The organism is Calidifontibacter indicus (assembly GCF_003386865.1).
In the GTDB taxonomy this organism is placed as follows: Bacteria; Actinomycetota; Actinomycetes; order Actinomycetales; family Dermatophilaceae; genus Yimella; species Yimella indica.
The window spans coordinates 2,499,412-2,612,612 of sequence record NZ_QTUA01000001.1 but is presented as its reverse complement, the minus strand read 5'-3'; the positions used below and the strand labels follow the sequence as shown (position 1 = coordinate 2,612,612).

General features: G+C 68.9%; 107 protein-coding genes and 2 pseudogenes (2 of these 109 only partly in view). 64 read left to right on the top strand and 45 right to left on the bottom strand.

Features of this window, described 5'->3' with window-relative positions:
• Window positions 1-1,398: the 5' portion of an acyl-CoA synthetase gene (locus DFJ65_RS12475; RefSeq protein WP_115923288.1), read on the bottom strand. The gene continues 162 nt to the left of window position 1, outside the view; 1,398 of the gene's 1,560 nt are visible here — the first part of the coding sequence; its start codon is at window positions 1,396-1,398; its stop codon lies off the left edge, out of view.
• A 111-nt stretch (window positions 1,399-1,509) separates the two neighbouring features.
• Between DFJ65_RS12475 and DFJ65_RS12470 the strand changes: the two genes are divergently transcribed.
• Together DFJ65_RS12470 and DFJ65_RS12465 are read left to right on the top strand one after the other, a co-directional pair.
• Entirely contained in the window at window positions 1,510-2,295 is a 786-nt protein-coding gene (locus DFJ65_RS12470; protein ID WP_115923287.1) for a TIGR03084 family metal-binding protein, read from the top strand.
• Window positions 2,292-3,461 (top strand): acyl-CoA dehydrogenase family protein, encoded by a 1,170-nt coding sequence (locus DFJ65_RS12465; protein WP_115923286.1) that lies wholly within the window; start codon window positions 2,292-2,294, stop codon window positions 3,459-3,461. Before DFJ65_RS12470 ends, DFJ65_RS12465 begins: the two co-directional genes overlap by 4 nt.
• Before the next feature lie 19 nt (window positions 3,462-3,480).
• Here the strand turns inward: DFJ65_RS12465 and DFJ65_RS12460 are convergent, their stop codons facing one another.
• Window positions 3,481-4,068, bottom strand: a complete 588-nt coding sequence (locus tag DFJ65_RS12460; protein WP_115923285.1) for a DUF3043 domain-containing protein — start codon at window positions 4,066-4,068, stop codon at window positions 3,481-3,483.
• Window positions 4,069-4,154: 86 nt separating this feature from the next.
• Between DFJ65_RS12460 and DFJ65_RS12455 the strand changes: the two genes are divergently transcribed.
• The 10 genes from DFJ65_RS12455 (at window position 4,155) to DFJ65_RS12410 (ending at window position 13,864) form a co-directional block, all read left to right on the top strand.
• Window positions 4,155-5,504 carry a dipeptidase gene (locus DFJ65_RS12455; RefSeq protein WP_281269874.1) on the top strand — a complete coding sequence of 450 codons (1,350 nt, stop codon included), beginning with the start codon at window positions 4,155-4,157 and terminating at the stop codon, window positions 5,502-5,504.
• A complete protein-coding gene (locus DFJ65_RS12450) occupies window positions 5,497-6,552 on the top strand; it encodes a glutathione S-transferase family protein (protein WP_115923284.1) in 1,056 nt (351 codons plus the stop codon). The genes DFJ65_RS12455 and DFJ65_RS12450 overlap by 8 nt, the downstream gene beginning before the upstream one ends.
• Window positions 6,553-6,643: 91 nt before the next feature.
• On the top strand, window positions 6,644-7,339 hold the full coding sequence (locus DFJ65_RS12445; RefSeq protein ID WP_115923283.1) for a M50 family metallopeptidase: 696 nt from the start codon (window positions 6,644-6,646) through the stop codon (window positions 7,337-7,339).
• A 19-nt stretch (window positions 7,340-7,358) separates the two neighbouring features.
• The gene (locus DFJ65_RS12440) at window positions 7,359-8,459 is read left to right on the top strand and encodes a glycerate kinase (protein WP_115923282.1); all 1,101 of its coding nucleotides are present in this window, start codon (window positions 7,359-7,361) and stop codon (window positions 8,457-8,459) included.
• 110 nt (window positions 8,460-8,569) lie between these two features.
• On the top strand, window positions 8,570-8,935 hold the full coding sequence (locus DFJ65_RS12435; protein ID WP_115923281.1) for a HesB/IscA family protein: 366 nt from the start codon (window positions 8,570-8,572) through the stop codon (window positions 8,933-8,935).
• A 115-nt stretch (window positions 8,936-9,050) separates the two neighbouring features.
• Entirely contained in the window at window positions 9,051-10,031 is a 981-nt protein-coding gene (locus DFJ65_RS12430; RefSeq protein WP_115923280.1) for a carbohydrate kinase family protein, read from the top strand.
• Between the two features lie 9 nt (window positions 10,032-10,040).
• Window positions 10,041-10,721: a leucyl/phenylalanyl-tRNA--protein transferase gene (gene aat, locus DFJ65_RS12425; RefSeq protein ID WP_115923279.1), complete on the top strand. Its 681-nt coding sequence runs from the start codon at window positions 10,041-10,043 to the stop codon at window positions 10,719-10,721.
• Window positions 10,722-10,809: 88 nt separating this feature from the next.
• On the top strand, window positions 10,810-11,727 hold the full coding sequence (gene ctaC / locus DFJ65_RS12420; protein WP_115923278.1) for an aa3-type cytochrome oxidase subunit II: 918 nt from the start codon (window positions 10,810-10,812) through the stop codon (window positions 11,725-11,727).
• Window positions 11,727-13,454: an aa3-type cytochrome oxidase subunit I gene (gene ctaD, locus DFJ65_RS12415; protein WP_115923277.1), complete on the top strand. Its 1,728-nt coding sequence runs from the start codon at window positions 11,727-11,729 to the stop codon at window positions 13,452-13,454. Before ctaC ends, ctaD begins: the two co-directional genes overlap by 1 nt.
• A complete protein-coding gene (locus tag DFJ65_RS12410) occupies window positions 13,451-13,864 on the top strand; it encodes a cytochrome c oxidase subunit 4 (protein WP_115923276.1) in 414 nt (137 codons plus the stop codon). The genes ctaD and DFJ65_RS12410 overlap by 4 nt, the downstream gene beginning before the upstream one ends.
• Window positions 13,865-13,945: 81 nt before the next feature.
• Here DFJ65_RS12410 and DFJ65_RS12405 read toward each other — a convergent pair whose 3' ends face one another.
• The 6 genes from DFJ65_RS12405 to ctaE are packed head-to-tail and all read right to left on the bottom strand — an operon-like array spanning window position 13,946 to window position 19,527.
• Window positions 13,946-14,314, bottom strand: coding sequence for a metallopeptidase family protein (locus DFJ65_RS12405; RefSeq protein WP_245950226.1), 369 nt, complete (start codon window positions 14,312-14,314; stop codon window positions 13,946-13,948).
• On the bottom strand, window positions 14,311-15,108 hold the full coding sequence (locus DFJ65_RS12400; protein WP_115923275.1) for a 2-phosphosulfolactate phosphatase: 798 nt from the start codon (window positions 15,106-15,108) through the stop codon (window positions 14,311-14,313). Before DFJ65_RS12400 ends, DFJ65_RS12405 begins: the two co-directional genes overlap by 4 nt.
• Before the next feature lie 40 nt (window positions 15,109-15,148).
• Complete coding sequence (gene qcrB, locus DFJ65_RS12395; protein ID WP_115923274.1) at window positions 15,149-16,951, bottom strand: cytochrome bc1 complex cytochrome b subunit; 1,803 nt, start codon at window positions 16,949-16,951, stop codon at window positions 15,149-15,151.
• Window positions 16,948-18,048, bottom strand: coding sequence for a cytochrome bc1 complex Rieske iron-sulfur subunit (qcrA, locus tag DFJ65_RS12390; RefSeq protein WP_115923273.1), 1,101 nt, complete (start codon window positions 18,046-18,048; stop codon window positions 16,948-16,950). The genes qcrB and qcrA overlap by 4 nt, the downstream gene beginning before the upstream one ends.
• On the bottom strand, window positions 18,048-18,836 hold the full coding sequence (gene qcrC / locus DFJ65_RS12385; RefSeq protein ID WP_115923272.1) for a cytochrome bc1 complex diheme cytochrome c subunit: 789 nt from the start codon (window positions 18,834-18,836) through the stop codon (window positions 18,048-18,050). The genes qcrA and qcrC overlap by 1 nt, the downstream gene beginning before the upstream one ends.
• Before the next feature lie 46 nt (window positions 18,837-18,882).
• Complete coding sequence (gene ctaE, locus DFJ65_RS12380) at window positions 18,883-19,527, bottom strand: aa3-type cytochrome oxidase subunit III (RefSeq protein ID WP_115923271.1); 645 nt, start codon at window positions 19,525-19,527, stop codon at window positions 18,883-18,885.
• Between the two features lie 229 nt (window positions 19,528-19,756).
• Between ctaE and DFJ65_RS12375 the strand changes: the two genes are divergently transcribed.
• Both DFJ65_RS12375 and trpD read left to right on the top strand, forming a co-directional pair.
• Entirely contained in the window at window positions 19,757-20,200 is a 444-nt protein-coding gene (locus DFJ65_RS12375; RefSeq protein ID WP_115923270.1) for a response regulator, read from the top strand.
• Between the two features lie 4 nt (window positions 20,201-20,204).
• On the top strand, window positions 20,205-21,278 hold the full coding sequence (gene trpD / locus DFJ65_RS12370; RefSeq protein ID WP_245950221.1) for an anthranilate phosphoribosyltransferase: 1,074 nt from the start codon (window positions 20,205-20,207) through the stop codon (window positions 21,276-21,278).
• Between the two features lie 16 nt (window positions 21,279-21,294).
• Here the strand turns inward: trpD and DFJ65_RS12365 are convergent, their stop codons facing one another.
• Window positions 21,295-21,576, bottom strand: a complete 282-nt coding sequence (locus tag DFJ65_RS12365) for an Lrp/AsnC family transcriptional regulator (protein WP_115923269.1) — start codon at window positions 21,574-21,576, stop codon at window positions 21,295-21,297.
• Complete coding sequence (locus DFJ65_RS12360; RefSeq protein WP_115923268.1) at window positions 21,573-23,300, bottom strand: DEDD exonuclease domain-containing protein; 1,728 nt, start codon at window positions 23,298-23,300, stop codon at window positions 21,573-21,575. Before DFJ65_RS12360 ends, DFJ65_RS12365 begins: the two co-directional genes overlap by 4 nt.
• A gap of 221 nt (window positions 23,301-23,521) precedes the next feature.
• Here DFJ65_RS12360 and DFJ65_RS12355 point away from each other — a divergent pair, with 221 nt between their 5' ends.
• The 8 genes from DFJ65_RS12355 to DFJ65_RS12320 are packed head-to-tail and all read left to right on the top strand — an operon-like array spanning window position 23,522 to window position 29,202.
• Window positions 23,522-23,755 carry a hypothetical protein gene (locus DFJ65_RS12355; RefSeq protein WP_115923267.1) on the top strand — a complete coding sequence of 78 codons (234 nt, stop codon included), beginning with the start codon at window positions 23,522-23,524 and terminating at the stop codon, window positions 23,753-23,755.
• 27 nt (window positions 23,756-23,782) lie between these two features.
• Entirely contained in the window at window positions 23,783-24,589 is an 807-nt protein-coding gene (locus DFJ65_RS12350) for a hypothetical protein (RefSeq protein WP_115923266.1), read from the top strand.
• A gap of 49 nt (window positions 24,590-24,638) precedes the next feature.
• Window positions 24,639-25,082, top strand: a complete 444-nt coding sequence (locus DFJ65_RS12345) for an SRPBCC family protein (RefSeq protein ID WP_115924292.1) — start codon at window positions 24,639-24,641, stop codon at window positions 25,080-25,082.
• Window positions 25,079-26,062, top strand: a complete 984-nt coding sequence (locus DFJ65_RS12340; RefSeq protein WP_115923265.1) for an ArsA family ATPase — start codon at window positions 25,079-25,081, stop codon at window positions 26,060-26,062. The genes DFJ65_RS12345 and DFJ65_RS12340 overlap by 4 nt, the downstream gene beginning before the upstream one ends.
• Before the next feature lie 8 nt (window positions 26,063-26,070).
• Window positions 26,071-26,565, top strand: coding sequence for a hypothetical protein (locus DFJ65_RS12335; RefSeq protein WP_115923264.1), 495 nt, complete (start codon window positions 26,071-26,073; stop codon window positions 26,563-26,565).
• Window positions 26,562-27,521 (top strand): ROK family glucokinase, encoded by a 960-nt coding sequence (locus DFJ65_RS12330; RefSeq protein ID WP_342767516.1) that lies wholly within the window; start codon window positions 26,562-26,564, stop codon window positions 27,519-27,521. The genes DFJ65_RS12335 and DFJ65_RS12330 overlap by 4 nt, the downstream gene beginning before the upstream one ends.
• A complete protein-coding gene (locus DFJ65_RS12325; RefSeq protein WP_115923263.1) occupies window positions 27,518-28,504 on the top strand; it encodes an ROK family glucokinase in 987 nt (328 codons plus the stop codon). The genes DFJ65_RS12330 and DFJ65_RS12325 overlap by 4 nt, the downstream gene beginning before the upstream one ends.
• Window positions 28,501-29,202, top strand: coding sequence for an endonuclease/exonuclease/phosphatase family protein (locus DFJ65_RS12320; RefSeq protein ID WP_115923262.1), 702 nt, complete (start codon window positions 28,501-28,503; stop codon window positions 29,200-29,202). Before DFJ65_RS12325 ends, DFJ65_RS12320 begins: the two co-directional genes overlap by 4 nt.
• A gap of 97 nt (window positions 29,203-29,299) precedes the next feature.
• On the opposite strand, the gene DFJ65_RS12315 is transcribed toward DFJ65_RS12320, so the two are convergent.
• Both DFJ65_RS12315 and DFJ65_RS12310 read right to left on the bottom strand, forming a co-directional pair.
• A complete protein-coding gene (locus DFJ65_RS12315) occupies window positions 29,300-29,764 on the bottom strand; it encodes a hypothetical protein (protein WP_115923261.1) in 465 nt (154 codons plus the stop codon).
• On the bottom strand, window positions 29,761-30,519 hold the full coding sequence (locus tag DFJ65_RS12310; protein ID WP_245950219.1) for an alpha/beta hydrolase: 759 nt from the start codon (window positions 30,517-30,519) through the stop codon (window positions 29,761-29,763). The genes DFJ65_RS12315 and DFJ65_RS12310 overlap by 4 nt, the downstream gene beginning before the upstream one ends.
• Window positions 30,520-30,602: 83 nt before the next feature.
• On the opposite strand from DFJ65_RS12310, the gene DFJ65_RS12305 reads away from it, so the two are divergent.
• Both DFJ65_RS12305 and DFJ65_RS12300 read left to right on the top strand, forming a co-directional pair.
• Window positions 30,603-31,493: a lysophospholipid acyltransferase family protein gene (locus DFJ65_RS12305; protein WP_115923259.1), complete on the top strand. Its 891-nt coding sequence runs from the start codon at window positions 30,603-30,605 to the stop codon at window positions 31,491-31,493.
• 101 nt (window positions 31,494-31,594) lie between these two features.
• A complete protein-coding gene (locus DFJ65_RS12300; protein WP_115924290.1) occupies window positions 31,595-32,923 on the top strand; it encodes a class II 3-deoxy-7-phosphoheptulonate synthase in 1,329 nt (442 codons plus the stop codon).
• 79 nt (window positions 32,924-33,002) lie between these two features.
• On the opposite strand, the gene pknB is transcribed toward DFJ65_RS12300, so the two are convergent.
• Window positions 33,003-34,958, bottom strand: a complete 1,956-nt coding sequence (gene pknB, locus DFJ65_RS12295; RefSeq protein ID WP_245950217.1) for a Stk1 family PASTA domain-containing Ser/Thr kinase — start codon at window positions 34,956-34,958, stop codon at window positions 33,003-33,005.
• A gap of 101 nt (window positions 34,959-35,059) precedes the next feature.
• On the opposite strand from pknB, the gene DFJ65_RS12290 reads away from it, so the two are divergent.
• Window positions 35,060-35,419: an Rv2175c family DNA-binding protein gene (locus DFJ65_RS12290; protein ID WP_115923258.1), complete on the top strand. Its 360-nt coding sequence runs from the start codon at window positions 35,060-35,062 to the stop codon at window positions 35,417-35,419.
• Between the two features lie 8 nt (window positions 35,420-35,427).
• Here the strand turns inward: DFJ65_RS12290 and DFJ65_RS12285 are convergent, their stop codons facing one another.
• Window positions 35,428-36,546, bottom strand: coding sequence for a polyprenyl synthetase family protein (locus tag DFJ65_RS12285; protein WP_245950216.1), 1,119 nt, complete (start codon window positions 36,544-36,546; stop codon window positions 35,428-35,430).
• A 97-nt stretch (window positions 36,547-36,643) separates the two neighbouring features.
• Between DFJ65_RS12285 and metF the strand changes: the two genes are divergently transcribed.
• From metF to DFJ65_RS12270, 3 genes are all read left to right on the top strand, one after another.
• Window positions 36,644-37,537, top strand: coding sequence for a methylenetetrahydrofolate reductase [NAD(P)H] (gene metF, locus DFJ65_RS12280; RefSeq protein ID WP_115924288.1), 894 nt, complete (start codon window positions 36,644-36,646; stop codon window positions 37,535-37,537).
• Between the two features lie 74 nt (window positions 37,538-37,611).
• Window positions 37,612-38,082: an SAV_6107 family HEPN domain-containing protein gene (locus DFJ65_RS12275; protein WP_115923257.1), complete on the top strand. Its 471-nt coding sequence runs from the start codon at window positions 37,612-37,614 to the stop codon at window positions 38,080-38,082.
• Window positions 38,083-38,235: 153 nt separating this feature from the next.
• Window positions 38,236-38,652: a DUF3040 domain-containing protein gene (locus DFJ65_RS12270; RefSeq protein WP_115923256.1), complete on the top strand. Its 417-nt coding sequence runs from the start codon at window positions 38,236-38,238 to the stop codon at window positions 38,650-38,652.
• Between the two features lie 6 nt (window positions 38,653-38,658).
• Here DFJ65_RS12270 and DFJ65_RS12265 read toward each other — a convergent pair whose 3' ends face one another.
• Window positions 38,659-39,141 carry a DUF456 domain-containing protein gene (locus DFJ65_RS12265; protein WP_115923255.1) on the bottom strand — a complete coding sequence of 161 codons (483 nt, stop codon included), beginning with the start codon at window positions 39,139-39,141 and terminating at the stop codon, window positions 38,659-38,661.
• A 94-nt stretch (window positions 39,142-39,235) separates the two neighbouring features.
• A complete protein-coding gene (locus tag DFJ65_RS12260; protein ID WP_115923254.1) occupies window positions 39,236-39,439 on the bottom strand; it encodes a DUF7455 domain-containing protein in 204 nt (67 codons plus the stop codon).
• A 286-nt stretch (window positions 39,440-39,725) separates the two neighbouring features.
• On the opposite strand from DFJ65_RS12260, the gene DFJ65_RS12255 reads away from it, so the two are divergent.
• Window positions 39,726-41,837 (top strand): DNA gyrase/topoisomerase IV subunit B, encoded by a 2,112-nt coding sequence (locus DFJ65_RS12255; protein WP_115923253.1) that lies wholly within the window; start codon window positions 39,726-39,728, stop codon window positions 41,835-41,837.
• Between the two features lie 21 nt (window positions 41,838-41,858).
• Here the strand turns inward: DFJ65_RS12255 and DFJ65_RS12250 are convergent, their stop codons facing one another.
• Complete coding sequence (locus tag DFJ65_RS12250) at window positions 41,859-42,332, bottom strand: hypothetical protein (protein ID WP_115923252.1); 474 nt, start codon at window positions 42,330-42,332, stop codon at window positions 41,859-41,861.
• A 76-nt stretch (window positions 42,333-42,408) separates the two neighbouring features.
• On the opposite strand from DFJ65_RS12250, the gene dinB reads away from it, so the two are divergent.
• Genes dinB through DFJ65_RS12225 form a run of 5 tightly spaced genes read left to right on the top strand, consistent with a single transcriptional unit; the run spans window position 42,409 to window position 45,942 of the window.
• Window positions 42,409-43,653: a DNA polymerase IV gene (gene dinB, locus DFJ65_RS12245; protein ID WP_115923251.1), complete on the top strand. Its 1,245-nt coding sequence runs from the start codon at window positions 42,409-42,411 to the stop codon at window positions 43,651-43,653.
• Between the two features lie 10 nt (window positions 43,654-43,663).
• Window positions 43,664-44,242 carry an HhH-GPD-type base excision DNA repair protein gene (locus DFJ65_RS12240; RefSeq protein WP_115923250.1) on the top strand — a complete coding sequence of 193 codons (579 nt, stop codon included), beginning with the start codon at window positions 43,664-43,666 and terminating at the stop codon, window positions 44,240-44,242.
• 37 nt (window positions 44,243-44,279) lie between these two features.
• Window positions 44,280-44,897 (top strand): transposase, encoded by a 618-nt coding sequence (locus DFJ65_RS12235; protein ID WP_170144085.1) that lies wholly within the window; start codon window positions 44,280-44,282, stop codon window positions 44,895-44,897.
• A gap of 39 nt (window positions 44,898-44,936) precedes the next feature.
• On the top strand, window positions 44,937-45,377 hold the full coding sequence (locus DFJ65_RS17835; RefSeq protein ID WP_211308436.1) for a hypothetical protein: 441 nt from the start codon (window positions 44,937-44,939) through the stop codon (window positions 45,375-45,377).
• Between the two features lie 43 nt (window positions 45,378-45,420).
• On the top strand, window positions 45,421-45,942 hold the full coding sequence (locus DFJ65_RS12225) for a GNAT family N-acetyltransferase (protein WP_115923248.1): 522 nt from the start codon (window positions 45,421-45,423) through the stop codon (window positions 45,940-45,942).
• Here the strand turns inward: DFJ65_RS12225 and DFJ65_RS12220 are convergent.
• From DFJ65_RS12220 to DFJ65_RS12205, 4 genes are all read right to left on the bottom strand, one after another.
• A complete protein-coding gene (locus DFJ65_RS12220; RefSeq protein WP_115923247.1) occupies window positions 45,914-47,299 on the bottom strand; it encodes an HNH endonuclease in 1,386 nt (461 codons plus the stop codon). The genes DFJ65_RS12225 and DFJ65_RS12220 overlap by 29 nt on opposite strands.
• A gap of 62 nt (window positions 47,300-47,361) precedes the next feature.
• Window positions 47,362-48,288: a ferredoxin family protein gene (locus DFJ65_RS12215; protein WP_115923246.1), complete on the bottom strand. Its 927-nt coding sequence runs from the start codon at window positions 48,286-48,288 to the stop codon at window positions 47,362-47,364.
• Between the two features lie 12 nt (window positions 48,289-48,300).
• A complete protein-coding gene (locus DFJ65_RS12210) occupies window positions 48,301-50,838 on the bottom strand; it encodes a DNA gyrase/topoisomerase IV subunit A (protein WP_115923245.1) in 2,538 nt (845 codons plus the stop codon).
• 135 nt (window positions 50,839-50,973) lie between these two features.
• Complete coding sequence (locus tag DFJ65_RS12205) at window positions 50,974-52,017, bottom strand: thermonuclease family protein (RefSeq protein ID WP_211308435.1); 1,044 nt, start codon at window positions 52,015-52,017, stop codon at window positions 50,974-50,976.
• A gap of 78 nt (window positions 52,018-52,095) precedes the next feature.
• Here DFJ65_RS12205 and DFJ65_RS12200 point away from each other — a divergent pair, with 78 nt between their 5' ends.
• On the top strand, window positions 52,096-52,512 hold the full coding sequence (locus DFJ65_RS12200) for a VOC family protein (protein WP_115923244.1): 417 nt from the start codon (window positions 52,096-52,098) through the stop codon (window positions 52,510-52,512).
• A 1-nt stretch (window position 52,513) separates the two neighbouring features.
• Here DFJ65_RS12200 and DFJ65_RS12195 read toward each other — a convergent pair whose 3' ends face one another.
• Window positions 52,514-53,323: an LLM class F420-dependent oxidoreductase gene (locus DFJ65_RS12195; protein WP_115923243.1), complete on the bottom strand. Its 810-nt coding sequence runs from the start codon at window positions 53,321-53,323 to the stop codon at window positions 52,514-52,516.
• A 43-nt stretch (window positions 53,324-53,366) separates the two neighbouring features.
• Between DFJ65_RS12195 and DFJ65_RS12190 the strand changes: the two genes are divergently transcribed.
• Window positions 53,367-54,434 (top strand): alpha-hydroxy acid oxidase, encoded by a 1,068-nt coding sequence (locus DFJ65_RS12190; RefSeq protein WP_211308434.1) that lies wholly within the window; start codon window positions 53,367-53,369, stop codon window positions 54,432-54,434.
• Window positions 54,435-54,438: 4 nt separating this feature from the next.
• Here DFJ65_RS12190 and dhaM read toward each other — a convergent pair whose 3' ends face one another.
• The 5 genes and pseudogenes from dhaM to DFJ65_RS12165 all read right to left on the bottom strand — a co-directional run bounded on the left by dhaM (window position 54,439) and on the right by DFJ65_RS12165 (window position 58,924).
• On the bottom strand, window positions 54,439-54,849 hold the full coding sequence (gene dhaM, locus DFJ65_RS12185; protein ID WP_115923242.1) for a dihydroxyacetone kinase phosphoryl donor subunit DhaM: 411 nt from the start codon (window positions 54,847-54,849) through the stop codon (window positions 54,439-54,441).
• The gene (gene dhaL, locus DFJ65_RS12180) at window positions 54,846-55,463 is read right to left on the bottom strand and encodes a dihydroxyacetone kinase subunit DhaL (protein ID WP_115923241.1); all 618 of its coding nucleotides are present in this window, start codon (window positions 55,461-55,463) and stop codon (window positions 54,846-54,848) included. The genes dhaM and dhaL overlap by 4 nt, the downstream gene beginning before the upstream one ends.
• 3 nt (window positions 55,464-55,466) lie before the next feature.
• Entirely contained in the window at window positions 55,467-56,468 is a 1,002-nt protein-coding gene (gene dhaK / locus DFJ65_RS12175; RefSeq protein WP_115923240.1) for a dihydroxyacetone kinase subunit DhaK, read from the bottom strand.
• Window positions 56,469-56,531: 63 nt separating this feature from the next.
• On the bottom strand, window positions 56,532-57,161 hold the full coding sequence (locus DFJ65_RS12170; protein ID WP_342767515.1) for a nitroreductase family protein: 630 nt from the start codon (window positions 57,159-57,161) through the stop codon (window positions 56,532-56,534).
• Window positions 57,162-57,167: 6 nt separating this feature from the next.
• A pseudogene (locus DFJ65_RS12165) lies at window positions 57,168-58,924 on the bottom strand (AMP-binding protein).
• Between the two features lie 115 nt (window positions 58,925-59,039).
• Here DFJ65_RS12165 and DFJ65_RS12160 point away from each other — a divergent pair.
• The 4 genes from DFJ65_RS12160 (at window position 59,040) to DFJ65_RS12145 (ending at window position 64,978) form a co-directional block, all read left to right on the top strand.
• Window positions 59,040-60,461, top strand: coding sequence for a beta propeller repeat protein (locus DFJ65_RS12160; protein WP_115923239.1), 1,422 nt, complete (start codon window positions 59,040-59,042; stop codon window positions 60,459-60,461).
• Between the two features lie 13 nt (window positions 60,462-60,474).
• Window positions 60,475-63,147, top strand: coding sequence for a bifunctional acetate--CoA ligase family protein/GNAT family N-acetyltransferase (locus DFJ65_RS12155; RefSeq protein ID WP_245950214.1), 2,673 nt, complete (start codon window positions 60,475-60,477; stop codon window positions 63,145-63,147).
• A gap of 71 nt (window positions 63,148-63,218) precedes the next feature.
• Window positions 63,219-63,821 (top strand): DUF5998 family protein, encoded by a 603-nt coding sequence (locus tag DFJ65_RS12150; protein WP_115923237.1) that lies wholly within the window; start codon window positions 63,219-63,221, stop codon window positions 63,819-63,821.
• A gap of 5 nt (window positions 63,822-63,826) precedes the next feature.
• Entirely contained in the window at window positions 63,827-64,978 is a 1,152-nt protein-coding gene (locus tag DFJ65_RS12145) for an alkaline phosphatase family protein (protein ID WP_245950212.1), read from the top strand.
• 26 nt (window positions 64,979-65,004) lie between these two features.
• On the opposite strand, the gene DFJ65_RS12140 is transcribed toward DFJ65_RS12145, so the two are convergent.
• From DFJ65_RS12140 to DFJ65_RS12130, 3 genes are all read right to left on the bottom strand, one after another.
• Window positions 65,005-66,090 (bottom strand): peptidoglycan recognition protein family protein, encoded by a 1,086-nt coding sequence (locus tag DFJ65_RS12140; RefSeq protein ID WP_115923236.1) that lies wholly within the window; start codon window positions 66,088-66,090, stop codon window positions 65,005-65,007.
• Window positions 66,091-66,184: 94 nt separating this feature from the next.
• Window positions 66,185-67,147, bottom strand: a complete 963-nt coding sequence (locus DFJ65_RS12135; RefSeq protein WP_211308433.1) for a penicillin-insensitive murein endopeptidase — start codon at window positions 67,145-67,147, stop codon at window positions 66,185-66,187.
• Between the two features lie 24 nt (window positions 67,148-67,171).
• A complete protein-coding gene (locus DFJ65_RS12130; RefSeq protein WP_115923234.1) occupies window positions 67,172-67,909 on the bottom strand; it encodes a M15 family metallopeptidase in 738 nt (245 codons plus the stop codon).
• Window positions 67,910-68,014: 105 nt separating this feature from the next.
• Here DFJ65_RS12130 and DFJ65_RS18535 point away from each other — a divergent pair.
• The 4 genes and pseudogenes from DFJ65_RS18535 to DFJ65_RS12115 all read left to right on the top strand — a co-directional run.
• Window positions 68,015-68,323: pseudogene (locus DFJ65_RS18535) on the top strand (helix-turn-helix domain-containing protein); the annotation flags it as partial.
• Between the two features lie 483 nt (window positions 68,324-68,806).
• Window positions 68,807-70,642 (top strand): hypothetical protein, encoded by a 1,836-nt coding sequence (locus DFJ65_RS12125; protein ID WP_484038972.1) that lies wholly within the window; start codon window positions 68,807-68,809, stop codon window positions 70,640-70,642.
• Window positions 70,635-71,336: a thymidine kinase gene (locus DFJ65_RS12120; RefSeq protein WP_115923232.1), complete on the top strand. Its 702-nt coding sequence runs from the start codon at window positions 70,635-70,637 to the stop codon at window positions 71,334-71,336. The genes DFJ65_RS12125 and DFJ65_RS12120 overlap by 8 nt, the downstream gene beginning before the upstream one ends.
• Window positions 71,337-71,388: 52 nt before the next feature.
• Window positions 71,389-73,008 carry an MFS transporter gene (locus DFJ65_RS12115; RefSeq protein WP_245950208.1) on the top strand — a complete coding sequence of 540 codons (1,620 nt, stop codon included), beginning with the start codon at window positions 71,389-71,391 and terminating at the stop codon, window positions 73,006-73,008.
• Window positions 73,009-73,011: 3 nt separating this feature from the next.
• Here DFJ65_RS12115 and sepH read toward each other — a convergent pair whose 3' ends face one another.
• Window positions 73,012-74,484, bottom strand: a complete 1,473-nt coding sequence (gene sepH, locus DFJ65_RS12110) for a septation protein SepH (RefSeq protein ID WP_115923231.1) — start codon at window positions 74,482-74,484, stop codon at window positions 73,012-73,014.
• Window positions 74,485-74,611: 127 nt separating this feature from the next.
• Here sepH and DFJ65_RS12105 point away from each other — a divergent pair, with 127 nt between their 5' ends.
• From DFJ65_RS12105 to DFJ65_RS12080, 6 genes are all read left to right on the top strand, one after another.
• Entirely contained in the window at window positions 74,612-75,856 is a 1,245-nt protein-coding gene (locus DFJ65_RS12105; RefSeq protein WP_115924282.1) for a ferrochelatase, read from the top strand.
• On the top strand, window positions 75,856-76,722 hold the full coding sequence (locus tag DFJ65_RS12100) for an inositol monophosphatase family protein (protein ID WP_115923230.1): 867 nt from the start codon (window positions 75,856-75,858) through the stop codon (window positions 76,720-76,722). Before DFJ65_RS12105 ends, DFJ65_RS12100 begins: the two co-directional genes overlap by 1 nt.
• Before the next feature lie 191 nt (window positions 76,723-76,913).
• A complete protein-coding gene (locus tag DFJ65_RS12095) occupies window positions 76,914-77,207 on the top strand; it encodes a DUF4193 domain-containing protein (RefSeq protein ID WP_115923229.1) in 294 nt (97 codons plus the stop codon).
• 29 nt (window positions 77,208-77,236) lie between these two features.
• Complete coding sequence (gene dut / locus DFJ65_RS12090) at window positions 77,237-77,758, top strand: dUTP diphosphatase (protein ID WP_115923228.1); 522 nt, start codon at window positions 77,237-77,239, stop codon at window positions 77,756-77,758.
• Window positions 77,759-77,760: 2 nt separating this feature from the next.
• Window positions 77,761-78,678, top strand: a complete 918-nt coding sequence (locus tag DFJ65_RS12085) for a DUF3710 domain-containing protein (RefSeq protein ID WP_170144083.1) — start codon at window positions 77,761-77,763, stop codon at window positions 78,676-78,678.
• A complete protein-coding gene (locus DFJ65_RS12080) occupies window positions 78,678-79,058 on the top strand; it encodes an OB-fold nucleic acid binding domain-containing protein (RefSeq protein ID WP_115923226.1) in 381 nt (126 codons plus the stop codon). Before DFJ65_RS12085 ends, DFJ65_RS12080 begins: the two co-directional genes overlap by 1 nt.
• Before the next feature lie 15 nt (window positions 79,059-79,073).
• Here DFJ65_RS12080 and DFJ65_RS12075 read toward each other — a convergent pair whose 3' ends face one another.
• Together DFJ65_RS12075 and DFJ65_RS12070 are read right to left on the bottom strand one after the other, a co-directional pair.
• Entirely contained in the window at window positions 79,074-79,772 is a 699-nt protein-coding gene (locus tag DFJ65_RS12075; protein ID WP_115923225.1) for a potassium channel family protein, read from the bottom strand.
• Between the two features lie 18 nt (window positions 79,773-79,790).
• Complete coding sequence (locus DFJ65_RS12070) at window positions 79,791-80,456, bottom strand: potassium channel family protein (RefSeq protein WP_115923224.1); 666 nt, start codon at window positions 80,454-80,456, stop codon at window positions 79,791-79,793.
• 164 nt (window positions 80,457-80,620) lie between these two features.
• Between DFJ65_RS12070 and DFJ65_RS12065 the strand changes: the two genes are divergently transcribed.
• The 7 genes from DFJ65_RS12065 (at window position 80,621) to DFJ65_RS12035 (ending at window position 90,021) form a co-directional block, all read left to right on the top strand.
• Window positions 80,621-81,874: a class I SAM-dependent RNA methyltransferase gene (locus tag DFJ65_RS12065; RefSeq protein WP_115923223.1), complete on the top strand. Its 1,254-nt coding sequence runs from the start codon at window positions 80,621-80,623 to the stop codon at window positions 81,872-81,874.
• 205 nt (window positions 81,875-82,079) lie between these two features.
• Entirely contained in the window at window positions 82,080-84,734 is a 2,655-nt protein-coding gene (acnA, locus tag DFJ65_RS12060; protein ID WP_115923222.1) for an aconitate hydratase AcnA, read from the top strand.
• Window positions 84,735-84,965: 231 nt separating this feature from the next.
• The gene (locus DFJ65_RS12055) at window positions 84,966-85,790 is read left to right on the top strand and encodes an ABC transporter ATP-binding protein (protein ID WP_245950207.1); all 825 of its coding nucleotides are present in this window, start codon (window positions 84,966-84,968) and stop codon (window positions 85,788-85,790) included.
• Window positions 85,787-86,629 (top strand): ABC transporter ATP-binding protein, encoded by an 843-nt coding sequence (locus DFJ65_RS12050; protein ID WP_115924280.1) that lies wholly within the window; start codon window positions 85,787-85,789, stop codon window positions 86,627-86,629. Before DFJ65_RS12055 ends, DFJ65_RS12050 begins: the two co-directional genes overlap by 4 nt.
• Complete coding sequence (locus DFJ65_RS12045; protein ID WP_115923221.1) at window positions 86,626-87,507, top strand: branched-chain amino acid ABC transporter permease; 882 nt, start codon at window positions 86,626-86,628, stop codon at window positions 87,505-87,507. Before DFJ65_RS12050 ends, DFJ65_RS12045 begins: the two co-directional genes overlap by 4 nt.
• Window positions 87,500-88,669, top strand: coding sequence for a branched-chain amino acid ABC transporter permease (locus tag DFJ65_RS12040; RefSeq protein ID WP_211308432.1), 1,170 nt, complete (start codon window positions 87,500-87,502; stop codon window positions 88,667-88,669). The genes DFJ65_RS12045 and DFJ65_RS12040 overlap by 8 nt, the downstream gene beginning before the upstream one ends.
• Window positions 88,670-88,788: 119 nt before the next feature.
• Complete coding sequence (locus DFJ65_RS12035; RefSeq protein ID WP_211308431.1) at window positions 88,789-90,021, top strand: ABC transporter substrate-binding protein; 1,233 nt, start codon at window positions 88,789-88,791, stop codon at window positions 90,019-90,021.
• Between the two features lie 69 nt (window positions 90,022-90,090).
• Here DFJ65_RS12035 and DFJ65_RS12030 read toward each other — a convergent pair whose 3' ends face one another.
• On the bottom strand, window positions 90,091-91,314 hold the full coding sequence (locus DFJ65_RS12030; RefSeq protein WP_170144082.1) for a globin domain-containing protein: 1,224 nt from the start codon (window positions 91,312-91,314) through the stop codon (window positions 90,091-90,093).
• A gap of 152 nt (window positions 91,315-91,466) precedes the next feature.
• Window positions 91,467-92,996 carry an AMP-binding protein gene (locus DFJ65_RS12025; protein ID WP_115923218.1) on the bottom strand — a complete coding sequence of 510 codons (1,530 nt, stop codon included), beginning with the start codon at window positions 92,994-92,996 and terminating at the stop codon, window positions 91,467-91,469.
• Between the two features lie 185 nt (window positions 92,997-93,181).
• On the opposite strand from DFJ65_RS12025, the gene dxs reads away from it, so the two are divergent.
• Together dxs and DFJ65_RS12015 are read left to right on the top strand one after the other, a co-directional pair.
• Window positions 93,182-95,062 carry a 1-deoxy-D-xylulose-5-phosphate synthase gene (gene dxs / locus DFJ65_RS12020; protein WP_425452989.1) on the top strand — a complete coding sequence of 627 codons (1,881 nt, stop codon included), beginning with the start codon at window positions 93,182-93,184 and terminating at the stop codon, window positions 95,060-95,062.
• A 3-nt stretch (window positions 95,063-95,065) separates the two neighbouring features.
• Window positions 95,066-96,070, top strand: a complete 1,005-nt coding sequence (locus DFJ65_RS12015) for a phosphotransferase (protein ID WP_115923216.1) — start codon at window positions 95,066-95,068, stop codon at window positions 96,068-96,070.
• A 590-nt stretch (window positions 96,071-96,660) separates the two neighbouring features.
• On the opposite strand, the gene DFJ65_RS12010 is transcribed toward DFJ65_RS12015, so the two are convergent.
• From DFJ65_RS12010 to DFJ65_RS11985, 6 genes are all read right to left on the bottom strand, one after another.
• Window positions 96,661-97,428: a glycerophosphodiester phosphodiesterase family protein gene (locus tag DFJ65_RS12010; protein ID WP_115923215.1), complete on the bottom strand. Its 768-nt coding sequence runs from the start codon at window positions 97,426-97,428 to the stop codon at window positions 96,661-96,663.
• A gap of 13 nt (window positions 97,429-97,441) precedes the next feature.
• Window positions 97,442-98,968, bottom strand: a complete 1,527-nt coding sequence (locus DFJ65_RS12005; RefSeq protein ID WP_115923214.1) for a UDP-N-acetylglucosamine 1-carboxyvinyltransferase — start codon at window positions 98,966-98,968, stop codon at window positions 97,442-97,444.
• Between the two features lie 136 nt (window positions 98,969-99,104).
• Complete coding sequence (locus DFJ65_RS12000; protein ID WP_115923213.1) at window positions 99,105-101,210, bottom strand: 3-hydroxyacyl-CoA dehydrogenase NAD-binding domain-containing protein; 2,106 nt, start codon at window positions 101,208-101,210, stop codon at window positions 99,105-99,107.
• A complete protein-coding gene (locus tag DFJ65_RS11995) occupies window positions 101,210-102,463 on the bottom strand; it encodes a thiolase family protein (protein ID WP_115923212.1) in 1,254 nt (417 codons plus the stop codon). The genes DFJ65_RS12000 and DFJ65_RS11995 overlap by 1 nt, the downstream gene beginning before the upstream one ends.
• Before the next feature lie 49 nt (window positions 102,464-102,512).
• Window positions 102,513-103,775, bottom strand: coding sequence for a ribonuclease D (locus tag DFJ65_RS11990; protein ID WP_115923211.1), 1,263 nt, complete (start codon window positions 103,773-103,775; stop codon window positions 102,513-102,515).
• The gene (locus DFJ65_RS11985) at window positions 103,772-104,353 is read right to left on the bottom strand and encodes a DUF3000 domain-containing protein (protein WP_115923210.1); all 582 of its coding nucleotides are present in this window, start codon (window positions 104,351-104,353) and stop codon (window positions 103,772-103,774) included. The genes DFJ65_RS11990 and DFJ65_RS11985 overlap by 4 nt, the downstream gene beginning before the upstream one ends.
• Window positions 104,354-104,426: 73 nt before the next feature.
• On the opposite strand from DFJ65_RS11985, the gene DFJ65_RS11980 reads away from it, so the two are divergent.
• Both DFJ65_RS11980 and hemE read left to right on the top strand, forming a co-directional pair.
• Window positions 104,427-105,269 carry a DMT family transporter gene (locus DFJ65_RS11980; RefSeq protein ID WP_115923209.1) on the top strand — a complete coding sequence of 281 codons (843 nt, stop codon included), beginning with the start codon at window positions 104,427-104,429 and terminating at the stop codon, window positions 105,267-105,269.
• 88 nt (window positions 105,270-105,357) lie between these two features.
• Window positions 105,358-106,404 carry a uroporphyrinogen decarboxylase gene (hemE, locus tag DFJ65_RS11975; RefSeq protein WP_281269872.1) on the top strand — a complete coding sequence of 349 codons (1,047 nt, stop codon included), beginning with the start codon at window positions 105,358-105,360 and terminating at the stop codon, window positions 106,402-106,404.
• Between the two features lie 17 nt (window positions 106,405-106,421).
• Here hemE and DFJ65_RS17530 read toward each other — a convergent pair whose 3' ends face one another.
• Together DFJ65_RS17530 and yczE are read right to left on the bottom strand one after the other, a co-directional pair.
• Window positions 106,422-106,574: a hypothetical protein gene (locus tag DFJ65_RS17530; RefSeq protein WP_170144081.1), complete on the bottom strand. Its 153-nt coding sequence runs from the start codon at window positions 106,572-106,574 to the stop codon at window positions 106,422-106,424.
• A 128-nt stretch (window positions 106,575-106,702) separates the two neighbouring features.
• Window positions 106,703-107,410 carry a membrane protein YczE gene (gene yczE / locus DFJ65_RS11970; protein WP_115923207.1) on the bottom strand — a complete coding sequence of 236 codons (708 nt, stop codon included), beginning with the start codon at window positions 107,408-107,410 and terminating at the stop codon, window positions 106,703-106,705.
• A gap of 67 nt (window positions 107,411-107,477) precedes the next feature.
• Between yczE and yczR the strand changes: the two genes are divergently transcribed.
• The 3 genes from yczR to hemQ are packed head-to-tail and all read left to right on the top strand — an operon-like array spanning window position 107,478 to window position 111,035.
• The gene (yczR, locus tag DFJ65_RS11965) at window positions 107,478-108,854 is read left to right on the top strand and encodes a MocR-like transcription factor YczR (RefSeq protein WP_245950434.1); all 1,377 of its coding nucleotides are present in this window, start codon (window positions 107,478-107,480) and stop codon (window positions 108,852-108,854) included.
• Window positions 108,855-108,903: 49 nt separating this feature from the next.
• Complete coding sequence (gene hemG, locus DFJ65_RS11960) at window positions 108,904-110,316, top strand: protoporphyrinogen oxidase (RefSeq protein WP_245950205.1); 1,413 nt, start codon at window positions 108,904-108,906, stop codon at window positions 110,314-110,316.
• Window positions 110,316-111,035: a hydrogen peroxide-dependent heme synthase gene (hemQ, locus tag DFJ65_RS11955; protein WP_115923204.1), complete on the top strand. Its 720-nt coding sequence runs from the start codon at window positions 110,316-110,318 to the stop codon at window positions 111,033-111,035. Before hemG ends, hemQ begins: the two co-directional genes overlap by 1 nt.
• A 96-nt stretch (window positions 111,036-111,131) precedes the next feature.
• On the opposite strand, the gene msrB is transcribed toward hemQ, so the two are convergent.
• Both msrB and DFJ65_RS11945 read right to left on the bottom strand, forming a co-directional pair.
• Complete coding sequence (msrB, locus tag DFJ65_RS11950; RefSeq protein WP_115923203.1) at window positions 111,132-111,533, bottom strand: peptide-methionine (R)-S-oxide reductase MsrB; 402 nt, start codon at window positions 111,531-111,533, stop codon at window positions 111,132-111,134.
• 89 nt (window positions 111,534-111,622) lie between these two features.
• Window positions 111,623-113,201, bottom strand: partial view of a lamin tail domain-containing protein gene (locus tag DFJ65_RS11945; RefSeq protein ID WP_115923202.1) — the 3' portion only. It continues 830 nt past the right edge of the window; 1,579 of the gene's 2,409 nt are visible here — the last part of the coding sequence; its start codon lies beyond the right edge, outside the window; it ends in the stop codon at window positions 111,623-111,625.

Below are 113,201 nucleotides of genomic sequence, written 5' to 3'. Positions count from 1 at the left end.
ATCGGTCGTGGCGCCGTCGCGCAGCGCGACGACCGCTGTGACGCTCTCGCCCCACTTGTCGTCGGGCACGCCGATGACGGCCACTTCCTGCACGTCGGGGTGCTCGTACATCACGAGTTCGACCTCGATCGGGTAGACGTTCTCGCCGCCGGTGATCACCATGTCCTTCTTGCGGTCGACGAGGGTGATGTAGCCGTCGGCGTCGACCTTGGCCATGTCGCCGGTGTGGAACCACCCGTCGCGCAGCGCCTCGTTCGTGGCATCGACACGGTCCCAGTAGCCGACGAAGATGCTCGGTCCGCGCAGGCACAACTCACCCACGGTGTTCACCGGTACCTCGCGGCCGGACTCCTCGACGATGCGGTAGTCGACGTGCATCAGTGGCCGACCGATCGACCCCGCGTGTTCGAGCACGTCCTCGGGTTGCAGACAGGCGACGCTGGGCGAGGTCTCGGTCATGCCGAACCCCTCGGTGAACTCCATTCCGGCCGCATGCAGTGCGCGGATCACCGGGATGGGGCACGGTGCGCCGCCGGTGATCGCGAAGGTGAGCGAACTGAGGTCACGCTCGGCGGCCGGGATCGCCTGCGCGACAGCCGCCCACATCGCCGGCACCAAGAATGCCTTGGTGACGCGATACTTCGCGACGAGGTCGAGCCAGCTCGACGGGTCGAACGCTTCGGTGATCACCACCGACCCGCCGACGTACGCGAACGGCAGGGTATGCACGCCGAGGGCGCCGATGTGGAACAGCGGTGCCGAGGAGATCGTGATGTCGTTGCGGTTGTAGCCGTCGCCGAACCCGAACCCGTTCATCGCGTTGTACTGGAAGTTGCGGTGGGTGAGCATCGCGCCCTTGGGACGTCCGGTGGTGCCCGATGTGTACATGATCACGCAGACGTCGGTGTCGTCGACGGGCCGCTCGACCCGTTCGGGGTCGCCGCCGGCCACGAGGTCGCCGTAGTCGCCCTCGCCCGACTCGGCCCGCTCGGCCGCGGTCGGCACCGCGACGCGGATGCGCACCGAAGCGACTTCCTCCAGGGCCGCATCGGCAAGATCGCACAGGCTCGTCGAGGCGAACAGCGCGATGGCGCCGGAGTCGTTCAGCACATACGCCACCTCGCGGGCCGACAGTCGGAAGTTCACCGGCACGGTGATCGCGCCCAGTTTCGCGACGGCGAAGAAGATCTCCATCATCTGCGGACTGTTCAGGGTGAGGGTGGCGACGCGGTCGCCGCGACGAACTCCCTTGCGGCTCAATGCGTCTGCCAGGCGGTTGGTGCGTTCCTCCAGCGCCCGCCAGGTGGTCGTCGCGCCGCTCACTGCGTCGACGTACGCCGTGTGATCGGCGTTGCGCAGTGCGTGTCGGGTGGGCCAGTCGCCGAATCCGCGGTCCATCCGGGATCTCCTCAGGTCGGTGAAGTCGATACCGAAACCGTAGGCCGACGATCATCCGAAAACAAGCACTCATGCTTGTTTTTCTCATCAGGTAGTGCGACGCTGCCGGACATGACCTCCGAATCCGCGATAGCCACCAACTTCCTCGCCGAGGCGCAGGTGCTCGACGACCTCGTCCAGGGGCTCGACGACGCCGGCTGGCGGCGTCCGACCCCAGCCCCGCGCTGGACGATCGCCCACCAGATCGCCCACCTGCTGTGGACCGACGAGGTGGCGCTGCTCGCCGTGACCGACCCGGCGGCGTTCGACGACGCGATCGCCCAGGCGGCGAAGAACCCGCTGGGGCACGTCGACGAGCAGGCCGACGAACTGGCCCAGCTTGCGGCCGATGAACTGCTGCAGCGTTGGCGCACCGCGCGGTCGGCGCTCGGGAGCGCGCTCGACGCGGCCGACCCGGGCGTCAAGCTGCCGTGGTTCGGCCCGCCGATGGCGCCCCGGTCGATGGCCACGGCTCGGCTGATGGAGACCTGGGCCCACGGTCAGGACGTCGCCGACGCGCTCGATGCTCGGCGCGAGCCGACGGCACGGTTGCGGGACATCGCGCACCTCGGGGTGCGTACCCGTGACTTCGCCTATCGGATCAACGGCCTGGAGTCGCCCGCGAACGAGTTCCGGATCGAATTGCAGGCGCCCGATTCGGCGGACGTGTGGAAGTGGGGGCCGCCCGACGCCGCCGACACGGTGCGCGGCACAGCCGAGGACTTCTGCCTGCTCGTCACCCAGCGCCGTGAACCGGAACAGACCGCGCTGGAGTTCACCGGCGAGGCGGCCCACTGGGCCACTTTCGCCCAGGCGTTCGCGGGTGCGCCCAAGAGCGCGGTGCGGGGGCGGGCATGAGCCACGGCGACTGGAACACCCCGGAGCTTCGAGCGCTGCGCGACACCGTCACCGAGTTCGTGCGCCGGGAGGTGCTGCCGCACCAGGACGAGTGGGAGGCCGCCGGTGAGCTGCCCCGCGAACTGTCAAGAACCGCAGGCGAACTCGGCCTTCTCGGCGTCGGATTTCCGGAGAAGGCGGGCGGGGGCGGCGCGGGCCAGCGCGAGGTGGTCACCGTCATCGAGGCCCTCCATGAAGCGGGCGCGGCCGGCGGCGTGAACGCATCTCTGTTCACCTCGGGCATCTCCTGCCCGCACATCGTCGCGGCCGGTGACCAGGAGCAGATCGACCGCTGGGTGAAACCGGCGCTGGCCGGTGAGCTCATCGGGTCGCTCGCGATCACCGAGCCGAGCGGCGGTTCCGATGTCGGCGGGCTGCGCACGACCGCCCGCCGCGACGGCGACGACTACGTCGTCAACGGCGCGAAGACCTTCATCACCTCCGGGTGCCGGGCCGACTTCGTCACCACCGCCGTCCGCACCGGCGGCGCGGACCTGCCCGGCGCGCGGGGTGTGTCGCTGCTCGTGATCGAGAAGGGGATGCCGGGCTTCGAGGTCAGCCGCAAGCTGGACAAGATGGGCTGGCGCTCGTCCGACACCGCGCAGCTGAGCTTCACCGACGTCCGGGTGCCGGCCTCGCACCTCGTCGGACCGGAGAACACCGGGTTCGCGCTCATCGGTGCGGCGTTCCTGTCGGAGCGCATTGCCATTGCCGCGCAGGCCTATTCGCAGGCGCAACGGTGTCTCGACCTGGCCGCGGACTGGTGCCGCGCACGCACCACCTTCGGCGAGCCGCTCATCTCGCGGCAGACCGTGCAGGGCACGCTCGTGCGGATGGCTGCGCGCATCGATGTCGCCCGCACCTACACCCGGGCCGTGGTCGACCGGTTCGAGTCGGGGGAGGCGGTGACCTCGCTGATCCCGCAGGTCTGCTTCGCCAAGAACACCGCGACCGAGACCGGCGAATGGGTGGCGCACGAGGCCGTGCAACTCTTCGGCGGGATGGGCTACATGAGCGAGTCGGAGGTGGAGCGGCAGTACCGCGACATGCGCATCCTCGGCATCGGCGGGGGCACCGTCGAGATCATGTACCACATGGCCGCGCGGCGCCTCGGCTACACGCAGTAGGTCAGCGGGAAAGCACGGGTCAGCGCGGCTGCTCGCCGCGCTTGACCTGCGGCCGCGGCATCCGCGACAGGCGCATCTGGAATGCGCGCATGATCGCGTACGACTTCGAACCCTTCGGCGGGTCGGTGTGGAAACGCTCGTTGATCTGCTTCTTCAGGCGACGCCAGAGCAGCACGCAGTCGACGACACCGATGACGATGACCAGCCAGACCAGCAGGAGCGCGAGCACCTGGAAGGAGCGGTTCGGCACCACGGTCATGACCAGCACGATGAGCATCAGCGGCAGCAGGATCTCGCCGATGTTCCAGCGGCTGTCGACGGTGTCGCGGATGAACCGCTTGACCGGGCCGCGGTCGCGGGCGGGCAATGCGCTCTCCTCGCCACGGGCGAACGCCTCGCGCGCCTTGGCACGCCCGATCCGGGACTCCTGCTTGGCCTGTTTCTTGGCGGCCTCGCGGTCGGCCGGCACCAGCGGACGGCGGCGCGCGGCTTCCTGGTCACGCCGCTTCGGGGTCGGCCGTCCCTTCTTGCCGGGCACGCCCGAATCGGTCGTGGTCTCCTCGACGACGACGGGCGTTTCCTGGGAATCCTTGTTACGGCCGAACACGAGTCACGATCTTACGTGGCGCCGGTCACGGCGCCGAATCGTGCGCCGAATCTTGCGCCGGATCGGTGCGGGCTACGGTTGACCGGGTGAGCACAGATCGCACCCAGCACCTTCGTGACCGTGTCCGTGAACTGATGCCGCAGGTGCGGGCCGACCTCGAGGCCCTCACCCGCATCCCGAGTGTTTCGCTCGACTCCTTCGACCAGGCCAACGTCGACGCCAGCGCCACCGCGGTTGCCGACCTGCTGCGCGCCGAGGGGCTCGAGGTCGAGATCGTCAGCGAGGGCGGCCGCCCGGCCGTCATCGGACGCCTCGCCGCACCGGACGCACCCACGGTGACGCTCTACGCCCACCACGACGTGCAGCCCCCCGGTGACGACGCCGACTGGGACACCCCGCCGTTCGAACCCACCGAACGCGACGGGCGCCTCTACGGCCGCGGCGCCGCCGACGACAAGGCCGGCGTGATGGCCCACCTCGCCGCGATCAGGGCCCACGACGGCCGCCCGCCGGTGGGCGTCAACCTGTTCGTCGAGGGCGAGGAGGAGATCGGCTCCGACTCGTTGGCCACCATCCTCGAGCGCCACGGCGAGCGACTGCGCGCCGACGCGATCGTGCTGGCCGACTCCACCAACTGGGAGGTCGGGGTGCCGGCACTCACCACCACGCTGCGCGGCATGATCCGCGTCGTGGTCAAGGTGAGCACGCTCGACCACGCGATCCACTCCGGCATGTACGGCGGGGCGGTGCCCGACGCGATCACCGCGCTGATCAGGGTGCTGGCGAGCCTGCACGACGCCGACGGCAATGTCGCGGTGCAGGGGCTGTCGCAGGGGCTCGCCGCCGATCTCGACTACGACGAGGCGCGGCTGCGTGCCGAGAGCGGACTGCTCGACGACGTCTCGCCGATCGGCTCCGACTCGATCCTGTCCCGGCTGTGGACCAAACCGAGCATCACGACGATCGGCTTCGACGCCCCGTCGGTCGACACCGCGTCCAACACCCTCGTGCCGACCGCGCGCGCCAAGGTGTCGATGCGGATCGCCGCCGACGAGAGCCCGCGGCACGCCTTCGAACTGTTGCGCGACCACCTGCAAGCCGCCGCGCCGTGGGGCGCGCGCGTCGAGATCACCCTCGACGACGAAGGGGCCGGCTTCGCCGCCGACGCCCAGGGTCCCGTCTACGACGTCGCCCGCTCGTCCTTCCGCGATGCCTGGGACGGCCAGGAGCCGGTCGACATCGGCGTCGGCGGGTCGATCCCGTTCGTCGCCGCCTTCGCCGAGAAGTTCCCGGACGCCGCGATCCTGGTGACCGGCGTCGAGGACCCCGACTCCCGCGCCCACGGTGCGAACGAGTCGCTGCACCTCGCAGAATTCGAACGTGTCTGCCTCGCCGAGGCACTGTTGCTGGAACGGATGGGAGCCGCAGATGAGTGAGCCCAAGGGTTACGTCGAGAAGAGCTACGAGCGCGACACCCGCTACATCAACGACCGCATCACCGCCGACGGTGCGGAGTCGGGCTGGAAGGCCGAGCCGGGCAGGTACCGGCTCGTCGCCGCGCGTGCCTGCCCGTGGGCCAACCGCACGATCATCGTGCGCCGGTTGCTCGGCCTCGAGCCGGTGCTGTCGATGGGGCTGACGGGTCCGACCCACGACTCGGACAGCTGGACCTTCGACCTCGACCCCGGTGGCCTCGACCCGGTGCTCGGCATCCCGAAGCTGAAGGACGCCTACGAGAAGCGGCAGCCGGGCTACCCGCGCGGCATCACCGTGCCGGCCGTCGTCGAGATCGAGTCGGGCAAGGTCGTCACCAACGACTTCGCGCCGATGACGCTCGACTTCTCCACCGAGTGGCGGCAGTACCACCGCGACGGCGCTCCCGACCTGTACCCGCAGGCGCTGCGCGAGGAGATGGCGCCGGTGATGAAGCGGATCTACACCGAGATCAACAACGGCGTGTACCGCTGCGGCTTCGCCGGCGAGCAGAGCTCATACGAGGACGCCTACGACCGGCTGTTCACCGCGCTCGACTGGGTGAGCGAGCGACTCGCGAACCAGCGCTACCTGATGGGCGACACCATCACCGAGGCCGACGTCCGGCTGTTCACCACCCTGGTGCGGTTCGACCCCGTCTACCACGGGCACTTCAAGTGCAACCGGCAGAAGCTGTCGGAGATGCCGGTGCTGTGGGCCTACGCGCGCGACCTGTTCCAGACGCCCGGCTTCGGCGACACCGTCGACTTCGAGCAGATCAAGAAGCACTACTACGTGGTGCACCGCGACGTGAACCCGACCGGCATCGTGCCCAAGGGGCCCGACCTGTCCGGCTGGGGCACCGCGCACGGCCGCGAGGCGCTCGGCGGTCGCCCGTTCGGTGACGGCACCGCACCGGGCGCGGTGCCCGAGGGTGAGCGGGTGCCGACCGAGCACAACCCGTGGGTCGGTGCCGACGGGCAGCTGACCGTGCGGACGCCTGGCGTCTGACCGCGTCCGACCGCGTCCGACAGCTGACACACAAGCCCGGTTTCGGTGGGTTGCCTTGGCACCCACCGAAACCGGGCTTCGTTGAACCCGCGTGGACCAATTTCTCGACCGACTCGCCGCCACGACCCCGCCCGATCGCGCGGTCGTCATCGGGTGCGCCCTCGTGGCGCTGTGCGCGCTGCTGGCCGACCCGATCGTGCGCTACATCAGGCACTTGGTGACGCTGCTGCACGAGGGCGGTCACGCCGTCGTGGCGCTGCTGGCCGGGCGCTCGCTGCACGGCATCCGGTTGCACTCCGACGCGTCCGGCCTGTCGGTGTCGCGCGGCCGCCCCTCGGGCCCGGGAATGGTGGCCACCCTGCTGGCGGGCTACCTGACCCCGGCGCTCGCCGGGCTGGCGGGCGCCTATGCGGCGCCGGCCGGGTGGTCGAACGCCTACCTGTGGGCGATGGTGCTCGTCTGCGCGCTGATGCTGCTGCAGATCCGCAACCTGCACGGCCTGGTCGTCGTCGTGGTCAGCGGGGTCACGATCGGGCTGGTCGGATGGTACGCACCCGACCAGGTGCGGTCGGCGCTCGCGACCACCCTCACCTGGTTCCTGTTGTTCAGCGGACCCTGGGGGATGGCCGGGCTGTTCCGCGCCCGTCGGCGCCCGGGTGGACTGGGATCGGACGTCGACCAACTCGCGCGGATCACCCCGTTGCCCGCCACCGGTTGGTGGACGCTGATGACCGCGGTCACGCTGGCGGTGCTCGGGCTCGGTGCCCGCGCGTTGCTCGTCGGCTGACCACGGGATACTTGCCGCCATGCGTGTTCTGGTGGCGCCCGGCCGGGTCGGCGAACTGAGTCCGCCGGAGGTGTCCCGCATCGTGGCGACCGCCTGGCGCGAGGCGGCGCCGCACGTCGAGATCGAGGCGCTCCCGCAGATCGACGGCGGTATCGGCACGGCGTCCGTGCTGGCCGCTACGTCCGCTCCGGGCGACGTCGACGCCACCGTTGTCGAGGCGCACGGCGCCCGGGTGCCCGCGTTCGTGTCCGCCGACGGCACCCGCGCCTGGCTCGACGCCGCGGAGGCGGAAGCGGCCGGTGCACCGGGGTCTGGCACGCTCGGCGCGGTCGTCGCCGCGCTGGCCGACGCCGGCGCACACACGCTGTCGATCGGTCTGTCGAGCACGGCCGCACTCGACGGCGGCCGCGGTTTCGTGGCGGCGCTCGCCGGCACTCCTGCGCACGAGCCCGATGCCGACGCCGTCCGTCGTGCCGCCGAGCGGGTCGCCGGGCTGCGGATCAGCGCGCTCGTCGACACCGATCGTCAACTGCTGGGCTTCCAGGGCGCCAGCTTCTCCGCCGTGGAGGAACTCGGCGTGACCAAGGAGGCGGCGCAGGCCGCCGAACACGCGATGGGGCAGTGGCTCGACGTCGTCCGTGCGGCGGTGCCGGCCCGCACCGACCTGCTCGCGGGCACGTCGATCCGTCCCGAACGGCAGCCCGGCGCCGGCGCCGCCGGAGGACTGGGCTTCCTGCTCGCCGCGCTCGGCGCGGCGCTCGTGCCTGCCCCGGCCTTCGGGGCTAGAGCGACCGGGCTCGCCGACCGCATCGCGGCGTCCGACCTGGTGGTGACCGCGACCGGCATCTTCGACTGGCGGGTGCTGGAACACAGCGTGCTGGCGGAGGTGGCCACGGCCGCCGGCGCACTGGCCCGACCGGCGGTGGTGCTCGCTGACGAGGTTCATGTCGGACGGCGCGAGCAGATGTCGCTCGGGCTTCAGGGCACCTACTCGATCAGCCGCAGCGGGTGGATGCGCCCGGAGCCGCTGGCGGTCGCGGAACTGGCCGACGAACTCGCACGACTGACGCGCCGAGTGGCGGGCACCTGGACACCCGCCCCGCGACCGGACGTACCCTAGAAGTCGTCCGCCGGAAATTGCTTCGGAACACATGGGAAGAAATCGGCCGACCCCACCGTTGCACCGGCTGGACAGCAACCAGTGCACTCGCTGCAAAAGGAATGTGAGACATGAGCATCGACAGCAACACGACGCAGGAGCAGACCCAGACCCACGGTGTGCTCCTCACCGATGTCGCCGCGGCCAAGGTCAAGAGCCTGCTCGAGCAGGAAGGTCGTGACGACCTCCGCCTGCGCGTCGGTGTGCAGCCCGGTGGCTGCTCCGGCCTGATCTACCAGCTGTACTTCGACGAGCGCACCCTCGACGGTGACCTCGTGCGCGACTTCGGCGGTGTCGAGGTCGTCGTCGACCGGATGAGCTCCCCCTACCTCGAGGGCGCCACGATCGACTTCGCCGACACCATCGAGAAGCAGGGCTTCACGATCGACAACCCGAACGCCGGCAGCAGCTGCGCGTGCGGTGACTCGTTCAGCTGAGCCGCTGACCCCGTTTCGACACCGGAGCCGCCCCACTCGGGGCGGCTCCGGTTCGTTTGTGCCCGTTTCGCGCCTGTTTCGCGGCGGAGGGTGACCGGCGGGTAGGTTGCAGCTCATGAAGATCGCCGTCACCGGGTCCATCGCCACCGACCACCTGATGACCTTCAACGGTCGCTTCGCCGACTCGTTGGTCGTCGAGCAGTTGGACAAGATCTCGGTGAGCTTCCTTGCCGACGACCTGCAGATCCGTCGCGGTGGCGTCGCGGCCAACATCGCGTTCGGCATGGGCAACCTGGGCGTCCGCCCGATCCTGGTCGGCGCCGTGGGCGAGGACTTCGCCGACTACCGGTCCTGGCTGGAGCGGCACGACGTCGACTGCGACTCGGTCCACACCTCCGAGACCCGTCACACGGCGCGGTTCGTGTGCACCACCGACAACGACATGGCCCAGATGGCCACCTTCTACGCCGGCGCGATGAGCGAGGCCCGCGAGATCGAACTTGCACCGGTCGCCGCCCGGGTGGGTGGCCTCGACCTCGTGCTCATCGGCCCGAACGACCCGGAGGCGATGCGCCGCCACACCCGTGAGTGCCGCACCCGGTCGCTGCCGTTCGTGGCCGACCCGTCCCAGCAGCTCGCGTTCGGCGACGGCGAACTCATCCGGGAACTCATCGACGGGGCGTCCTACCTGTTCACCAACGAGTACGAGGCGCAGCTGGTCGAGCAGAAGACGGGGTGGAGCGCCGAAGAGGTGCTCGGCCGCGTGGGTGTGCAGGTGATGACCAAGGGCAAGGACGGCGCACTGGTGCTGCGTGCGGGGCACGACCCGATCGCCGTCCCCGTCGCGGGCGAGCGCGCCAAGGCCGACCCGACCGGTGTCGGCGACGCGTTCCGCGCCGGTTTCCTGTGCGGTCTGGCCTGGGAGCTCGACCTCGAACGCAGCGCCCAGGTCGGGTCGATGCTCGCGACCTACGTCGTCGAGACGGTCGGCACGCAGGAGTACGACCTCAAGCCGGCGGAGTTCCTGACCCGGTTCCAGGACGCGTACGGCGCGCAGGCCCGCGCCGAGGTCGAGCCGCACCTGCTCGCCGGCTGAGTAGCCCTCATGTCGCCGGTGTCGCTGCCGCCATCGCGGTACGACTTCGCGATCGACGTGCCCGCCGACGCGGACGACTTCGTCGTCGGCGGCGGTGATCTGGAGCCGGCCACCGTCATCGAGGCGTACCGGCACGGGTTCTTCCCGATGGGCATGGGGGAGGGCGGCGGACCGCCGATGGGCTGGTGGTCGCCGAACCCGCGCGGGGTGCTGTTCGCCGGCGACCATCACGTGTCCCGGTCGCTGCGGCGCGCTCGTACCCGTTTCGAGGTGACCGTCGACAGTGCGTTCGACGAGGTGGTGGCCGGATGCGCCGACCCCGGCCGGGACGGTGCCTGGATCACCCCGGTGATCGCCGCGGCGTACGCGCGCCTGCACGAGCTGGGTTGGGCCCACTCCGTCGAGGTGTGGAACGCCGCCGGAGACCTGGTCGGCGGGCTCTACGGGATCGCGATCGGCGGCTTCTTCGCGGGGGAGTCGATGTTCCACCGCGAGACCGACGCGAGCAAAGTCGCGCTCTGGGCGACCGCCGACATCGTCTTCGGTGACCGGGACGAGGAGCGGTTGTTCGACGTGCAGTGGCAGACCCCGCACCTGGCCAGCCAAGGTGTCCGGCAGGTGTCGAGGACCGAGTACCTTGACCGATTGGCACGCGCGGTGCGCGCCGAAGCGCCCGTCAAATGGTTCTGAAACCCGGAATCGTTCCGCTGACAGGCCGACTCGGCCACCCTGAAGGCGTAAACGGACGAGCCTGGGCTATGGTTTCAGAGTGCCTGGAATGAATCGAAACCCCGTCTCGGGGTCACCTCGCAAACGGATGCGGCAGCACCTGATCCGCGCGGTCGGACTCGGTGGTGCTGGCCTGCTCCTGACCGGCTGTACCGACTACCAGGAGCGCGGATTCCTGCCCAAGGGCGTGACCGAGCTCTCGCCGCAGATCACCGACTTCTGGGTGGCCACGTGGGCGTGGGCGCTCGCGGTCGGCGTGCTCGTGTGGGCCCTGATTTTCTGGTGCATGGCGCGCTACCGGCGCAAGAAGACCGACACCGGTCTGCCGCCGCAGGTGGCCTACCACGTGCCGATCGAGATCCTCTTCACCGTCGTGCCGATCCTCATGGTCGCTGTTCTGTTCGGTAAGACCGTCGAGATCGAGAACAAGATGCTCGACACCGCTCAGAAGCCCGACGTCACGGTCAACGTCGTCGGCAAGCAGTGGAGCTGGGACTTCAACTACGTCGACGCCAAGGTCTACGACACCGGCACCCAGGCCGTGCTCGACGGCAAGCCGGGCGCCGAGGCGACCATTCCGACGCTGTACCTCCCCGTCAACAAGCGGGTCGAGTTCGTGCTGACCGCCCGCGACGTGATCCACAACTTCTGGGTGATCCAGTTCCTGCAGAAGATGGACATGGTGCCGGGCCGGGTGAACAAATTCCAGGTCACCCCGACCGAGATCGGCACCTACAAGGGCAAGTGCGCCGAGCTCTGCGGCGCCTACCACTCGCAGATGCTGTTCAACGTGAAGGTCGTCAGCGAGGCCGACTACGCCAAGCACATCCAGTCGTTGAAGGACCGCGGCTACAACGGGTTCCTGTCGAACTCGATGGCGCGCAAGGGCTCGACGTTCACCCCGGGTGAGCAGCAGTACCTGCCGGCCGGTCTCACCCAGAACGACGTCGTCGAAGGAGCCAAGTAATGGCAACCACTGTTCCGGTCGGAGCGCAGGTCGGCGGTGACGGGGGTCGTGCACCGATCCAGCGTCACCCGGGCCGCACCTTCGTGAAGTGGATCACTGCCACCGACCACAAGGTCATCGGCAACATGTACTTCATCGCGTCGTTCGCCTTCTTCCTGCTAGGCGGCGTGCTGGCGTTGATGATCCGCGCCGAGTTGTGGGCGCCGGGTTTGTCGATCGTCGACAACCCCGAGCAGTTCAACCAGCTGTTCACCATGCACGGCACGATCATGCTGCTGTTGTTCGCGACGCCGCTGTTCGCCGGCTTCGCCAACGCGCTGGTGCCGCTGCAGATCGGTTCGCCCGATGTCGCGTTCCCGCGCCTGAACATGTTCGCGTTCTGGCTCTACTTCTTCGGTGGCCTGATCGCCGCGTTCGGCTTCCTCACCCCGCAGGGTGCAGCCGCCTTCGGTTGGTTCGCCTACGCGCCGCTGTCCAACTCCACCTTCAGCCCCGGCCTCGGTGGCAACCTGTGGGTCTTCGGCCTCGGCCTCGGTGGCTTCGGCACCATCCTCGGTTCGGTCAACTTCATCACCACGATCGTGTGCATGCGTGCACCCGGTATGACGATGTTCCGGATGCCGCTGTTCACCTGGACCGTGCTGATCACCTCGATCCTCGCGATCGTGGTCTTCCCGGTGCTCGCCGCCGCGATGTTCGGCCTCGGCATGGACCGCGTGCTCGGCGCCCACGTCTTCGACCCCGAAACCGGCGGAGCCATGCTGTGGCAACACATGTTCTGGTTCTTCGGACACCCTGAGGTTTACATCATCGCGCTGCCGTTCTTCGGCATCATCTCCGAGATCATCCCGGTCTTCAGCCGCAAGCCGCTCTTCGGTTACAAGGGTCTGGTCATGGCCACCGTCGCCATCGCCGCCCTGTCGGTGAGCGTCTGGGCCCACCACATGTACGCCACAGGACAGGTGCTCCTGCCGTTCTTCGCGATCATGACGATGCTCATCGCGGTGCCGACCGGTGTGAAGTTCTTCAACTGGGTCGGCACGATGTGGGGCGGATCGATCTCGTTCGAGACCCCGATGCTGTGGGCGATCGGCTTTTTGGTCACCTTCCTGTTCGGTGGTCTGACCGGTGTCATTCTGGCCAGCCCGGCGCTCGACTTCTCGCTCACCGACTCCTACTTCGTGGTGGCTCACTTCCACTACGTGGTGTTCGGAACCGTCGTGTTCGCGATGTTCGCCGGTTTCTACTTCTGGTGGCCCAAGCTCACCGGACGGATGCTCGACGAGACGCTCGGCAAGATCCACTTCTGGATGCTGTTCATCGGCTTCCACACGACCTTCCTGATCCAGCACTGGCTCGGTGTCGACGGCATGCCGCGTCGCTACGCCGACTACCTGCCCGAAGACGGCTTCCAGTTCATGAACCAGGTGTCGACCGTCGGATCGTTCATCCTCGGTCTGTCGATGCTGCCGTTCTTCTACAACGTGTGGAAGACCTGGCGCACGGCGCCGCTGGTCGAGACCGACGACCCGTGGGGCTACGGTGCCTCGTTGGAGTGGGCCACGTCGTGCCCGCCGCCGCGGCACAACTTCGACCGCATCCCGCGGATCCGCTCGGAGCGGCCCGCGTTCGACCTCAACCACCCCGAAGCCGCACCCCCGTCGGTGCGTGCCTCGCAGCGAGTTCTCGCTGACATCTCCGCCGGACGGGAAGGTGACGTGCGATGAAGACCGAAGCCAAGCTGTTCTACGGGATCGGCCTGTTCATCCTGCTGATGTTCGGGATCTACACCTTCTTCACCATGCGGGACGCTCGAGGTATCGAGCCGGTCGGTGTTGCCGGCCTGCTGCTGACCGCCGGTCTGTGCTTCATGTGCGGCTTCTTCTTCTCCCTTTCCGGAAAGAAGAGCGACCCGCGGCCCGACGACAACCCCGACGGCGAGATCGACGAGGTCGAGGGTGACTTCGGCTTCTTCGCGCCGCACTCCTGGTGGCCGTTGATCCTCGGGTTCGGTTGTGCGTTGGTGATGTTCGGCGCAGCGATCGGTTGGTGGGTCGTGATCATCACGATGCCGGTGCTGGTTATCGGCGTCATCGGCTGGACCTTCGAGTTCTTCCGTGGCGAGGAATCGATCTGACACGGTCGCAGCAGCGAGCGAAGAAGGGCCCCGGCGTCACGCCGGGGCCCTTCTTCATGTGTTGCAGGTGGGAGGGGCTGGTCAGCCCCAGCCCAGCTCGTGCAGCCGGTCGTCGTCGATACCGAAGAAGTGGCCGATCTCGTGCAGAGTGGTGACGCGGATCTGCTCGACCAACTCGTCCCGGTCACGGCTGTGCCGTGTCAGCGGACCCTGGAACAGGTAGATCCGGTCGGGCATCGAGCCGTACAGGTAGCTGTCCATCCGGGCAGGCAGTGGGACGCCGACGTACAACCCGAGCAGGTCAGCGTGTTCGGGCTTCTGTTCCGGGGTGGGCTCGTCCTCGATGAGGAAGACGACGTTCTCCAGCCGGTCCAGCAGGTCCTGCGGGATCTCGTCGAGCGCGTCGGCGACAGCGTCCTCGAACTCCTCGCGGGTCAGCGGCTGCGTCACGTGAGCTGACGGGGCTTCCGGGTCGCTTGGAACGCGCCGTCGACCAGGATCGGCACGCCGTTGCTGGCGTTGAGCTGGCCGATCAGGTTGACGTCGTCGCCGTAGCCGAGGGCGATGAGTTCGATACCGCTGCTGATGGTCTTCAGCCGGCCGGCGAGAGTGCGCTTCACGGCGCGGTACGCGTCGACGGCGACCTCGGCTTCGGGGGAGCGGGACTCGGCCGGGAAGGCGCACAGAATGGCGCCTGCGCCCCAGAGGTCCTCGCTGGCGACGCGCATCGTGCCGTCGGGCCAGCGTTCCCCGGCGGAGACCACGAGCACTTCGCCGCCGCGGGCCAGGTGGTCGGCGGCGTAGTCACCGACGGCACGGGCGTTGCGCAGGCAACCGACGACGACCTCCGCGCCGGTCTCGGCCAGCGAGGCGCTGATCGTGGAGCCGTTGGGTGAGGGCAGCACCAGCGCCTTGAACGGCTCGGCGGCGAGGATCGACGCGGGGGAGAGGGAGAGTTGGCCGGGTGGGTCTCCGACGCCCCGGTGATGCCGCTGGCTGGCCAGGATGGCGCCGGTGCGTTCGGCCAGCCGGGCCGCACCGGTGTCGCGCCAGCGGTAGGGGTAGACGACGGCGCCGCGGTCGGTGGCCATGGAGACGCAGGTGCTGAAACTGCACACGTCGACCACGACCGCCAGCAGCGGAGCTTTCGCTTCGCTGGCGATGTACCGGGCGCCGGATCCGCCCCAGACGCACCGAACCGGCCAATTGCCTTGGAGGAGAGCGGGGTTGTGCTCGTTCTTCATCAACAATCAGCCGGTCGGTTGGGACTGGTCCCCGGGGGGATCAGTGAGTGTCGCTGGTTTCGCGGTTGTTGAACGCGTTGTTCGCGCCAACTTCCTGCGCGGCGCCGGCGCCGCGGAAGTGGCCGAAGGTCGGCTCCTTCGCTCCGGCGATGGCGGCCTGCTCCAGCTCGGCCTCGATACCGTGCGCCTCGTGGTGCTCGGCGGCGAGCTCGGCCGGGGTGACCGGCTCGATGCGGTCGCTGAAGTAGAAGTTCGACAACTTCGCGCGCAGCTTGTCCTTGCGGGCAGCCTTGCGACGCACACCGTTCTCGTCGGTCGCCGGACCGATCTCGATCGGACGGTGGGCGGTGAACGACACCAGCGGCCAGCGCTTGAACTCGTCGATAGGTTCGTGCGCCTCGAAGAAGCGCCCCTCGGCGGTGCGGACGATGCGTCCGGACTCACGTCCGTGCAGGACGAGGTCGCGGTCGCGACGCTGCAGGCTGAGGCAGATGCGCTTGGTCACCCAGAACGCGATCACCGGGCCGACGAAGACCATGATCCGGAAGAAGTTGGTGATGTCGTTGATCGACAGGTGCAACTTGATCGCCATGAGGTCGTTACCGGCAGCGAACATCAACACGAAGTAGAACGTGATGAAGGCCATGCCGATCGCGGTGCGCGTCGGAGCGTTGCGCGGACGGTCGAGCAGGTGGTGCTCCTCGGTGTCGCCGGTGACCCAGCGCTCCAGGAACGGGTAGATACCCATCGCGGTCCACATCAACGGGATCAACAGGATCGATCCGATGAAGATGTTGAAGCTGAAGGTGTGGCCGAGGAGGGTGAACTCCAGGAAGCCCGGCAACAGTCGCAACGCACCGTCGGCGAACGCCATGTACCAGTCGGGCTGCGAACCGGCCGTGACCTGCGTCGGTTCGTACGGGCCGTACAACCAGATCGGGTTCATGCTCACCAGACCCGAGATGAGGGCGATGATGCCGAAAACGATGAAGAAGAAGCCACCCGCCTTCGCGGTGTAGACCGGCATCAGCGGGAAGCCGACGACGTTCTTCTCGGTGCGACCGGGGCCGGGGTACTGGGTGTGCTTGTGCACCATCACCAGCAGGATGTGAGCGGTGAACAGGCCCACCAGGATGGCCGGGAGCAACAGCACGTGGACGGTGAACAGGCGGGGGATGATCGCCTCGCCCGGGAATCCGCCACCGAACAAGCCGTACGAGATGTACGTGCCGATCACCGGGATCGTGAGGATGAAGCCCTGCGCGGCGCGCAGACCCGTGCCGGACAGCAGGTCGTCCGGCAGGGAATAGCCGGCGAAGCCCTCGATCATCGCGAGCAGGAACAGCAGCAGGCCGATGACCCAGTTGATCTCACGCGGCTTGCGGAACGCTCCGGTGAAGAACACGCGGAACATGTGCAGCATGATCGCGACGATGAAGATCAGCGCGCCCCAGTGGTGCATCTGACGGATGAGCAGACCGCCGCGCACGTCCATCGAGATGTCGATGGTCGACTTGAACGCCTCGGACATCGGGACGCCCTGCATCGGGACGTACGAACCGTCGTAGACGGTGTGGCCCATGCTCGGCACGAACCAGAAGGTGAGGAAGGTGCCGGTGATCAGCACGACGATCATCGAGTACATCGCGATCTCGCCGAGCATGAACGACCAGTGGTCGGGGAAGACCTTCTTCATCAGGAACTTCGCGGCGCCACCGGCTCCGGTGCGCTCGTCGACCCAGTTGGAGAGGGCGCCGACAGCGCCACCCCCAGACTTCTTCGGGGCGTCGGTGCGGTCGTCGGCGCGCAGAGCGTCGGCCGGACGGTTGGTGGAGGTACTCATGCGCGCTCCCAGAAGCTCGGGCCGACAGGCTCGGCGAAGTCGCCGTCGCCGACCAGGTAACCCTCGTCGTCGACGGAGATCTTCAGCTGCGGCAGCGGACGCTTGGCCGGACCGAAGATGACCTTGCAGTCCTCGGTCATGTCGAAAGTGGACTGGTGACACGGGCACAGCAGGTGGTGGGTCTGCTGCTCGTACAACCCGACCGGGCAACCGACGTGGGTGCAGATCTTGGAGTAGGCGACCACGCCGCCGATGCCCCAGTCACGCTGCTTCTGCGACTTGATCTTGTTCTCGTCGAGGCTGACCAGGATGACGGACGCCTTGACCTTCTCGTTCAGCGGGTGCTCGGTGTCGTTGATGCCTTCGGGCAGCACGTGGAACACCGATCCGAGGGTGACGTCGGACAGCCGGATCGCCGTGCCGTCGGGGTCGCGCATCAGGCGGCGGTTCTGGCCGTTGAGCTTGACGCCCCAGAGCGTCTTCTCCAGGTCTTGACGCGGCATCGGACCGAACGATCCGAGCAACTGCAGGCCGAGGGGGAGCGCGAACAACCCGAGGGCGCCACCGAGCGACATCTTGATCAGCGGGCGGCGCAGGATCTGCGTGGTCTGACCGGCCTCGGCCAGCGTCGCGACGACGCTGGCGCGTGTCTCGTCGTCGGAACGCAGCGGGTGGCGCTCCTCGACGACTTCCTCGTCGGACATGAGGGTCTTGGCCCAGTGCACGGCGCCGAGACCGATGAACAGGATCGACAGGCCGAGGGTGACACCGAGGGCGGTGTGCAGCGCAGCGACCTTGCCGGACAGCGGCAGAGTGACGGTGGCGTCCTCGTCGATCGCGAAGTAGCTCACGATGAACAGGATCGTGAACAGCATCGACAGGCCGAACATCGTGACGACCTGGAGTTCGGACCGCTTGGCGGCCTTCTCGTCGCTGTCACCGTGTCGGTGGATGTGCGGAGGGAGTCCCGGGTTCTCGAACTGCTCCGGGAGGTCGGCGTGCGCGGCGACGGCGGTGCCATGACCGTGTCCGTCGGCGGAGCCCGGAACGACTTCGTGGGTCACTGAGGGTTCCTTGTCAGGGGTGTGTTCTGTCATCACGCTGCCTTCTTGCCCAGCCAGACGGCGGCACCGATCAGGAGGCCGATGAAGATGGTCCAGGCGAACAGGCCGTCGGCGACCGGGCCGAGGTTGCCGAGGGTGTGGCCGCCGGGGGAGGCCTCGCTCTCGATGTTCTTCAGATAGCTGATGATGTCCTTCTTGTCCTGCGGCGACAGGTTGCTGTCGTTGAAGACCGGCATCGACTGCGGGCCGGTGAGCATCGCCTCGTAGATGTGGCGCTCGTTGACCTTCATCAGCGACGGGGCGTACTTGCCGCGGGTCAGCGCGCCACCCGAACCGGCGAAGTTGTGGCACATCGCGCAGTTGACGCGGAACAGCTCGCCACCCTTGGCGATGTTGCCACCGGTGGAGGCGTACTCCTTGCTCGGCACGGCTGGGCCCTCGCCGAGCGAGGCGACGTAGGCGGCGAGCGCGGCGGTCTCCTGCGAGCTGAACTGCGGCACGTTGCGTCCGGCCTGGACTCCCGGCTGCTGCATCGGCATACGGCCGGTGCCGACCTGGAAGTCGACGGCAGCGGCGCCCACACCGACCAGCGAGGGCCCGTTGGGACCACCGGCGGCCGAGGTGCCGTGGCAGCTGGCGCAGTTGGACAGGAAGAGCTGCTTGCCTTCGCTGATCTGGTCGGCGGAAGCCACACCCGTAGCGGACGCGTCGGCGTTCTTCGGTGCGAACACCGCGTACAGGCCGCCGGTCAAGACCAGGCCGAGCAGAAGCACGACCAGAAGAGCCGCTGGGTGCCGGCGGCGGGCGGCGAGGGAACTCACGAGCTTTGTCCTGTCGTCGGGTGGGCGGATGGAATGTAGGAGACGGTCACTTCAGCAGGTAGATCGTTGCGAACAAGGCGATCCACACGACGTCGACGAAGTGCCAGTAGTACGAGGTCACGATGGCGCCGGTGGCCTGGTGGTGGGTGTAGCGGCGGGTCGTGAAGGTGCGGCCGATGATCAGCAGGAACGCGACCAGGCCCGCGGTCACGTGCAGACCGTGGAAGCCGGTGGTCATGTAGAACATCGAGCCGTAGGCGTCGGAGTCGATCGAGATTCCCTCGGAGAACATCTCGGAGTACTCCAGCACCTGCCCCGACACGAAGATCGCGCCGAAGATGTAGGTGAGGGTGTACCACTCGCGCATGCCCCACTTGCCGACCTGCAGCAGCGAGCCGGTGCGGGCCGGCTGACCGGCTTCGGCCTTGAAGACACCGAGCTGGCACCACACCGACGAGATCACGAGAATCAGGGTGTTGATGGTCGCGAACGGAACGTTCAGCGAGTCGGTGCGTTCGGCCCACAGGTCAGGGGTCACGGCGCGGATCGTGAAGTACATCGCGAACAGGCCGGCAAAGAACATCAGCTCGCTGGAGAGCCACACCATCGTTCCGACGGCGGTCATGTTCGGCCGGGTCACCGCGTGGTTTGTTCCGGGGGAGCTCGAGGGAGCCGTAGTTGCTGTCGCCACATCGCCATTATGGCCCCATCGTGGTGTGCGCGTGTGAGCGACCCCCGTTTTAGTCCAAGGTCCGTGCGTCCAACGATCGACGGTTGCCTTTGGTGCCCGGCTTCGTTCTCGCAGAACCAGCTGCGTGGCCGCGCGATTGTCGGATGGTTCCCGGCCCGCGGGGCTCCTGCTCGTGCCGACATCGGGTGCTGCGCCCGGCCGCGCGCGGGCTGTCGGTAGCATCAGCAGCATGAGTTCCAACGTCCCGGTTCCGGCGGCCCAAGCCGCGCGCTCGGAGCAGGCCTCCGGCCCCCGTCAGCTCTCGGTACTGCTCTACAGCGATGACAGTGCGACCCGGGACGCCGTGCGCGTCGGTGCGGGTCGCCGTCCGGCCAAGGACGTCGAGATCGTCTCCTGGCGCGAGTGCGCCACCGCTGCTGCTGTGATCGACGCGGTCGAGAAGGAGCACTACGACCTGTTGATCCTCGACGGCGAGGCCGCGCCCACCGGTGGTCTCGGCCTGACCCGACAGTTGAAGAACGAGATTGAGGACTGCCCCAAGGTGCTGGTGCTCACCGGCCGCCCGGCGGACGGGTGGCTCGCCTCCTGGTCGCAGGCCGAAGCGGCGGTGCCGCACCCGATCGACCCGCTCGTGCTCGCCAACACGATCGCGACGCTCGCGCGTCAGGCCTGACCGCGTGGTGGCGGCACCCGGCACCGAACACACGTGGTCCGAGGTCCTCAACACCTTGACCACCGGCCACGACCTCGACGTCCAGCAGGCGTCATGGGCAATGGACCAGATCATGTCCGGCAATGCGTCCGAGTCACAGCTCGGCGCGTTCCTTGCTGCGCTTCGCGCCAAGGGCGAGACCGTCGCGGAACTGCGCGGCTTGGCCGACCAGATGATCGAGCACGCCCAGCCGATCTCGATCGAGGGCGAGACGCTCGACATCGTCGGCACCGGCGGTGACCGCGCACACACCGTGAACATCTCGTCGATGTCGTCGATCGTGTGCGCCGGCGCCGGCGCGAAGATCGTCAAGCACGGCAACCGGGCATCGTCCTCCTCGTCCGGCGCGGCCGACGTCATGGAGGCGCTCGGAGTGCGGCTCGACCTCACTCCGGCGCAGGTGAAGCAGGTCGTCGACACCGCCGGCATCACCTTCTGCTTCGCCCAGACCTTCCACCCGAGCATGCGCTTCGCGGCCGCGGCTCGGCGCGACATGGGCATCCCGACCGCGTTCAACGTGCTCGGTCCGATGACCAACCCCGCCAACCCGCGATACCGCGCCGTCGGTGTCGCCGACCCGCGGGTTGCACCGCTGGTCGCGGGTGTCTTCGCCGAGCGTGGCCAGCAGGCAGCGGTCTTCCGCGGCGACGACGGTCTCGACGAGCTCACCCTGTCGACCACCTCGACGGTCTGGTGGGTGCGCGACGGTGAGATCTCGCAGCACACGCTCGACCCGGTGGCGCTCGGTCTGTCGCGCGCGCCGCTGGAAGACCTGCGTGGCGGCGACGCCACGTACAACGCGCAGGTGGTGCGCGACGTGCTGGCCGGTGCGACCGGACCGGTGCGCGACGCCGTGCTGCTCAACTCGGGGATCGCGTTGGCCGTCGTGGCGGCGGGGCAGGGCCCCGGACGGTTCGGAGCGGACAACGATCTCGACGCCGCCGTGCGCCGCGGGATCGCCCGCGCCGCCGAGTCGATCGACGGCGGAGCAGCGGCGGCCGCGCTGCAGCGCTGGACCGACGCGACCCACGCAGCCTGACGGCTCTTCGTCCGGTCTACTCGTCGAGGCCGAGCGCGAAGGCTGCGCCCAGGTCGTCCTTGGAGTAGGTGCGGAACGCGATGTGGGTGCGCGAGTCGATCACGCCTTCGACCTTGTTCAACCGGTCGGCGATGACGTCGGCGAACTCCTCGTGGCGGGCCACCTTCGCGACCGCGATGAGGTCGACATCGCCGGTCACCGAGTAGACCTCGCAGATGCCGTCGATCTCGGCGATCGCCTGGGCGACCTCGGGGATGCGGTGGACGTCGGCGCTGATGAGGACGATGGCGGAGATCACCCGGCCACCCTAGCGCCGCCGCCCGAACCGGCGTCCATCAACCGCTCCAACCGGTTGCGAGAGCCTCCGGCACCGTTGACCGGGCAGACCCACACCCCTTCGGTGTGCACGATGCGCACGCCCGGTTGCTCGAGCCAGTGCAGCACCCGCTCGGTCTCCTCGGTGAGGGCCGCCGGCGCGGGTGCGACCGGGGCCGCGACGACCTCGGCGGTCTCGCGCAGCGCGGCGATGTAGGGCATCGGGTCGGCGCCCCTGGGGGTGAGCGTCGTGCCGGCGAACCGGCCGTATCGGATGCACACGACCTCCCATCCGCCCAGGGCGCCGGGCCGGGCGGCCACCACTTCCGGGGTGCGTGCCAGCGGGTCGAGGCGTTGGGCGCGAGCCGCACCCCGCACGAACGCGAGCAGGCGGTCGCGGACCGCGGCGGCATCCTCGTACCGACCTTGTGCACCGAGCGCGTTCATCCGGTCGAGCAGCGCGTCGACCACCGGTCGGGCATCGGCGGTCAGCATCGAGCGAGCCTCGTCGGCGATCGCGGCGTAGTCGTCGACCGACTGCTGTCCGATGCACGGGGCGCCGCACTTGCCGAGGTCGAACAGCGCACACGCGGTAGAATCGCCCTTGCGGCTGAGACGTTTGGTGCAGCGACGCAGCGGAAGCACGTCGTGCAGAGCGGTCATCGCGAGTTCGGCGGCGGCCTTCGAACCGAACGGGCCGACGTAGCCCGGGCTGTCGTCGCGCACGCTGGAGACCACCGACAACCGGGGGAACGCCTCGTCGGTGAGCTTCAGCCAGACGGCGCGCTCGGGGTAGCGCGACCGTCGGTTGAAGCGCGGCTTGTGCTCGGCGATCAGCCGCAGCTCGCGCACCTGAGCCTCCAGCGCCGTCTGGCACACCACCGGCGTGACCTCCTCGGCCAGCCGCACCATGTCGCGCATCCGTGCGCGCTTCTCGCTCTCGGTGAAGTAGCTGCGCACCCGCTTGCGGATGTCGACCGAGGTGCCGACGTACAGCGCCTGACCGTTCGCGTCCTTGAAGACGTAGACGCCGGGCGCGCTCGGGAGATCGTCGGCGAGCACCCGTTTGCGCCGCTGCCCGGGAGTGACCCGCTTGCTGTAGGTCTGCAGCTCCTCGAGGCTGTGCACCCCCAGATTGCCGACGCGATCGATCAGGGCATGCAGCACATCGACGGTGGCGCGGGCGTCGTGCAACGCGCGGTGGTCGGGCGTCGTGGTCGTGCCGAACAACGAGGCGAGGGTGCCGAGCTTGCGGTTGGGGGCTTCGTCGGCGGTGACGAGTTGCCGGGCCAGGTGAGCGGTGTCGACCACAGCGGGCCGCGGCCACTGCTCGCCGGTCTCTCGACAGGCCGCCTTGAGGAAGCCCACGTCGTAGGGCGCGTTGTGGGCGACCACGACGCCCTCACCGAGGAACTCGAGGAACGACCCGAGCACCCGGTCGATGCGGGGCGCGCTCGCCACCATCGCGTTGCTGATGCCGGTGAGCACCGACACGAACGCCGGGATCGGCTCACCGGGGCGCACGAGCGTCTGGAACTCGCCGAGCACGACACCACCGCGCACCTTGACCGCCCCGATCTCGGTGATGTTGCTGCCGGCCGGCTTGCCGCCGGTGGTCTCGAGGTCGAGCACCACGAAGGTGACCTCGGACAGCGGGGTGCCGAGATCGTCGAGGGTGCCCTGGACGGCGACCGGCGTGGTGTGCATGTCACGGACGTTAGGCGCCGGCACCGACAACCTCGCGAAACCACGCGGGTGGCGTCGTGACAGCGTCGTGGTCGGGGATGTTGTCGGTGGTCGCGCCTAGCGTCGGGGGCAGCTGGAAATCGGCCCGTCGAACACCGGACGATCCAGCAGGTACGAACCAACATTTGTGAAACCAGCACGAACCTCACGCACGACCTGAGAAGACCTGAAGGAGGGTCAGAATGCACATCGACTGCCAGACCTGCCCCGTCCGTGAACGGATGTGCGGCGACTGCATGGTGGCGCACCTCTTCACGCTCGAGCCTCCCCGCCGGTTGCCCGCCGAGGCGCCGACGCTCGACCGATCCGAGCGCGCCGCGCTCGACATGTTCGTCACTCTCGGCCTGGTCGACCGGGCCGATCTCGACGACGTGCGCATCGACGTCGACGACCGTCCGCTGCGGTCTGTCGGCTGACCTGTCGGCGGCTGCGACGATGGGCCCATGAACCGCCCGCTCGATCGTCGTGCCGTGCTGCGCTCGGCAGGGCTGTTCGGGCTGTTCGGGCTGGTCGGCGGCGGTTCGGTGCTCGCGGCATGTGCGAGCGAGCCCGCAGGCGAAAGGGTGCGGGTCGACGGTGACGTCGACCGGGCGCTGCTCGACGCGATCGATGCGGAGGCGCAGACGGCGGCCCGCTCGGTGATCGACTTCTGGGGTCCCGGGGCGGTGTGGCGTGGCGGCGCACAGGCCCGCGTGCGGGTCTTCACCGACCAGGCCGGCTTCGTCGCGGCCGGTGGTGACCCCGACGAATCGGCGGTCACCGCCACCACCACGCAGGACGGCATCGTGTTGGTCGCGCCGCAACTGGCGCGTGCGGCGTCCGGTGCGCGGGTGTTCGTGCTGACCCACGAACTCACCCACGTCCGGCTCGGGGTGCGGTCTGCCGCGCAGCACTGGGTCGCCGAGGGTGCGGCCGAACTCACCGCACTCGACGCCTCGGGCAGGACGTTGACCACCTACGCCCCGACCCTCGTCGCCCGGGTGAAGTCCGCGCAGGTGCCGGGCGGGCCGCCGGACGACGGCGAACTGTCCGCGACGGCGTCCGATCTGCGAAGCGCCTACCAGCGCGCCTGCGCCTACAGCCGCTTTCTGCTCGCCCGCTCCGGCGCCGCGCACTACCGGGCATGGGTCGAGGCCGCGCTGGCCGGTGCGACATCTCCCGACTTCAGTGGCACCTTCGGCGGCTCGCCGCAGTCGCTGAGCGCCGCCTTCAGGCAATGGCTGACCGGCCAGGTCGACGCCGGCAAGTAGTCGACGCCGGTTCGTGGCCTTCGGTGACGGCGCCGATAGGGTGGCGGCCATGGCCGACAGCACCCAGTCCTCGATCGACATCGCAGCCGACCCGGCAACCGTCCTCGACATCATCGCCGACTTCGAGGCGTACCCCGAGTGGGCGACGCAGGTGAAGCGCGCCGAGGTGCTCTCCGAGGACGACCTCGGGTGGCCGCTCCAGGTCGAGTTCGAGCTCGACGCCGCCCCGATCCGCGCGAGCTACGTGTTGGAGTACGACTGGGACGTGACCGAGGACGGCACCGGCACCGTCGACTGGCACCTCGTCAGCTCCGACCTGCTCAAGGGGCTCGACGGCACCTACACGATCACTGCGGTCGGTGACGGGTGCGCCGTCAACTACAAGCTCGCGGTGGCGCTCAAGCTGCCGGTCATCGGTGCGCTGCGCAACAAGGCGGAGCGCACCATCATCGACACCGCGCTCGACGGACTGAGGAAGCGCGCCGAGGGGTGATCCCACGGTTGTTGCTGGTCGGTGGGCCGGGTGGTTCCGGGTCGTCGACGTGGGCCGCCAGGCTCGCCGATTCCTGGGCAGAACAAGGCCACCGGGTCGCAGTCACCGCCGTCGATCCGGTGTTCGGGGCGCACCGGCTGGTCACCCATAAGGGGTCGGCCCTGGTGCGGCACCACCCGCAGTTGCCGGCGGCGCTGCAGTCCGCGGCCAGGTCGTGGCGGTTCGATCCGTTCGTCGCGCAGGAACTACTGCATCGCCTCGACGGGGCGGCCGTGCTCTGGCAGTTGCCGGAACTTCTCGACCGGTTCGACCGGGTCGTCGTCGACGCCGGGGCCACCCTCGGCCGGCTGCTGCTGACCGCGCACGCCCTGCCCTGGGCCCTCGACGAGGCCGGACCGTTGCACGGCGGTTGGTTGCGGGCGACCCGTCCGGTCACCGCGCTCGCGATGGGCGGAGCCGCCATCGGCAAGGCGGGCGGGGAGCAGCTTGCCGCGGTCACCCGACGCGCGGAAGAACTCTCCCAGGTGGTGATCTCGGGGGAGACGGCTGTGGTTCTTTCGTCCGGGGCACCGGCGGAGAAGGTGCGGCACGCGGCGGCCGCGGTGTCGCTGGCCCAAGCCCGGCTGGGTGCGACGGTCGGCGCCGCCAGCGACGAACGCCTCGACGGGGCACCGCACGCCCCGCACCTGCCGCACTGGGTCGACCTGCCGACCGGGTGGGACACCGACCTCGCCGACCCCGACCGTGACGTCGAGATCAGGGGAGGGGCTCGCGGCGACGAAGTGCTGTGGCGGATCCCCTTGCCGTTCAACAGTTTTGAGGAGATCGACTTGGAGCAGTCTGCCGCGCGGCTGGTGATCGGTGCGCACGGGCATCGGCGCACCTTCGTGCTTCCCTCCTTGTTGTCGCGGTACGTCGCCGATCGGGCCAACCTGCGACACGGCATCCTTGAAGTGACCTTCCGGCCAGAGAACGCGTAGGAACAGCAGTGAGTGAGAAGTCCGACCCGACGGCAACCGACACCGGCTCCGTCGCCGACGAGGCGATGAAGTTGATGGAGTCGCTGGGCATGTGGGCTGCAACTGCGGGGCACTCGACAGATGCTCCGCCCAAGGAATCGATGCGCGACGATTCGCCCGGTCAGCCCGACGCCGGTGCGTCGGGCGCGCCGTCCGGCTCGGGCTGCGACTGCGGCCCGACGGCGCATTTCCCGGCGGTCTGCAAGGTGTGCCCGGTGTGCCGGGTCGGAGCCTTCCTCGAAGGGCTGAGCCCCGAGGTGATGGAGCGTTTCGCCGACATCATCGCGATGGTGGCCGGCAGCCTGCAGGCGGTTGCGCAGCAGCGCCGCGCGCAGGCCGATGCGGCGACCTCCGCGCCGGACGCAGCCGCTGCGGCGACGCGGCCGAGCACCCGCAAGGTGCGGGTCACCGGCGACGCGCCGGGCGGGGAGGAAGCCGTCGACCCGTCCGGGTCGGCAGAATGACCCCCGTGAATCCCACCATCGGTATCGACATCGGCGGCACGAAGATCGCGGGCGGACTCATCGCACCCGACGGGGAGATCCTGCGTCGCGCCCGGCGTGAGTCGCCCGCCCAGGACGTCGACCGTCTCGCCGACTCGGTCGCCGACCTGATCACCGAACTGTCGGACGGTGTCGAGGTCGAGCGGGCCGGCGTCGCCTGCGCCGGTTACATCGACAAGGCGGGCACCACCGTGTTGTTCTCGCCCAACCTGGCCTGGCGTGACGAACCTCTGAAGGAGCGTCTGGAGCAACGGGTCTCGGTCACCGTCACGATCGAGAACGATGCGAACGCCGCGGCCTACGGCGAGTTCAAGCACGGCGCCGGCATCGGCGTCGACGACATGATGATGCTGACGATCGGCACCGGCGTCGGTGGCGCGGTCATCATCGGCGGACGGCTGTTCCGCGGGTCGTACGGCATCGCGGCCGAGGTGGGGCACATGCGGGTCGTGCCCGACGGCATCCGCTGCGGGTGCGGCAATCGCGGCTGCCTGGAGAGTTACGGCAGCGGCACCGCCCTGGTGCGTGAGGCCCGGGCGCTGGTCGCCGGGGCGTCGCCGTACGGTGCGACGCTGCGCGAGCGTTGCGGCGGCAACGCCGACCGGCTCGAGGGCAAGCACGTCACCCAGGCCGCCGAGGACGGCGACCCCGCGGCCGTCGAACTGCTCGCCGATCTCGGACGGTGGATCGGTGAGGGAGCCGCGTCGATGGCGGCCATCGTCGACCCGGCCCGGTTCGTCGTCGGCGGGGGCGTTGCCGACGCCGGCGACCTGCTGCTCGAGCCCATCCGGGAGGGTTACGCGCGCCAACTGACCGGGCGCGGACACCGTCCGGTCGCGACCTTCGAGGCGGCCCGACTCGGCAACGACGCCGGCATGGTCGGCGCCGCGGCACTGGTGCGAACGGAGCAGCGATGAGCAACGACCTCGCGATCGGCATCGACATCGGCGGCACGAAGGTGGCCGGAGGTGTCGTCGACGGGGAAGGCCGGGTCATCGCCCGTGCCCGCCGCGACACACCGCACCGGTCGACCGCCCCGCACGTCGTCGAGGACGTCATCGTCGACGCCGTCAAGGAGTTGCTGGCCGCCGCGCCCAGCCGTCCGGTGGCCATCGGCATCGGCGCCGCCGGATTCGTGTCGTCCGACCGGGCGACCGTTGTCTTCGCCCCGCACCTGTCATGGCGGCACGAACCGCTGCGCGAGGCCCTGCGCCAACGCATCGACCTGCCGGTGTTCGTCGACAACGACGCGAATGCGTCGTGCTGGGCGGAGTGGCGCTTCGGTGCGGTGCGGCAGGAGTCGCACGTGGTGATGGTCAACCTCGGCACCGGCATCGGCGGCGCGATCCTCACCGACGGGCAGATGCAGCGCGGACGGTTCGGAATTGCCGGGGAGTTCGGGCACATGCAGGTGGTGCCGGACGGGCACCGCTGCGAGTGCGGAAACCGTGGTTGTTGGGAGCAGTACGCGAGCGGCAATGCGCTGGTGCGCGAAGCGCGTTCGATGATCGCAGCCAACTCCCCGATGGCCGCCGACATGGCCGCCATGGTCGACGGTGACCCGACGAAGTTGACCGGACCGATGATCACCGAGGCGGCCCAGGGCGGCGATTCGACCGCCGAGGAACTCCTCGCCGAGATCGGCACCTGGCTCGGGGTCGGCCTGGCGAACCTGGCCAACGCCTTCGACCCCGGGGCCTTCGTCATCGGCGGGGGAGTCAGCGCGGCCGGCCCGATGCTGCTCGACCCGGCGAAGGCGTCGTTCCGGCGCCACCTCTCCGGACGCGGTTACCGCCCCGAAGCGCGCATCGTGAAGGCCCAACTGAGCAACGAGGCCGGTCTGGTCGGCGCCGCCGATCTGGCCCGCACCGAGGTCGAGCAGGCAGGTGGAGCGCAGTGAGTGAGGTGCGTCCCGGCCATGTGCTGCGGGTGGTGTCGTACAACGTGCGGGCCTTCAAGGACGACACGGACGCGCTCGTCGACCTGGTGCGCATGATGGACCCCGACGTGTTGCTCGTGCAGGAAGCGCCCCGGCACCCCTTCGCCGGCCACCGCATCGCGCGTTTCGCGCAGCAGTGCGGGTTGACCTGGAGCGACGGCAAGCGCGGCTGGATGAGCACCACCTTGTTGACGAGCCTGCGGGTGCACCTGCACGACTGCGTGCATCGCAACCTGGTGGTGCGCAAGGGTGACGAACCGCGCGGCTACGCGCTGGCGACGGTCAGCCTCCCCGGGCACCGTCCGGTGCATGTCGCGAGCCTGCACATGTCGCTGCGTTCGGACGAGCGCAAGCTGCAGGCCGACACGGTGCTGGGCGCGCTGCAACCCGACGCGATGCCCGCGATCATCGGCGGTGACCTCAACGAGACCCCGGGCCACGACGTGTGGAAGTTGTTCGGCCAGACCCTGCACGAGGCGACCCCGGACGCGTTCACCTTCCCCTCCACCGGCCCGGTGAAGCGGATCGACGCCATCTTCGCGTCGACGTCGTTGCCCCACTCGCAGCCGTTGTTCGCCCTCGACCCGGCGCAGCTCGCCCGCGCGACCGACCACCTGCCGATCTACGCGGACTTCGATCTCAGTTCCCTCGCGAAATAGTGCGACGAACGAGCAGAGCGAGCCTTCCGCCCTGTCAGTGGTGGCACCCACCGGACCACAACGGAAGGCTCACGAGGCGAGGGAGCCTCCAGAAGACTTAAAGTCGCGCGCCGTCGTCGTAGGGGTCGTCCTCGTCGCGGTTCTTGGGTTGGCGCAGCACCATGAGCGCCATACCGGCGAAACAGACGCCGATCGCCAGCACCCACCACAGCGTGGCGGCGTAGCGGTCGAAGAAGAACAGGTACAGCAACCACAGCGGTCCGATGACCAGGCAGGCGAGCGTGACCCAGAACCCTTCGTCCGAGGGGAGGTCGGGCGGCACCGGCGGCACGAACTCCTCGTCCTGCTCCTCGACGATGCTCGGGCCGGTGCCGGCGCGCCACTGGGCCGGCACCTGGAAGGGGACCGGTGGTGCCGGCGGCATCGGTTCGGGGTCGTCGAGGTCGATCGGCTCGGCCGTGCGTTCGTGCCAGTCGGCGACGAGTTCGTCGAACCGGCGGTCGATCTCGTCGTCGGAGTGGTCGAAGGGGTTGTCGGGTCCGTCGGGCTGGTTCTCGGTCACGACTGTCCTCCCAGTCGGGTCGTGAAGTCCGCGACGGCGTCCTGCAGCAACGGGGCGTCGTGGTCGAGGGTGGCGAGGTGGTAGCTGTTCTCCAGCACGACCTCGGTGACGTCGGTGCTGGAGATGCGGGAACGGAACAGGTGCGAGTTCGACGGCGGCACCACGTGGTCGACCTTGGAGCGCACCAGCAGGACGGGCTGGGTGATTTGGGGAAGGTCACGGGTGGTCTGGTGCCACAGCTGGGTCTGTGAGGTGAGGGCGCGCAACGGCATCCGGTCGTAGGCGTACGCGGACACCCCGGACTTCTTGATGTCGCCGCCGATACCCGCGACCGTGGTGCGCACGCGGCGCGCGACCGGCAACGCCCGCAGCTTCCAGTTGCGGATCTCGAACACCGGGTTGATCACCGCGAGGCCGGCGATCTCGGGGTTGCGTTGCACCAACAGGGTGGCGAGGGTGCCGCCCATCGACAGGCCGACCGCGACGACGTGGTCGCATCGTTCGGTGAGTTCGCTGTAGGCGCTTTCGACCTCGGCGTACCAGTCGGTCCACTTGGTGCGGTCGAGGTCTTGCCACGAGGTGCCGTGACCGGGCAGGCGTGGTGCGCGCACGGTGAAACCGCGGCCGATCAGGTCGTCGGCCAGCGGACGGACGGACTGGGGTGATCCGGTGAACCCGTGGGCGACGAGAACGCCGGTGCGCGAGCCGTCGTGGACGATCGGCGTGGCGCCGTCGCGGATCTGCATACCCTCCATCTTGTCTCATCGGCTGCCCGTGGGTGCGCGGGGCGTTATTGTTCAGCCGAAGCGTTTCTCGTACCGCTGGGCTTGGAGGCACGGTGCTCTACTGGTTTTTGAAGCGGGTCGTCGTCGGCCCGATTCTCAATCTGCTGTTCCGTCCGTGGGTGGACGGTGAGCAGAACATTCCTGAGAAGGGCGCGGCGATCTTCGCCAGCAACCACCTGTCGTTCTCCGACTCCTTCTTCCTCCCGTTGGTGGTGCCCCGCCGGATGACCTTCGTGGCGAAGGCCGACTACTTCACAGGCACCGGCATGAAGGGCCGGCTGACCGCGGCGTTCTTCCGCGGCGTCGGTCAGATTCCGATCGACCGTTCCGGCGGCGCGGCGTCCAGTGGCGCGCTCCAGTCGGGTTTGAGTGTGCTGCGCAAGGGCGAGTTCTTCGGTATCTACCCCGAGGGCACCCGCAGCCCCGACGGCCGCCTCTACAAGGGCAAGACCGGCGTCGCGCGGTTGGCGCTGGAGGCGAAGGTGCCGGTGATCCCGGTAGCGATGATCGACACCGACAAGGCTCAGCCGACCGGCAAGGTGTTGCCGAAGATCATGCGCATCGGCATCCGCGTCGGCAAGCCGCTGGACTTCTCGCGGTACGAAGGGATGCAGGACGACCGTTTCGTGCTGCGCAGCATCACCGACGAGATCATGTACGAACTGATGCTGTTGTCCGGTCAGGAGTACGTCGACGTCTACGCCTCGACCGTGAAGGACCGCATCGCGGCCCGTGCCAAGGAGATCGGCGGCACCGCCGTGGCAGTCGGCAGTGGAGCCGCCCAGGCGATCGGCCAACGGGTGGCGCGCAAGTCGGGCGAGGACGAGAAGTCGGCCGACGGTGCGGAGCCGGACAGCGACGAGGCGAGCGTCGCGGACGACGTGACGGGCCCTGTGACGGACATCGTGACCGACACTGCGAAGGCGCCGGGCGCCGGGGCGTAGACCCGCCGTCCGCAGCGCGGGCACCCCGGATGCGTTCCGGGGTGCCCGCGTAGTCTTGCGGGGTGAGTACGACCGCCGTGACATCCGAGGCCACCACCGAGATGCCCGAATGGGCCGACGTCCCCGCGATGCAGCAACCCACCTGGCCCGACCCGCAGGCCGTGACCGCCGTGCGCGACGAACTCGCCTCGCTTCCTCCGCTGGTGTTCGCCGGCGAGTGCGACGTGTTGCGCGACCGTCTGGCGGCCGCGGCCAAGGGTGAGGCTTTCGTGCTGCAGGGTGGCGACTGCGCCGAGATGTTCTCGGCCGCCACCGCCGCGAACATCCGCGACCGGATCAAGACGATCCTGCAGATGGCTGCGGTGCTGACCTATGGCGCGAGCACCCCGGTGGTGAAGCTGGGCCGCATCGCCGGCCAGTACGCCAAGCCGCGCAGCAAGGACACCGAGACCCGGGGCGACGTGACGCTCCCGGCCTACCGCGGTGACATGGTCAACGACTTCGCGTTCAACGAGCAGGCCCGCACGCCCGACCCGCAGCGGTTGCTGCGCGCCTACCACACCAGCGCCTCCACGCTGAACCTCGTCCGGGCGTTCACGACCGGTGGTTTCGCCGATCTGCGACACGTGCACGAGTGGAACCGCGGGTTCATCGCCAACTCCGCCTACGCCCGCTACGAGTCGACCGCGCGCGACATCGACCGTGCGATGAAGTTCATGCAGGCGTGCGGAGCCGACTTCGACGCGATGAACGCGCGCACGGTGGAGTTCTTCGCCAGCCACGAAGCGTTGCTGCTCGACTACGAACAGCCGCTGACCCGCATCGACTCGCGCACCGGCAACCCGTACGCGGTGTCGGGACACTTCGTGTGGGTCGGCGAACGCACCCGTCAGCTCGACGGCGCACACATCGACTTCGTCTCGCGCATCCACAACCCGATCGGCGTGAAGCTCGGCCCGAACGTCGACCCGGACGAGGTGCTGCGGATGATCGACCGCCTCGACCCCGAGCGCACCCCGGGACGCCTGACCTTCATCACCCGTATGGGTGCCGGCGTGGTGCGCGAGAAGCTGCCGAACCTGGTGCAGCGGGTGACCGAGTCCGGCGCGCAGGTGGTGTGGGTCTGCGACCCGATGCACGGCAACACCTTCGAGTCGGCCAGCGGCTACAAGACCCGTGAGTTCGACCAGATCGTCGACGAGGTGCAGGGCTTCTTCGAGGTGCACGCCGCCCTCGGCACCATCCCCGGTGGCGTGCACGTCGAGCTCACCGGCAACGATGTCACCGAATGTCTCGGTGGCGCCGAGCGGATCGCCGACGAGGATCTCGAGAAGCGTTACGAGACCGCCTGCGATCCGCGTCTGAACCACCAGCAGAGCCTGGAACTGGCGTTCCTGGTGGCGGAGATGCTCGCCCAGCGCACCCGCTGACCTGCAGTCGGAACAAAGTGCCCGCCCCGGCCATCACGGCCCGGGGCGGGCACTTGCTGTTCCAGGCCGGGTGGCCGGCTCAGACGACCGACAGGGTGATGGTGCTGCCCTTGCGCACCGAACTGCCCGCGCGCAGGCTCTGGTCGCGGACGGTGTCGAAGAGGCCGCCGAAGAACCGGTCGATCTTGACCGTGAAGCCGGCGGCCTCGAGCTTGCTGCGGGCCGCTCCGCTCTTCATGTCGACGACATTCGGCACGGTGACCATCTCCGGACCCTTGGAGACGACGATCTCGACGGTGGCGCCCTTGTGCGCGATCGCACCCTGACCCGGGTTGCTGCGGATCACCGATCCCTTGGCGACGGTGTCGGAGAATTCCTGGGGCGCCTGCGTCACCTTGAGGCCCAGGGAGGTCAGCGAAGACTCGACCTGATCTTGAGGTTGACCCGCGATGACCGGAACGGGGATGGGCTGCTTGCCCTGGCTGACGACGAGGTTGACCTTGGTGCCCCGCTTCAACGGGCTACCTGCCGCCGGATTGCTCGAGACGACCGAACCGCTGGGCACGGTCTCGTTGTAGGCCTTGGTGACGGTGCCGACGGTGAGCTCCGCCTTCGTCACCGCCGCGCGGGCGTCGGCCTCGGTGGTGCCGGGCAGGCCGGGAACGGTGAACCGTTCGGCGCCCTTGGACACGGTGAGGACGACGGTGGAGTTCTTGCGGGTCTGAGCTCCCGCGGCCGGATCGGCCTTGATCACGCGACCGGCCGGCACCGTCTCGCTGAACGTCTGTTGCACCTTCACCTTGAGGTCTGAACCGGTGAGGCTGCTCACCGCCGAACCCTGGGTCATGCCGGTGACCGTGGGCACCTTCGTCGAACCGAATGGGCCGGCCGTGAACGCCCACCCGGCGCCGCCGCCGACGACGAGCAGCACCGCCAGCACCGCCGCGATCAGTGCGGTTCGGCGGCGCCGTCCGGGAGCCGCGGCCGATTCCGGGTACGCGTCGGTGTGCAGCGGATCGGTGCGGCTGCCGATCTCGGTGGTGTAGGAGTTCTTCGCTCCGAGCGACCGGACGTCGGTCTCGTCCGTGTCGGCGGTGGTGTTGTCGGCGGTGTTGTCAGCGGGGGGTGCGTGGTCGGCGTCGGCGACCACGGCGACGTCCGTGGTTTCGTCGTCGGTGCGCGACGCACCGAGCGAACGGCGCACCGTACGCAGCGCGATGAGCAGGTCGGCCGCGGTGGCCGGGCGGTCGTCGGGGTTCTTCGCGGTGGCCTCCGCGATCAACCGGTCGACGGCGGCGGGCACGGTGGGGACGGCGTCCGACGCCTTGGGCATCGTGCCGTGCACGTGCTGGTAGGCGACGTGGATGGGGGAGTCGCCGGGGAAAGCCTTCTCGCCGGTGACCATCTCGAACAGCAGCAACCCGGCGGAGTAGACGTCGGAGCGGGCGTCTGCGGTGCCGTGTTCGACCTGTTCGGGCGAGAGGTAGGAGGCGGTGCCGAGCAGGATGTCGCTGTCGCCGGTGAGGGTGCTGGTGGTGACCGCGCGGGCGAGGCCGAAGTCGGTCACCTTCACCTGTCCGGTCGAGCTGATCAGCACGTTCTCCGGTTTGACGTCGCGGTGCACGATGCCGGCGCGGTGCGCTGCGGCCAGCCCGTCGACCACCGGGTCCAACAGGCCGAGCGCTTCGTCGACGGGCAGCGGTCCGCGTCGACGGATCAGCTGGCGCAGCGTCTCGCCGAGCACCAGCTCCATCGCCAGGAAGGCGTAGTGGCCGTCCGACCCCTGGTCGGTGACCGCCACGACGTTCGGGTGGGTCAGGCGCGCCGCGGAGTGTGCCTCGCGGCGGAACCGCGCGACGAATGCGTCGTCGCGGGCCAGGTCGGAGCGCATCACCTTGAGCGCGATGTCGCGTTCGAGGCGCAGGTCGGTCGCGACGAACACCGAGCCCATTCCGCCGTCGGCGAGGTGCCGGGTGACGCGGTATCGACCGTCGATCACCCGTCCGACGATCGACGCCTCACTGACTGGACTCACCCGCAAATTCTAAGTTCCTTCGCCTGCTGCTGCGTGGAGGCTGGTCCGCGTGTGCCGACCGCCCGTCCCGGCTCGGACGCGCCTCGTGCCAAGCTGGTGCCGTGAATGACGTGGAAACCCTGGTCGGCGCCTGGCTTTCGGTGCCCGAAATCGCTGATGCACTCGGACTGCCGCACCGCACGGTGCGCCGGATGATCGACGACGGCGAGCTGCTCGCCGCAAGGGTCGGGCCGAACGAGGCGATCTCGGTGCCCGCGGCGTTCGTGCGTGACGGTGAGCTGTTGCCTGCGCTCGGTGGCACGATCACCGTGCTGCGCGACGCGCACCTCACCTCCGAGGAGGCCCTGCGTTGGTTGTTCACCCCGGACGACACGCTGCCGGTGGTGGGGTCGCCGATCACCATGCTGCAGCTCGGTCGCAAGGCCGAGGTGCGGAAGCGAGCCAGCGAACTCGCCTGGTAGACGCCTGCTCAGGCGTTGCGGGCGACCGCGATGCCGACGAGGTCGCGCAACATGCGCTCGCCCTCGGGCGTGAGGGTTGCTCGATCCAGCGCCGCGTCGGCATGCGCACTGAGCGCGGAGATCATGGCCTCGGTGGCGTCGACCGCACCCGAGGAACTCACCAACTCGCGCAGCCAGTCGACGCCCGCTTCGTCGAGGTCGGCCCGGCCGAACAGTTCGTTGAACCGCTCGATCTGGGTCGGCGTCGCGGTGTCGAGGGTGTGCGCCACGAGCACGGTGCGCTTGCCCTCGCGCAGATCGTCGCCGGCGGGTTTGCCGGTCGCCTCGGGGTCGCCGTAGACCCCGAGCAGGTCGTCGCGCAACTGGAACGCCTCACCCAGCGCCAGGCCGTACTCGGACAGCGCCGCCCGAGTGTCGTCGTCGACGCCGAACGCGGTGGCTCCGATGAGCAGCGGCTGCTCGACGGTGTACTTCGCGCTCTTGTACCGGATCACCAGACGGGCCCGGTCGATGCGGTCCTGGGTCGACGCCGACTCCCAGGGGCGCACCGACTCGAGCACGTCGAGGTACTGGCCGCCCATCAGTTGGGTGCGCATAAGGTCGAAGACCGCCCGGCCGCGGCGCAGTTCGGCCTCGGGCAGGCCACTGGTGCTGTAGAGCTCGTCGGTCCAGTTGAGGCACAGGTCGCCGGCGAGGATCGCGCCCGCCTCCCCGAACCGGTCGGCGTCGCCGTCCCAGCCGTGCTCGCGGTGCATGGCGGCGAGCACCCGGTGGGCCGTCGGGCGGCCGCGACGGGTGTCGCTGCGGTCCATCACGTCGTCGTGCAGCAGCGCTGCCGCCTGGAACACCTCCATCGCGGTGGCGACCTGCACGATCGCGTCGCTGTGCGCACCGCCCGCAGCGCGGTAACCCCAGTAACAGAAGGCGGCACGCAGGCGCTTGCCGCCGCGTAGCAGGGCGTGGATCGGGTCGATGAGCGCGGTCATCTCCGTGCCGATCGGGGCGAGTTGCTCCGCGTGCTGGTCGTGGGCGCGGTCGAGGACGACCTGAACCTGTGCCCTCAGTTGGTCCAATGAGGGCACCACCGGCGGCTCCACCGGCATCGGTGCTCGCACTGCCTGATTCACGCGGGGTCCTTTCCGGGCCGGGCGATGGCGGACGGCTGGTTACCCACCAGTTGGTCGGCATTCTGGCCGAAGCTCCGCAACCGATATGGTCACCCGCATGTCCGATGCGAGTGCCCGTCCGCACCCAAGCATTCCAGACCTGTTGGGTGCTCCCGACACGGCGTTCAGTTTCGAGTTCTTCCCTCCGCGCGACGACGCGAGCGAAGCGGTGCTGTGGGACTCCATCCGTCGGATCGAGCGGGTCCACCCCTCGTTCATCTCGGTCACCTACGGGGCCGGCGGGTCCACCCGTGACCGCACCGTCCGCATCACCGGACGCATCGAGCACGAGACGACGCTGACCACCATGGCGCACCTGACCTGTGTCGGCAGTTCGGTGGCCGAGCTGCGTCAGATCGTCGGGCAGTACGCCGGCGCCGGCATCCGCAACATTCTCGCGCTGCGCGGCGACCCGGCCGGCGGTCTGGGCACCGAATGGACCCCGCACCCCGAGGGCCTCGACCACGCCGAGCAACTCGTCGACCTGATTCGCGGGCTCGGCGACTTCACCGTCGGGGTGGCGGCATTCCCGGACAAGCACCCGGAGTCGGGGTCGCTGGAGGACGACGCGAAGGTGCTCATCCGTAAGGCCGACGCCGGTGCCGCGTTCGCGATCACCCAGATGGTGACCGACGTCGACGCCTACCTGCGGTTGCGTGACCTCGTCGACGGTGCCGGACGCACGATGCCGATCGTTCCGGGTCTGATGCCGGTGACGGCGTACGGCCAACTGCAGCGGATGACCCAGCTCAACGGCCAGCCGCTCGCGCCGGACGTCGTCGAGCGGCTGGAGGCCCTGAAGGACGACAAGGTCGCGGTGCGGGAGGTCGGGGTGCAGATCTGCACCGAACACGCGCAGCGCCTGATCGGCGAGGGCGCGCCGGGCATCCACTTCATCACGATGAACCGTTCGACCGCGACGCTCGAGGTGCATCAGAACCTCGTCGGCTGAGGTTGTCGGTGCTGCCACCTACGGTCTGACCCATCGAACAGAAGTTCGATCGACCAGCCAGCCAGGAGGCATCCATGACTGCTCTTGCCAACCGTCCGGGCACTCCGCGAGCCGCCCGCCCGCAGCAACCCCCGATCGCCTGCGCCGCGGGCGTGCTCGACCTCGTCGACCGGTCTCGCGACTGCCTGCTCGAGGCATGCCACCAGTCCGACCTGGTAGAGCGTTACCGCTGCGCGCAGCTCGGCGCACTGCGTGCCGCCGCGGCGCTGGTGGCCGCACGAAGCGCTCGGTCGCCCCGATCGCGTCCGCGGTCGGTGTGGCAGGTGGTCGGCGAAGCGGTCCCCGAGCTGCGCGAGTGGGCCGAGTTCTTCGCCGGCACCGGCAAGCGCGGCCAGGTCTACGATCGCGGCGCGCAGCGACCGAGCGCCCGGGAGGCCGACGACCTGATCCGGGCGGGGGAGACCTTCCTCGGGTTGGTGCTGCAGGAGCTGGGGTTGCCGATGGTCAGCGGACTCGATGCGGCCGTCGCGCCCACCCTGCGGTGAACCACCCGCGAACCGCTGCGGAACGCCTTCCGAATCTCCGGACGACCGGATCCGACGCCCGAGCTACCGCGGGGAGCTTCTGGGACATATCCTCAAGGGGTAGACGTCGACGCACGCTCGATGCGTCAGAAATCGTTCGTTGGGAGGTCGGTCGTGCCGCTGTCGGAGCACGAGCAACGGATGCTCGACCAGATGGAACGCGCGCTGTCCGCGGATGATCCGAAGTTCGCGTCGCAGATGCGCGCAGCCACCCGCCCGCGACGCGGTCGGCTGATCATCGCCGGCCTCGGCATGCTCGGCGGTCTGGGCCTTGCGCTGGTCGGCGTGATGAACGACTTCATCTGGCTCGGTGTCGCAGGCTTCGTCGTGATGGTCGCCGTTGCGGCATGGGCGTTCAACGGCTCCTCGGCGGGCGCGTCGCTCGGCACCGTGCAGCCGGACGGTTCGGTCAAACCCGCGGGGGCATCGGGAGCATCGCGCGGTCTGCGTCGACAGTCACGGCGCAGCGGCACCTTCATGGAGCGACTCGAGGAACGCTGGGAGAAGCGTCGCCGCGACGGCGCCTGGTGATTGCACCTACCGGGTGAGCAGCAGTCCGGCCACCCACAGCAGCGCCACCGTCACCGCAGCTGCCAGCTCGATCCCGATGCTTGCCAGCGCCATCTTCAGCGCCATCTTCGTCGACGTCCATGCTGCCGAGGGGTTGCGCAGTCGCACCTGCTCGGCCAGGTAGACACCCAGGACGAACCCGAGGAACAACCCGATGACCGGCACCACGAAGAAGCCGATCACCGCGAGCACCACACCGGCCAGCCGCGAGCTTCCCGGCACCCCGATCCTGCGCAGCTGCCGATTCGGCACCTGATACTGCAGGAACCACCCGATCAGCGCGATGACGACACTCAGTCCGAACACCACCCACGCCGTCCGGGAGCCGTTCTCCGTGGCCCACAACAGCACGCCGGCTTCGGTGAGCAGCAGACCCGGCAGCACCGGCACGATGAGGCCGAGGATGCCGACGACGATGAGTATCCCGGCGATCACGGTGACGAGTTCCACGTGGTCGAACCTACCGGTCAGTGGCGGCCGCCAGGACGACGAATCGCCCGCACCTTCGTCGGTGCGGGCGATTCGTGTTCGCTGTTGTGGCGGGTCAGTCCTGCGATTGGTGCAGCCGGTCGGTCTCGTCGATGACTTCTTCGGCGACGTCGCGCAGCTTGTCCAGGTGGCTGCGTCCGTGGTGGGCGCAGAAGAGAAGCTCCATGTTTCCGGCAAGACGGGCCCGAATGAATGCCTGAGCGCCGCAGCGGTCGCAGCGGTCGGCGGCGGTCAGAGTGGGTGCGAGTGCAGTGGCCATGAGGGTCCATCCTTTCGTCGGGCGCCGAAGCGCCGTCAGTTCCTCGTGTCGAGGTCGTTCGTTACGACGATGGTGTTGCCGTTGCGGTTGCACCGATTACGTCGTTCCGATGAGACAACATCCAAGCACCCCAAAGGATTCCCGCAGCGCTATTGGGGCGGTGTGGCGTAGCCCATATCGAACTGTGACCAAGTGGCCGCGGGTCCGGTTGCCGTGTGCCTCCCGCGGAATGTCGGTGCCGCTGGTTACGCTTCGGGTGCCCGTCTCGTAAAGGAGTTCACCCCTCGTGGTTGTGCCTCGCAGTACCTCGTCCGCCACCGACTACAACGCCCGACACCTGCAGGTGCTCGAAGGGCTGGAGGCGGTGCGCAAGCGGCCGGGCATGTACATCGGGTCGACCGACTCGCGCGGACTCATGCACTGCCTGTGGGAGATCATCGACAACTCCGTCGACGAGGCCCTCGGTGGCCACGGTGACCGCATCGACGTGACGCTGTTCGCCGACGGTTCGGTGCAGGTGAGCGACCGGGGGCGCGGCATCCCGGTCGACATCGAGCCACGCACCGGCCTGTCGGGCGTGGAGGTGGTGTTCACCAAGCTGCACGCCGGTGGAAAGTTCGGCGGCGGGTCCTACGCCGCGTCCGGTGGTCTGCACGGCGTCGGCGCATCCGTGGTCAACGCGCTGTCGGCTCGTCTCGACGTCGAGGTCGACCGCGGCGGCAAGACCTACGCGATGAGCTTCCGACGCGGCGAGCCCGGCACCTTCGCCGGCGACGGCCCGGACGCGCCGTTCACGCCGTTCGAGACCGGCAGCGAGCTCGCGGTCGTGGGCAAGGCGAAGCGGGGCGTCACCGGGTGCCGCATCCGCTACTGGGCCGACACCCAGATCTTCCTCAAGACCGCACGGTTCGACTACGACGGGCTCGTCGACCGGGCGCGCCAGACCTCGTTCCTCATCCCCGGGCTCTCGCTGGCGATCCGCGACGAACGCGGTCTGCCCGACACCCCGGGCGCCGACGGTCCGCACGAAGAGATCTTCCTGCACGACGGCGGCATCAGCGAGTTCACCGAGTTCCTCGCCGCCGACCCCGCCGTGACCGACGTGTGGCGACTGCAAGGCGAGGGCACCTTCACCGAGACGGTGCCGGTGCTCGACGACAAGGGGCACATGACCCCGACGGAGGTCGAGCGCAACTGCGCCGTCGACGTCGCGCTGCGCTGGGGCACCGGTTACGACACGAAGCTGAAGTCCTTCGTCAACATCATCGCCACCCCGAAGGGCGGCACCCACGTCGCCGGCTTCGAGCAGTCGCTGCTGAAGGTCTTCCGCAAGCAGCTGGAGGTCAACTCCCGCCGGTTGAAGGTCGGCGGCGACAAGGTCGACAAGGACGACATCCTTGCCGGTCTCACCGCGGTCGTCACCGTCCGGCTCGCCGAGCCGCAGTTCGAGGGGCAGACCAAGGAAGTGCTCGGCACCTCCGCGGTGCGGGCGATCGTCAGCAAGGTGGTCGAGCAGGAGCTCACCGCCAACCTCACCTCGACCAAACGCGACCTCAAGACGCAGTCGACCCAACTGCTGGAGAAGGTTGTCGCCGAGATGAAGACGCGCATCAGTGCGCGTCTGCACAAGGAGACCCAGCGCCGCAAGACCGCGCTCGAGTCGTCGTCGCTGCCGCCGAAGCTGAAGGACTGCCGCTCGAGCGACAACTCCCGCACCGAGCTGTTCATCGTCGAGGGAGACTCCGCACTCGGCACCGGCATGGCGGCGCGCAACTCCGAATACCAGGCGCTGCTGCCGATCCGCGGCAAGATCCTCAACGTGCAGAAGGCGTCCGTGGGCGACATGCTCAAGAACGCCGAGTGCGCCTCGATCATCCAGGTCGTCGGTGGTGGTTCGGGCCGCTCGTTCGACCTCGACATGGTGCGTTACGGCAAGATCATCCTGATGACCGACGCCGACGTCGACGGCGCCCACATCCGCACCCTGCTGCTCACGCTGTTCTTCCGCTACATGCGTCCGTTGGTCGAGTCGGGTCGGGTCTACGCGGCGGTGCCGCCGCTGCACCGCATCGAGACGGTGGCACAGGGGCGCGCCAAGGGCGAGGTCATCTACACCTACTCCGAGGCCCAGATGCGCAAGACGATGGCCGACTTGAACAAGCGCGGCCGCAACGTCAAGCAACCGCAGCGCTACAAGGGCCTGGGGGAGATGGACGCGGACCAGCTCGCCGAGACCACCATGGAGCCGCGCCACCGCACCCTGCGGCGGGTCACCTTGGCCGACGCCGAAGCCGCGGAGCGGATGTTCGACCTGCTGATGGGGTCCGACGTCGCCCCGCGCAAGGACTTCATCGTCGACAACGCGGCAGGGCTCGACCTCGAGCGCATCGACGCCTGAGATCGAGCCCCGCGCGGCCGGTCAGTCCTCGTACTCGATGTCCTCGTCCTGGAGGTCGATGTCCTCCTCCTCGGGCGACTGCTCGTCGTCGTCGACGATGTGCAACGCCGACTCCTCCGCGGGAGCATTCGGGTCGCGCCGACGGAATGCCGACTCGTCGTCGACCTCGGCCGGATCGCCCACGAAGTCCTGATCGGCCGGGATCGCGTCGGGATCCTCGCCGCCGACCATGTCCGCGCGGCGCAGGCCGCCCTCGTCGTCGGGCGCGCCGTAGGCGGTGCCGTCCTCGGGCTCCTCCTGGCCGATGCGCTGTTCGAGGGTGTCCTCCTCGTCGTCGTCGAACTCGCCGCTACGCGGCTGTCGCTGCGGCGGCGTCCACGGCTCGTCGTCCCCGGATTCGGGATCTTCCAGGTACGTCTCCGCGTTCTTGCGTTCCTGCGGGTCGAGTTCGGTCTCGCCGAAATCGCTGCCCCACTCTTGGGATTCGTCGCTCATGGGATCACCGTACGACCCGATGCGGTCGTGGCGGCGGCATTTGCGCGGTGCGCCTGTCGGTGAACGATGCGAACATATGTTCGTGCCCGGTTCTCAGTCCTCGCCACAGGGGCCGATGCTGCATGCCGACCTCGATTCGTTCTATGCCTCGGTCGAGCAGCGCGATGATCCTCGGCTGCGCGGCCGTCCGATCGCCGTCGGTGGCGGCATCATCATGGCCGCGTCGTACGAGGCGCGAGCCTACGGCGTGTCGTCGCCGATGGGCGAGCGCATCGCGCGCGAACTGTGTCCCGACCTGCTGGTCGTGCCGATGCGACCGAAGGCGTATCAGGAGGCGAGCAAGGCGGTGTTCGCGATCTTCCACGACCTCACGCCCAACGTGGAAGGGATCTCGGTCGACGAGGCCTTCCTCGACGTGGGCGGCCTCCTGCGACTGACCGGCACCCCCGAGCAGGTCGGCGCCTTGCTGCGCCGGCGGGTACGCGAGGAGGTTGGTCTGCCGATCTCGGTGGGTGTGGCGCGCACGAAGTACCTCGCGAAGATCGCCAGTGCCGTGAGCAAACCCGACGGCCTGCTGGTCGTGCCGCACGACGGTGAGGAGCAGTTCCTCTACCCGCTGCCGATCGAGCGTCTGTGGGGCGTGGGCAAGAAGACCTCGCAGAAGCTGCATGCCCGTGGCATCCGCACCATCGGTCAGCTGGCCGAGGTGGAGTATCGCGCGCTGTCGGACACCGTCGGCAAGGCCTCCGGGCGGCACCTGTTCGCACTGACCCACTTCCAGGATCCGCGCCCGGTCGAGCGCGGCAAGCGGCGGGGTTCGATCGGCTCGCAGCGCGCGTTCGGTCCCGGCCGGCGCAGCGACGCCGAACTCGACCAGATACTCGTCGGCATCGTCGACCGGGTGATGCGGCGGGTGCGGGACGGCGGCCGGCCGGGCGCGACGGTCACCGTCCGGGTGCGGTTCGGTGACTACGAGCGGGTCACCCGGTCGCGCACGCTGCCGCGTCCGACGATGGCGACCGAGACGGTGCTGCGGGTCTCGCGTGAGCTTCTGCTGGGTTTGCGTCCGATGATCGCCGATCGCGGAATCACGTTGCTGGGCTTGACGATCGGTGGTCTCGACGCCTCCGGCGCCACTCAGTTGATGCTGCCGCTCGATCCGCACCAGTCGGGTGTGCTCGACACGGCGCTCGACGAGGTGCGGGAGAAGTTCGGCAGCGGGTCGGTGCGGCGCGGTGTGCTGGTCGGTGAACCGGAGGGGTTCGAGGTGCCGATGTTGCCCGACGAGCGTCCGAGGGACGGTGAACGGCAGCGGGCTTAGACTTCGGGGCATGGTCAAGCTGCAGATCGCTCAGGATGTCGAAGCCGACGAGTTGCTCTCGTCCGACCCGTTCGCATTGTTGGTCGGCATGCTCCTCGACCAGCAATACCCGATGGAGCACGCCTTCCGGGGGCCGGCGAAGATCGCGTCGCGGCTCGGCACCATCGACCCCAAGGTGATCGCGGCGCAGGAGCCGGAGCAGTTCGCCGATCTCGCGTCGACGCCTCCGGCGATCCACCGGTACGGCCGTGCGATGGCCGGACGTGTGCAGCAGCTCGCGCAGGTTGTGGTCGATGAATACGACGGCGATGCCGCACGCATCTGGACGACCGCCGGCGACACCAAGGAGTTGTTGAAGCGGCTGAAGGCACTGCCGGGCTACGGCGACCAGAAAGCCCGCATCTTCGCGGCGTTGCTGGCCAAGCAACTCGACGTGCAGCCCGACGGCTGGCGGGAGGCCATCGGGCCGTACGCCGAGCAGGGCAGCTTCCGGTCGGTGGCCGATGTGGTCGACGGCGAGTCGCTGCAGAAGGTGCGCGACTTCAAGAAGCAGGCCAAGGCGGCCGCGAAGGCAGCAGCTGCGAAGTAATGTAGGCAGAACACTTCATCTCGGCTACTTTAGGTATATGCCTGAATCTTCGGAACTGAAGGTTGTGGTCATCACAGCCGACCAGATCGGTAGTCGGCAGGACTCCGATCGGGTGCCGGAAGCCTTGGCCGCGACCCGGAAGCTGCGCCTGGGCGACGGCGCGCGCAAGTTCGCGCGCACAGCGGGGGATGAGATCCAAGGGATGGTCACCGATGCGGATGCGGCGATCCGGGTGATCGAGGAGTTGACCCGCCTCGGCGGCTGGCGCATCGGTGTGGGGGTCGGGGCCGTCGTGCGGCCCGTGCCGCGTGACGTTCGTGCCGCCACCGGCGACGCCTTCGTCGCCGCCCGTGAGGCACTCGTCGCCGCGCACAGCGCGCCCCAGGACCTGCGCGTCTCGGGCGACGACACCGAGGCCGCAGCCGATCTCGAGGCGGCCTTGTGGTTGCTGTGTGCGCTCTGGCGCCGCCGCACCGACACCGGGTGGGAGACGGTCGCGGCCGCCGCAGCAGGGCGACAACAACAGCAGATCGCCCGCAGCCTGGGCATCACGCCGTCGGCGGTGAGCCAGCGCCTGCGTGCCAGTCACTACCCCGAGGCGGAAGCCGGCATCCGCCTCGCGGTGCGGCTGCTCCAGCGATCGCTCTCGGTTTGATGCTCGGTGCCGTCGGTGTCCGGCGCTAGCGTGACCGACATGAACTGGAGTTCCGCCCTGATCGTCGCCGGCATCGGCGTGATCGCCGTCGTGGTCGGCGGGCTGCTCACCATGCTCTGTTTCCGCGTCGTCGATCGCGGACAGCAGCTCACCCAGCACCATTCCACCGGCGAGGACGAGTCGGGTGAGCCGGACGATGCCGAGCAGCCCGACGACGAGCATTCGGTGCAGGCGGCCGCCTCGACGCTGCGCGGCGGCGCCTGGATCGGGGCACTGGAGCGGCTCGCGATCTACTCCGGGCTGCTCATCGGCTGGCCGGAAGCGATCGCGATCGTGCTCGCGGTCAAGGGTCTCGGGCGTTACCCGGAGCTGAAGAACGGCAACAACTCCGCGGTCGCCGAACGCTTCATTATCGGCACCTTCGTCAGTGTGCTCTGGGCCTGCGGTTGCGCCGGGCTCACCCATTGGCTGATCAACTGAAGCAGGGGTGCGCCGTCGGCCGAGGTCCGAGTACCTTCGCCGGGTGAGTGAGATCCGACCGGCGACCGAGGCGGACTGGGCACAGATCTGGCCGTTCTGGCGCGAGATCGTGCGGGCCGGCGAAACCTACGCCTACCCACACGACGCGACGTCCGACGAGGCGGCCGCGATGTGGATGGAACGTCCACCCGGTGCGACGGTTGTGTGGGTCGACGACCACGGCGCGGTGCTCGGCAGCGCCAAGATGGGTCCGAACCGGCCCGGCAACGGTGACCACATCGGCACGGCGAGCTTCGTGGTGTCGCCGGCGGGCCGTGGCAAGGGAGTCGGTCGGGCGTTGGGGGACTACGTCGTGAAGTGGCACCGGCGCAACGGCTTCCATGGCATTCAGTTCAACGCGGTGGTCGAGACGAACGAGACCGCCGTACGGTTGTGGAAATCGTTGGGATTCAACGTGATCGGCACCGTGCCCGAATCTTTCCGGCACCCCGAACACGGGCTCGTCGGACTGCACGTGATGTACCTGCCGCTGCAGGTCAACTCGCCTGCGCGAGACGGGTCGTGAAGTAGAGGTCGATGACCCCGAGGTCGGGTCGCTTGGTGCGCGCGCCGGGCACGGGTGGAGAGGTCGACCGGTAGGTCTTGCCGGTCGCAGTGGTGATCACCACGGTGTGTGGGTGCGAGCCCGGCGGGCCCGCTGCGTGGATCACCTCGGTGTGCCAGCCCGGCATCTCCTTCACCAGGTTGAACCGGCGGCAGATGCCCATGCCGTTGTCGATGCTGGTGGCGCCACCGTCGCTGTGGCGCGCGATGTGGTCATGATCTTCGATCAGGGCATCGCAGAACGGGATTCGGCAGAACTGGTCGCGCAGCCGGATGAACCGGCGGACGGTGCCGTCGAACCGGCGGCGGTTGGTGTCGACGTCGACCAGTTGTCCACTGCATGGGTCGGTGAACACGCGGCGCAGCCACGCCTGGGCGCGGTCGACCTCCGGTGGTGTCGGGCCGAGCGCGTCGGCCACCCCGGCGACCGCCGCCCGGGCGAAGGCTGCCGGCACCGGGCCATAGCCGTCGACCCAGGACGGTCCGTCGGGATCGCGAGGCTCGGGGGAGTCGGGGGTCTCGCCGAACAGTTGCTCCTCCGTCATGACGAGTTGCACCTCGACGGGCACGGCGCAAGCACGCGGCTGGCCGGTGAGCCGCTCGACGAGCAGATCGGCCATCACCTGTTGCAGCGTGCGTCCGCTGCCGTCGCCGAAAGCGATGATCGCCTTGGCGTCCTTGCGCAACGCCCGGTGGGCGGCGACGCCCTGGATACCGGGCAGGTAACCACCGAGCCGGGCCATGCCGTCCTTGGCCGCCCGGAACGAGACGCCGCGCTCACCGGCCGCCTTCGTGGCGCGTTTGGTCGCGCTGTCGGGATCGATCGCGAACGCTGCGGCGCGGGCGGCTCGTGCCGCGCCGGCCGTGGTTGCGTCGGTGATCGCCGGTGACAGTTCGGAGTCGACCTGCTGGCGGTCGGCGCGCGCAAGATGATCGGTCTCGTGATGAACCGCTTGCGCGGTGCGCTCGCTGATGCGGCCCGCCGAGAGCAGTGCACCGGTGCCCGGCAGGTCGTCTCGTAATGCCCGCGCCATGCCGAGGTCGCGGGAGGCCTGGTAGGGCGAGATGCGGCGTGCCAGCGCGATCTGATCGGCGACGCCGCGCCCGCGCTGTCGGGAAGGGACCTGTCGAAGAGCCTGATCGGCGCGCTGCGAGTCGTCGAACTCCACGCTCACCCGGGCCATCGCGCCGTGGGCTGCGTTGGCGATCTGCTGGAGCAGCTCGAGTTGGGTGACCTTGTCGAAATCTGTTGGGGCGCACGACAGCTCGCGAAGCTGACCGACGATGCGATCGAGTTCGGTTGCTGGTTGCTTGGCCATGAAGACACTGAACCACCCGGCACCGACAACCTCATCGAGCCGAACAGAATCGAGCCGACCCGTCAGCCCGACAGGTCGGTGACCTGCCAATAGCTCGACGTCTTGGCCACCTTCAGGCAGGAGTCCTTGAGCTCGGGTCCGTCGACCCGCGCCAGTCGCAGCCGCCACGACCTGCCGTCGCGGTCGGAGACGACGTACACGCCATCGCCCGCCTCCTCGACGCCGAACGCGTCGAGTGCGAGCCGGCCGGTCTGCTCGCGCACGAACGCCTCGGCGGCCTGCGCGGGCGCGCTGAGGCAGCTGCGTCCGCGGTTGTGGAGGGCGCAGTTGAGCGCGGCCGGCACCTCGCGCCGCCGTTCGGCGTCGTACGCCGCCAGCGCGGTCTCGTCGGTCAGCCGGGCGTACGTCTGCCCCGACGGCAGCATCACTGCGGTCGGCGCGAACCGGTGGCCGCCGGTGTGCGAGCACTCCCACACGCGTCCCGGCCGCTGCTCGGACACCGCAGCAGCAACCGGCCGTCCGCGCACCGCACAGCACTGGTCACGCTTGCTGTTGGCGCACACCAACAGCACGACGTCGCGGGTCTCCTCCAGCAGCGGCAGCGTCTCGCTCACCGCGTCGGGGCCCTGCTCGATCTGCCCGCGCCAATCGACCCGCAGCAGGTCGAACGGATCATCGACCTCGCCCTCGAGCAGCCACGGTTCGTCGGCCAACCCGCCTGCGATGTAACAGTTTCGGGGAACGCCGGGGTCGTGCGTGTCGACGTGCCGACCCGGTCGGCGGATCAGCAGCAACCGCCCGCCCGCGGCCGAGACCGCCCGCTCGAGCTCCGGTCCGAGTACGTCCGGAAGGTGGGCACTGGCGATCGCGTCGTGCCCCCACGGGCCGTTCTGTTCCAGGGCAACCCAGAACCGGGCAACCGACGCCGAACCCGGTGCGGGCACCTCGGCGTCGTCCCACTGCCGGGAACACTGCGCGATCTGGCTCATGCCCTCAGGCTTTCACTCGTCCTCGGACGGGGCGACGCCGGCGTCGTCGACGCCGTCCGGCTGACCGGCCGAACCAACGTCGGAACCAACGTCCGAACCGACGTCCGAATTACCGATCGAGCCGCCGATCGCCGCGAGGTTGCCGGTCAGCGGCACACCGCTGCCGTCACGCCGGGTGTCGGCAGCCGGCAGTTCGACCGCAACACCGGCCGAGGTGGCAGCCCGTGGCATGCTGCCCGCCCAGGCGAAGATCAGCTCGTCCTCGCCGCGCAGGAAGCGCTGGCAGCGCACGCCGCCGGTGGCGCGTCCCTTGCCCGGGTAGCCGGCGAACTCGGTGACCTTCACCGAACCGGCGCCCGTGCCCGGCAACGCACCGGAGGAGTCGGCCACCGTCACCAGCACCGCGTCGGTGGCCTCGACCGCTCCGAACCAGACCACCTTGGCTCCTGCCGCAAGCTTCACGCCGGCCATGCCGCCGCCGGCACGACCCTGCGGCCGCACCGTCGACGCCGCGAAGTGCAGCAGCATCGCGGACGAGGTGACGAACGCGAGCTCCGCTGTCGACGAGGAGGGTTGGGCCGCCCCGACGACTTCGTCGCCGTCCTTCAGCGTGATGATCTCGAAGGAGTCCTTGTTCGGGTAGTCGGTGTTGACCCGCTTCACCACGCCGTGCGCCGTGCCGATCGCGAGCGGCGGGGCATCGGGGGAGAGATCCATCAGGGCGAGCACCTTCTCCCCGGCCGGCAGGTCGACGAAGGCTGCGAGCGGGGCGCCGCCCGACAGTGCCGGTGCGTCGTTCGTCGGCACGATCGTCGGCAGCTCCAGCGGTGACAACCGGGTCACCTTGCCCGACGACGTGACGACGCCGAACTCGCCGCGCACGGTCGTGCGCACGGCCCCGATGATCGCGTCGTGTTTCTTGCGAGATCCGGTGTCGGACAACGGATCCGCGTTGGTCGTGCGTGCCAGCAGGCCGGTCGAGGAGAGCAGCACCCAGCACGGGTCGTCGGACACCTCGAGCGGCGTGGCGGCGGTCTTCGGCGCACCCGATGCCTCCAACAGCACGGTGCGGCGCGGGGTGCCGTGGGTCTTGGCGACATCGGCGAGCTCGTTGGAGACCAGCTTGTGCAGCACCTTCTCGTCGCCCAGGATCGCCTCGAGCTCCTCGATGGCCTTGCGCAGCTCCTCGGCTTCCTTCTCCAGCTCGATGCGGGAGAACTTGGTGAGTTGGCGCAGCTGGAGTTCGAGGATGTAGTTGGCCTGCGGCTCGGAGAGATCGAAGACCTGCATCAACCGGCCGCGTGCCTCGCCCGCGTCGTCGGAGGTGCGGATCACCTGGATCACCTCGTCGATGTCGAGGATCGCGATGAGCAGGCCGTCGACCAGGTGCAGGCGGTCCTTCTTCTTCGCCAGCCGGAACTCGGTGCGGCGGCGCACCACGTCGATGCGGAAGTCGACGTAGACCTTCAGCAGTTCCTTCAGGCCGAGGGTGCGCGGCTGGCCGTCGACGAGCGCGACATTGTTGATGCCGAACGACTCCTCCATCGGGGTCAGCTTGTACAGCTGCTCCAGCACCGCGTCGGGGTTGAAGCCGTTCTTGATCTCGATGACCAACTGCAGGCCGTTGGTGCGGTCGGAGAGGTCCTTGACGTCGGAGATGCCCTGGATCTTCTTGGCCTGGTGGAGGTCCTTGATCTTCTCGATGACCTTCTCCGGGCCGACCAGGTAGGGCAGCTCGGTGACGATCAGGCCCTTCTTGCGCGGGGTGACGTTCTCGACCCGCACGGTGGCGCGGGTGCGGAAGGTGCCGCGTCCGGTGAGGTAGGCATCCCGGATGCCCTCGAGACCGACGATCTGGCCACCGAGCGGCAGGTCGGGGCCGGGCACGAACTTCATCAGGTCGTCCAGCGAGCAGTCCGGGTGGGCGATGAGATGCCGCGCGGCGCCGATGACCTCGACCAGGTTGTGCGGAGCCATGTTGGTGGCCATACCGACCGCGATGCCGCTGGCGCCGTTGACCAGCAGGTTCGGGAACGCCGCCGGCAGCACCGCCGGCTGCTGCTCGGACTCGTCGTAGTTGGGCACGAAGTCGACGGTGTCCTCGTCCAGCGAGGCCGTCATCAGCAGTGCGGCCGGTGCCGGGCGGGCCTCGGTGTACCGGGACGCGGCGGGGCCCTGGTCAAGGGATCCGAAGTTGCCGTGGCCGTCGACCAGCGGCAGGCGCATCGTCCAGGTCTGGGCCAGCCGGACGAGGGCGTCGTAGATCGCGCTGTCACCGTGCGGATGGTACTTACCCATCACCTCGCCGACGATGCGGGAGCACTTCACGTGGTTGCGGTCGGGCCGCAGGCCCAACTCCTTCATCGAGAACAGGATGCGGCGCTGCACCGGCTTCAGGCCGTCGCGGGCGTCGGGCAGCGCGCGAGCGTAGATGACCGAGTACGCGTACTCCAGGAACGCCGTCTGCATCTCGTCCTCGACATTGATGTCGACGATGTTCTCGACGAAGTCGGGTTCGAGCGGTTGGTCGTCCTTGCGACGGCGGGCCATGAGTCTCCTCGGTATTGCCGAAAATGCTGCTGCCCCGAGCCGACGCGCGCGCGGCCACAAGGCACCCGCAAGTGTCTGTCACCGCATCACTGCAGCACGGCTCCGACACGCGATTCCCGCGGAATACCGGCGAAATCAGACCTTCGAACGGCGCCAGCCGGCGTTCTGTGCATCAGACTCGGAGCAGAACCAGCGTTCACCCTTGCCGGGGGAGATCTGCGTCTGCGCGTAGTGCCGCTGGCCCGGCACGTGGTAGATCTTCTCGCCGCTGCTGCTGATGTTGCCCTTGATGTCGCACGCCCCGGCGTCATGGGTCGTCGTCGACGGACGCGCCGGCGTGCTGGTGCGGGTGCTCGGCGTGGCCTGGGTGGTCGACGGCTGGGCGAACTGCTGCGGGTTCGTGGCCGACGGGGTGCTGCTGGTGGACGGCGGGTTGAACGCCGATGCGTAGGTGCACGCGCCCCACAATCCGCGCTTGGCGGCCTGCGCCTGCGACTGCGCGACGCGGAACGCGCCCTGCTTCGCGTAGGGCGCGGCGTAGGTGTACTCGCGGCCGAAGCCGCCGGCGATCATCAGCTGGGAGACGTCGGAGCCGTCGGGCAACACGACGTAGCGCACGAGCCGGTTGTAGTGGTCGCGGTCGGCCTGGGTCGGGTCGGCGACCAGACGCACCTGCTTGCTCTGCACCAGCGACTGCATCTTGCTGGTGGCCTCCTTGGCGTAGCAGGCGACCGCGGTGTTCGGCTTCTTGCTCTCCGGAGTGTCGACCCCGAGCAGACGCACCGGCTCCCGCTTGCCGTTGACCCAGACCTTGATGGTGTCGCCGTCGGTGATGCCCGCCACCTGCAGCAGGTCACCCGACGCGGCGGACGATGCGGACGATGCGCCGTCGGCGCCCGTGCTGTCCGAAGTGCCACCCGAAGCGGTCGCGACCCCGGCGTCCGCCTCAGCACCGGCGGAGCCGGTGTCGGTCGAATCTGCCTGCACCGCAGAGGCTTGCGTGCTGGACGTCGACGACGGCGCGGCCGTGCCGTCCGAATTCGCGCCGGAGTTCGGCTGGTTCGACTCCGAACTCGAGGTGTGATCGCCGGCGACGGGGTGCGCCGTGTCGGACGCCGATTGACAGGCGGTGAGGGCGAGCGCGGACAGCACGAACACAGCGGTGGAGCGACGGGGCATGAGCCCGATGCTACGTCGCAGAACAGAAATCTCTCAGGTGGTTCCGAGAATAGGATCGGTCGGACCAGAATGGGGGCCATGGCACTGCGTTGGTACACCGTCGTCGTCGACAGTCGCGACCCCTCCTCGTTGGCCCGCTGGTGGGCCGAGACCCTCGGTTGGGTGATCGTCTTCGAGACCGACGAGGAGGTCGTCGTGGTGCCGTCGGGCGCCGACATTGCCCCGCGCGAGACCTTGGACGACTGGCTCACCGAGGGGCAGGGACTCGTGTTCGTGCCGGTGCCGGAAGGCAAGACGATCAAGAACCGGCTGCACCTCGACCTCGCGCCGCACACCACCCAGGACCGTGACGCCGAGATCGCCGCGCTGCTCGAGCGCGGCGCGACCCACGTGGAGATCGGTCAGTCCGACGCCGCCGAAGAGGAGGTCACCTGGACGGTGCTCGCCGACCCGGAGGGCAACGAGTTCTGCGTGCTCTCCTCCCGCAACCGCTGACTCAGCCGTTCAGTTCGTCGCGCCAACGCAGCCACGGTTCGACCGGCGCGAAGTCGTAGTCGGGGCCGTTCAAACCCATGGTGAACAACCGGGCACCCAGGTCGTACAACGGAACCCCCTCGATCTCCGGCGCGTCGGGCGATCGGCCCTCGCGCCCCTTGCCGCCGACTCCGACCGAGATCTCGATGTCGTCGAAGGACCGTCCCTCACGCTCGCAGTGGTCGCGCAGCACGTCGAGCTTGTGGGCGAGCACGTCGGGCCCGGTGAACGAGTGCCAGATGTCGGCGTGCCGGGCGACGAGCTTGAGCGTCTTCTTCTCCCCGCCGCCACCGATGAGCGTGGGCACCTTGCGGGTCGGCGGCGGGTTGAGCCGGGCAAAGCGGTCCTCGATGACCGGCAGCGCCTCGGCCAGGGCATCGAGCCGTCCGCCTGCCGTGCCGAACTCGTAGCCGTACTCGGTGTAGTCGCGCTCGAACCACCCGGAGCCGATGCCGAGCACCACCCGTCCGCCACTGATGTGGTCGACGGTGCGGGCCATGTCGGCGAGCAGATTGGGGTTGCGGTAGCTGTTGGAGGTGACCAGTGCGCCAAGTTCGACCCGGCTGGTCTGCTCTGCCCAGGCCGCCAACAAGGTCCAGCACTCGTAGTGCGGGCCGTCCGGGTCGCCGTTGAGCGGGAAGAAGTGGTCCCAGTTGAAGACGATGTCGACACCGAGGTCCTCCGCCCGGCGGACGGCGTCACGCAACTGCTTGTAAGTGCCGTGCTGCGGCTGGATCTGGACGCCGATACGCACCGGCCGGGCAGTCAGCATGAAGTCACCATGACGATCACCGTACGCGGGCTAGGGTGGCGCCATGGACGCGCCCATGCACCCGCTGATCGACGGATTCAGGCGGACGGCGCAGGCCGAGCTCGACCCGCCGTTCTGGGAGTACGTCAGCCGCGGTTGCGGCTATGGGGTGTCGGTCGGTGCGGCCGAATCCTCCTGGGCGAGCTACCGATTGCTGCCGCGGGCGTTGCGCGACGTGTCTCGCATCGACACCCGGCTCGAGCTCTTCGGCGACTTCGCGACGCCCGTCGGGGTGGCGCCCACGGCGTTCCACCGGCTCGCCCATGACGAGGGCGAGGTCGCGACGGCGGCGGGCGCGGCCCGCGCCGGATCCCCGTTCGTATTGTCGAGTCGGTCGACCACCCGCATCGAGCACGTCGCCGCGGCGGCCGCCGGCCCCTGGTGGTTCCAGGTCTACGTGACGCTCGACCGTGCGGTCACCGAAGCAATGGTGCGCCGGGCGGTCGCGGCCGGAGCCACGGCGCTCGCCCTCACCGTCGACACGCCATACGTCGGGCACCGCAACATCCCCGGCTCGGGTCGGCCGATGGACCTGTCCGACGACCTCGCCCTGGTGAACATGGCCGAGCACCTCAGCGCCGCCCAACGGGACGACCCGTGGGCGTTCATCGACCAGGACCCGTCGATCGGCCTCGACACCATCGGGTGGTTGCGGCAGATCTCGGGGTTGCCGGTGATCGTCAAGGGAGTGCTCCGGCCCGACGACGCACGCGCGTTCGTCGACGCCGGTGCGGCCGCCGTTTGGGTGAGTTCGCACGGCGGACGCCAGCTCGACCGCGCGATCTCGCCGGCGCACGCGCTTCCCGGAATCGTTGCGGCTGTGGGTGGTTCGGTGCCGGTCGTCGTCGATGGGGGAGTGCGCACCGGGTTCGACGTGCTCACCGCGCTCGGGTTGGGAGCCTCGGCGGTGTTCGTCGGCCGTCCGGCCGTCTGGGCGCTCGCCGCGGACGGTGCAGGGGGCGTCGAAGCACTCCTGGCCGAACTCACCGAGGAACTGCGTCACGTGATGGGGCTCGCCGGGGTCGTCGACCTCGCCGACCTGCGCAGTGCCGGTCTCGTCGACGGCGGCTGAACCGTCAGCTGGTGAGATGTTCGCCCTTCGCCTCCAGCGCTCGCCGCGCCTCGGAGTCGACCTTGTCGAGTGACGCCCCGGTCGACGCGGTGACGCTGGCGACGACGAGACCTTCCACCAGCGGCCCGCCGCACAGGCGCACCCGCTGAGCGAGGTCGGGGTCGACGAACTCCAGCGCCATCTCGGCGCTCATCACCGAACTTCCGAGGTCCATCAGCACCAGCACGCCGTCACCCGAGTCGGCCTGTTCGATCGCGGTGCTGACCGCGGTGGCATCGGTGCCGAAGCCGCCGTCGGCGGTGCCGGCGGCGATCTCGATGGTGGGCACCTGGCCGGCGCCGAAGAGTTCGGTGGTCAGCCCGACGGCAGCCTCCGCCAGAGCGCGGCTGTGCGAGACGATGACGATTCCGATCACGCGGATTCCCCTCCGAGGGTTCTGGCGGCCGACTCCAGCAGCAGCGTCACGCTGGTGGCGCCGGGGTCCTGGTGGTCCTTCGAACGTTCGCCAAGGTACGACGCGCGTCCCTTGCGGGCCACCAGCGGGGTGGCCGCGTCGCGTCCGGATGCTGCCGCCGAGGCCGCCGCGGCCAGCGCCTCGTCGAGCGACCCGGCCGCCTCGAATGCTTCGACCGCGGGCGTGAGCGCGTCGACCATCGTCTTGTCGCCCACCTCGGCCTTGCCGCGCTGCAACACTCCGTCGAGGCCGGCCCGCAGAGCCGCTCCCAGTGCGTCCTTGCCGCCGTCACCGACCGCGCCGGCGAACCGCAGCAGGAACGTGCCGTAGAGCGGCCCGGACGCTCCGCCGACGGTCGACACCAAGGTCATGCCGGCCTTCTTCAGGTAGGCGGCGGCGTCGTCGAAGTCTGCAGCCTCGAGGGCGGCAACGGCTTTCATGCCGCGGTCCATGTTGCTGCCGTGGTCGGCGTCGCCGATCTGCCGATCGAGGTCGGTCAGCAGGTCGGCGTTGTCGTGGATCACCGAGGCGTAGTCGGCCAGCCAGGCGTGTGCCGTCTCCAGGGTCACTGCCATCGATCAGCACCCCCACCGCAGGCCGGGGGTGTTGACCGGTGCGTCCCACAGCTTCAGCAGGTCGTCGTCGGTGCGCAGCACGGTGAGCGAGCACCCTGCCATCTCCAACGAGGTAATGTAGTTGCCGACCAGACTGCGTGCGACCGAAAGTCCTTGGGCCTCAAGGATCTTCACCACCTCGCCGAACATCAGGTAGAGCTCGATCAGCGGCGTGCCGCCCATGCCGTTGAGCATCACGATCGCGGGCGCACCCGTGAAGTCGTGGTCGGCCAGGATCGGATCGACGAGTTCCTGCGCGATCTCCCGGGCGGGCGCCAGCGGCTTCTTCTGGCGGCCCGGCTCGCCGTGGATGCCGATGCCCATCTCGATCTCGTCGTCGGCGAGTTCGAAGGTCGGCTTGCCGGCGGCGGGCACCGTGCACGACGTGAGCGCCATGCCCATCGAGCGTCCGTTGCCGTTGACCTTCTTGGCAACCTCGAGCACCGCGTCGAGGTCGCGCCCCTCCTCGGCGGCCGCACCGACGATCTTCTCCAGCAACACCGTGACACCCACACCGCGGCGCCCGGCGGTGTAGAGGGAGTCCTGCACCGCAACGTCGTCGTCGGTGACGATCGAGGCGACCCGCACCCCGGAGTCGGCCTCGGCCATCTCGGCGGCCATCTCGAAGTTCATGACGTCGCCGGTGTAGTTCTTCACGATGTGCAGCACGCCCGCGCCGCCGTCGACCGCCGTGGTCGCCGCCATCATCTGGTCGGGCACCGGCGAGGTGAACACCTCTCCGCAGCAGGCGGCGTCGAGCATGCCGAGCCCGACGAAGCCGCTGTGCATCGGCTCGTGACCCGATCCGCCGCCGGAAATGAGTCCGACCTTGCCCTGGCGCGGGGCGTCCTTGCGGTAGACGATCTTGTTCTCGTGATCGACACGAACTCGGTCGGAGTGCGCAGCCTCGACGCCGCGCAGCGCGTCGGCGACGACGTCGCCCGGGTCGTTGATGAGCTTCTTCATGTCTTGCATCCTTGCCGAGTTGCCCCGACGACGGAAGATGTTTGTCAGAACATTCGACACATTTCAGTCGGTGGCCCAGGCGCGCCCGAAGCGTCCGTCGTGCACGACCTCACCGGTCGGACGGCGGGTGCGTGACCGGGTGCTGCCCGACGGCTTCTGCGAACGCGGGTAACCCAGCGCCACGACACCGACCAGCGACCGGTCGTCCGGAATACCGAACTCGGCCTTCACCTCGTCGCACCGCTCGACGGGCACACCGAAGAACAACCCGCCGAGCCCCTCGTCGACACCGACCAGGAGCATGATCAGCGCCGCCATGCCGGTGTCGACGTCCCAGTAGGGCACCGGCCAGTGCGCATCGTCCATGTCCTGCCAGGGTTTGTCCGGCTGGGCGTACCGGCGCAGGTAGGTGTTCTTGTCCCCGCAGCACAGGATGAGCGCCGGCGCCGAACTCACCTTCGCCAACCAGCGGTCCATCTCCTCGTCGGCATCGGTCGTCGCGTCCCAGAACGCTTGTCGGTCAGCCGGATCGGTGAGCACGACGAAGTCCCAGCCCTGGCTGAAACCGGCGCTCGGAGCACGTAGCCCGAGCCGCACGGCGCTGTCGAGCACCTCCCGCGGCACCGGCCGGTCGGGGTCGAAGTCGCGCACCATTCGCCGCTTGCGGACGGCGTCCTTGAGTTCCACGGTCACCCCACCTCAGCTCTGGCGCAGGTCGGGGAAGTCGGCTTCCCAGAACTCCAACGTCGACGCGCGCGACGTGGTGTCGCCGCCGTCGCCGTGCGAGTCGGTCTCCCGCTGCCGCAGCTCCACCCGGCGGATCTTGCCGGAGATCGTCTTGGGCAGTCGAAGAACTCGATCCGCCGGATCCGCTTGTAGGGCGCGAGGTGCTCGCGGGTGAACGCGAGGATGTCGCGGGCCACGTCGGCGGACGGCTCGTGGTCGCCCACCAGCACGACGTACGCCTTCGGCACCGACAGACGGGTCGGGTCGGGCGACGGCACGACGGCGGCTTCGGCGACCAGCGGGTGCTCGATGAGCACCGACTCCAGCTCGAAGGGGGAGATGCGGTAGTCGGACGCCTTGAACACATCGTCGGCGCGGCCGACGTAGGTGATGTAGCCGTCCTCGTCGCGGGAGGCGACGTCGCCGGTGTGGTAGACGCCGTCGCGCATCGCCTCGGCGGTCTTGGCCTCGTCGCCGTAGTAGCCGGTCATCAGTCCGGCGGGGCGACCGAGCGGCCCGGACAGCCGCAGGCAGATCTCGCCCTCCTCGCCCGGGCCAGAACGCTGCTCGCCGGTGGCCGGGTCGACCAGCACCACGTCGTAACCGGACAGCGGGCGCCCCATCGAGCCGAGCTTGAGTTCCTGACCGGGGGTGTTGCCGATCTGCGCGGTGGTCTCGGTCTGACCGAACCCGTCGCGGATGGTGAGGTCGAGCGCGGCTCGCACCTGCTGGATCACCTCGGGGTTGAGCGGTTCACCGGCACCGACCATCTCACGCAGCGACAACCGGCCCTTCCACGACGCGAGATCGGCCTGGATCAGCATTCGGTAGACGGTCGGCGGGGCGCAGAAGGTGGTCGCCTTCTCCTGCGCCACCCACTGCAGCAACTCGCGCGGGTCGAACCGCGGCTGGTTGACCACCAGCACGGTCGCCCCGGCGGTCCACGGCGCGAACACATTGCTCCAGGCGTGCTTGGCCCAGCCCGGGGAACTGATGTTGAGGTGCACGTCGCCCGGCTGCAGCCCGATCCAGTACATCGTCGACAGGTGTCCCAGGGGGTAGGACGTCTGGGTGTGCATCACCAGCTTCGGACGGGAGGTCGTGCCGGAGGTGAAGTAGAGCAGCATCGGGTCGGCGGGAGCGGTGACCACCTCGGGCGCCGCCTGTGTGCTCGTGGCGGAGTCGGCGTACGACACCCAGCCCTCCACCGGTTCGCCGACGGCGATCCGGGTGAAATCACCGTCGACCGAGGCGAACGCGCCGGTCACCGAGTCGGCGGCGAGGACGTGCTTGACCTCGCCGCGGTCGACCCGGTCGCGCAGGTCGGCGGCGGTCAGCAGCATCGTTGCGGGGATCGTCACCGCACCGAGCCGGATGCACGCCAGCATGCACTCCCACAGCTCCACCTGGTTGCCGAGCATCAGCAGCACCCGATCGCCCTGCTGCACCCCGAGGCTCGACAGCCACCCGGCCACCTGGAGGCTGCGTTCGGACATCTCGCGGTAGCTGCGCTCCTCGCGCGACTGCGCCGACAGCACGATGAGCGCCGCGCGGTCGGGGTCGGTGCGCGCCACCTCGTCGAACCAATCGGTCGCCCAGTTGAAGGTCTCGAATTCCGTTGTGGCCCAGGCGGATGCGGCGGCGCTGGGATCCTCGCGAGCGGCCAGGAGCGCATCGCGGAGCTTGGCGAACTGTTCGGTCGAGGTACCGCGGGAAGTTGAGTTCGGCATGTCTGTGACTGTAGTCACGCGCCGTCCGCGGGCGGCAGACCCCGTGGCAGACCCGGTGGCAGACATGTGGCCCGTGCGGCGGCGGTCTCGCCGCGGGACCGGCTCGGATGTGAGGATGCTGTACGTGCAGACGTCCCGTGCTCCGCAGCAGGGTGATCGTGCGCGCCCGGAGACCGACGGCGGTGCCACCGCGCCGTGCGACTTCGGTCCCGACTTCGGTCCCGACTTTGGTGAGGCTCAGGTGCAGACCCCCGTCCGCCGGCCCGGCCGGGCCTGGGTCGGGGTGGTGCTGGTGTGCATCGCGGCCCTGTTGGCCGCCGCGGGGATCTGGACCTGGCGCCAGGAACCCTTCGCCGGCGACAGCGTGCGGGCCGGCCGTTCGCTCGGCCCGAACACCTCCGGGAGCAGGGGCTCGTCCGAGCAGTCCGCGGCAGCCGCGGGCGAGGCGCAATTGCCGCAGGGGGTGCCGGCGACGTTCCGCACCTGGTCGGTCAGCAACGCCGGTAGCGGCACGCTCTACAACCTTGGCTCCAGCGAGTGCGGGTCGGACATCTGCCCGACCCTGCTGCGGTCGGGGGCGGACGGCTCGTCGTGGCAGGCGGTGCACATCTTCTCCGGCACCGACACCTCCAGCGCGACCGGCACCGACATCCCCACCGTCCAACCGGACGGCGCGGTGAGCCAGGTGCGCTTCGCCGACTCGCAGGTCGGCTATGTCTACGGCGGCGACCTGTGGCTGACCACCGACCGGGGAGCCAGCTTCGCCCAGGTCAACCACCCGGGCCAGACCGTGCTCGACCTGGAGATCTGGGCCGGCCAGATCTACCTGCTGACCGCGGACGGTTGTGTGCAGGGCCTCTGCTCGGGACCGCTCTACGTCTCGTTCACCGATCGGGTCAACCCGAGTGCGTTCACGATGATCGACTCCACCCCGGTGCGGCGCGCGATCGACGACGCCTCGCTGGTCGTGAAGGACGCACTGGTGGTGGTGCAGACCGGTCGCGGTGGTCGCCCTGCCGCGCAGCCGTGGACCCTCGTGGGTGAAGACCTGAAGGTGATGAGTGGGCCGGTCGTCTGCGGCGGCAACCCGCTCGAAGCCGTCACCATCACAGCCGACACCAACTCTGATCTGGTGGCGCTGTGCCGCCGGGACGAGGACGCGAACGCCTTCCGGGTGCTCGTGCGTGCCAAGGACGGCAGCGACTGGGTGGAGCGGTCGTCGGGCACCCTGCGGCTGCCGCCGATGGGCCAGCTGAGTCTGGCGGCGGCCGACCCCGAGCACCTGCTGGTTTCGGTGGGCGGACCGCGGGGCGGCACCAGCGCCGGCAACGACGCCCGCCACACCCTCCAGGTCTCGACCGACGGAGGGGCGACCTGGACCGTGCCGGACATCCCGGACTCACCGCCGGTGAACGGCTTCGACTGGACGGGATCGCCCGGCGGAGCGGAGTTCTACGCGGTGCCGCGCACCACCCCCGGCTACTGGGCGAGCGCCGATTTCGGCCGGACTTGGAAGGTCGTGCTGCCCGCTCCGTGAGATGCTTGCGGCCATGAGCGAGACGCCCTCGACATACCCGGTGCAGTGGGAAGCGGACGTGGTGCTGCGGGACGGATCGGTGGCGCAGATCCGGCCGATCCGGCCCGACGACGTCGCCGCGCTGCAGGAGTTCCACCGGCGCCAGTCGCCCGAGTCGATCTACCTGCGTTTCTTCGCGCCGATGAAGGAACTTTCGGACAAGGACGCCAAGCGGTTCGCGACGGTCGACTACGTCCAGCGGGTCGCGCTGGTGCTCGAGGCAGGTGAGGAACTCCTCGGCGTCGCTCGCTACGACCGCCTCGACGGCCCGACCGGGCACTCGGCGGAGGTCGCGTTCAACGTGTCCGACCATTTCCAGGGTCGCGGCATCGGGTCGGTGCTGCTCGAACACCTCGCCGCGATCGGGCGGGAGGCCGGCGTCGAGGAGTTCACCGCCGACGTGCTGCCGCAGAACCGCAAGATGATGGGCGTCTTCATCGACGCGGGGTTCGAGGTGAAGCACCACTTCGACGACGGCGTCATCTCCCTGGCCTTCCCGATCGGTGCGACCGACGCCAGCGAAGCGGTACGGGTCGCCCGCGAACAGCGGGCCGAGTCGGCCAGCATCCGCGCCCTGCTCAACCCGCGCAGCGTCGTCGTCATCGGGGTGTCACGCAACCGCGAGTCGACCGGTCGCGACCTGTACGAGCACCTGCGCGGCGGCGGGTTCACCGGCCAGTTGTACGCGGTGAACCGCACCCCGCACGCCGAGGTCGACGGGGAGGTCTTCGCCGCCCTCAGCCAGGTGCCCGGCGAGATCGACCTGGCCGTGGTCGCCGTCCCGGCGCCGGAGGTGCCGACCGTCGTGCGCGAGTGCGCCGACCACGGCGTGCGCGGGGTGCTGGTGGTGTCGTCCGGGTTTGCGGAGGCCGGCGCGGAGGGCGAGGCACTGCAGACCGAACTGTTGCGCACCGCGCGCACGCACGGCATGCGGGTTGTCGGTCCCAACTCCTTCGGGCTGATCAACACCGCCGAGCAGACCTCGATCAATGCCTCGCTGGCGCCGAACATGCCGGCTGCCGGGGCGCTCGGTCTGTTCTCCCAGAGCGGTGCGCTCGCGGTCGCCGGCCTGGAGTCGGTCGCCGAGCGTGGTCTCGGCCTGAGCACCTTCGTGTCGGCCGGCAACCGCGCCGACGTCTCCGGCAACGACCTCATGCAGTACTGGCTCGACGACGACGACACCCGCGCGGTCGGGATGTACCTGGAGTCGATGGGCAACCCGCGCAAGTTCAACCGCATCGCCCGGCGGCTGTCGAAGGCCAAGCCGGTCATCGTCGTGAAGTCGGGGGTGTCTTCCTACGGTGTGCCGCCCGGGCACCGGGTGCGACCCACCCGGATCCCGCCGGAGGCGTTCCGGGCGATGTTGCGGCAGGCGGGTGTCATCCGGGTGGAGAACGTGCACCAGATGTTCGACATCGCCCAACTCGTGGTGCACCAGCCGCTGCCGAAGGGGGAGCGGGTCGCGATCGTCGGCAACTCCGACGCGCTCGGGGCGTTGGCGGCCGATGCGTGCGTGTCGTGGTGGCTGCGGGTCACCCACGGCCCGATCAACCTGTCACCCGAGGCCGACCAACACGCCTTCCGCGACGCCGTCCGGGCGGCCTTCGAAGACCCCGAGGTCGACTCGGTCGTCACCGCGTTCGTGCCGCCCCGTCAGTCCGAGGGGCTGGAGATCGCCCGCACCCTCGGCGAACTCGCGGCCGAGTACGACAAGCCCTGCCTGACCACCTTCCTCGGCATCCAGGGTGTGTCCGAGGTGCTCTCCGGCGGGGTGGGCGCCGGCGGCCGACACGAGGTCGTGCCGTCCTACTCCATGCCCGAGGACGCCATCCGCTCGCTCGCCGCGACCACCCGCTACGCGCAATGGCTCGAACGCCAGACCGACGACCTCGTGATGCCCGACGGCATCGACCACGACCGGGCTGCCGCGATCATCCAGAACGTGCTCGACGAATCGCCCGAAGGCCGCGAACTCGACGCCGTCGAGACCCGGGAGCTGCTGTCCGCGTACGGCATCGAGCTGTGGCCGTCGACCCTGGTCACGTCCGCCCAGGAGGCCGTCGCCGCCGCCGAGGAGATCGGCTACCCGGTGGTGCTGAAGTCGACCTCACCGGTCGTGCGCATCCAACCGGTGTCGTCGGTGCGGGCCGACCTCAACAGCGCGCAGGCGGTGGCCGACGCCTACACCGCGCTTGACGACCGGCTGGCACCGATCGGCGCGAACACCTTCGTGGTGCAGCGGATGGCCGAACCCGGCATCGCCTGCGTGGTCACCTCCGGGGAGGACGCGCTGTTCGGGCCGATCGTCCGGTTCAGTCTCGGCGGTGTGCCGACCGAGGTGATGAACGACTTCGGCTACCGCATCCCGCCGTTCACGACCGGCGACGTCGACGACCTCATCAACTCGGTGCGGGCCGCCCCGATCCTCGACGGCTTCGGGCAGCGGGCCGCGATCGACCGGGACGCACTGCGCGACGTCGTCGCCCGCATCTCGGTGTTGGCGAACAGCCACCCGCAGGTCTACGACCTGCAACTCAACCCGGTGAACACCCACCGGTGGGGAGCCGAAGTGCTCGGGGCGACCGTCGTGGTCGCGCCACCCGTCGGACGCAGCGACGGCGACCGCCGCACGATGAGCGCACTGTGACCTGCCGCTGGCCGGCCGCTGACGAGGTTCGCCGAGTGGGGCTGTCGGGCAGGCGTGGGAAGATGCCGGTTATGTCTTCCTCGCACCTGACCGCGACCACGCTTCCCGACGCGCTGCTGCACGACATCGAGCAGGCGGGCTACTACCCGGCGTTGGTCGCCGACGTGCTCAAGGCCGCGATCGGTCCGCACTCGGTCGACGCCCACCTGGTGCAGGCCGAGACGACCATCGACACCGAGACGGTGCGACGCCACATCACCGTGCTGGTGATGAGCGGCGGACGCCTGGTCATCGCCCACGCCGACGACCACACCCCCTCGCTCGACGCCCCGACCGTGGTGGCTCGCAATGTCGCCACCGCGACCACCGAGACCGTGCCGCTGTCGGCCATCCGCGGCGTGATGCTCACCCACGTGGTCAACTCGCCGGAGAAGTACCGGCCCGGTAGCCTCGGCCGCGAGGTCACGGTGACCATCGGCTGGGGCACCGTCAGCCGCGTCGACATGCTCCCGGCGGCGTGCGGCGACCCCGACTGCGCCGCCGACCACGGCTACGAAGGCACGATCACCGCCGACGACATCAGCATCCGGGTGAGCGCCGACGCCGACGGCGAGCGCAACCTGCAGAACGCGCTCGCCTTCGCCGCCGCCTTGTCGTCGGCGACGGGCCACTGACTCACGTGAGTTCTGCAGGGAGTTCTGCAGGGAGTTCGGCGCTGCCGCCTGCTCCGGGGTACGGGGCCGGTGACCTCGCCGGGGTGCTGCCCTCGGTGGCGGCCTCGCTCGGGGTGAAGGGCTTCACCGGCGCCTTGCCGCAGGCCCGCGGCGCCGTCGTCGTGCTCGTTGACGGTCTCGGCCTCGAACTGCTGCGCGCCCGCTCGGGGCATGCGCCGTTCCTGCGCTCGCTGCTGCCCGAGTCGACTCCGGCCACCGCCGGTTTTCCGGCCACCACCGCGACGAGCATGGGCACCTTCGGCACCGGCCTGCCGCCCGGCGCCCACGGCCTGCTCGGCTATCAGGTGGTCGACCCCGACACCGGGCAGCTGTTCAACGAGTTGTCCTGGGAAGACGGCCCCGACCCGCGCACATGGCAGCGCGAGACCACGGTCTTCGAGCGAGTCGCCGCAGCAGGCATCGCCACCACGATGGTCGCCAACGACTACTTCGAGGGCTCCGGCCTCACCACGGCGGCGTTGCGCGGGGCCGATTTCGCGACCGCTGCCACCCTGGCCCAGCGGGTCGATCTCGTGCTCGCCCGCTTGCGACAGCAACCGCGCAGCCTGACCTACCTCTACTGGGGCAACCTCGACCGCACGGGTCACGAACACGGTTGCGGCTCATGGGAATGGGTTGACGAACTCGAGGCCGTCGACGCCGAACTGCAGCGGCTGGCGCAAGGGCTGCCCGCCGGTGTGTCCCTGACCGTCACCGCCGACCACGGGATGATCGACGTCCCCGCCGACAACAAGGTCGACATCGCCTTCGACGACGAACTCGCCGCCGGCGTCCGCGTCACCGGCGGTGAGATGCGCGCACTGCAGCTGTACTGCGAACCCGGCGCGACCGACGACGTCCTGGCCACGTGGACCGCGCGTCTGGGCGAGCAGGGCTGGGTGCTGCCGATGGCCGACGCTGTCTCGCGAGGACTGTTCGGCCCGGTGCAACCACATATCGCGCCCCGCCTCGGCGACGTGCTCGTGGCGATGGACGGCCCGTACGGCTACTGGGACTCCCGCGTGATGACCACCACGGTCGGAGGGCTCATCGGTCAGCATGGCTCGCTCACCTCGGCTGAGATGGCCGTTCCGGTGCTGCACCGTCCCGCCGACTGAGTCGACCGGCCAGCCGGCCAGCACGCCTAGGCGAGCAACCGTGACCAGGTATCGAGGCCGATCACTGCGTCGGCGGTCAGCGAGCGACTGCTCTGGAACGCCTTCACGGCACGTGAGGTCGCATCGTCGAAGGTGCCGCTGATGGTGGTCCGGTGACCTCGCGCGGTGAGCATCGTCTGCGCCGCGCGGACCGCATCCCGCGCGGTCGAGCCGGTGCGCAGGGTCGGCGTGAGTCCGGACTCCCAGGTCCCCGCGCCAATGATCCCGTCGACGAAGAACATCCCTTTGGCGCCCTGGTAGGACTTCACGACGGAGGTCATTGCGGAGTCGTACCCTCCGTCGACCGGCACCGACCGTCCGGTCTGCCGCAGGAGCAACTGGGCCGCTCGGACGTTCGGGCTCACGTCGCCGGGCGACACCCTGCCCCACGGCCGAGCTGCCATCGAGGTGCGTACCGAGGAGCGCAGGGCGGGCAGCTTCTTGTACAACTGTTCCCCCGGACAGTCGGTGCTCTGGTGGTCGCGATGCCCGACGATGATCTTCGGATCGACTCGGTAGGTGCTGCAGACGAAGGCACAGGTCTCGACCAGACGCTTCCACAATGCCGCGGGTGGCAGGACCTCGCTGTACGTCCCTTCGTTCTCGATGCCGAATGCAACGGGATTCATGTCGGTGCAGTGGGCGCCGAGTGGGAACTGCGTCCGTGTGGCCAACGACTCCAGCGTGCGGTGACGACCCTCCAGGACGTGCCCGCCCCGGCTGATCGTCAGGTGCTGGCCGGTGTCGATCCAATCGCGTGCGAAGTGCGACTGCTGGACCGAGCGGGCGAACGCGAACGCGTGTTTCTGGCTGTAGTCGGTGCTGTTCGGGGTTGCCGTGTGATGCACGATCAACTGTTGCAGCGGCGAGGTCAGACGCACCGGCTCGGTGGGGGGCTTCGCGCCCCACGTGGCACAGGAGGTGATCGGCACCGCGACAGATCGCGCGCCGGTACCGGAGACGGCACCGAGGGCCGACGGCCGGTCGCCGAGGGTGAGCAGGGCACCGGCGCCGAGCGTGCCGGTGAGCATGGCTCTGCGGGAGACGTCCATCGAGCGGTCGGGCAGGTTCATCAGGGTCCTTCCATAGGAGGCTGGGTGTGGACGAGGCCGGCGTCGGAATGGGGGAATCCGGCGCCGGCCCCGGTAGGTCGTGCACAGCCGGTGGTCAGCGGTACCGCACGTGCACGTGGTTGTCGTGATTCGGGTACGCCGTGGTCAGCCCTTCCTTGATCAACACCGGATCGTTGAAGTAGACGAGTGCGATCTGCCCGGGAGCTGCGGCACGGATCGACTTGACCAGTTGCCGGGTGGCGGACCGGTCGTAGGCGGAGGACTTCCAGGTGATGCGACCCGCTGTGCACTGAGCGCTGTCGGTGCGGATCGGCCACAGATCGACATCGACCCCTAGTTCGTGGGAGGCGTGACCGGCAATGTCGCCGCCGTGCTCGAAACTGATGTCGCCCACGGGCACCTTGCCCTGCCCGGTCGCACGGAAGGTGGCCGCTGCGGTGTTCAACTGGGCGATGGTCGAGGCAGCACCCCAGTTGGCCGTCTTGTTCCCGTCGGGATTCTGGTCACAGATGTTCGTCCACGACGGCGTCATGTAGTGCCACGCCAGGTTGCGCCAGGTCGTTGCTCCGGCCACGCCGTCCGCGCTGATGCCGGCGTGCTTCTGGAACGCGGCCACCGCGGATCGGGTACCTGCGCCGAACTTGCCGTCGACCGTGAGGCCGGCGCCGCGCTTGTTGTTCAGCAACATCTGCAACGCCTTGACGTCGTTGCCGGACGAGCCGCTGCGGACGGTCACGGTCAGGGCATCCCAGGTGCGGGCGCCCACCACGCCGTCGGCGGTCAGACGCTTGGACTTCTGGAACGCGACGACAGCCGTCTTGGTGGCGTTGCCGAACGTTCCGTCAGCTCCTACCGAGTGGCCACGTGCGGTCAGCAGGTACTGCACTGCTTGCACGTCGGCGCCGCGGTTTCCCGCAGAGAGCACGGGATACGCCGCCCGGCTGAATGCGTCGGCGCTCGGGGCGAGCGCCGCAGCGGTGGCGAAAACGGAACCGGTAGCAACCGCGGCCGCCGCGATCCGCAACGCGATTCGCCTCCTTTGCGTGGTCGGTGTCATGTGTGTCATGCGTGTCATCGCGACTCACACCCCGCACTTGGACGCGGACCAGATCTTGCCCGAGCGCCAGTCGGCGTGCACATGGTCGCTGTGGGCGGGGTAACCAGGACCGAAGATGCCGCCGTAACCGTTACGGGTGGCGGCCTTGGTGATCGAGCAGTAGGTCTGCGAGCCCATCGGCACGAAGTCGATCGCCATGCCGGTCGTGTGCATCCCGCTTCCGCTGCCGCCGACGGAACGGTCGCAGGCCGGGTCGCGGTAGCCGGAGGTGATCTTCAGCGGCTTGTCACCCATCTTCCTGCGCAGCCCCTCCGCCTGCCACAGCGAACGGCGCAGGTTCGCCTTGTGCCAGGAATTCCCGGTGAAGCCCTTGCCGCAGTTGTTGCTCGCCTCCCGGTAGGTGAAGTGGATCGGCGTGCAGTCGGAGGAGGTGAGGGAACGCAGCTTGCTGAAGGTCTTCGTGCCGGCCACGCCGTCCGCCGTCAGTCCGTACGCTTTCTGGAAGCCGCGGACGGCAGCAACGGTCTGGTCGCCGTAGACGCCGTCGGTACCCATCACCTGACCCGAGGGCACGAAGGCGGCGACTCGGATCTGCAGTTCCTTCACGGCGGCGCCCCTGCTGGACTTGCGCAGCGTCGAACTCCACGAGTCGCATCCGGCGGCCGACGCCGCGTCCGAGTTGTTGACACTGACAGCAACCGCTCCGGTGAACGTGAGGGCGCCGGCCGCGGCGATCGCGGCCACTCGCTTGGTGAGCTTCATCGTTCTTCTCCCTGTGTGATACGTGTGGTGTGACTGTGTGTGAACTGAAGTGGAACGGAACCAGCTTTCAGCGGGAGCGCGTCTCACGCCACGGACAACCCGGACATGTCCGGTCGCCCTTTCGGTCGTACGGGCTGGGAAGTCCATACGCTCGTCAGGCCGGAAGCCGACGAAGTGGTGGTCATCGGGAGTGGCGATGGAGGCTCGTGGATGTCTGTGGAAGCGATCGACAATGCGTTGGACTTCGCGCACCTGTTGCGGGCCCTGCGGCTCGACGCGGGGTTGACCCAGGAGGCTCTCGCCGAACGCAGCGGCCTCAGTATCGAAGGAATCAGCGCCTTGGAGCGGGGGCACCGGCTGCACCCTCGACGGTCCACGATCGATTTGTTGGCTCGTGCATTACGAGTCGATGAGTCGGTTCGTCGCCAGATGGAGGAGCGGGCCCGGCGACCCGCAGCCACCCGAGCCTCGCCCCCGGACTCGGGCACGCCTGCGTCGGCGCGGGAGTCCGATCGAAGGCCCACGGACAACCGCACCGACCACCACCGGCTCGTGCCCGACCAGTTACCGGCACCACCGACGTGTCTGTTCGGACGTGCGGAGCTCGTGGACCACGTCGTCCGCGCTGTTCGTAGGGGTGCTCGCACGGTCGTACTCAGCGGAATGGGTGGCTTGGGAAAGTCGGCGGTGCTCGTCCAGGCTGCGCACCTGTTGGCCGACGAATTCACCGACGGCCGGATTCACCTCGATATGTGTGGGGGACAGCGAGGTTCGGCGTTGACAGCGGACGACGCCCTGTCCTTCGTCCTTGAGTCGCTACTCGCTGAAGGCACGCCCGTACCGACCCGACGTGCGGCCGCGGTCGCCATGTACCGATCGCTCAGCGCGGGTCGAAAGTTGCTGATCGTGCTGGACGACATGCCCCCCGACCTTCCACTGGACGATCTCGTGCCCGGAGGCGACTGCGTCCTGCTGGTCAGTGGACGCGCCGCGCCACCGCTCGGCGTGGATCTGGTGCACGTGGCGGTGCCGGTGCTCGATGACCGGGCTGGTCGCGCGTTGCTGCAGGACCTCGTCGGTGCGCCACGTCTGGAAGCCGAACCGGAGGCGACAGCGTCCCTGCTGCACAGTTGTGCGGGCCTGCCGCTCGCCATCAAGATCATCGGTGCGCGGCTCCAGCGCCGCACGTCGTGGCCGGTCTCCTACCTGGCCGAACGCGTTGCGAGACAGGGCGATCGCCTTCATGAGTTGCGGATCGGCGATGTCGCCGTCCGCAGGTGCATCGAAGAGACGTTGTGGCATCTGGAGACGGGGCGCGGTGACCTCGACGATGCACACCGTCTGTTCGTGCGGATCGGGATTCTGCGCAGGCGCTCGGTCTCGGTCGTCACCGCGGCAGCGCTGGCCGACATCTCGCTGGACCGTGCGCGGGCCGCGTTGGAGCGGCTGACCGACACGAGCCTGCTGGACAGCATCGGCCCGGGGCAGTTCAGTGTTCACGACCTCGTCCACGACCACGCACGCGAACTTGCCGATGAACTCGACGACGCCGAGGTCGCCGGGATCAGGCGTCGCTGCCGGCGCGCGTACGCCGCCTTGGGTTGGACTGCCCGCGAGCAGGTGCGTCCGAGCCACCCCGAGGGCTTGGCGCAGCACCACGCGCAGGATTGGCCGCACGACTTCGACGCGGTGGGGTCGTTGTCGGCGATCGCCCTCGAGGTCGACCACATCCGCGAACTGTTGGCCAGCGGACTGTCGTCGCAGGACGAAGCGGAACAACGCGAGTCCGTGCTGCTGGCGCTGGCCTTCACGGCGTACTGCACCACTCGGTCGATGTTTTTCGACTGGTCCCAGCATCTCCAGGACGCACTGCGCACCTCGGTCGGTCAGGAACCGGTGCTGCGGGCGTCCTTGTTGCTGGATCTCTCCACGGCACAGACCTCGCGAGGCGAGCACCAGGAGAGTCTGAGGTCGGCGCACGAGGCGGACCGTATTGCCGAGGAACTCGGCTCGCCGAGGCTGCAGGCCGCGGCGGCGATGGCACTGTCACTGAGCTCCGGTCGCGTCGGCGCGCCGACCGCCTACGGGTTCGCGGTCCGCGCACTGGAACTCGCCCGACAAGCCAAGGACGACTTCCTGGAGGCGGCGGCGCTGCGCGACGTCGGAGTGCAACTGTGCCGTGACGAGCACCTGCACGAGGGGCTGGATGCCGCGACCCGCTCGCTGGAGATCTTCGAACGCATCGGCAATGAGCGTGGCCGCTGCATGGGTCTGATCAACGTGGGCGTCATGCGCAGGCGGCTCGGACAGCGTGAGCCGGCCAGACAGTTGCTGGAGGACGCGGTGGCGTCCGCGCGTGCCTGTGGCGATCGCGAGTTGGAGACCGAAGCACTCGACGAACTCGGCCGTTGGCATCTCGGAGCCGGTGACCGCGCCCGTGGCCTCGAACTCATGGAATCCGGTCTGTCCCTCGTCGACGCGCGTGGCGCGAGGCAGTGGGAAGCCGGAATCCGGACGCGGATGGCCTCCGCGCTGGCCGAAGCCGGCATGTGGGACGACGCCATCGAACACTGGGACATCGCTCTGCAGATCTGTCGACAGCGCGGGGAGGAAGGTATTGCGGCGGATCTGCAGCGGCAACGAGAACGAGCTCTGTGCGGCGACACAGCTGGTCACTCGCGTCCCCTGTCGGGCCGAGCGGACTCGGCATCTACAGTCGTACCTCGTGGCTGAACTCGTCTTCTTCTCCGGCACCATGGACTGCGGCAAGTCCACACTCGCCCTGCAGATGGAGCACAACCACCGAGCGCGCGGGCGCGAAGGACTCATCTTCACCAAGAACGACCGCGCCGGCGCGGCCGTTCTCTCCTCCCGTCTCGGCCTGTCGCGTGAGGCGGTCGAGGTGACCGACGAGCTGGACTTCTGGGAACTGGTCATCGCGCAGACCGCCCATGGTCGCGAGATCCATTACGTCATCTGCGACGAGGCCCAGTTCTACGAGCCGGAGCAGATCGAGCAGCTCGCGCGGGTCGTCGACGAATGCGACATCGACGTGTACGCGTTCGGCATCATGGCCGACTTTCGAACCCAGCTCTTCCCGGGTTCGAAGCGACTGATCGAACTCGCCGACAGGTTGCAGGTGCCGCAGGTCGAGGCGCTGTGCTGGTGCGGTCGCGGTGCCACTCACAACGCCCGCGTCGTCGACGGACACATGGTCATCGAGGGCGAACAGGTCGTCGTCGGCGACGTCGCCGGCGAAACCGCGCACGCGGTCGAGTACGAGGTGCTGTGTCGACGTCATTACATGCGCCGGATGACCTCGGCCGCCGCCCGCCTGCAGAGCGGTTCCGCGGACATTCTTCCCTTCGATCTCGGATTGTGCCCCCTGCCTTCGGCGCCGATGGGCGATACTTCACCCGGGCAGTGACACCGGCGGATGGAAGCATGATCGACATGGACGCCGGGCAGGGGACGAGGCGATGAGCGAGCGGGACGAACACCGGCCCACCGCCCCGTTGCCGCGCCCGCGCACGGAGCACCCGGACGACCGGCGGCGGGAGTGCCGCCGCTACGACGATCGTGGCCACGAATCCCAGTACGGACGTGACGACGACGATCGCCGTGACCGACGCCGGTTCGACGACAGGTACGCCGACCGCCGAGATGGACCGTCAGGTGGCACCGCGATGCCGTCCTCGCGCACCCGGGTAGTCGGTCGAGGGGTAGCACGCTCGGCCGGCGCTGTCGCCCGGATGACCGCCGGTGCCGGACGAAGCACCCTGAAGGCTGCCCGTCGGGCGAGCAACTCGCACGGCGCCGGTGAGTCCGGTCTCGGCCGCCTCATCGAGGTGCACGCGTTCAGTTCGGCCGGCGACGCCGCCGTCGCCATCGGTCTGGCCGGCACCGTCTTCTTCGCCGCACCCGGGGAGCAGGCCAAGACCCAGACGCTGCTGTTCCTGCTCCTCACAATGCTTCCGTTCGCGATCGTCGCGCCCCTGATCGGTCCCGTGCTCGACCGCCTGCGCCACGGTCGCCGGTGGGCGATCGGCGGCACGCTCGCGATCCGCGCCTTCTTCTGTTGGGTGCTCGCAGGAGCGGTTGCCGCTGAATCCACCCTGCTGTTCCCGGTCGCAATGTGCGTGCTGGTCTCGTCCAAGGCGTATCTGGTCAGCCGATCCGCGGCGACCCCACGCCTGCTGCCCGATTCGATGACGCTGGTGAAGGCCAACAGCCGGCTGTCGCTGGCCGGAGTCGTCGGCGCCGTCATGGCCGGTGCACTTGCCGGTGGTGCGGCGAAGTTCGGCGGGTCGGAGTGGGCACTGCGAGTTGCCTTCGTCCTGTTCACGATCGGCACGATTTTGGCGATCCTGCTGCCACCCCGGGTCGACTCGACCATCGGCGAGAAGCCCGCGCCGATGTTCCGGCGCAAGACGAAGTTTCCGATCTCCGGCGACGTCATCTCCGCGCTGCGGGCGAACGCCGGCCTCCGCTGGCTGTCCGGCTTCCTGACGCTGTTCATGGCCTTCCTGATGCGCGCCGAACCGTTCCCGGGCTGGGAGAACAAGCAGACCCAGTTGCTGGCCCTCGTGCTCGGCGCAGCGGGACTCGGCAATGCTCTTGGCACGGTGATGGGCAACCTGATGAAGGTTGCTTCACCGCGGATCATCGTCCTGGTGATGTTGATCGTCGACGCTGCCGTGGTGGTGTTCGCGGCGTTGAACTTCCGCCTGTGGACGGCCGTCCTGGTGGCGCTCGTCGCCGGTGTCGGACAGCAGTTGGGCAAGCTCGCGCTCGACTCATTGATCCAGGACCGCGTGCCCGAACACATGCGCACCAGCGTCTTCGGCCGCTCCGAGACACTGCTGCAGCTGTCCTGGGTGATCGGCGGCATCATCGCCGTCGCGATCCCGACGAACGCGCATCTCGGCATGTATCTCTCGGCGGCCGTGCTCGTGGTGTGGGCGGTGCTCGTGCTCTGGTGGCACACCGGACGCACCGTCCGCAGCGGCAACGAACCGTACGACCGGGTGCACGACAGCCCGACCGTGGGCATCAGCCGCAAGCAGGCGATGCACCCGCCGCGCGACCGCCGCGGCTGAGCGTCAGCCCTTCGGGCCGCGCTTGCCGAACATGATGTCGTCCCAGCTCGGCACCGCCGGACGTCCCTTGCGGGCCTGGCTCGGACGCTCCGGCACGATGCTCTCCGACTCGCGCTTCGGCGCACTTTCCGGCTCGGGCGTGGGTGCGGCCTTCACCGCGGCCGGCTTCGGCTCCGCGTCCTCGACGGACTCGTCGGACTCGTCGGACTCGTCGGTGGTGGGCTCGTCCGACACGTCGTCCGACGCGTCGTCAGGGGAGCTGTCCGCAGCCGCCTCGTCGACAGCGTCCTCGTCGGGCTGCGCGTCCGGCTCCGCGGTGGGCTCCTTCGCGTCCTCGGTGGGCTGCTCGGTGGGCTGCTCGGTGGCCGGCTGAACCACCTCGCGACGCAGCGGCTCGACCTCTTTCAGCCCGAACAGGTCGGCCGTGCCCGTCACCGGGTCGTGACCCAGGTCGTCGACGGACGGCTTGTGCGGGGCAACCTGCTCGCCGTGCTCCGCGCCGATGGTGGCCTCGTCGACCTCCTCGACGGCGGACTCGTCGTCCGGGTGCTCGGCGGAGGCCGACTGACCCTTGCCGGCCGGATGGTTGGGGGAGTTGTCGGTCTTGCGCCGGCCGCCGGAGCGGCGCCGCGCCTTCGACCGTTCACGCATCACCGACACGAGGTCGACGGGACCGCTGTGCTTCTGCTCGGTCTCCTCGACCTCCGGCTCCGCTGCGGCCGGCTCGGCCTCGGGCTCCTGCTTGGTCGCCACCTCGGCCTCGTCGACCCGCGCGTGCGGGATCTTCGGAGCCGACTGGCGCTGCACGGGTCGCGCCGCGGGCGCCGACTGGTCGAGGCCACCCTCGGCCACGACGTCGTAGACCCCGGAGGCCGGTGTGGTGCGACCGAAGGGGAGGTTCGCCGGCTGCTGCTCCTCCTCGCTCAACCAACGAGCTTCGTCGTCGGTCGGGTGGAGGCTCTGCGTCTGCGCGTCGTAACGCCAGGTCGCGACCCGCGGGCGGCCACCGGCCGGAAAACGGCACTCGATCGTCCAGCCGCGGTCGCCGCGGTAGGCGTTCCACGTGATGTCGGCGGCCTCGACCCCGCGGTGCGCAAGGCGCTCACCGACCCGCTCGCCGACGGTCGAGGTCTGGTCACGGCCGGCGACGCGGGTGTGCAGCGGCAACCGCTGCGCCGTCGTCGCGACGTGGTCGCGCTCGGCGCGAATGGGCGGCTCGAACAGACCGACCTTCGTCGGCGACCAACCCGTGCGTTCGGCTACCTCGTCGATGGTCAGACCCGACCGCAGCATCGCCTGCACGTCACGCGGACGAACGTTTGGGTCGACACCCTCGTCCGAGCTACGCGGACGGACCGTCCGCACCGCACTACGCAGGGCGTCGTCGATCTGAACCTGATGCTGCTGACCGTCCTCATCGACGAGGAGGAGCCGAGTGCCTTCGTCGTCGACACCGACGAACCGCAAGTCGCGCATGTGATGAGTGCCTTCCCGAACCTTCGACTACGGGGCCAACCTTGCCACGCCGCAGCGCCCGGGAACCCGCGGCACGCCGTCGAACACCGGTGTCCGCGAGGTCGGCCGCGTCGGGGAGAATGGGCGCATGAGTTCTCCGACATCCGAACCGCTCGACCCGAAAGACCCCACGGCCCCCGGCCAGGCCGGGCAGCCCCACTCGGAGCAGCCAGTCGACGCAGGCGACGCAGTCGAACTGGTCGAACCCCAGGCCCAACCGACCGGCGTCGGCGACGACGAAGGGCTGCCGCCCTACGACGCCGTGCTGTTGTTGTCCTTCGGTGGGCCGGAAGCGCCCGAGGAGGTGATGCCGTTCCTACGTCGGGTGACCGGTGGACGCGGCATCCCCGATGAGCGCCTCGAGGAGGTTGCCCACCACTACCTGCAGTTCGGTGGCAAGAGTCCGATCAACGACCAATGCCGCGCTCTGAAGTCGGCCCTGCACGACGAACTGCGCCGACGGGGCATCAGCACCCCGGTGCTGTGGGGCAACCGCAACAGCGAACCCTTCCTCACCGACGCGCTGCGCGAGGCCTACGACGCCGGCATGCGCAACATCGTGGCGATCACCACGAGTGCCTACTCCTCCTACAGCTCGTGCCGGCAGTACCGCGAGAACATCGCCGCCTCGTTGGCCGAGCTCGAGCAGGAAGGCAAACGCCTCAACGTCGACAAGGTCCGCCAGTACGCCACCCACCCGAGCTTCTCGCGCACGAATATCCGGCTCATCACCGATGCCGTCCGTGCCGCCGACCAGCCCGACGACGCGCTGCTGCGGGTGTTGTTCGTCACCCACTCCATCCCGGAAGCGATGGACGACACCTCCGGACCCGGCGACGGCGAGGGCAACCTGTACGAACACCAGCACGACGAGCTGGCCCACGTCGCCCTCGACGAGATCGGAGCGACACTCGATCGCGACCTGGACGGCGCACTCGTCTACTGCTCCCGGTCCGGTCCGCCGTCGCAGCCCTGGTTGGAGCCCGACATCAACGACCACCTGCGGTCGCTGGCGGCCGATGGAGTTACCGACGTCGTCGTCGCACCGATCGGGTTCACCTCCGACCACATGGAGGTCGTGTTCGACCTCGACACGGAGGCCGCGGAGACTGCGCAGGAGCTCGGGTTGCGGATGACGCGGGTGCCGACGGTCGGCACCGACCCGGAGTTCGTGCACGGGCTCGTCGACCTCGTCGAGGAGCGGGCGGCACAGGCGCGCGGCGAGCAGGTGCAGATGCCCGCCTGGCCGGGTGAGGCCATGCCGCCGATCTGCCGCCCGGGGTGCTGTCCCAACCTGCGCTCCGCGCTTCCTGCAGCGTGCGGTTCCGACTGATGTCGGTCGTCAACCACCTGCCAGTCGACGTCGACCCGGCCGATCTCGAACACGTCGCTCGCCATGTGGCGGTGCTCGCCGGACGTCTCATCGTTGACGAGCGTCCGGTCGATCTCGGTGTCGCACAGACGAAGTCGAGCCGCACCGACATCGTCACCGAGATGGACAGCCGCAGCGAACAGTTGCTGCGTGCCGAGCTCGCCCGCCTGCGTCCGGACGACGGGGTGCTGGGCGAGGAAGGCACCTCCCATTCCGGTAGCAGTGGCATCACCTGGGTCGTCGACCCGATCGACGGCACGGTGAACTATCTGTACGAGATCCCCGCCTATGCGGTCTCGGTCGCCGCGTGCGTCGGTGACCTCGCCGATCCCGAACGTCTCGTTCCAGTAGCGGGTGCGGTCTTCAATCCCGTGACCCGCGAGCTGTTCCACGCCTACGCCGGCGGCGGTGCCCGGTTGTCGGTCGGCGAACACGAGCGTCGGCTCGAGGTGAGCGCGCAGACCGATCCCGCGCTGGCGCTGCTCGGCACCGGCTTCGGTTACGACAGCGCCAAGCGGGCCCGGCAGGCAGCGTTGCTGACCGACGTGATCTCCCAGGTGCGCGACGTCCGCCGGATCGGCAGCGCCGCCCTCGACCTGTGCTCAATCGCCGCCGGCCGCCTCGACGTCTACTACGAGTCGGGCCTCAACCCGTGGGACCGCGCGGCCGGACAACTGATTGTCGCCGAGGCCGGAGGCGTGGTCCGTGGCATCGACGCCGAGCCCACCAGCGACTTGGTCGTGGCCGGTCCGCAGGTGCTCGTCGAGCAGCTGGCGGCCTGGGTGCTGCCGGCCCGCACCTGGATCGACCCCGCCCGCGAGGCCTGATCGAGCAGCCGGCGATCCGCCCGGCGCGCCGCCCCTACGGGTGAGTAGCGGGGGCGGGTTCACGCGGAGCGTGGGCGATGGTGCACAATCCCGGCTCGACGGGCACAAAAAGTAGCTCGGATGCGTTACCGCGACTGAACCCGGCGAAAGCGCGCGCCGGCGCCCGAGAATCACGACGAAGAAGGACCCCGATGGCCACCGATTACGACGCTCCACGCAAGACCGACGACGACCTCTCCGAGGACAGCCTCGAGGAGCTGAAGTCCCGCCGCAACGACAGCAGCGGCAATGTCGATGTCGACGAGACCGAGCAGGCAGAAGGCTTCGAACTGCCGGGTGCGGACCTCTCCGGTGAGGAGATGGAGATCCGTGTCATCCCGCGTCAGGCCGACGAGTTCACCTGCTCGGTGTGCTTCCTGGTCAACCACCGCAGCCAGCTGGCCGGTGAGCGGGGCGGCTTGCCGATCTGCAAGGACTGCGCCTGACACATCGGCCACCCGCCGCTGACGCACCGATGACCGACCGACTCACGATCAGGATCAAGCAGCTCGACCCGCAGCTGCCTGTGCCCGCGTACGCCCGCCCCGGCGACGCGGGCATGGACCTGTTCGCGGCAGAGCCGGTCCGGCTCGAGCCGGGGGAGCGGGCGCTGGTGGCCACCGGCATCGCCATCGCCGTTCCGGACGGCTGGGTGGGCCTGGTGCATCCGCGCTCGGGGCTCGCGCACCGGCACGGCATCAGCATGGTCAACGCACCTGGCACGATCGACGCCGGTTATCGCGGTGAGATCAAGGTCAACCTCATCAACCTCGACCGCGACGAGGCGTTCGACATCGCCCGAGGCGACCGCATCGCCCAACTCGTCGTGCAGCAATGCGCTCACGTCGTCTGGGAGCCGGTCGACGAGCTTCCCGCTAGCGTGAGGGGTGAGACCGGACACGGGGCCAGCGGTGGCTTCGGATCCGGCACCTGCGACCATTCCCGGGCTGACGCACCCGCCAGCCCGAGCACCACTTCGATGAACGAGGACCGATAACCGTGGCCATCTTCCGCCGCAAGGACAAGACCGCCGATACCGCCGAGTCCACGGCCGAGACCACGGACGAGACCACGGACGAGACCACGACCGACTCCTCGACCGACCCCGTGGTCGAGTCGGAGGCCGAGGACGCTCCGGCCGACGACCTGACGTCCGACGACTCCAGCGACGGTGACCCCGCTGATGCCAGCGAGGACACCGAGGACACCGAGGACACCGAGGACACCGAGGACACCGACACCGACGACGGGGCCGCCGAGGACACCGAGCGGGCGCCGCGCCTCGACTCGCGTGCGGTCGACCGCAGCAACGGGCCGTTCGACCGCTCCGAGGTCGACGACCTCGACGGCTACCTCGACTTCGGCTCGCTCGCCATCCGTCCCAACGGTGAGATGGAACTGCGTCTCGACGTCGACGAGTCGGGCCAGGAGATCACCGGTATCACCGCGGTCATCGGCGAATCCGCCTGCCAGATGCAGGTTTTCGCCGCGCCGAAGACCTCCGGCGTCTGGGACGGCATCCGCGGCGAGATCCACGACAACCTGCTCGCGTCCGGTGGCACCGCCGAGGACAAGGTGGGCGAACTCGGCCACGAGCTGCACGTCCGCATGCCGGCCGCCGGTCCGGACGGCCGCACCTCCTGGTCGCCCGCGACCTTCGTCGGTGTCGACGGCCCGCGTTGGTTCCTGCGTGCAGTCTTCTCGGGCCGCGCCGCGATGGAGGACGACGCGTTCGCCCAGCTGCTGGAGTTCATGCGGGCCACCGTCGTCACCCGTGGCCAGGAACCCCGCGCACCGCGTGAGATGTTGCCCTTGCACCTGCCCGAAGGAGCCGAGCAGGCCGCCGCCGAGGCCGCTGCGGCCGAGGGTGTGCCGAACCCGTTCGAACGCGGCCCGGAGATCACCGAGGTGCGTTGATGGACACCAAGTTGCGTCGGTGGGCGCGCCGCATCGCAGGTGCGAATGCCGAGTACGACCGGGACCACGTGCAGCAGAACGCGCTGCGCGCCGGCAGCACGCCGATCGCCGACATCTGCGACCGCCAACTGGTGCAGTGCACCGGCACGGTCACCGACGTCGCGGTCCATCACGTGGGCGACAACGCACGATCGTTGCTCGTCGCGCTCGACGACGGCAGCCGGGTGCTCACGCTCAGCTGGCTCGGTCGACGTCAGATCGCCGGCATCGAGCCGGGCGTGATGCTCACCGTGTCGGGGCGGGTGGCCTACAAGCGCGGCCTGCCGGTGATGTTCAACCCGCGCTACGAGATCCTTCCCTGCAACCCGCAGAAGAAGTAGTCGCCGCCCGGTCGATCAGAGCCCGTCGTGGCGGACGGTGCGCACCTCGGACAGATCGCGCCCGGTGAGGGTGGAGCCGAGCAGCGGCTCGGAGCTCGGCGTGGTGAGGAACAGCAACTCGTCGAAGCCCTCCACCACGCTGTCCGGCTTCGGGGCGATCGGCAGGTCGTCGCGGATGATCCCGACGAGCACCGTGTCGGCGGGAAGCTCGAGGTCGCCGATGGCGGTGCCGACCACCGGGCTGTCGACCGGCACCGTGATCTCGACCATCGCGGCTCGCCCCTGCTGGAACTGGAACAACCGCACCAGGTCGCCGACGGAGACGGCCTCCTCGACCAGAGCGGTCATCAGGCGCGGCGTCGACACCGCGACGTCGACGCCCCAGCTCTCGTCGAACATCCACTCGTTCTTGGGGTTGCTGATACGGGCGACGGTGCGGCCCACGCCGAACTCCGTCTTGGCCAGCAACGACACGACCAGGTTGACCTTGTCGTCACCGGTCGCGCAGACCACGACGTCGCAGTCCTCGAGGCCGGCTTCGCGCAGCGTGCTGGTCTCGCAGGCGTCGGCGAGTAGCCAGTTGGCATCCGGCACCGACTGGCTCTTGGCCTCGTCGACGTACTTGTCGATGAAGAGCACCTGGTGCTTGTTGTGGATCAGTTCCCGACCGATCGATCGGCCGACCGACCCGGCACCAACGATGACGACGCGCATCGAAACTCCTTCTACGACTTAGAAATCAGCCGGACGGCTGCCCGCGAGCAGTTGCTCGAGCGCGGCGAGTCGATCGGTCTGGACGAGCATCTGGAGCAGGTCGCCGTCCTGCAGCACGGTGCCCTTGGCGGGAAGGACACCCTCCCCGAGACGGGTGAGGTAGGCGACCCGGGCGCCGGTGGCGGCCTCGAGCTTGATCAGCGGCGTGCCGACCCAACTGGTGTCGACCGGGATCTCGGCGAGGGTGATCGCGCCGCTGCTGTCGGTGTGCATCGGCACCGCACCGATCGGCACGAGGCGGCGCAACACCTGGTCGGCGGTCCACTTCACGGTCGCGACGGTGGGAATGCCCAACCGCTGGTAGATCTCGGCGCGACCCGGGTCGTAGATGCGGGCCACGACGTGCTCGACGTCGAAGGTCTCGCGGGCGACGCGGGCCGACAGGATGTTGGAGTTGTCACCACTCGACACCGCGGCGAAGGCGTACGCCTTCTCGATCTCGGCCGCGCGCAGCGTGTCGCGGTCGAAACCCACGCCGGTGACCCGGCGCCCCTCGAAGGTCGCTCCGAGGCGACGGAAGGCCGCTTCGTCCTGGTCGATGACGGCCACCGAGTGCCCTTGGCCCTCCAGCGCAAGGGCCAGCGTCGATCCGACGCGGCCGCAGCCCATGATCACGTAATGCACGCCTCAGACGCTACCGGAGCGGGGGCGACCACTCGACCGGCCGCCTATGCTCGCTAGGTGCATTGCGACGATCTTCACAACCACCCGCTCCCTGGCTGCCCCGGCCGACGACCGTCCACGCCGACCCTCGCGCTGACGTCCGCGCCGACCTTCGGAGGCCGTCGATGAGCCGCGGACGCAGCGAGCGCCGCCGGCCGCGCGCCCGCTCCAACCAGGGACGCTCGCTGGCCGGTCAGGAGTACGAGGTCGAGGTCGGCCCGGTCGCCCACGGCGGGCACTGCGTGGCACGCCACGACGGACGCGTGCTGTTCGTGCGCCACGCACTGCCCGGCGAGACCGTCGTCGCCCGTGTGACGGACGGCGGGGAGAAGTCACGCTTCCTGCGCGCCGATGCCGTGCGCGTGGTCACCCCGTCGGCTCACCGGGTCGACGACGGGTGCCCGTTCGCCGGGCCCGGCCGGTGCGGCGGCTGCGACTGGCAGCACACCACCGCGGCCCACCAGCGCGACCTCAAGACCGACGTGGTGCGCGAGCAGTTGCGCCGGCTCGCCGGATACGAGTGGACCGGCCAGGTCGAGCGGCTCCCCGGCGACGACGACGGTGCCGGCTGGCGCACCCGGGTGGAGTTCTCGCTGACCCGTGACCGCCGTCTCGGGCTGCTGGCCCACCGCTCGCACGATGTCGTCGCGGTCGACCCGTGCCGCATCGCCGACCCGCGGATCGCGGACGTCGGCCTGTACGGCGAACGGTTCGAACCGGGCGTGACCAGCGTCGACGTCACCGCGACCACCCGCGGCGAGGTCGTCGCCGTCGAACTCCCGCTGCGCGACGACGAGGTCGAACCGGTCGTCGTCGAGGACGTCACGGCGGCGGGGGAGACGCACTCCTTCCGGGTCGACGCCCGCGGGTTCTGGCAGGTGCACCCCGGCGCCGCACCGACCTTCGTCACCCACGTGCTGGCGCAGTTGGCTGCGCAGCAGGGCGAGCACGTGCTCGACCTCTACTGCGGGGTCGGCCTGTTCGCCGGGTTCCTCGCCGATGCCGTCGGCGCCGAGCACGTGATCGGCATCGAAGGCGACGAGGCGGCGGTCGACCACGCCCGCGACAACGTCCCGGGAGCGACCTTCATCGCCGGTGACGTCGCCGAGCAGCTGCGTTACCTGGACGCACCGACCGACCTGGTCGTGCTCGATCCGCCGCGCACCGGCGCCGGGCGCGAGGTCGTCGAGCAGATCCTGCAGCGCGGTCCGCGCGCCGTCGCCTATGTGGCGTGCGACCCGGCGGCGCTGGGGCGCGACCTCGGCTATGCCGCCGAGTTCGGCTACACCGTGCGCTCGGTGCGCGGCTTCGACGCCTTTCCGATGACGCACCATGTCGAGACGATCGCGATCCTCGAACCCGCCGACGTCGTGCACTGAGGTCGTCTGCGGGGCTGCGCCGACGCGCAGAACGGTGTTGAATCGTGCCCGTGTGCAGCACGTCGTGGTGCGGCCCCGAGGAAGCCCGCAGGTTAGGTGAACCTTGGTGAATCCGCGGCGGTGCGCTGTGATTGGATTATCTTGACGTCAAGATAATCGTGCTGTTGCCCGCGACAGCCAGACCGAACACGATGAAGGAGTTGGCGTGAGCACCAACAGTTTTGGGGCAAAGGGCACCCTCGAGGCGGGGGACCAGTCCTACGAGATCTACCGACTGAACACGGTCGAAGGTAGCCAGAACCTCCCGTTCAGCCTCAAGGTGCTGCTGGAGAACCTGCTGCGCACCGAAGACGGCGCGAACATCACCAAGGACCACATCAACGCGCTCGGTCAGTGGGACGAGAACGCCGAGCCGGACACCGAGATCCAGTTCACCCCGGCCCGCGTCATCATGCAGGACTTCACCGGTGTGCCCTGCGTCGTCGACCTCGCCACCATGCGTGAGGCCGTCGCCGAACTCGGTGGCGACGCGAAGAAGATCAACCCGCTCGCCCCGGCCGAGATGGTCATCGACCACTCGGTGATCATCGACGTCGCCGGCCGCCCCGACGCGTTCGAGAGGAACGTCGAGATCGAGTACGGCCGCAACCGCGAGCGCTACCAGTTCCTGCGCTGGGGCCAGACCGCGTTCGACGACTTCAAGGTCGTCCCCCCGGGCACCGGCATCGTGCACCAGGTCAACATCGAGCACCTCGCCCGCACCGTCATGGTGCGCGACGGCGTCGCCTACCCCGACTCCTGTGTCGGCACCGACAGCCACACCACGATGGTCAACGGCCTGGGTGTGCTGGGCTGGGGCGTCGGCGGCATCGAGGCCGAGGCCGCGATGCTCGGCCAGCCGGTGTCGATGCTCATCCCGCGCGTGGTGGGCTTCAAGCTGACCGGCTCCATCCCGGCCGGCGCCACCGCCACCGACGTCGTGCTCACGATCACCCAGATGCTGCGTCAGCACGGTGTGGTCGGGAAGTTCGTCGAGTTCTACGGCGAGGGTGTCGCCTCGGTGCCGCTGGCCAACCGCGCCACCATCGGCAACATGAGCCCGGAGTTCGGCTCGACCTGCGCGATCTTCCCGATCGACGACGTGACCCTCGACTACCTGCGCCTCACCGGCCGCAGCGACGAGCAGGTCGCCCTGGTCGAGGCCTACACCAAGGAGCAGGGCCTCTGGCACGACCCGTCGCACGAGCCGCGCTTCTCGGAGTACCTCGAGCTCGACCTGTCGACCGTCGTTCCCTCGATCGCCGGCCCGAAGCGTCCGCAGGACCGCATCGTGGTGTCCGAGGCGAAGGAGCAGTTCAAGCTCGACGTCAAGAACTACGGCGTCGACGGTGACCTGCGCTCGGCCACGGTCAACTCCGGCGGCGGCTACGAGCTGAAGGACGGCGCGGTCGTCATCGCGTCGATCACCTCGTGCACCAACACCTCGAACCCGTCGGTGATGATGGGCGCCGCCCTGCTGGCCAAGAAGGCCGTCGAGAAGGGCCTGTCGGTGCCGCCGTGGGTCAAGACCTCGATGGCGCCGGGTTCGCAGGTCGTCACCGGTTACTACGAGAACGCCGGCATGTGGCCCTACCTGGAGAAGCTCGGCTTCCACCTGGTCGGTTACGGCTGCACCACCTGCATCGGTAACTCGGGTCCGCTCGACGAGGCCGTCTCGGCCACCATCAACGACAACGACCTGTCGGTCGTCTCGGTGCTGTCGGGCAACCGCAACTTCGAGGGTCGCATCAACCCCGACGTGAAGATGAACTACCTGGCCTCGCCGCCGCTGGTCATCGCCTACGCCCTCGCCGGCACGATGGACTTCGACTTCGACACCGACGCGCTCGGCAAGGACACCGAGGGCAACGACGTCTTCCTGAAGGACATCTGGCCCGACCCGGCGGAGGTCGAGTCGACCATCGCCGACGCGATCAACAAGGACCTCTTCGTCAAGGACTACGCCGACGTGTTCGCCGGTGACGAGCGCTGGCAGTCGCTGCCGACGCCGGAGGGCGACACCTTCGAGTGGGACAGCGAGTCGACCTACGTACGCAAGCCCCCGTACTTCGAGGGCATGAAGCTGGAGACCACCCCGGTCTCCGACATCAGCGGGGCCCGCGTGCTCGCCAAGCTGGGTGACTCGGTCACCACCGACCACATCAGCCCGGCCGGAGCGATCAAGGCCGACAGCCCGGCGGGTCGCTACCTGCAGGAGCACGGGGTCGAGCGCAAGGACTTCAACTCCTACGGCTCGCGCCGCGGCAACCACGAGATCATGGTGCGCGGCACCTTCGCCAACATCCGCCTGAAGAACCAGCTGCTGGACGGCGTCGAGGGTGGCTTCACCCGCGACTTCACCGCCGGTGGCGAGCAGGCCGCGATCTTCGACGCTGCCGAGAACTACGCCAAGGCCGGCACCCCGCTGGTCATCCTCGGTGGCAAGGAGTACGGCTCGGGTTCGTCGCGCGACTGGGCCGCCAAGGGCACCCGCCTGCTCGGCGTGAAGGCCGTCATCACCGAGTCGTTCGAGCGCATCCACCGCTCCAACCTCATCGGCATGGGCGTGCTGCCGCTGCAGTTCCCCAAGGGTGAATCGGCCGACTCTCTCGGCCTCGACGGCACGGAGACCTTCGACATCTCCGGCATCACCGCCCTCAACGAGGGCTCGACGCCGAAGACGGTCAAGGTGACCGCCACCAAGGAGGACGGCACCACGGTGGAGTTCGACGCGGTCGTGCGCATCGACACCCCTGGTGAAGCCGACTACTTCCGCAACGACGGCATCCTGCAGTACGTGCTGCGTTCGTTGGTCAAGTAGCACGTTGCACGAAAGGCGCCCCCGGGTCCGCACGGACCGGGGGCGCCTTTCGTCGTTCCTGCCCGGGCGTGCACCGGGCGCATCATATATAGGCAAACAACGCAAATCGTGGGGGTAACGATGCGGTAACGGTGGGCGCGGGTTCGTTTCTTGTGGGGGTGGCGACCAAGTTAAGTGGGGCGCGGCCTGGATATGACCCATGTCACATCCGGCCCTCCTCCCCTCCACAGAATGGTCATCACGTTGCTCTCCATCTCCGACTTGTCCGTGCGGTACGGACGTTCGGTCAAGGCCCTCCATGGTGTCTCCTTCGAGGTTCCCGAGCAGACGGTCGTCGCAGTTCTCGGCAGCAACGGCGCCGGGAAGTCGACGCTGCTGCGCGCGATCTCCGGCACGCTGTCGCTGCACCGCGGCGAGATCACCTCCGGCACCATCCACCTCGACGGCACCCGGATCGACCGGATGGACCCCGCGTCGATCGTCCGTCGCCGCCTCGGCCAGGTGCCCGAGAACCGCCAGGTCTTCGGACGGATGAGCGTCGATGAGAACCTGCGCGCCGGCGGTCTGGCCACCGAGGCATCGCGCCGCGCGGCGGCCCGCGATGCCGTGCTCGATCTGTTCCCCAAGCTCGCCGAGCGGCTCTCGCAGCCTGCCGGTCTGCTCTCCGGCGGCGAGCAGCAGATGCTGGCGATCGGCCGGGCGATGATGGGGGAGCCGAAGGTGCTCCTGCTCGACGAGCCGTCGCTCGGACTCGCGCCACAGATCATCGAGCGCATCGGCAAGGTCGTCAGCGAGATCAACCAGCGCGGCACCACCGTCCTGCTCGTCGAGCAGAACGCGATGATGGCGCTCACCGTGGCCCACACCGCCGTCGTGCTCGAGGTCGGCGAGCTCAAGCTGCGCGGCGACGCCGACGAGCTCAAGCGCAGCGAGGACATCCAACGGCTCTACCTCGGCGGCCACGCCGAGTCCGAGGAGCACGCCGACCAGCAGCAGGGCGAGGCGCAGGAGCGCGTCGAGCGCCGTCGCAAGTCGTTGGGAGTGTGGACGGCATGAGCTCCGACGAACGCAACGTCCAGCCGCTGCAGGTCGAGGACGTCACCGTCCGGTTCGGCGGCATCGTCGCACTCGACGGCGTGTCGTTCACCGTCGAGCCGCGCACCATCCACGCACTCATCGGTCCGAACGGTGCTGGGAAGTCGTCGTGCTTCAACGCGATCACCGGCATCTACAAGGCGGCTTCGGGGCAGGTGCGCCTCGGCGACACCGTGCTCACCGGCATGCCCCCGCACAAGGTGGCACGACAGGGCATCGGGCGAGCGTTCCAGAACCTCGCGCTGATCGACACCTCGAGCGTGCTCGACAACGTGATGCTCGGCCGGTACAGCCTCACCAAGGGTGAGTTCATGGCGTACGGGCTGCGGGCGCCCTGGACGATGCAGCAGGAGCGCCGCCACCAGGAGCGCGCCGCCGAGATCTGCGACTACATGGGCCTCGCGCACCGGTTGCACACCCCGGCGGGTGCGCTCTCGTACGGCGAGCAGAAACGCGTCGACCTGGCCCGTGCCCTCTGCGTCGAGCCGACCGTCCTGATGCTGGACGAGCCGGCCGCCGGCATGAACAGCAGTGAGACGGCGCTGATGGCCGCCCTGATCCACGACCTGCGCGACGACCTCGGCATCTCGATCCTGCTGGTCGAGCACGACATGTCGCTCGTGATGGGCATCGCCGACCGGGTCACGGTTCTCGACTTCGGCCGCCTGATCGCCGACGACATCCCTTCCGTGGTGCAGCGCGACCCAGAGGTGGTTCGCGCCTACCTCGGCACGGCGGCAGACGCCGATGCGGCAACCGCGAACGAATCCCGTTCCGACTCAGGAAAAGAGAGCGCATGAGCACCTTCCTGCAAGTGCTGATCAACGGGCTCGGGACGGGCGCTGTCTTCGGACTGCTGGCGCTCGGCTTCGTGATCATCTACAAGGCCACCGAGGTGGTGAACTTCGCCCACGGGTCGCTGGCACTGTTTGGCGGCTACCTGGCCTTCCAGGTGAAGGACACGCTCGGCTGGTTCGGCGCTGTCGTCGTCGGGGTGCTCGCGGCAGCCCTGCTCGCGCTCCTGATCGAGCGACTGCTCGTCTCCCGGGCCAAGCACGCTTCACACGACAGCCTCGCGATCATGACGATCGGCATCGACACGATCATCCTCGCCGACGTCGTGCGCCGACTCGGCACCGCTGCGGCCCCGTTCCTCGGCGACCCCTACGACACGAAGTCGGTCACGCTCGGATCGCTGACCGTGTCCCGCACCTACCTGGTCGCACTGGCCACCGCGCTCGCGCTCTTCATCGCCTTCTTCGTCGCGTTCCGCAAGACCTCGTGGGGCCTGCAGATGCGCGCACAGTCGGAGAACCGCGAGGCCGCCGCGCTCATGGGCATCCGCAGCTCCCGGGTCACCGCGAGCGCCTGGGTGGTGGGCGGTCTGCTCGCCGGGATCGCGGTGTTCTTCCTGGCGACCAATGACATCGGCGGTGGCTCGGGTCTGCTGTCGTCGCACACGGTCGCCTTCGCGGCCTTCCCGGCGGCGATCATCGGCGGACTGACCTCCACCGAGGGTTCGGTCGTCGGAGGCCTCATCGTCGGTCTGACCAGCGCCCTCGGCGCCCAGTACGTGAACTACGAGTTCGGAGTGGTCGCCGTCTACCTGGTGATGCTGGTCGTGCTCGTGGTTCGTCCCTCAGGTTTGTTCGGAAGGGTGGACCAGGTCCGTGTCTGACACCGACATCGAAACGTCGCCGCAGTCGCCGCAGTCGCCGCACGATCCCGCGTCGCAGGCGCAGCCGGCACCGTCGGCGCGGCGGCCACTGCCCGCCCGGATCCTGCCGCTGCTGGGATGGGCCGTGCTGCTGGTCGTGCTGTTCCTCCTGCCGGTCTACGTGCCGACCGAGTGGCTGTCCGTGCTGTGCTGGGTGATGGCCGGCGGGGTCGCGGCGATGGGGCTGACGATGCTCATCGGCCAGGCGGGGCAGTTCTCCCTGGGGCAGTCGTTCTTCCTGCTGCTGGGCGGTGTCACCTACACCGTCCTCGCGGCCGAGAGCGACGCGGAGTACGTCGGCTTCGGCCTGCCGCCGCTCGTCGCGCTGATCGGCACGATCATCATCACCGGCCTCGTCGGGGCGGCGTTCGCGCCGATCTCCGGACGGTTGCGCGGCATCTACCTCGGTGTGGCCTCGCTGTCGCTGGTGTTCCTCGGCTACTACCTGTCGCACGAGCTGCCGCAGTTCGCGGGCAGTGCCTCCAGTGGTCGCTATGCGCCGGCGTTCAGGATCCCCGGGTTCGACTTCGCCGAGACGAAGCCGTCGCTCATGGTGCTGAACGTGCCGATCGGAGCCTCGGAACGACAGTTCTGGTTGTTCGCACTGATCACGGTCATCGCGTACGCCATCGGGCGTGGCGCGATGAAGGGGCGCATCGGACGTGGTTGGCGTGCGGTGCGGGACAACGAAGCGGTCGCCACCGTGATGGGAGTGTCGGTGCCGGGCCAGAAGGCGAAGGCCTTCGCGATCTCGTCGGCCTACGGCGGACTGGCCGGTGTGATGGTCGTCTGGTGGTACTCGGGTCTGATGAAGCCGGACGAGGCGGTCGAGTTCGGCAGCTACAGCACGTACACCACGATCGCGCTGCTGGCGATGTGTGTGATCGGCGGCCTCGGCTCGCTCGGCGGCGCACTCGTCGGGTCGGCCCTGGTGTTCGGTCTGCCGCTGGCCCTGCCGCTGATCACCGGGTCGAGCCAGACGGTCGATGCGACCGGCACCGCGTTCACTCCGATCGTCATCACCAACCTGCTCTTCGGCGCGTTGATCGTGCTGATCGTGCTGTTCGAACCGCGCGGCTTCGCCGGTCTCGGTGCACGCCTTCGGTCGCTGGTTCGCCGGTGACCGCCCCCCGCACCGTCGGTGCATCTGTCACATCCACGATTCACCACCCCAGGAAGAAGGAAAGTCGCATGATCTCGTCGAAGAGGGCGACCGCAGCGGCGGTCGCAGGACTTGCAGCCGTGAGTCTCGTCGCAGGGTGCAGCACCAAGGCGCAGGACGGTACCGGTAGCAACAACTCCAGCAGCGGCGGTGGCGGCGGTGGCGTCAAGACCGACGTCGGCGTGACCGACAAGGAGATCAGCCTCGGCGCGCTGACCGACCAGACCGGCACCTTCAAGGTGCTCGGCACCGCGGTGACGCAGGGCAACCAGATGTGGGCCGACGAGGTCAACAAGTCCGGCGGCATCTGCGGCCGCCAGATCAAGATCAACGTCTCCGACACGGGGTACAGCGCGGAGAAGGCGGTCACGCTGTACAACCAGGCGAAGTCGAAGGACCTCGGGTTCGTCCAGCTGATCGGTTCGCCCGCGATGGCCGCGCTGAAGAAGCCGCTGGTCACCGACAAGATCGCGGCGGTGCCGCTGTCGTGGTCGTCGAAGAACCTCGACGTGCCGAACGTCCTGATGGTAGGCACCACGTACGACGTCGAGGTCATCAACGGTCTGTCGTACATGCAGTCGAAGGGCAAGATCAAGCCGGGCGACAAGATCGGCCACATCTACTTCAAGACCGAGTACGGCGAGAACGCCGTGTTGGGTTCGAAGGCGTACGCGAGCAAGCACAACATGACGGTCGTGGAGGCCGGCATCAGTGCGACGACGACCGACCTGACCCCCTCGGTCACCCAGCTGAAGGGTGCCGGGGTGAAGGCGATCGTCGTGACCACGGGTCCGGCGCAGCTCGCGTCCGCTCTGGGTGCCGCCCGGGCACAGGGCCTGAACGTGACGGTCTACGGCAGCGGTCCGACCTACACGCCGCAGTTGCTCGAGACGCCCGCGGCGGCATTGCTTACCAGCGGCAACTTCTTCACCAGCGGGGTCAGCGTGCCGTTCAACTCCGCGAACCCCAAGGCGAAGGAGATCGCTACCGCGTGGTCGGCGAAGAACGCCGGCGCGGTGCCGACCTACGGTCCGCAGTTGGGCTACGCACAGGCCATGGTCTGGGGTGCGGTGCTCAAGCAGGCCTGCTCCGACGGCGACCTCACTCGCCAGGGCATCCTCAACGCGATCCGCAAGACGACCGTCGACACCCAGGGGCTGACTCCGAACCAGGACTTCACCCACCCGGGTAGCCCGGCGACGCGCGAGGTGTTCCTCTACACGCCGGCCAAGGTGCCGGGTGGCATCGCGGCGGACGCGCAGAAGTACGTCGCCAAGGAGGCCCAGGAGTACAAGGCGCCGTTCCAGAAGTAGCAGCTGCCTGATTCGGACGGGCAGCCCCGGTCACCGCGACCGGGGCTGTTCGTCTGTCTGCACGGGAGTTCAGACGCGGGCGAGTTCCTCCTCGGACGCCTGGCTCGACGCCGAACCGCCGAGCCACAGGTCGGGGCCGAAAATCTCGTAGGAGATGTCACCGGCGTCCACCCCGCGGCCGATCAGCTCCGAGCGCACATACTGCATGAACGGCACCGAGCCGCACAGGTAGTACAGCGCGTCCTGCGGCAGGTCGAGAGCCGCGACGTCGACCAGCCCGCCCTGGGTGCCGTCCTCGTTCAGTTCGTAGACCACCGAGCCGGACGCGTTCGGCAGGGCGGCGATGTCGGCCGCAACCTGCTCGCGCAGCGGGTGATGAGCGACGTCGGCGTCGGCGTGCACGTGCAGCAGCCGGCGGTCGGAGTTCTGGGCACGGGCGGCCGACAGGATCGCCGCCATTGGGGTGACGCCGATGCCGGCGCTGAACATCACCAGCGGCCGGTCGCCGTGGGACACCCGGATGTCACCGACCGGAACACTCACCTTCACGACGTCGCCGACCGACCGGTCGAACAGGTAGGTCGAGACCGCGCCGTCCGGCGCGCCGTCCGCGCCGGTCACCCGACGGACGGTGATGTCGATGGTGCTCGTGCCGGGCGCGCTGCTGATCGTGTACTGACGGGGCTGGCGGTAGTCGTCGCGCAACTGGACGACCACCGACACGTAGTGTCCGGGAATGTGGGCGGGCGGCTCGGACCCGTCGACAGGTGCGAGCCGGAAGGTGCGGGCGTCCGTGCCAGCATCCTCGATCGCGACGATCTCGTGGTCGGTCAGCATGGTGTCCGGGGTCCGCTCGATCTGCTGGTAGATCCTTGCCTCCGCGCTGATCAGATCGACCGCGAAGAGCCAGTAGACCTCACCCCACGCGCAAGCCACCTCGGGCGTGACGGCGTCGCCGAGCACGTCGCCGATCGCCTCGAGCAGGTTGCGACCCACGACCGTGTAGTCGGCCGGTGCGATGGCGAGGGCGACGTGCTTGTTGGCGATCCGATCGATGACGGCATCGAAGTCGAAGTCGGCATCGCCGAGCAGGTGATGCGCGTAGGCCACGATGCTCGAAGCGAGCGCGACCGGCTGCTCGCCGATCGCCTGATTCGCCTGGTTGAAGACGTTCAGCAACTCCGGGTTGTTCGCGAACATCTTCGGGTAGAACACCTTCGTGATCTCGGTGATGTGCTCGATCACGACCGGTGCCGTGGCCTTGACGATCTCTGCATTGTCCGGCTGAAGCAACGTCCGGCTCCTTCGACTGAGGGGAACGGGTCGGATCCGACCCACTACGGACGCTAGTAGTCAGTTGGTGGGGCGAACCCGGGACCAACGTCCCGAAGCGGCCGTGGCCTGGATCACAGTGCCGGCCACGGCGCAGTCCGCCCCGCGCGGCCTCAGTTCACCTGACGCTCGCGGCCTTCCCAGTAGGGCTCGCGGAGCTTGAACTTCTGCAGCTTTCCGGTGGCGGTGCGCACCAGTTCGTCCCGGAACTCCACCGACGTCGGCGACTTGTAGCCGGCGACCTTCGACTTGCAGTAGGCGATGAGGTCGGCCTCCGTGAGCTGCGAGTCGGGCACCCGGACCACCAGCGCCTTGATGGTCTCGCCCCACTTGTCGCTCGGCACGCCGATCACGGCGACCTCGGCCACCTCGGGGTGGGAGAAGATGGCGTCCTCGACCTCGATCGAGGAGACGTTCTCGCCGCCGGTGATGATGACGTCCTTCTTGCGGTCGGCGATCGTGAGATAGCCGTCGTCGCCGATGCTGCCGCCGTCACCGGTGTGGAACCATCCGTCGCCCAGGGCCCGCTCGGTCTCCTCGGGTTGCTCCCAGTAGCCCTCCAGGACGACGTTGGACCGGGCCAGCACCTCGCCCGACTCGTCAGTCTTCAGCGTGACGCCGAGCGCCGGCGCACCCGCGCGCACCAGCTTCGCGGCGCGCTCGTCGCGGCTCAGGTCGTCCCATTCGGCGCGGCTGCGGTTGATGGTCAGCAGGGGAGAGGTCTCGGTCAGGCCGTAGATCTGGATGAACTCCCAGCCCAGTTCCTCCTCCATCCGCACGACGGTCTTGGTCGGCGGGGGAGCGCCGGCGCAGATCAGCCGGACGCGGTCTCGTCCGGGGATCGGTCCGTCCCACGTCGCTGCGGCGTCGAGTACGGAATTGACCACGGCGGGTGCGGCGCACATGTACGTGCCACCGTGCCGCTCGACCCGGCGCAGGATCTCGGCGCCGTCGACCTTCCGCAGCACGATCTGCGGTATGCCCAGGCCGGCCGCCGCGAACGGCATGCCCCACCCGTTCGCGTGGAACATCGGCAGGGTGTGCAGGTAGACATCGCGATCGGTGAGCCCGGCGTGCATCGCGAAAGTCGTGGCGTTGACCCAGATGTTGCGGTGGGTGATCTGCACTCCCTTCGGTCGCGCCGTGGTGCCGGAGGTGTAGTTGATGGTGGCGGTCGCCGCTTCATCGGCCTCCCACGGCGCGGGCTCGACGCCGGTCAGCAGCAGATCGTCGTCGTCACCGATCACGAACTTGTGCTCGCACTCGACGCTGCGCAGCGAGTCGCTGATCTCCGGGTCGACGTACAGCACCCGGCAACCTGAGTGCTCGACGATGTAGGCGACCTCCGGGGGAGAGAGGCGGAAGTTGATCGGCACGAGCACGCGTCCGAAACCGCTCACCCCGAAGAACGCCGTCGCCAATCGGGCGCTGTTGTGCGACACGATGCCGACCCGTTCGCCCGGGGCGATGCCGAGCGCGTCGAGCTTGGCGGCCATGGCCCGGGCCCGCACTCCGACCTCGCCGTAGCTGAGGCTGTCCCAGGAGTCGGCCACCTGGTCGGGCTCGTCGACGAGTCCGATGCGATCGGCGTAAACCGTCGTCGCGCGGTCCAGGAAGTCCATCACCGAGAAGGGCACGAACACGGTCGATCTCCATTCGCCGTCGGGGCTGTGCTTTCCGGTTCACATCATGGTGGTTTCGACAGCGACTGGCCAGGAATTCGCCGGACCGGCAAACCGCGAGCGACCGCCCGGCCGCCCGGCATTGCTCTGGGCGGCCGACGATCGCCTAAACTCGATTGACCCCTGTGGAAGGAATGTGCGCACCCGTGGGACTGCTCTTCGGTATCAACGGCCCGTCGGACGTCAAGAACGTCCCGCCCGAAAGCATCGACGACCTCGCTCAGGAGATCCGTGATTTCCTCGTCGATTCGGTGTCCAAGACCGGCGGGCACCTCGGGCCCAACCTCGGCGTCGTCGAACTGACGATCGCGTTGCACCGGGTGTTCGACTCACCGAACGACGCGATCGTGTTCGACACCGGACACCAGTCGTACGTTCACAAACTCCTCACCGGACGCCACGACTTCAGCAAGTTGAAGAAGCAGGGCGGCATCTCCGGTTACCCCAGCCGGGTCGAGTCCGAGCACGACGTCGTCGAGAACTCCCACGCGAGCACGTCCTTGTCGTGGGCGCACGGCATCGCCAAGGGTCGTCGGGTGAAGGGCGAGAACCGGCACACCGTCGCGGTGATCGGCGACGGAGCGCTCACCGGCGGCATGGCCTGGGAGGCCCTGAACAACATCGCCGTCGACAAGGACCTCCCGCTGGTCATCGTGATCAACGACAACGAGCGGTCGTACGCGCCGACGATCGGTGGGTTCGCCGAGCACCTCGCCACGCTGCGCACCACCCGTCAGTACGAGCAGGTGCTCGACTGGGGCAAGGACCGTCTGCAGCGCACCCCGGTGGTCGGCAACGCGATGTACCAGTCGTTGCACGGCATGAAGAAGGGACTCAAGGACGTCCTGTCCCCGCAGCGAGGCATGTTCGAGGACCTCGGCATCAAGTACGTCGGCCCGGTCGACGGGCACGACGAGCAAGCCGTCGAGCATGCCCTCGCCAAGGCGAAGGCGTACGGCGGCCCGGTGCTGGTGCACGTCATCACCCAGAAGGGTCGCGGCTATGCCCCGGCCGCCGAGCACGAGGGCGACCAGTGGCACGGCATCGGCAAGTTCAACCCCGAGACCGGGTTGCCGTTCGAGGTGTCGGGTCGCATCTGGACCGACGAGTTCAGCGACGAGATGGTGCGTCTCGGCGCCGAGCGTGACGACATCGTCGCGATCACCGCGGCGATGCTTATCCCGGTCGGTCTCGACCAGTTCGCCGAGAAGTACCCCGAGCGGGTCTTCGACGTCGGCATCGCCGAGCAGCACGCCGCCACCATGGCCGCCGGTCTGTCCTACGCGGGTCTCCACCCGGTCGTCGCGATCTACGCCACCTTCCTCAACCGCGCCTTCGACCAGGTGCTGATGGACTGCGCGCTGCACAAGCAGGGCGTCACCTTCGTGCTCGACCGCGCCGGGGTCACCGGATCGGACGGCCCGTCGCACAACGGAATGTGGGACATGGCGATCTGCTCGATCGTGCCCGGGCTGCGCCTGGCCGCACCGCGCGACGGTGAGCAGGTGAAGGCACAGCTGCGTGAGGCCGTCGACGTCGACGACGCACCGACCGTCATCCGGTTCCCCAAGGGCGACGTCGCCGAGCCGATCGCCGCCCTGCGCAGCGACGACGGCTACGACGTGCTGTACGAGTCGGGCGACGCAGACCACGAGCCGGAGGTGCTCGTCGTCGCGGTGGGCTCGATGTGTCCGGCCGGCATCGCGGTTGCCGAAAAGCTTGAGGCCCAAGGACATTCGGTCACCGTGATCGACCCGCGCTGGGTGCTGCCGGTGTCGGACGGCGTGGTGGCGAAGGCGCGTGCCGCCGGCCACGTCGTCGTGATCGAGGACAACCTCGTCACCCACGGTGTCGGTGTCGCGGTGAGCCACGCCCTGCGTTCCGCCGGGGCGATGGTGCCGGTGCACACCTACGGCATCCCGGGCCAGTTCCTCGACCACGCCTCCCGCGGTCAGGTGCTGGAGTCGATCGGTCTGACCCCCGACGTCATCACCACCGACCTGCTCGGCCGGCTCGCGCCCCGCTGACGGATGACCTCCGCCGAACAAAGCCAGGAGTCCGTCCGCAGCACCGACCAGTGGGGCGATCGACCCGCCACGCAGGTGTGGACCAGCCGGGAGTGGCTGCGTGAAGCCACGGCGTGGATCGACGAGAGTCTCGAGCGCCGTGGCATCACCCGGGTGCCCACGTCGCCGCTGCAGCCGCGGGTGCGTCCGTGGTCGACCCAACTCGTGGTCGACACCGACCACGGACGCGTGTGGTTCAAGGCCGCCGCACCGTCGATGACCCCCGAGGTGCCGATCTACTCGGCGATCGGTGACGTCGCACCCGACCTGCTCCAGCCGCTCTGGGCCTCGGACGCCGAACGGGGGTGGCTGCTGTCACCCGACCAGGGTCCGGTGCTGCGCGACGGCGCCGACGCCGAGACGGTCACCCCGCTGACCTCTGCGGTGCTGCGCCGCTACGCCCGGTTGCAGAAGGCGGCGGTAAAGGTCGCGGATCGGTTGTGCGACAACGGTGTTCCGAGGTTGGAGCCGTACGACCTGGTGCGCGAGTGGGATGCACAGGGCTTCGGACCGCGGGCCACCACCGCGCTGGCCGACGCCGCCGATCGCCTGCTCGCGGCCGGCTTCCCGACCACGATCCAGCACGACGACCTGCATCTCGGCAATGTCTTCGGCGACGGATCGACCGCGGGCGCGCACGACGCCCGCATCTTCGACTGGGGCGACGCCTACGTCGGCCACCCGCTCTGCTCGCTGCTCATCCCGCTGCGCAGCCCGAGCGCCGGATTCGGGTTGCCCGAAGACCCGGAGCGGGACGCCCGTCTGGTGCGCGCCTACCTCACCTGTTGGTTCGAGCTCGGCTCGAGCACGGCGCTGTCGGCGCTGTTGCCCGACGCGCTGTTGCTGGCCCGCGTGGGTCGCATCCTCGGCTGGCAGCGGGCGTTGGCGCATGCCACCGATGCGCAGAAGCGTGAATGGGCGCAGCACCCGCAGCGGTGGATCGACGAGGTCGTCGAACTCGCCGGCTGAGCGGTGCCGGCGCGGTCGCTAGGGTGACGCCCATGAGCGACGAAGTGCAGGCCCGCGCCGATGCCGGCGGGGACTGTGGGCCGAGATCGTGCTGCGAGCCCCGGAAGCACGCGCCGACCATCGCGGCCCGTCGCCCGGAGCGCGAGTGGACGCCGGTGCGTTCTGACCAGGACGGCCAACGAGCGCTGGTCACCGCCGTACTCGACGGCATCCCGCAGGATCCGGCCGCCCTGCGTGCGACACAGGGGAGCCCGACCAGCAGACGCTCGATCTGTTCGACGACATCCTCGAGGACCTCGAGCAAGCCCTTGTGCTGATCAAACATCAGGGCTTGCACGACGAACGCGAGCTGCGGTTCACCACGATGATGTTCGGCGAGCATCCGTTGGATGACTGGCGCTCGAGCGTGCGCTACCGCCCGACCGCCTACGGCGCCGCGCCCTACCTGGCGCTCACCGGCCCGGGCCGTCCGAAGAGGCGCCGTCGTCACCGATCGCGAGCCACGGCTACGACGTACCGGTGGTGCGGTCGGCGATCCTGTTCCGGGGCTGACCCGACGCTCGTGCTTCCGGTCGGGCCGCGCAGCTCGCTCAGGCCCACGTACCTCGTTCCTGCAGAACGTTTTTCAGAACATCGGCACGGTCGCTGATCAGCCCGTCGACACCGAGGTCGAGCAGTTCGTGCATCTCGTCGGCGTCGTTGATCGTCCAGACGTGCACCTGCTTGCCGAGCGCGTGCGCCATCTGCACGAACGACCGGGTGACGACGGTGACGCGTCCCTGCCGATGTGGCACCTGCAGCGCGTCGACCGGCGCCAGGGCCCGGCGGGCGACGGGACGCAGCTTCCCCTTCGAGGCCAGCACCGCCTGCCGGGTGCGGGCCGAACCCGCCGACGTCGCAACGGGTTTCGACAACCGGCGCAGCACCTCGTCGCGGGTGTGGTCGTCGAACGACGCGACGAGCACCCGGTCGTGGGCGGCGTGCTTCTCGATCGCCTCGGCCAACGCCGGGGCGGCCGAGATGTGCTTGCAGTCGATGTTGAGGCGCAGATCGGGCCAGTTGCCGAACAGGTCGTCCATCAGTGGCACCGGCTGGTCGCCGATGCGGGCCTGGCTCACCTGCGACCAGGCGAGCTCGCGGATGAGCCCGGTCGCGTCACTGACCCGGTCGAGGGTGTCGTCGTGGAACGACACGAGCACCCCGTCGGAGGTCACGTGCACGTCGGTCTCGACATAGGTGTAGCCGAGGTCGACGGCTGCCGCGAACGCCTGGAGTGTGTTCTCCAAGCCGTCGCGGGAGAAGCCGCGGTGGGCCATCGCGACCACACCGCCGTGGTCGAGGTAGGGCGTGCGCGCCATGAAGCCGGCCGGATCAGTCGCGGAAGCTCTCGATCCTCGCGCCGAGCGCGTTGAGGCGCTCGGCGAGTTCCTCGTAGCCGCGGTTGATGACGTAGGTGTTGCGCAGCACCGAGGTGCCGGGCGCGGCCAGCATGCCGAGCAGGATCACGACGCCCGGACGCAGCGCCGGCGGGCACATGACCTCGGCGGCGCGCCAGCGGGTCGGGCCTTCGATGAGAACGCGGTGCGGGTCCATCAGCTTGACCTTGGCGCCGAGGGCGTTGAGGTCGATGAGGTAGATCGCGCGGTTGTCGTAGACCCAGTCGTGGATCGTGGTGCTGCCGGTGGCGGTCGCCGCGATGACGGCGAAGAACGGCAGGTTGTCGATGTTGAGGCCGGGGAACGGCATCGGGTGGATCTTGTCCTTCGGCGCCACCAGGTCGCTCGGAATCGTGGTGATGTCGACCAAGCGGGTCTCGCCGTTGTTGGAGAGGTACTCCGGGGTGATCTCGTACTTGAAGCCCATCACCTCGAGCTGCGCGAGTTCCATCTCCATGAACTCGATCGGCACCCGCTTGACGGTGACCTGCGACTTGGTGACGATCGCGGCCGCGATGAGCGACATGGCCTCGATCGGGTCTTCGGACGGGTGGTACTCGACGTCCTTGTTGATGTCGGCGACGCCGTGGACGGTCAGGGTGGTGGTGCCGATGCCCTCGACGGACACGCCGAGCTCGCGCAGGAAGAAGCAGAGGTCCTGCACCATGTAGTTCGGGCTGGCGTTGCGGATGACGGTCTTGCCCTCGTAGCGGGCGGCCGCGAACAGCACGTTCTCGGTGACCGTGTCGCCGCGCTCGGTGAGCACGATCGCACGCTCGGGGCGCACCGACTTGTCGACGGTGGCGTGGTAGTAACCGTGGGTCGCGACGACGTCGAGACCGAAGTGACGCAGCGCGTGCAGGTGCGGTTCGACGGTGCGCTCACCGAGGTCGCAACCGCCGGCGTTCGGCAGCTTGAACTTCTCGTACTCGTGCAGCAGCGGGCCGAGGAACATCAAGATGGTGCGGGTGCGGCGGGCAGCTGCCTCGTCCATCGAATCGAGGTCGATGGTGTCGCCCGGGACGATCTCCAGGTCGGAGCTGTTCGGCAGCCAGCGGGTCTTCACGCCGACCGAGTCGAGCACCTCGGTGATGCGGTTGACCTCTTCGATGCGCGCGAGGTTGCGCAGCGTCGTCTTGCCCTTGTTCAGCAGCGCCGCACACAGACACGCGACTGCGGCGTTCTTGCTGGTGCGTACGTCGATCTCACCCGAGAGCTGACGCCCGCCTTCGATGCGAAGGTTCAGGGGAGTGTTCGATGCCACGGTTACCACCTCGGTGTCGAGAGCCTGTCCGATCCGCGCGAGCGTCTCCAGACTCAAGTTCTGTTTGCCTTGTTCGATGCGCGCGACGGCGCTCTGACTGGTGTTCAAGGATGCTGCAAGTTCGTGCTGGGTCAGTTGTTTGTGGCGCCGCGCGTCGCGAATGATGCGGCCGACGCGTACCAGATAGTCCTCAGTCACCTCGCGAGGGTATCTCACATATGAGATATCGACGGGACGCAGAGCAGTTTGTTCAGCGTAACGCTGATCACCCCTTCGACACGAAAGGCGCGACCCGTCACGTGGACAGGTCGCGCCTTTCGCGCTCGAGATGTGCTCAGGACGTGGGCACGCTCGCAACGCCCGGAGCCAGGAACCGCGAACCCGTGACCTTCTCGGAGGTGCCGGTGCGGTCCAACAGCGGTGAGATGCCGCCGTTCCAGAACGGGAAACCCGCACCGGTGATCATGGCGAGGTCGATGTCCTGCACCTCGGCAACGACGCCTTCGTCCAGCATGCGGCGGATCTCGTCGGCCATCGAGGCCAGCGCGCTCTCGCGCACCTGCTCGGTGGTGAGCTCCTTCGGGTCGGACGGAGCATCGAACAGCTCCATGACCTTCGGGTCGATCTTCCCGTCGGCGCCGTAGAACGAGGGGATCTTCGCCTCCACGACCTTCGCCAGGTTCTTGCTCGCCCGGAAGCGGTCCGGGAAGGCCTTGGCGAGGGTCTCGCTGTTGTGCAGCGCGATCGCCGGGCCGACCAGCGAGATGAGCATGAACGGCGGCATCGGGGTGAGGCCCGCGAACGCGCGCTCGACGGTCTCGATCGGGGTGCCCTCGTCGACGATCCGGCCCGCATCGCCCATGAACCGACCGAGCAGGCGGTTCACCACGAACGAGGGGGAGTTCTTGACCAGGATGCAGGTCTTCTTCAGACCCTTGCCGGTCGCGAACGCGGTCGCCAGCGTCGCATCGTCGGTCTTGTCGCCACGAATGATCTCCAACAGCGGCATGACGGCCACCGGGTTGAAGAAGTGGAATCCGACGACCCGCTCCGGGTGCTGCAGGTCTTCGGCCATCTCGGTGATCGACAGCGACGAGGTGTTGGTCGCGAGCACGCACTCCGGGGTGACGATCTGCTCGACCTCGGCCCAGACGGTCTTCTTGACCGACATCTCCTCGAAGACGGCCTCGATGACGAAGTCGGCGTCGGCGAAGCCGTCCTTGGTGGTCGAGCCGGTGATGAGCCCCTTGAGCCGGTTCACGCCGTCCGCCGAGACGCGGCCCTTGGCCGCGAGCTTGTCGATCTCGGCGTGCACATAGGCGACGCCCTTGTCGACGCGCTCCTGGTCGAGGTCGGTCATGACGACCGGCACCTTGAGCTGGCGGATGAACAGCATCGCCAGCTGGCTCGCCATCAGGCCGGCACCCACGATGCCCACCTTGGTCACCTTGCGGGCCAGCGACTTGTCGGGTGCACCGGCCGGACGCTTGGCGCGGCGCTGCACGAGGTCGAACGCGTAGAGGCCGGCGCGCAGCTCGTCGCTCATGATGAGGTCGGCGAGCGCCTGGTTCTCCGCCTCGAACGCGTCGGCGCGGTCCGCGGTGCGGGCCGCCTCGACGAGGTCGAGCGCCCGCGTGGCCGAGATCGCGGCACCACCGGTGCGCTGCTCGGCCAGCTTGCGTCCGGCCGAAATCGCTGCGTTCCAGGCGTTTTCGTCGGTGCTGACCGCTGCCCGTTCGACCTTCTCGGTGCCGGCGATGACACCTGCGGCGAAGCCGAGCGAGTCCTCCAGGAAGGTGACCGGCTCGATCAGGCGGTCGGCGCAACCAAGGGCGAAGGCGTCCTTGCCCTTGATCATGCGGTTCTGGTTGAGCGGGTTCTCGACGATCAGCTTGAGCGCGTTCTCGACACCGATGAGGTGCGGCAGCAGGTAGGTGCCGCCCCAGCCGGGCACGAGACCGAGGAAGACCTCGGGCGTGGAGTAGGCCGGCACGTCCGCGGAGATCGTGCGGTAGTCGGCGTACAGCGCGATCTCGACACCGCCACCCATCGACGCGCCGTTGATGAACGCGAAGGTGGGCACCGTGAGGTCGGCGATCTTGCTGAAGGTCTCGTGGCCGAGCCGGGCGATCTCGAGGGCCTGCTCACGCGAGGTGATCGTGCCGATGCCCTTGAGGTCTGCGCCCACCGCGAAGATGAACGGCTTCCCGGTGATGCCGAGACCGACGATCTCGCCGGCTTCGGCGCGCGTGGCCGCCTTGTCGAGGGCCGCGGACAGCTCGGCGAGGCCGGCAGGTCCGAAGCTGTTCGGCTTGGTGTGGTCGAACCCGTTGTCGAGGGTGAGCAGCACGAACGTGCCTGCGTCACCGGGCAATTGCACGTCCTGGCTGCGGACGTGGGTGACGACCTCGTCGGGCTGCTGGAGCTGGGTCTGCGTCATCAGGCGACACCTTCCTGGGTCTTGCGGCCGGACGCGTCGTCGGCGACCGAGCTGCGGTAGTCGGCGTGGTGCGGGTTCTCCCAGATGACCGCTCCACCCATGCCGATGCCGATGCACATTGCGGTGAGGCCGTAGCGCACCTCGGGGTGCTCGGCGAACTGGCGCGACAGCTGCGTCATCAGGCGCACACCGGAGGATGCGAGCGGGTGACCGGTGGCGATGGCGCCGCCCCACGGGTTGACACGGGCGTCGTCGTCGGCGATGCCGAAGTGCTCGAGGAAGGCGAGCACCTGCACGGCGAACGCCTCGTTGAGTTCGAACAGGCCGATGTCGTCGATGGTGAGACCGGCGTGGTCGAGGGCCTTCTCGGTGGCCGGCACCGGTCCGATGCCCATGACCTCGGGGTCGACGCCGACGAAGGAGTAGGTGACCATCCGCATGCCGACCGGCAGGTCGAGCTCGTGCGCGGCCCGCTCGGAGGCGAGCAGGCAGGCGGTGGCGCCGTCGTTGAGGCCGGCGGCGTTGCCCGCGGTGACATTGCCGTGCGGGCGGAACGGGGTCTTGAGCGACTCGAGGTCTTCGATCTTCACGCCCTTGCGCGGCGGCTCGTCGACGGTCGCCAGGCCCCAGCCCTTCTCCGCGTGGCGGGTGGCCACGGGCACCAGGTCGGGCTGGATCTTGCCGTCGGCGTACGCCTGCTCGAGCTTGTTCTGCGAGCCCACCGCGAACGCGTCGCAGCGCTGCTTGGTGATGCTCGGGAAGCGGTCGTGCAGGTTCTCGGCGGTTTGGCCCATGACCAGCGCGGACGGGTCGACGAGTTTCTCGGCGACGATCCGCGGGTTCGGGTCGACGCCCTCGCCCATCGGGTGCCGGCCCATGTGCTCGACGCCGCCGGCGATGGCGACCTCGTAGGCGCCGAACGCGATGGACGACGCGGTGTTGGTGACGGCCGTCATGGCGCCGGCGCACATGCGGTCGACCGAGTAGCCCGGCGTCGACTTCGGCAGGCCGGACAGGAGAGCGGCCATCCGGCCGAGGGTCAGACCCTGGTCGCCGATCTGCGTCGTGGCCGCGATCGCGACCTCCTCGACGCGCTCCGGCGGCAGGTTGGGCTGGCGGCGCAGCAGGTCACGGATGCATTTGATGACGAGGTCGTCGGCACGGGTCTGGGCGTAGATGCCCTTCTCGCCTGCCTTGCCGAACGGCGTACGGACGCCGTCGACGAAAACGACCTCGGAGAGTGTGCGGGGCACAGTGCCTCCCGGGTGAGTCGATTGGTCGGCACAACTCTAGCCCGGCTTGTTACTCGCCGGTAAGGGGGTGCTCCGCGACAGCCTTCTCGATCATCGGCGTCACGATGTCGACCTGCCACTCGCGCGCACCGAGCTCGCTGAGTTCGCGCGAGATCGTTTGTGCGTCAAGGGGGTTCGAGGGCTCCCAGAGCACGCGGCGCAGGTAGTCGGGGGTGAGGATGTTCTCCACCGGAACGTGATGTTCCTCGCCGAACGCGGCGAGGTCTTCGCGCACCTGGGTGAGGCGCGCCGCCGCGACGGGGTCGCGATCGGCCCACACCCGCTGCGGCGGGGGAGCGTCGCTGCGCAGGGTTGCCGGCGGCAGGTCGCGCTCGTTCATCGCGCCCACCCGGCGGACGGCGTCGAGCCAGTCGCGCTGGTAGCGCGGCAGGCCCGGGTGCGGGCGTCCGCGGCGATTTGAGGCGCCGGGCAGCGCCATCAGGTCGGCCGCGCTGGTGGGGGCGCCGTTGGCGATCTCGACGAGCAACGCATCGGGCAGCACGCGTCCGGGGGAGGTGTCGCGGTGCTGGGCGATGACGTCGCGGGCCTGCCAGAGTTCACGCACGCGAGCGATCGCCCGCCGGTTGCGGATCTTGTGCATGCCCGAGGTGCGCCGCCAGGGGTCCTTCCGCTGCGGAGGCCCGGTGAACGAGGTGAGCGCGTGGAACTCCTGGGCGGCCCAGTCGGCCTTGCCCTGCGACTCCAGGTCGGCGGCGAGACGGTCACGCACCTCCACCAGCACCTCGACGTCCAGCGCGGCGTAACTGAGCCAGGGCTGCGGCAGCGGACGCTCCGACCAGTCGACCGCGGAGTGCTCCTTGGCGAGGGTGACTCCGACGTAGTGCTCGACGACCGACGCCAGACCGACTCGCGGCAATCCGGCCAGGCGAGAACCGAGTTCGGTGTCGAAGAGTTTGCTCGGGTGCAGGCCGACCTCGGCGAGGCAGGGGAGGTCCTGGGTGGCTGCGTGCAGCACCCACTCGACATCGCCGATGACGTCCTGGATCGGGCCGAGATCGGGGCAGGCGATCGGGTCGATGAGGTGCGTGCCCGATCCGTCACGATGGATCTGAACCAGGTAGGCGCGATTGCCGTACCGGAAACCCGACGCCCGTTCGGCGTCGAGCGCGACGGGTCCGTGGCCGTCGGCGAGGGCGCGGGCGGCGTCCGTCAGCGCGCGCTCGGTGTCGATGACCGGTGGGACACCGTCGGCGGGGGCCGCGAGCAGGGGGTACTCGGGCTGGTCGGTGGGCTGGGTCTCGTCGGTCGTCATCGACGCTGCCCCGGCAGCGGCACCACTCCGTCGGGCAGCGGCGGCAGGCCGGCGATGGTGCAGAGCATCGCGCCCCAGGCCTGCAGGTGCGGGGTGAGGTCTTCGTCGGAGGGAGTCCACGACGCGCGGACCTCCATCTCGACCGTCGTGCCGTTGTCGGTGAGGCCGCCGTAGCCCTGGGACAGCACCCGGGTGACCGTTCCGGCCTCCGCGGTGTAACCGGCTTCGGCCTCGTCGAGGGCGTCGGTCAGCCAGGTCCAGCCGACATCGCCGAGCATCGGGTCGGCGGCGAGTTCGGGCTCGAGTTGGGCGCGGGCGAAGGTGACGATGCGCCAGGCGCCTTCCCACGGTTCGGGGCAGCTCGGGTCGTGGAGCACGACGAAGCGGCCGGAGGCGAGTTCGTCTTCATCCGGGCCGGCGGCGACGTCGGCGGTCATCGCCACGGAGTAGGGCGCGATGCGGCCGGGGGCCGGCACCTCGGTGAGGCTCACCTCGGGCCGAAGGCGCACGCCTTCCAGCGCGCGGACGACGCGGGAGAAGTGCGACCCGATGTCGCTGCTGGCCTTGTTCGAACTCACCCTGCGAGCTTAGGTCGAACATGCCTACGAAGCCGGGAGCGGCACGCGGGAGGATGGGCATCATGGTGTTCGCATGGTGACGCTGTTGGCGCTCTGCTCGAGCCTGGTGTGGGGCACGTCCGACTTCGCCGGTGGCTCGTTCACCAAACGCATCGCGGCGGTGCGCGTGGTCGGTGTCGCACAGATCGGCGGCCTGGTCATCATGACCGTCGTGCTGCTGGTGCGCCTGGTCGCGGGTGAGGTGCCCGCCGACGGGCTGTGGCCGCTGTACGGCGCGCTCGCCGGCATTACCGGCGCCGTCGGACTGGTCTGTTTCTACGCGGCGCTGTCGCTGGGCACGATGGGCGTGGTCTCGCCGATCGCGGCGATGGGGGCGATCGTGCCGGTGACGATCGGCATCAGCCGTGGCGAACGCTTCAGCGTGGCCGTCGGAATCGGCTTGGCGCTCATGCTGATCGGAGTCGTGCTCGCGTCGGGCCCCGAACTCTCGGGCGACGCCGGACGGCTGCCGGTGCTGCTCGCGGCGTGCGCCGCCTGCTGCTTCGGACTCTCGCTGTTCTTCATGAACGAAGGCGCCGCGATCGACATCGTGCCCGCACTGTGGGCGATGCGGGTCGCGAGCGTGGCGACCCTGCTGACCGCGTGGTGGCTGTGGCCGGGAGGTCCGCCCGGGGGCAGCGTGCGGCGACGCGATGTGCTGCCGTTGATGCTCGTCGGCAGCGGCGACCTTGCCGCGAACGTGTTGTTCAGTGTGGCCGCGACGGGCGGACTGGTGAGCGTGGTCAGCGTGCTCGGGTCGCTCTACCCGGTCGTGACACTGCTGTGGGCGCGGGCGCTGCTCGATGAGCGGCTGCGGCCGATCCAGTTGGCCGGGGTGGCGACCACCGTCGCCGGGCTCGCGTTCGTGGTGCAGTGAGGCGGTGCAGTGAGGCGGTGCAGTGAGGTCGTGCACTGAGGTGGTGCAGTGAACGGCGCGCGCCGCGTCTCATGGCAGGATCGGTGCCGTGACTGCTGCACCTGCCGACCCGCGCGACAGCGCCCTCGTCCGAGCCGCCCGTGGCCTGTCCGTGCCGCACACCCCGGTGTGGTTCATGCGCCAGGCCGGACGCTCGCTGCCGGAGTACAAGAAGGTGCGCGAGGGCGTGCCGATGCTCCAGTCGTGCCGCACGCCCGAACTCGTCACCGAGATCACCTTGCAGCCGGTGCGCCGCCACAAGGTCGATGCCGCGATCTTCTTCAGTGACATCGTCGTGCCGTTGGCCGCGGCCGGTATCGACCTCGACATCGTGCCCGGCACGGGTCCGGTTGTCGCCTCGCCGGTGCGTTCGCGCGCCGATGTCGACGCCCTGCCCGAGCTCGACCCGGCGCAGATCGACGACATCGCCACCTCCGTCCGCATGCTCACGGCCGAGCTCGGTGGCACGCCGCTGATCGGCTTCGCGGGTGCGCCGTTCACCCTGGCGAGCTACCTGGTCGAGGGCGGCCCCTCGCGCAACCACGAGCACACCAAGGCGATGATGTACGGCGACCCCGACGCGTGGAACGCGTTGTGCGCCAAGCTGGCCCGCATCTCGGCCACCTTCTTGCAGGTGCAGGTCGACGCCGGCGCGTCGGCGATCCAGCTGTTCGACTCCTGGGTGGGGGCGCTGTCGGCGGCCGACTACGAGCGGTTCGTGCAGCCGCACTCGGCGGCCGTGCTGTCGACGATCGGTCAGCACGACGTGCCGCGCATCCACTTCGGTGTGGGCACCGGTGAGCTTTTGCCGGCGATGGGTGCGGCCGGGGCCGACGTCGTCGGTGTCGACTTCCGGTTGCCGCTCGACGAGGCGGCTCGTCGCATCGGACCCGAGTACTCGGTGCAGGGCAACCTCGACCCGGCGCTGCTGTTCGCGCCGTGGGAACCGCTGCGCGACAAGGTGATCGAGATCCTCGAAGCGGGCAAGGCTGCGCGCGGCCACATCTTCAACCTCGGTCACGGAGTGCTGCCGACCACCGACCCCGACGTGCTCACCCGGGTCGTCGAACTGGTGCACGCACACTCGGCCCGCTGAGGCAGGCGCGACCGAGGTCAGGGGCGACGGCTGGTGAGTTCGACGTGGTCGTCGTCGACCACGTCGCAGGTGATGGTCGTGTCGACCACCTTGAAGCTGGAGCCCTGGGTGCAGATGTTCTCGGCGCCGCCGGCCTGGATGAGCGCCTCGCCGTCCTTCTTGGCGCGCACGAGTCGAATGCGGTCGTTCTTGAGCCGGATCTTGCCGGTGCCGTCCTCGGTCGCGTAGGGGCCAGGCGATCGGTCCGCACGTACGTCACCTACCCGCCCGCCGAGTGATCCGGTCGCGGCGCTCTTGGTCAGTCGCCGCGCTCGGCCAACTCCACCTCGGTCGGGGTGTGGCGTTCGGGCAACTCCACGATGCAGGCCGGCAGGAAGAACTGCACCAGCGGGCCGATCAGCAGGGCGTAGGCGAGCGTGCCGATGCCGACGATTCCGCCCAACAGCCAGCCGATCACGAGCACGGTGAGTTCGATACCGGTGCGCACCAGCCGCAGACTCACCCCGGTGCGTCGGTGCAGCCCGGTCATCAGCCCGTCGCGCGGCCCGGGGCCGAGTTGACTGCCGATATAGAGTGCGCCACCGAGTCCGTTGATCACCAGCGCGGCAGCGAACAGCGGCACCTGGTGGCTCAGCCCGTGGGCCTCGGGCAGCACCCGCAACGAGATGTCGGTGGCGACGCCGATCCAGACCGCGTTCGCGATGGTGCCGAGGCCGGGCCACTGGCGCAGCGGCGCCCAGAGCAGCAGCACCGGGATGCTCACCACGATCACGGCGACGCCGAGTGACCACCCGGTGTGCAGGGAGACGCCGTAGTGGAAGACGTCCCACGGGTCGAGGCCCACGCCGGCGCGTACCATCATCGCCATCGCGAGGCCGTACATCGACAGGCCGACGAACAACTGCACGAGGCGGCGGGTCAGGCGTCCGGCACGCAGTTGTGCCAGTGGGGACAGGTTTGCCAATTGGCGAGGTGCGGGTCGTGCCGCGGCGACGGTCGTGCTCATGCACCCCAGCATGACCGAAAGTGGCCTTGTTCTATATAGCCACTTGTGTGAGAGTGGCTCGGTGACCATGCGCATCTCGGCGAGCCGTCTCGGCTCCCTGCTCGGCGACGACCGCGGCGACGGGCCCGCCTACCTCTGGATCGCCGACGGCATCCGGGCCGCCGTCGCCGACGGACGCGTGATGCACGGGATGCGGCTGCCGGGCGAGCGCGAGCTCGCGCCCGCTCTCGCCGTCTCGCGCACCACGATCACCAAGGCCTACTCCGTGCTCACCGAGCGCGGCTACGCCCAGGCCAAGCAGGGCTCGGGCACCACCGTCGTGCTGCCCGGTGGCCGTCCCGACGAGGGCGACGCCGAACCGCTCGACGACCGGCCGGCCGACCCGCGCCTGCTCAACCTGGTGCAGGCCGCCCCGCCCGCGACACCGGGGCTGCAGGCCGCCTTCGAGACGGCGCTCGAGCAGTTGCCCCGCTTCACCACCGGCCGCGGCTACTACTCGCTCGGCATCCCAGAGTTGCGAGAGGCGATCGCGCAGCGCTTCGTCGATCGCGGGGTCGCCACCAGTGCCGACCAGATCGTGGTCACGGCGGGCGCCAGTTCTGCGGTCGGCATCGTGCTCACCGCCCTCACCGCGCCGCGCGCGGCGGTCGTTCTCGAAAGTCCCGGCTATCCCAACACCGTGCAGGCCGTGCGCGGCACCGGACGGCGACCCGTGGGCGTGCCGGTCGGCGACCTCGCCGCCCACGACGAGGCGCTCGCCCGGGCGAAGACCTGCCTGGTCGTCCTCGACTTCCAGAACCCCACCGGCGGGCTCGCCGACGACGAACATCGGGCCCAGCTCGCGCGGATCTGGACGCGGCGCGGCACCACGCCGATCGTCGACGAGACGCTCGTCGAGACCTGGTTGGACGACGAGCCCCAGGTGCGCCCGATGGCCGCGCACCACCCGGGCGCCATCACCATCGGATCGGCGAGCAAGACCCACTGGGGCGGGATGCGCCTGGGCTGGATCCGGGCTCCGCGCCACCTCGTCGGCGCGCTCTCGGCCGCGCGGCGCAGTTTCGACCTGGGCTCGCCGGTGCTCGAGCAGCTCGCCCTCGACGAGTTGCTGCGCACCCGACCCGGGCTGCATCCGGAGATGCGTCGGATGCTGCGGGGCAGTCGGGATCGGTTGTGGGAGTTCGGAATCGGCTGCGGGTGGGAGGCCACCCGCCCGCACGGCGGCCTCAGCATCTGGTGGCGCCTGCCGCGTCCGCGCGGTGCCGCCCTGGCGACGGCGGCCGAACGCGAGGGCCTGTCGATGCTGCCCGGCGCCGCCTTCGCCGTCGACGGACGCGGGCTCGACTCCTTCCTGCGCACCCCGTTCACGCTGCGTCCCGAAGACATCGATCGGGTGCTGCCGGCGCTGCGCGCGGCGGCGGAGCGCGCCGGCCTCTCGGGCTAGCTACTACCCGGCGTCGGAGTTGTTCGTCGAGCGTGGGAAACTGGCTCTCGTGGTTGATGTAGCCGTCGTCGGAGGCGGAATTGCCGGTCTGAGCGCCGCCTGGGAGTCGGTCGGTTCCGGAGCGAGTGTCACGGTGTTCGAGTCGACCGATCGGGTCGGTGGCAAGCTGCGCACCGAGACCGTTGCCGGCACCGCCGTCGACGTGGGCGCCGAGTCGATGCTCGGCCGTCGCCCCGAGGTGCAGCAACTGCTCGCCGAACTTCGCCTCGAACCCACCCCGCCTGCCCAGGTCGGAGCATCCATCTGGAGTCGCGGGTCGTTGCGCGCGATGCCCAAGGGCACGCTCATGGGGGTGCCTTCGGACGCCGCGGCACTGGCCGGTCTGCTCGAGGCCGACGAGATGGCCCGCGCCACCGACGAACAGCCCATCGAGATCGACAGCGACACCGGTGACATCTCGGTCGGCGACGCCGTCGAGCAGGCGTTCGGCGCGGCCGTCGTCGACCGGCTCGTCGAGCCGCTGCTCGGCGGGGTGTACGCCGGTGATGCCCGCTACCTCTCCCTGCAGGCCTGCGTACCCGCGCTGTACGACGCTGTGCGGCAGGGAAATTCGCTTCGTGAGACCGCCGCGGCCGCGTCACGACAGCCGGCGACCAGCGCGCCCGACCAACCGCCGGTGTTCGCCGGGCTGCCCGGGGGCATCGGGTCACTCCCGGTGCATCTGGCCGACGCGCTGCGCGCCGGGGGCGTCGGCGTGCGCACCGACACGCTCGTGACCGGGGTCGACCGCCGGGAGGAGCCCGACGGTGACACCTGGCGTCTCGTGCTCGGCGACGGCACGACCTTCGACGCCGACGCGGTCGTGTTCGCGACGCCCGCCCCGGCCACCGCCAAGCTGCTGGCCACCATCGCGCCGGCCGCGTGTGACGAACTGCGGGCGATCGAGTACGCCTCGATGGCCGTGGTCACCTACGCCTTCCCGGCAGCCGTGCGAGACCAGCTGGGGGAGCAGTCCGGCTTGCTCGTGCCGCCGGTCGACGACCGGCGGATCAAGGCCTCGACGTTCAGTTCGATCAAGTGGCCGTGGTTGGCGCAGGCCCGCCCCGACCTCGTGTTCGTGCGGGTGTCGGCGGGTCGGTTCCGCGAAACCGAGGCGCTGCGTCGACCCGATGCGGTGCTCGCGGCCGATGGTCTCGCCGAGCTGCGTACGGCGCTCGGTGAATTGCCCGCGCCGGTGGCGGCGCACGTACGGCGCTGGGGCGGTGGCCTCCCGCAGTACGCGATCGGCCACGTCGACCTCGTTGCCCGTCTGCGTCGCGAACTCGCAAGTCTTCCAGCGGTTTCCGTGGCCGGCGCGGCCTACGACGGTGTGGGCATCCCGGCCTGCATCGGGTCGGGCCGCGCCGCAGCACGTACCGTGCTGGACCAGTTGAAGATATCCACCCCCACCGAAGGACGCTGATGACCGACCAGCAGGACACCCACCGCCAGCCCACGGATGCCGAAGCGGAAGCCATCAACGCGAGCATCCGCTACGCGATGTACTCCGTGTTCAAGGCGGAGCGTGCCAAGCCCGAGCACACCAAGAAGGCCGTCAAGGAGGCCGAGAAGTTCTTCGCCGGCCTGGAGAAGTCGGGTGTCACCGTCCGCGGCATCTACGACGTGGGCGGCCTGCGCGCCGACGCCGACCTGCTCATCTGGTGGCACGCCGACACCGTCGAGCAGCTCCAGGAGGCCTACCGCGGCTTCCTCGCCACCCAGTTCGGCCGCAGCTTCGACGGCGTGTGGTCGAACGTCGGCCTGCACCGCGCGGCCGAGTTCAACCGCGGCCACGTGCCGGCGTTCCTGTCGGGTGAGCAGCCGCGCAAGTACGTCTGCGTCTACCCGTTCGTGCGCTCCTACGAGTGGTACCTCCTGCCGGAGGAGGACCGCCGCCGGATGCTGCGCGAGCACGGCGAAGCGGCCCGCGACTTCGCCGACGTGCGCGCCAACACCATCGCCTCGTTCGCCCTCGGCGACTACGAGTGGCTGCTTGCCTTCGAGGCCGACGAACTGCACCGCATCGTCGACCTGATGCGCCAACTGCGCGCCGTCGACGCGCGTAACCACGTGCGCGAGGAGGTGCCGTTCTTCACCGGCCCGCAGACCACCGTCGCCGACCTGGCCGAGCGGCTGCGCTGACGCCGTCCGAGCAGCGAACACGACGAGAGCCCCGGGTGATCCCGGGGCTCTCGTCGTGTGTTGGTGTCACTTGGCGTCTTTGGTAGGGCCGGTCGCTCAGTCCTGCGGCTGCAGCGTCAGCGACACCGAGTTGATGCAGTAGCGCTGATCGGTCGGCGTCGCATAACCCTCGCCCTCGAACACGTGGCCGAGGTGGGAATCGCAACTCGCGCAACGCACTTCGGTGCGCACCATGCCGTGCGAGCGGTCTTCGATCAGTCGCACGTTGTCGTCCTCGGACGGCGCGTAGAACGACGGCCACCCGCAGTGGCTGTGGAACTTGGTCGTCGAGCGGAACAACTCCGCACCGCAGGCGCGGCAGTTGTAGACGCCCTCGGTCTCGGTGTCGGTGTACTCACCGGTGAACGCGCGCTCGGTGCCGCCCTCGCGCAACACCGCGTACTCCATCGGGCTGAGCTGCTCGCGCCACTCCTGGTCTGACTTCGTCACCTTCGTCATGCGCCCATTCTCCTTCTCGTCGGCTCGTCTGGTTCAACGCCGAAGGCCGGGCGGATCATTCCGCCCGGCCTTCGTTGTCGGTGCCCCGATCAGCGGGTCACCTGCACCGGCAGGCGCACGACCTGCGGCTCGTGGTCGGAGTCCTGGTCGCTAAACTCGGAGTTGGTGTGCACGATGTCGTAGGAGTACTTCTTGTTCGCCATCGTCCGCACCAGGTTGGGGCTCAGCAGGATGTGGTCGAGCACCTGGCTGTTGCCCTGGTAGACGTAGGTGTAACGCTCGTTCGCCGGGAGCGTGCGCGGCAGATCGGTCAACGCCGTCGAGCCCGAACCGACGAGGATGTCGGCGGTCTTGCTGAACTCGAAGTCGTTGATGTCACCGAGCACGATCACGTTCGCGTTGGCGTCGGCGGCCAGCAGCTTGTCGACGAAGGTGCGCACCGCGGTCGCCTGGTTGGCGCGCTGGGTCTCCGACGAACGCAGCGGCTGCTGGAAGCGGCCCATCAACGGGTCGTCGCCGCCCTTGGAGGCGAAGTGGTTCGCGATGACGAAGACACTGCGGCCCTTCCAGGTGAACTGGCCGACGAGCGGCTTGCGCGAGCTCGCCCACGCACCGTTCGTCGGATCGATGCGACCCGGCGAGAAGGTCAGCGAGGTGTTGCCGCCTGTGCCCACGACGTCGGTCGCGGTGGTGGCGGTCGCACCCGGCTTGTCGACGAACGACAGGTCGCCAGCGCTGCGGTAGAGGAACACCTGGCGGATGTTGCCGCCCGGCTGACCGCCGTCCGTGCCGTTGGCCGGGTTGACCCACTTGGCCTCGTACGACGGACCACCCGCCGCCTTGATCGCCGCGATCAGCTTGTCGCTGGTGACGGTCGAGTCGGTCACGCCGTCGTTGGTGGCGCCGCTGTTGTCCTGGATCTCCTCCAGCGCCAGGATGTCGGGCGACTTGAGGTTGGTGACGATCTGGCCGGCCAGACGCGCGTACTTGGTGGCCGGGTCGGACGGCGCGAGGTTCTCCACGTTGAACGTCGCCACTGCCAACTCGTTGCCGCTCTGGGCGGTGGTGACCTCACGGGTGAGCCCGCCGGACTTCAGCTGGTTGCCCTGCGTGGCGTAGAGGTTGTAGTTCGCGAACGCGTAGTCGATGATGCCGACGGTCAGCCCCGGGTAGGTGTCGCCGGTCTGGGCGGTCGGGAGCTGGCCCTTGACCAGCGAGTCGTTGAGGATGAGACGCATCGAGTTCGGCGTGTTGTACGAGCCGTACACGACTCCGCCGCGCGGGGAGTTGATCGCGGAGACGTTCTGGCCGGGCACCACCGGGGTCTCACCGTAGGCGGTCGCGGTGGGTCCGACGGCGCGAGCATCCTTGAGCGCCACCCGCATTCCCTCGAGCGACTCGTCGAAGTCGAGCGCGTTCCTGGTCGGGTCGAAGGGGGTGCCCGGCGTCTCGACGTTGCCGGGGTTGCCGTCGAACACGGTCTGCTGCGGGGCGATGCGGTCGACACCGATGACCACCGGCGTCGGCAGCGGCTGACCGCTGGCAACGACCTCGATGGTCGGCGAGTCGAGTTCGGTGGTGGTGAGGTTGGTGGTGCCGCCGCTGCCGCCGGGACGGAACTCGGCAACCTTTCCGGCGAGCTTCACCTTGTCGCTCACGTGCACGGTC

Coding starts and splice junctions, on each gene's coding strand:
- DFJ65_RS12135 (WP_211308433.1), bottom strand. CDS start 67,147: ATGACACCGACCACGCAAAGGAGGCGAATCGCGTTGCGGATCGCGGCG.
- DFJ65_RS12115 (WP_245950208.1), top strand. CDS start 71,389: ATGAGCGAGCGGGACGAACACCGGCCCACCGCCCCGTTGCCGCGCCCG.
- DFJ65_RS12435 (WP_115923281.1), top strand. CDS start 8,570: ATGAGCATCGACAGCAACACGACGCAGGAGCAGACCCAGACCCACGGT.
- qcrA (WP_115923273.1), bottom strand. CDS start 18,048: ATGACAGAACACACCCCTGACAAGGAACCCTCAGTGACCCACGAAGTC.
- DFJ65_RS12195 (WP_115923243.1), bottom strand. CDS start 53,323: ATGCTGACTGCCCGGCCGGTGCGTATCGGCGTCCAGATCCAGCCGCAG.
- DFJ65_RS12000 (WP_115923213.1), bottom strand. CDS start 101,210: ATGACGCAGACCCAGCTCCAGCAGCCCGACGAGGTCGTCACCCACGTC.
- sepH (WP_115923231.1), bottom strand. CDS start 74,484: ATGCGCGACTTGCGGTTCGTCGGTGTCGACGACGAAGGCACTCGGCTC.
- DFJ65_RS12260 (WP_115923254.1), bottom strand. CDS start 39,439: ATGGCCACTGCACTCGCACCCACTCTGACCGCCGCCGACCGCTGCGAC.
- DFJ65_RS12325 (WP_115923263.1), top strand. CDS start 27,518: ATGAGCAACGACCTCGCGATCGGCATCGACATCGGCGGCACGAAGGTG.
- DFJ65_RS12450 (WP_115923284.1), top strand. CDS start 5,497: ATGAGTGAGCCCAAGGGTTACGTCGAGAAGAGCTACGAGCGCGACACC.
- DFJ65_RS12050 (WP_115924280.1), top strand. CDS start 85,787: ATGAGCTCCGACGAACGCAACGTCCAGCCGCTGCAGGTCGAGGACGTC.
- DFJ65_RS12360 (WP_115923268.1), bottom strand. CDS start 23,300: ATGCACACCACGCCGGTCGCCGTCCAGGGCACCCTCGACGATCTCGGC.
- DFJ65_RS12330 (WP_342767516.1), top strand. CDS start 26,562: ATGACCCCCGTGAATCCCACCATCGGTATCGACATCGGCGGCACGAAG.
- DFJ65_RS12140 (WP_115923236.1), bottom strand. CDS start 66,090: ATGAACCTGCCCGACCGCTCGATGGACGTCTCCCGCAGAGCCATGCTC.
- yczR (WP_245950434.1), top strand. CDS start 107,478: ATGCGCATCTCGGCGAGCCGTCTCGGCTCCCTGCTCGGCGACGACCGC.
- DFJ65_RS12235 (WP_170144085.1), top strand. CDS start 44,280: ATGCCTGAATCTTCGGAACTGAAGGTTGTGGTCATCACAGCCGACCAG.
- DFJ65_RS12300 (WP_115924290.1), top strand. CDS start 31,595: ATGCCCGAATGGGCCGACGTCCCCGCGATGCAGCAACCCACCTGGCCC.
- DFJ65_RS12250 (WP_115923252.1), bottom strand. CDS start 42,332: ATGAGCGACGAATCCCAAGAGTGGGGCAGCGATTTCGGCGAGACCGAA.
- DFJ65_RS11980 (WP_115923209.1), top strand. CDS start 104,427: ATGGTGACGCTGTTGGCGCTCTGCTCGAGCCTGGTGTGGGGCACGTCC.
- DFJ65_RS17835 (WP_211308436.1), top strand. CDS start 44,937: ATGAACTGGAGTTCCGCCCTGATCGTCGCCGGCATCGGCGTGATCGCC.
- DFJ65_RS12470 (WP_115923287.1), top strand. CDS start 1,510: ATGACCTCCGAATCCGCGATAGCCACCAACTTCCTCGCCGAGGCGCAG.
- DFJ65_RS12100 (WP_115923230.1), top strand. CDS start 75,856: ATGTCGGTCGTCAACCACCTGCCAGTCGACGTCGACCCGGCCGATCTC.
- hemQ (WP_115923204.1), top strand. CDS start 110,316: ATGACCGACCAGCAGGACACCCACCGCCAGCCCACGGATGCCGAAGCG.
- DFJ65_RS12215 (WP_115923246.1), bottom strand. CDS start 48,288: ATGAGCCAGATCGCGCAGTGTTCCCGGCAGTGGGACGACGCCGAGGTG.
- msrB (WP_115923203.1), bottom strand. CDS start 111,533: ATGACGAAGGTGACGAAGTCAGACCAGGAGTGGCGCGAGCAGCTCAGC.
- DFJ65_RS12190 (WP_211308434.1), top strand. CDS start 53,367: ATGGACGCGCCCATGCACCCGCTGATCGACGGATTCAGGCGGACGGCG.
- DFJ65_RS12015 (WP_115923216.1), top strand. CDS start 95,066: ATGACCTCCGCCGAACAAAGCCAGGAGTCCGTCCGCAGCACCGACCAG.
- DFJ65_RS12440 (WP_115923282.1), top strand. CDS start 7,359: ATGCGTGTTCTGGTGGCGCCCGGCCGGGTCGGCGAACTGAGTCCGCCG.
- DFJ65_RS12130 (WP_115923234.1), bottom strand. CDS start 67,909: ATGAAGCTCACCAAGCGAGTGGCCGCGATCGCCGCGGCCGGCGCCCTC.
- DFJ65_RS12345 (WP_115924292.1), top strand. CDS start 24,639: ATGGCCGACAGCACCCAGTCCTCGATCGACATCGCAGCCGACCCGGCA.
- DFJ65_RS12095 (WP_115923229.1), top strand. CDS start 76,914: ATGGCCACCGATTACGACGCTCCACGCAAGACCGACGACGACCTCTCC.
- metF (WP_115924288.1), top strand. CDS start 36,644: ATGTCCGATGCGAGTGCCCGTCCGCACCCAAGCATTCCAGACCTGTTG.
- DFJ65_RS12045 (WP_115923221.1), top strand. CDS start 86,626: ATGAGCACCTTCCTGCAAGTGCTGATCAACGGGCTCGGGACGGGCGCT.
- DFJ65_RS12080 (WP_115923226.1), top strand. CDS start 78,678: ATGGACACCAAGTTGCGTCGGTGGGCGCGCCGCATCGCAGGTGCGAAT.
- DFJ65_RS12150 (WP_115923237.1), top strand. CDS start 63,219: ATGTCTTCCTCGCACCTGACCGCGACCACGCTTCCCGACGCGCTGCTG.
- ctaC (WP_115923278.1), top strand. CDS start 10,810: ATGAATCGAAACCCCGTCTCGGGGTCACCTCGCAAACGGATGCGGCAG.
- DFJ65_RS12065 (WP_115923223.1), top strand. CDS start 80,621: ATGAGCCGCGGACGCAGCGAGCGCCGCCGGCCGCGCGCCCGCTCCAAC.
- DFJ65_RS12375 (WP_115923270.1), top strand. CDS start 19,757: ATGAGTTCCAACGTCCCGGTTCCGGCGGCCCAAGCCGCGCGCTCGGAG.
- dut (WP_115923228.1), top strand. CDS start 77,237: ATGACCGACCGACTCACGATCAGGATCAAGCAGCTCGACCCGCAGCTG.
- DFJ65_RS12275 (WP_115923257.1), top strand. CDS start 37,612: ATGACTGCTCTTGCCAACCGTCCGGGCACTCCGCGAGCCGCCCGCCCG.
- DFJ65_RS12430 (WP_115923280.1), top strand. CDS start 9,051: ATGAAGATCGCCGTCACCGGGTCCATCGCCACCGACCACCTGATGACC.
- DFJ65_RS12010 (WP_115923215.1), bottom strand. CDS start 97,428: ATGGCGCGCACGCCCTACCTCGACCACGGCGGTGTGGTCGCGATGGCC.
- DFJ65_RS11990 (WP_115923211.1), bottom strand. CDS start 103,775: ATGACGACCGACGAGACCCAGCCCACCGACCAGCCCGAGTACCCCCTG.
- DFJ65_RS12160 (WP_115923239.1), top strand. CDS start 59,040: ATGCTGTACGTGCAGACGTCCCGTGCTCCGCAGCAGGGTGATCGTGCG.
- dhaK (WP_115923240.1), bottom strand. CDS start 56,468: ATGAAGAAGCTCATCAACGACCCGGGCGACGTCGTCGCCGACGCGCTG.
- DFJ65_RS12200 (WP_115923244.1), top strand. CDS start 52,096: ATGGCACTGCGTTGGTACACCGTCGTCGTCGACAGTCGCGACCCCTCC.
- DFJ65_RS12310 (WP_245950219.1), bottom strand. CDS start 30,519: ATGGAGGGTATGCAGATCCGCGACGGCGCCACGCCGATCGTCCACGAC.
- DFJ65_RS12210 (WP_115923245.1), bottom strand. CDS start 50,838: ATGGCCCGCCGTCGCAAGGACGACCAACCGCTCGAACCCGACTTCGTC.
- DFJ65_RS12350 (WP_115923266.1), top strand. CDS start 23,783: ATGAACCGCCCGCTCGATCGTCGTGCCGTGCTGCGCTCGGCAGGGCTG.
- DFJ65_RS12075 (WP_115923225.1), bottom strand. CDS start 79,772: ATGCGCGTCGTCATCGTTGGTGCCGGGTCGGTCGGCCGATCGATCGGT.
- DFJ65_RS12105 (WP_115924282.1), top strand. CDS start 74,612: ATGAGTTCTCCGACATCCGAACCGCTCGACCCGAAAGACCCCACGGCC.
- DFJ65_RS12465 (WP_115923286.1), top strand. CDS start 2,292: ATGAGCCACGGCGACTGGAACACCCCGGAGCTTCGAGCGCTGCGCGAC.
- ctaD (WP_115923277.1), top strand. CDS start 11,727: ATGGCAACCACTGTTCCGGTCGGAGCGCAGGTCGGCGGTGACGGGGGT.
- DFJ65_RS12400 (WP_115923275.1), bottom strand. CDS start 15,108: ATGAAGAACGAGCACAACCCCGCTCTCCTCCAAGGCAATTGGCCGGTT.
- DFJ65_RS12220 (WP_115923247.1), bottom strand. CDS start 47,299: ATGGCCAAGCAACCAGCAACCGAACTCGATCGCATCGTCGGTCAGCTT.
- qcrB (WP_115923274.1), bottom strand. CDS start 16,951: ATGAGTACCTCCACCAACCGTCCGGCCGACGCTCTGCGCGCCGACGAC.
- DFJ65_RS12240 (WP_115923250.1), top strand. CDS start 43,664: ATGGTCAAGCTGCAGATCGCTCAGGATGTCGAAGCCGACGAGTTGCTC.
- DFJ65_RS12355 (WP_115923267.1), top strand. CDS start 23,522: ATGCACATCGACTGCCAGACCTGCCCCGTCCGTGAACGGATGTGCGGC.
- dhaL (WP_115923241.1), bottom strand. CDS start 55,463: ATGGCAGTGACCCTGGAGACGGCACACGCCTGGCTGGCCGACTACGCC.
- yczE (WP_115923207.1), bottom strand. CDS start 107,410: ATGAGCACGACCGTCGCCGCGGCACGACCCGCACCTCGCCAATTGGCA.
- DFJ65_RS12055 (WP_245950207.1), top strand. CDS start 84,966: ATGGTCATCACGTTGCTCTCCATCTCCGACTTGTCCGTGCGGTACGGA.
- DFJ65_RS12205 (WP_211308435.1), bottom strand. CDS start 52,017: ATGCCCCGTCGCTCCACCGCTGTGTTCGTGCTGTCCGCGCTCGCCCTC.
- aat (WP_115923279.1), top strand. CDS start 10,041: ATGTCGCCGGTGTCGCTGCCGCCATCGCGGTACGACTTCGCGATCGAC.
- DFJ65_RS12155 (WP_245950214.1), top strand. CDS start 60,475: ATGAGCGAGACGCCCTCGACATACCCGGTGCAGTGGGAAGCGGACGTG.
- dinB (WP_115923251.1), top strand. CDS start 42,409: ATGTTCGTGCCCGGTTCTCAGTCCTCGCCACAGGGGCCGATGCTGCAT.
- DFJ65_RS12410 (WP_115923276.1), top strand. CDS start 13,451: ATGAAGACCGAAGCCAAGCTGTTCTACGGGATCGGCCTGTTCATCCTG.